The following is a 115,343-nucleotide window of genomic DNA, read 5'->3' on the forward strand; positions in this document are numbered from 1 at the left end:
TAATCTCCGTCGGCAATGGCATCCTTCAGCCGCTTCAGAACGACGACACCGACCCCTTCGCCAGGTACAAAGCCGTCCGCCCGATTATCGAACGTGTGACATTTGCCCGTAGGAGACAGCATGCCGGCCCGGTTGGAATTGATATAAAACGTTGGCGTCGTTTGGACAAACACGCCCCCTGCCAGTGCCATTTCGGTCTCTCCGGTCCATAAGCCTTGGCAGGCAAGATGGATGGATACAAGCGAGCTGGAGCAGGCGGTATCAACCGTAACGGCAGGCCCCTGAAGATTTAAATAATAGGCGATTCTGGCAGGAATAATGGATGGAGCATTCCCCCACATCGCTTGCGGAGGCGAGTTGTCTCCGATATGGTGCACATAGTCGCCAATATTGTAGCCGACATACACGCCGCAGGCACGACCCTCTACACTCTGGCCCGCATAACCCGAATCCTCCAGCGCCTTCCATGATTCCTCTAGGAACATGCGCTGCTGCGGATCCATATAGGTAGCCTCGAGTCCCGAAATATTAAAGAAGGACGGATCGAACTTATCGATTTCATCCAAGAAGCTGCCGTGATTGCAGTAAGGCTTGCCTTTGGGGGCATACTTCGACAGATCCCACCGGGTAACTTCTTCAACAAGATCATGACCTTGAGCCAAATGGTCCCACAATTCATCCAGCGTGTTCGATTTGGCAAAGCGGCCACTCATTCCGATTATGGCGATGGGCTCTTTAACTGCTGCTTCTTCAGCCCGAACGGATACAGCGGCCTCGGCCGGCTGCGCAGACGCCTTCGTTTGCAAGAATTCGAAATGGACAGCCTGCTCCTCCCTTTCGAGAGAAATTGAGCCTTGCTCGTAAAAGGCGGCGAGTCTGTCGCTAAATGCGGACACGACAGCCTCTTTATGCGCAGACAGCAAATAACCAGCCAGTTGATTAATCGAGCTGTAGTCAAAAAGAATGGTCGTCTTCATCTCAATCTGCAAACGTTCGTTAAGCGTATTGACGATATGCACGCCGGAAATGGAATCAAGCCCGTAGTCTGCGAAAGAGTCATCCATATCGAGCGATGACGCATCCAGCTTCAGCGTTTCCGCCAACTGAGAGGCGATCAACGATTTGATTTCATCCTGGAGCATATGCTCATTCAAGGCAAATAAGCTGTCTTCGCTTTCCCTTCTGGAATCCGCATTTGCTGCATCATTCCGCTCATTCGTCAATGTTGAAACGGATTGGGTTGCAGACTGCTGAGCGCTTATTCCTTTCCGTTGTTCCCATCTAGGCTGTCTGATGATTCCATCGCTTTGCGCCGCAACGATTTGCTGTCCCAGGTCGTGATGATCCTGGGCCAGGAAGCCGATCGCACCGAAGCCTTCTCTCTCAAGCAGTTGCTGCCAGCTTTCGGGCGAGAGCGCCGGACTACCCGGGATCCGAATGCCGGGATCGTCATACAGCCACCAGCCTTCCAGCAGTCCGAACGTAAGATGGGTAAATAGGGCGCCGTTGCTAATTTCATTTAAAAGCAGCCATCCTCCGGGCTTCAACGCCGCTTTGGCGTTGCGAACCGTCGTCCGCATGTTACGCGTAGCATGAAGGACGTTCGCGGCTATGACAAGATCATACTGACCGGCATCAACGCCTTGCTGCGCAAGAGCTTGCTCTACGTTGAACGTGCGGTATGTCAGGAACGGGTAGCTAGGGCCGTATTCCTTCTGCGCATGGAGCAGGAACATTTTGGATAGATCGGTATAGCAGTATTCCACAATATGGGTCTTATAGACAGCTAGCTTGGCGAGCACCCCCGCAGACGTACCGCCTGTACCCGCGCCGATTTCCAGAATACGAATTTGCGCCTTCGGATTTTCCTGTACACACTGTCTGACAACATGCAGGGCTGCCTCTGCCACTACATCGTTGAAATAATCGGCTACCGGATTGCTCTTGTAAATCCCCTCGACAAGTTCCATTGACGAGTTTGGAAAGAGCACGTCCGTCGCTGCGGATTTTCCTGTAAGGACGGCCGGCAAGGACTTCAGCGTTGTTTCCACCAATACGATTTGCGCTCTTGTTTTCTCGTCCTCCCGCCATTTAGCGGTATGCCGCCCCCACTGCTCCCATACCGTCCTGTGATCGGTGCTTGCCTTGGCTGTAACCGACAGAAGATTGCCGCTGCGGGACAGCAGCCCGAGCTCTACGAGAATAGTGACGCTCTGATTCAGCCATTCTGCATACATTTTTTCGTCGATTCCTGAAACAGCCATTGCCTGTTTCAGATCGAACGTTCCGGAAGCGAATAAGCCCGTTTGCTGAAGCTGCACGAACAACAGCCTGCCAAGAAGTTCATTCATTTCATCCGTCTTCTCCGCGTTCTCACGCTTCAGTTGTCCAAGTTCGGGTCGCTCAGAGGCGGCAGGCAGACTTCGGCCTGTCTCAACTGACCGCTGTCCTGCAGCTAGAGCCTTCATTTCTTCTTTGGGATTCATGCTTTCGACGGGGATCGGCTTCGTCGTTTTCATGACAGCCAGCTGCAATTGCGGCTGGGCAAGCACTCTCTCAATCGCCTGCATCCCTTCCTCCGGCTCGATTAGCCCAATTCCAAGCTCCTGCAGCAGCCGGTATTTTTCCGTATCCTCGACCTTGTCGCTTGACCAGAATCCCCAATTCAGCACTTTCACGCTGCAAGACCACTGCTGTGCCAGCAAGTGCGCGAAAGCATCCTTAAAGACACAACCGGCCGCATAATGAGCCTGCTGCGGATTCTTAATGAGGCTAATGAGCGATGAGAAGAACAGTACGAAATCTAGCCGTTCCTCGCGAAATACCTGCGCCATCCTGACGCTTACATCAACTTTAGCGGAGAGCGCAGCTTGAAGTGCAACCTCATCCATTTCAGCCAAGCTGTACTCGTTTAATACCATTGCCGAATGGACGACGCCGTTTACAGAGCCAAAGCGCTGCTTAATCTCGGCATAAGCCTGCGAGAGCGAATGGATGTCCGATGCGTCTGCACTCCAATAACGAATCTCGGGACCACGATCTGAAAGACTGTGAATTTTGGTTCGAATAGCGTCATTCATCGGGCTGCGACCAATCCATACGATTTGCGCTTGATAGGTACGAATCATATACTCCGACCATACCATGCCGATCCCGCCAGCTCCGCCGATGACGACATATACGCCTCCATTCCGGTACACTGGCGCTTTCGGAGCGGGAAGAATAGTTGGAATCAACTGCATACGGTGCCACTCACGCCCTCTGTATACGGCAGCCCCGCCCCTCCGGTCTGCAGGGATCCGGAACATCTCGGACACCGGCCATTTCGAATCCGACTCCAAGTCGATGAGACGAATCATCCAGTTTGGATATTCTTTAGCAAGCGAACCGATCAGTCCGTGAACGCCTGCCTGTGCCGGTTTTATGCTGTCTTTCTTGGATACCGCTTGGGCCTGGGTCGTGATGACCGTGAGGCCGACCGACCTTGAACCGTAGCCAGATTGCAGCAACGATTGAATAAACCGGAAGCAGCTAAGCGTAGTCTGATTGTGAGCAGTAATCAGCGCATCGTCTACACCGCCGTCTATAGCAGCAGGATCACGAACTACCCATATAAAGTGTCCGATATCCTCAATGCCGGAAATCTTCCGCTTGATATCAGCTACGGACATGTCTTCGTCATTACCAAAATGTACGGAACCCGGATATAGGGCTTGGATTTGCGCGAAACGTTCGTTGCAGAGACCAAATACAGCGATCCGTTCCGTTACGGCAGGGAAACAGTCGCCTTCTGGCTCAACGGCGAACGTATCCCACACCGGAGTAAACTGCCGCAGCATATCCTGCGAACCGGCACCTGTGTCAGCTTCCACGATACGTTGGTTAGCGTCATTCTCCGCGTTCCGGTTCGAAGCCGGAATTACGGCTGAGCTTTCTCCCTGAGGCGAGGTCGGATTTGCCGCTTTGGCTGTACTTCCTACTTGCTGTACCGCTGTTGGCAGGCTGTCCTGCGGTTTCGGCGCAACCGGCAGCCAGTATCTGTTTTTCGCAAAAGGATAGGCCGGAAGATGCATTTTTCTCGGTTTATCGGTACGGTAAAGCCGTCCCCATTCGATATCGCTGCCCTGAGCCCAAGACTGTGCGATTTCAGCCATGTTTCCTTCTGTGAACCAATGGTCGTCAGCCTTCGCCACTTCCGCCGACACGCCGGACTTCTTCTTCAACTGACCTCTCCAGCAGTTCGGAATGGAAGGTTTACCATCCGCATATGCTCTCATTTTCTCGGCCAGTTCCCGGATGCTGCTGACTAAAAAGACAACCCGCACTTCCATTGCTTCGCGTCCGGTCTGAAGCGTATACGCAATGGACGACAAGCTCATCTCTTGAGATGCCCCGCCTTCCACATGACGATTGCGATTCAGGATCAGATGCAGTGATTCGGCGGCATCAGAGATCGATCGAAGCTCGTACCAATCAATGCTGTCGGTCTCGATTTCATATTCCCGCAGCAACTGTTCCCGGACAGCAGACAGGTGTGCCGTTTCCATGCCGTATTCCGACCAGTCTTGATCGAAATCGATGTCTTGTTCATCCACCTTCAGAATAGTTGAAACCATTCGCAGAATATTGGCCGCCAGCCCGCTCTGTGATTCCATTTCCTTAATGCTAGCTACGCATCCAGCCTCATCCGCAAGGAACCGCGCTAACCGATCCGCATACGCTTTCAAGCGATCTTCATTTTTGGCCGATAACGGCACAATGACGGCAGACGGCTCGCCGCTCGCGGAAGAAGGCTGCGGCACCCATTCCTCCAAAATGATATGCGCATTTGAGCCGTAGGCGCCAAAGGAGCTGATCCCTGCCCTTCTCGGGTATACCGTTTCCTTTCCTGTTTCGGTCACCCGAGGCTGCTCCCATTGCTCTATCTTCCGCTGGATATAGAATGGCGATTGCTCAAAATCGATATATGGATTCGTTTCGGCGGAATGCAACGACGGCACTAACGTTTTATGATGCATCTGCAGCGCAACCTTAATCAACCCGCAAACCCCGGCAGCGGACTCGCCGTGACCGACGTTAGATTTGACTGAACCGATGGCGCAATATTGACGGTCATCCGTGTAGCGGGAATATGCTTTCACCAGTCCTTGGATTTCGATGGGATCGCCGAGCGACGTGCCTGTGCCGTGTGCTTCCAGATAGCTGATCGTTCTCGGATGAATATTAACCTTATTCAGGCAGTCTTCAATCAATTCAGCTTGTGCAACCGGACTGGGCACCGTAATGCCGCTAACCGCACCCACATGGTTGATTGAACTGCCTTTGATAACGGCATATATCTGATCGCCATCCTTGACGGCGGCACTTAGCGGTTTTAGTACGACCGCGCCAATTCCTTCTCCGGATGTAAACCCGTCGCCGTCTTTACCAAATGTACGGCAATAACCGTCGCTCGAATGCATGTTGGCCATGCCGAACGTTTTATATTTGCCAGGATGAAGCGTCAAGTTGACACCGCCCGCAATTGCAGCTTCACATTCTCCACGCCGGATGCTCTCTACCGCCATGTGGACAGCTGTCAGAGATGCGGAGCACAGCGTATCGACTGCCAGACTGGGGCCATGGAAATTAAGCGAGTAGGAAACCCGGTTCGCCACGTACGAGTGACTCAAAGAAAGCGGGAATAGCAAGCCTTGCGCCATAAGCTCCGACCCGAGAAGTGCATAATCCTTATGCATAACACCGGCGAACACGCCGACAAGGTTCCGTTTGTTCGGTCCTCTTGGCGTTACGAGGCTGGACGGACGGTATCCAGCATCTTCAATGGCCTCCCAGCAGGTTTCAAGAAAAATCCGCTCCTGCGGGTCTATGATTTCCGCTTCGCGGGGCGATATGCGAAAGAACGGCGCATCAAAGCAATCGGGGTCGTCAATGAAGCCGCCCCATCTGGAAACCCCTTTGCCCGAAGGAGACTTTAAGTCTTCAAACTGTTTCCAATCCCATCGTGAAGGGGGAATTTCGCTGATGCAGTCTTTACCGTCCTTCAGATTTTGCCAAAACTCGCGTAGATCGCTTGCCCCTGGAAAACGGCCTGACATTCCGATGATGGCAATATCCTCTTCTTGCGATGTTGATGCTTCTGAGCGGTTGCTGGAATCCGCAGGTTTCTTCCTGTTGTCCGGATGTTCATCAAGCTGTAATCGGGGGGCATTGATTCCATCGCCCGGTACTGGTGCGAAGCTTTCATCCGCAAATGCCGAAGCGTACTGTTCGGCCAAGTAAACGGATAAATCTGCAATCGTCGTATATTCAAAAAGCAGCGTAGGCGGAAGCACTGCGCCTACCTTCGCTTCAATTTTCTTAACCATCTCCAGCAAGCCTGGGGAATCCAATCCCATCTCATAATAGCCCGCGTTCTGATCGAGATCCGCTTCAGCCATATTCAAGCGCTCAGCCAAGATGCCGGTCAGAAAAGCGGCCGCCTGAACGGTTGGAGTGCGCTCCCCGCTGAGAGCATGCCCCTGTTTGACTGGAGCCGGCGCCGGTTCTATGACGGACGGGTCATCCCCATCTCCCGAGACGGCAGATGAACTGATCCCGGATGCCGCCCTCACCAGCTTCATCGTGTAGTTTTTCATTTCTGCTACTTTGCAGCCCTTACTGTCGAATAGCTCTAGCGTCATGCTGAGCAATTCGTTCTTTCGTTGAACACTGGGAGTGAGAACCTGTGTATAGCAGCGCTCTTGAATGAGCTGCTCCGCACGAAAGGACTCAAAATATAAGGGCAGAAACAATTGTTGCTCTTCCCCGACCAGCGCTCGAAGCAATAGCGAGGCACCTACACAACTAGCATCTAACAAGGTGGGATGAAACAGCACGTCTTCGGCGCTGTCACGCGAATTGCGATCCAATGCAAGCTCAATGAGCACGCCTGTTGAGGTTTGGAAGGTATGCCCTTCCGCTTTCATCATGCCGGTATGGATGAGGCCCAGCGCACGAAACTGCGCATAGGCCTCCTCCAGATCGACGGAAGCTTCCGCCTGATTTATGGCTTGCCCGAGATTGATCGTCTTATCAAATGAAACGGGTTGAATCTTCCGCATTTGGGCATCGGCATATCGTTTCGCCTCCGGGCTGACGGCTCCATCCCGCGATTCGCGGCCTTCTACAACAATGCTCCAGCATCCCGCTTCCTTCTCTTCCACAACAATATCGATCAGCACCTCGTAATCGTGACCCACCGCCAAGGGATGATAGATCGATACATGGCAAAGCTCCAGCTCTCTCCAATCGTACCCGTTATCCCGAAATGCTTGGTAGATCAAGTCGACATAAGCCGGACCAGGCAGCAGTTCCTGACCAAAGACTTTATGGTTGCTCAGGATCGGATGATCGCCGCTTAATAAAAATTGTTCTTTCATGAAATAGTCCCCCTTGAATGCGCTACCCCTAAGCCCTATGGGGTTATTTGGGTTTAGTTCCGCCCCAGAATGATTTCGGGCTGCTGACCTTCCGCTCTTCTGCTTTCATTTTCCATATATTCGTTCGGCTCTTGACCGTCTGTGAATCAGACGATGATTCGCTAACCGATTTTCCGCTTTCCTGCCATTCTTCCGGCCAAGGCAGCGGCTTCCGTATGGCGTCTCCTGAGCGCACTTCCTGCCAAGATGCTACAACCGCATGAACATTGGTGCCTCCGTCGCCAAAACAGTTTATCGCCGCTGTTCGAACCGATTCACTCCAGCTCTTCGTTTCACGGTGAAAGAAAAACGGGGACGCTTCCAAATCAAAATGCCGCATCGGCAGCTCGCCCGATAAAAACGGTACAAACTGGCCATGATCGAGCATCAACACAACCTTAATGAAGCTCGCAATCCCTTCGGCGCTTAGCGGGTGACCGATATTGGGCTTGATGGAGCCCAAAGCGATAGCGGCATTTCCACCGTTGCCATAAACCTGCTGGATCGTCTTGAGCTCCAACAGATCGGTTACTTCCGAGCCTGAGCCGTTCGTTTCGATATAAGAGACGTCAGACGGCTTTCTGCCGCTCTTCTTTAAGGCTGCGAGCATGACGTCCTTCTGTGCCTGCATATTTGGAGCTGTCGGCCCCGCGGTTTTCCCATCGTTATTTACGGCGATTCCCTTGATAACCGCATAGATGCGGTCTCCGTCAGCCAGCGCCTGTTTCACTGTTTTTAACAGGACAACGCCGGCGCCTTCACTGAGTACAACGCCATCAGCCCGGCCGTCAAAGACGTGAAATGTCGAGCTTTTGCTCAGAATGCCGCGCTGACCGAATAGCTTGTGCGAGAAGTCGCTGTTCAGCAGACTGACCCCTCCCACCAACGCGGACACCGTATCCCCGCTCCGCAGGCTTTGAATGGCCATGCTCATCCCGGTCAAGGCAGAGGAGCAGGCCGTATCGATCACCATGCTGGGACCCCTTAGGTCAAGAAAACGGGATATATTGGCAGCCAAGTAATTTTGGCCGACCGCGACAATCGGATTTCTCGTTTGAAGGAGCAGTTCCTCGCCCGGCCAATACTGGGTTCTGGCACCGATATAAACGCCAACGGCCTTTCCTTTTACGTCCGCACGGTTATATCCTGCGTGATGAAGCGCTTTTACACTTTCCTCCAAGATGAGCAGTGCCTGCGGGTCCATCGCTCTGGCATCCTCGTCCGGAATATGAAAAAACGACGGATCGGCATGGCGAAGCTCATCCAGCAACCCTGCATAATAAGGATGGGCGCTCCCCCATCGTTCCTTCGGGACCGGCCGTATCGCGCTTCGGCCTTCCGTGAGCAGTGACCAATAATGGGTCAAATCCTTCGCTCCCGGAAATCGACTGGACATCCCGACGACCGCAATATCCTCCTCGCCGGTTCGTTCCTGATGAATGGACTGACGGGAGATCTCCGCTTCAGGCATGGAAGGAGCATCTCTTAAATCATGAATTGGCATTGACTGTTCATGCTCCTGGCACTCCTGGCTCCCCGACAGCAACGCCCGGGTCAGCGGCTCGCCGTAGGAGGCCGTCAGCCAATCTGCGAGCGACTGAATGGTCGTATGCTCGTAAAGCACCGATGGATCGATATCCTTGCCTACGGTGCGGCTTATTGTCCGAATTAATTGCGCCAATATGATCGAGTCTGCACCATAATCCTGAATTGGTATGTGAAGCTCCAGCTTGGATCGCTCAAGCTTCAATTCCGCTGCAAATAAATCCAACAGCCATGAACGTACGGCTCCCGGCAGCGATGCTTGTGACTCCAAGCGCACTTCCGATGGGCCGGAAACGATAGCTCGCGTGGTGAGGCTGCTTTCAAGTCGCCGCATAAGCAGACGCTCCGGCTGCCACTTGTCAGGTTGAACGACAGCAGGCAGAACGACCGCTCCCGGCGGATTTGCAATCATATGATCGAGTAATCTCAGCCCTTCCCGGTCGGTCAGGCTGTGCATACCGGTGGCAAGAAAGGCGCCGCTTTGTACCTCGCCCATGCCCGATTCTTTCCAGCTTGGCCACTGAATGCTGATAATGGGCTTTTGATTCGCATGAGCCTGCGCGAAATAATCCATAAACGAATTGGCCATCGCATAATCGCTTTGTCCCGCAGCTAGCGATGGAACAGCCGCCGATACGGACGAGAATAGAGCAAAAAAGGCAAGCGGCTCATCCTTGAAACATTCCCATACGGACATTAATCCTTCCACTTTCGGCTCCAATACCTGCCGTATAACAGAGGTTGGCTTGTGAACAAAAGCTGGATACTCCCGATCACCGACGCCGGCGCAGTGGATCACGCCTCCTGCCGGTCCCCATTCCTCTCGAATATCAAGAAGCGCCTGCTTTAGTGCACCGGTATCCGTTAGCGGGATGTCGAGTGTCCGCACGTCAGCCCCTATCTTCTCCAATTCCTTGACCAAACGGATCTTATTCGCCATTGGTGAAGTCCGGACCGCCTCGTTTTCCCATGCTTCCCGGGGAGGCAGCGCTTCTCTCCCGAGCAAGACAAGCCTTTTCACGCCCATGGTTTCAACGTAATGGCGTGCACACAATGCGCCTAGTCCCCTCGTTCCGCCGGTAATCCACAGCACATGCCCCTCCGGCCACGAAAGCGGCTTGGCATTCTGTGTCGTCTCTTGCTCCCGCAGGCATGCACGGTAACGCACGGATTTGCGGTAACAAATTTCCGGCCACTCGCTGTTACCATGCAGTTCTGCAATCAATTGTTCCGCCCAGGCTTTACAATGATCCGAAGCATCCATATCGACATGCCTGGAATGAATATTGGCGTATTCGCTTTGCAGCATACGGTATAGTCCGGCTCTGCAAGCTCCGGATAATCGCACGGCATCGCTGTGGAATCGTTCAAGACCTTTCGTTACGCCGATCAATTTGATCCCTTTGCTTCGTCTTACGTCTATTAGCCGCTGGAGCCAAGGCAATCCTTCCAGGTTCCGATCCGCTTCGCTGCTGCAGCCTAAAAGGTCAATGCAAGCATCGAAATCTATCTCCTCGACCTCTCCCGCTGTCATCTCATCGAGTTGGCGAGAATGAAGGACGACAGCGCCGGGAAGCCGGGATTTAAGTTCCATCGCAAGCTCGCGAGTTCCATCCTCAGTAAGGATAGCGACTTTACCTGGCAGTTCACCGGCGGCCGATGCCTGCTCTTCTATCCATTCTTTGCAGAGCAAACGTGTCGTATCGGGCTTAAGGGAGTCTGCGGCAGCACCGCTTGAGGCCTCTGCCGGCACCCAATAGTGGTCACGAGAGAACGGATATACCGGCAAATGGATACGATTTTGCCTCTCGTCCCCGAATAATAAATCCCCGTCCAGGCTATAGCCTTGGCAGTATAACTCGGCCAGCGCGATCAATGCTGTCCGGTATTCACTCGAAGCCTTGTCCATAGACTGGATTTTATGAAGCCATTCGGCCCTTTCCTGCTCCTTCGCCTTGTCGGCTTTAAACATCCGTTCTACTTGTCCGAACAAAATATGCGGTCCAGACCGCTTCTCAGCCGCGGCCAACCAGGCTTCTACCGCTTCCTCCTTGCTGGAGGCAACAATTACGCAGCGATAAGCAAACGGCTGTCTGCCTTCGAGAAGCGTAAGGCTAATTTGTGATAATTCCACCGATTCTGGCTGACTCGCCATGTAATGGCGCATATCGTCTATTCTCTGCAAAAGCGCATCCTCGCTCTTTGCTGAAAGGGGAAGTATATAATACGCTGTTTGACCGGAATCGCTGCTGTGCCGCTTCTCGTTGTAGCTCTGAAGGACGAAATGGGCATTCGTACCGCTCATGCCGAACGCACTTACGGCACCGGTTAACGGCTCACCTGAGCTGGAACGCCATGACCTCGGCTCGCGGTTCACATAGAACGGGCTCCCTTCAAAGCGAATAAAGTCGTTTTCCTTATCCATATGAAGACTTGCAGGTATCGTCTCATGACGGAACGCCTGGACGAGATTAACAAGGCTGACCAGGCCTGAAGCTGCGAAGCTATGACCAAAATTAGTTTTGGGAGAGGTTAACGCGCATGTGCTTTCGTTCAACGCTGCCCCTTTAAACGCTTCCTGAAGCGCGTGGATTTCGACAGGATCTCCCAGCTTTGTACCCGTTCCATGCGTAACGATATACTCAACCTGCTTCGGATTCACGCCGGCCTGCTCGTACACCGAACGGATGAGGCGGGCCTGTGCTGCCGCATTCGGCGCCGTAATTCCGTTCGTTTTGCCATCATAATTGATGCCGCTGCCGCGGATGACAGCATAAATCGGATCGCCATCTTTCTTTGCCAAAGACAATCTTTTCATCACGACGGCCACGACCGCCTCGCCCGGTACCATTCCGTTCGCCCGGTTGTCAAAGGCATAGCATTTGCCGTCCGGCGAGAGCATGCCCGCTTCCCTCATCCCGTTCAAATACAACGGCGTCAGCATAAGGTTAACACCGGCGGCGATAGCCGTATCGCATTCACGGTTGCGAAGGCTGACACATGCTTGATGGGCGGCGACCAGCCCGGAGGAACAAGCGGTATTGATTGACATAACAGGTCCGCTCAGGTTAAGGAAGTACGAAAGGCGGGATGCCAGTATCGCATTGTTCGTGGATGTTACGCTGCCTGCCCCTTTAGCGATAAACTGGTAGTCTCCATCCTCTGCTCCGACAAATACGCCGATATTTCCTTCTCGCAACTGCTTGCTCCCGTATCCTGCATCCTCCAGCGCTCGCATCGACTCCTGCAATAACAGCCGCTGCCTTGGGTCCATCAGCTCCGCCTCACGCGGAGAGATTTCGAAGAAGGCAGGATCGAACTCGCTGACGCCCGGCACCCATCCGCACGTCCAGTTCTCACCGTTCATGAGAATGCTTCGTTCTTCTGGCATCGGCTGAACCACATCGCGGCCTTCCCGGAGAATACGCCACATGTCTTCAACCGAACGGGCCTCAGGAAACCGTCCGCTCATGCCGATAATCGCGATGGGCTCCGGAAATGGATGGCTTTGTGTTTCAACCGCAGCGGCGGGCTCTTCAATCGGTTTAGATAGCTCCGTATGAACGGATTCCGGAGCAGCCGCTTCCTGATGAAATTCCAGCACATCATCAGGACGAAGCTCATCTCTGTCCTTGTAAAACCCGGTCAGGTCGTCACGATGCTCCCGCAAGTAAAAATGGATAAGCTTCTCCACCGTCGGATAGGAGAAGAAGACCGCTGGCGTAAGATCAATGCAGTAATGCTTGGTCAGCGATGAAGCCAGCTCGGCAAAGCTGATGGAATTGAAGCCGAAATCGGAAAAATACTGTTCCTTGTCGATCCGGTCAATCGGGATCGCTACTATTCGACTGATGTGCTCCTTCAGGTCTTCCTCCAGTAGCTGCTCTACATTCAGCTCGGCACGTTCTGCCCGCTTCGCGATTGATGTCAACGGCGCCGCCTTCACCGGCTTTACCACTTCCTGTTCAACTGTCGGCTCCAGACCTAGAGAGCGGCGGACGCTCTCACGATTTCCAACCATCACAAGATGATTGGGCTCATCCTGTGCTAACAGAAGCTCAAGTAGCGCAATCCCCTGCTCGGCTTCCAAGGCACGCTGACCGCTTGCTTGAAGATACATTTCCGTCATAGCCGGATCCCCGACACTCATGCCGCCATCCTTCCACAGCGGCCACTGAATGGAAACAATCGACCCGCCATGTCGTCGATCTCCCATGCGAACGCGGGAAGCCCGCTTTGCGTAGGCGGTCATGAACCGGTTACCGACAGCGTAATCGCACGATCCGAAATCGCCCAGTACAGCGGATATCGAAGAGAAGTAAGCAACAAAATCAAGCTCGCGTTCTTCTTGAAGCAGCTCATCGAGCAGGAGCGTGCCGGTAATCTTCGGTTGTATGACTTCGTGGAATTGCTCCGTTTTCTTCTCCAGAATGCTACGGCCGCTTTCCGTACCGGCTGCATGGATAACGCCGTTTATGCTGCCCGATAAAGCAGCCCGAGCTTCAGCAAGTCCTTGCTTCATGGCGGCATAGTCACACACGTCCGCTTGGAACGCGAATACGGTGGCGCCTGCCGCTTCAAGCTTTTTCATCATCGATCTTTTGCGAGCATCAATGGATGACCGACCCGTCAGGATAAGCTTGGCCTGATACGTTTTGGCCAAATGCTCCGCAACGACCATGCCAATTCCGCCGAAGCCGCCTGTAATGAGATAAATGCCGCCCTGGCGGAATTTGGTCGCTTTCGGCTGAAGCCGGGTTTCGCGCACGGAACAAACATGCCGCTCTCCCCCTGCATATAAAGAGCTTCGCACCATGTCCTGTCCAAGCTCGATCCACAACGACTCCCAAAGATTGCGACCCGAACTGCGTTCCGCCTGAAAACCGTCCGTAAAGAGATGAACAGACATCCGCACATCCTTCATAAGCGGGCCGATCGAACGCTCAAAGCCGATCCAAGACTCCGCATGGCAGTGTTCGATTTCCGTGGAGCACGTCGCCGCGACCAGCAGCCTGATCGACGTAAGGCTGGAGGCATGCATCCCTTGGATGAGCGCGGTTAGTTCGTCCGTCATTTGCGCTGAAGGCGCTGTCTCCAAAGGCCATAAAAACAGAATGGCTTCTACCGCCTCTGTCCGGTTGACGTCCGCCAGCACCCGTTCGAAGCCGGATGAATCCCACTTATCTATGGAATGCGGCCATGTATTCAACGCTCCGCCCTCGTAACGTGACACAAAAACCAGCTTCGTCTTCGGACTTAAGCAGTTAACGGCTTCCGTCAGCTCTAGTTGACGGTGTGAATCCGAAAGGAAGCAAACGACCGTCCGCGGCTGTTCGCGCAGCATTTCCTTCCATTCAGCCGGCTGCCACGTTTCCTGAAACGTCATCACTTCAAAAGGGACCTTAACCGCAGCCGGTTCAGAAGCAACGAGCCAATAGCGTTCCTTGGCAAACGGATAAGTCGGCAGGCTCACCCTGCGCGGAGGTTTGCCGCCGTAGAGCTTCTGCCAATCGATTTCGAGCCCACTCGTCCAAAGATCAAGCAGCTTGCCGTACTTTCCCTTGGCAAACCAGGCATCAATCACCGTCTGCATATCATCGTCCGCAGCCAGTGCTTGAAACGAATTTCTTCCCCGCTTAACCTGTCCGCGATAAATGCTGGGGCCGGCACCATACATCCTGTACTGTTCCAGCTTTTCCTTTAGCTCCGCAATTGACGCTGCGGTGAAGGCTAAGCGTTCCTCCATCGCCGGCCGGCCAATCTGAAGCGTAAACGCAATATTTGCAAGCTCCTCATTCCGCCATGTTGTTGCCTCGATGGCTTCAGCAAACTGGAGGACGTTCGCTTCCAGACGCTCCTCATTCATCGCGGATAAAACGATGATTGAATCGTGCTGTGCCAAGTCCGGACGGTCTTCGGCCTTCCCTGTGAACTCTTGGACGACAAGATGGGCATTCGCTCCTCCGGCACCGAAGGAGGATATGCCAGCGATACGTGGATACGTGATCGTTTCCCCGTTCAAGACGACGACGGGCCGCTTCCATTCCGTCAGCCGCTGCTGCACCGCAAAAGGCGTCCGCTCGAAGGTGATATTCGGATTTACTTCGTCCGCGTGCAAAGTCGGCGCAAGCTGTCCATGCTTCATTTGCATCAGCACCTTGGTCAGTCCCGCTATGCCGGCCGCGCTCTCACAGTGGCCGATATTCGATTTAACGGATCCGATCGCACAATAGCCATGTTCTCCGGCCAGCGGCGAGAAAGCTCGCGTCAGCCCCTCGACTTCAATCGGGTCACCGAGCGCCGTTCCAGTACCATGAGCTTCGATATAGCTGACGGCACCCGGATGTACGCCAGACCGCTTTAATGCGTCTTGGATCAACTGTGCTTGAGCGGAAGCGCTGGGTACTGTATAGCCGTTCGTCCGGCCGCCGGCATTCAGCATGCTTCCTTTTATGATGCCGTAAATATGATCGCCGTCCGCAATCGCCGCATGCAACGGCTTGAGGACAACCGCGCCTACACCCTCTCCATCGACGAATCCGTCAGCTTGTGCACCGAAGGATTTGCATTGATCGCCGGAGGAGAGCATGTTCAACGAAGTTAACCTCTCGTAGTGGACTGGATCTACGATCAAATTAACGCCGCCCGCAATCGCGCATTCGCTGGTACCGGAATAGATACTCTCAAGCGCAAGGTGGATCGCAGTGAGCGAGGAGGAGCATGCCGTATCGACAGCCAGGCTCGGCCCCTGGAAATTCATCAGATAAGATAGCCGGTTTGCAATGGACCAAAAATTCGCACCAGTCGAATAATTGCCGTTCATCACCCCGACAAAAACACCAACCTTCCCGGAACGGCTTAGACGTTCCGGGGTATAACCGGCATCCTCTATACTCGCATAAGCCGTTTCCAAAAAAATCCGCTCTTGCGGATCCATTCGTTCGGCTTCCTTGGGCGCAATCTGAAAGAATAGCGGGTCGAATTTGTCGATATCGTCCAGGAATCCGCCCCATTTGCTATAGACCGCGCCCTCCTTGCCCCTCTCTTCGTCGTAGTAGAGTCTCCAATCCCACCGGTCAGATGGGATTTCGGTAATGCAATTGGTTCCGTGTTTAAGGTTTTCCCAGAACTGTTCTACATTCCGTGCCCCCGGATAACGTCCGGACAAACCGATGATCGCCACATCCTGTTTGCCTGCCGCTTCGCTCTCCGACATTTCGATGACCGCTTGCTGTTCCTTAATCGACTCAAGGGCAGCCGGTTCAATATGACGAGTTGGCGTTAGATTTCTAACGGGGACTTCTTGCGTATCGAAAATGGAGCTGCCTACTGCTTGTCTCTCCATTCCCGTGAAGCGAAGCATCTCTTCCGGATGGGCTTGCAGCAAATAGTCGGCTAGCGCATTAATCGTTGAGTGCTCGAAAAATAGCGTACTGTTTATTTGGGCGAAATGAGGCCGGAGTGCTTCTGTAAGCTGCACGACCAGAATCGAATCGATTCCGTATGTCTCTAGCGGCACGTATGTTTCCATGCGCTGGTATGGAATTTTCAGCGTTTCGCTGATGAGTGCCTTCAGTCGTTCTCTGCCCTTCTCGCGGAGCACCTCCTGGCTTTGTTCATCCTTTTTGGCGGGCAGCGTTATACGAGCAACCGGCTTACGCTGGGGTTGTTCTTTTGCAGCGTTATCCGATGCATCCTCTTGACTTTGTATCCGAATTACACCGTCGCTTTCGGCTGCTATAATCTGCTGTCCAAGACCGTGTGAATGCTCAGCAGGGAAAAATACATCGAGGAAGCCCTCCTCCTCCAACAGCGAACGCCACGAATTGGGGGCCAAACCCGGTGATCCCGGCATCCGAAGCTCTTGATCCTCATACAGCCACCAGCCTTCAAGCAGACCGAACGTCAGGTGGATGAACAGATTGCTACTGCTCATTTCATTGAGGAGCAGCAGACCGCTGTGCTTCAGGACCGTCTTGACGCTTCGGATCGTTGTCTTCATATTTCGGGTTGCATGCAGCACATTGGTTGCAATCACAAGATCGAATGCGCCTTCCTCGAAGCCCTGCACCGCCGCCGGCTTCTGGGCATCATATAGACGATAGGTCAAAAACGGGTAATGCGGTCCGTACTCGTGCTGGGCATGAAGCAAAAACGCTTGAGAAATATCCGTATAGCAGTATTCTGCAATATGCTCCTGCAGCGGTTTAAGTCCGGCCAGCACCCGTGCGCTTGTTCCGCCCGTTCCTGCGCCGATTTCCAAAATGCGCAAGCGGACGGCTGGATCTTCTTGAACCCGTTCCCTCATAAACGCAAGCGTAAGATCCGATACGATCTTGTTGAAGTAATCCGCGATATGATTGTTTTTGTAGATACCCTCGACAAGCGTCATCGATCCGTTCGGGAATATAATATCCGTAGCGGCGGTATTTCCGCACAGCACCTGCGGAAGTGCTCGGAGTGCAGCGTCGACAAGGATCATTTGTGCGCCGGAATCCGGGTGATGCCTCCATTGCTCCAAATGCAGATCCCATTGGGCCCAGACGGCTGCAAGGTCTTCTTTCCGATTTGGATCGACGATGTATTCGCCGACAACCTCCGATATAAAGCCATAGCGAAGTAAATAATCGATGCTAGTCTCCAACCATCTGTCGTAAAGCCGAGATTGGCCCAGCAATCCGGCCAGCTCCTCCTTGGCTTGCCGCTCTCGGTTAAAGAAGCCGGCAGCTTGCAGTTGCACCCAAAGAAGCTTGACCAGAAGTTCTTCTTCCAGGCGTTTCACATCTCGTATGCTCTCCTCTATACCGTTCACCTGACCGCTCCTTTCGTCCATTGCGATACACGCGGCTTTCATCTTATATCTGCGATCCTATCCGCCAGCTCCCTGAAGCTCCGGTGCCGGATGACCAGCTCCGGCGTTACATCTACTCCGAGCCGTTGATTGAGCATTTCCGTGAGTAAACTCATCTTAACCGGATCAAGGCCGTATTCCGCTAATTCCGCGTCGGGTTCTATGTCCTGTTCGTCGACCTTCAAGAACATTGCTGCCGCTTCCCTCACGAGAGACAGCACCTCTGCCCGCTGCTTCGCATCTGGGATGCTTCCTGTCTTTTCCTCTAAAGGTCGTGCTACAGACGAGAGAGCTTGAAAGGGAGCCGGAGCGAAGTCGCTTCTGATCCTGCTGATGACTGATCCGAAGCGTTGAGGTAGAACCGTTATATGCTGATCTGCGACGGTTTCCTCTATATGCAGCGGCTTGGTCGTTTTGACGAAGCACAGTTGATTCACCTTCCCTGCAAGCAGTCTTTCCACGACGTTCATGGCTTCGTCCGGCTCGATCGACCCCATTCCGATCCGGGCCATTTTCTCGCGGAGAGTCTCGGTTGAAACCGTCCCCACACTTCCCCAATACCCCCAATTGATCGTCTTGACGGCACAAGACCATTCAGAGGCGAGCTTCGCTGCGAAAGCGTCGCTAAATGTACACCCGGCTGTGTAATTGCTCTGACCAGGCGATTTCAGAAACGAATTAAAGGATGAAAAGAACAAAACAAAATCCAACTGCTCACGATCAAATACTTGAGCTGTTCTTACAACTGTGCCGTTTTTGGCTACATACCCCGCTTCAAACCGCTGCTCGTCCATTTTTGCCAAACTTTGATCGAGCAGGACGATCGCGGAGTGAACAATGCCATGAATACGCGTATACCGCGACTTTATCTTCTCGTAGGCCTGCTGGAGCGATGTCAAATTTGTCGCATCGGCCTGGATATAGGATGGCGCAGGTCCAAGATCCCCTAACCGTGCGATCTTAGCCCGAATGACTTCATCCATCTCTCTGCGACCTATCCACACGATTTGTGCTTGATAGGTACGGATCATATACTCGGTCCATACCTCGCCAATGCCTCCAGCTCCCCCGATGACGACATAAACGCCGCCGTGCCGGTAAGCGGTATGCTTAATCGGCAAGCTTTTGACAGGAACCAGCATCTGCTTGTACCACCCGCCGTTTCGGTAGCCCCATGCGTTTCCCTTGGCATCCCTTGGCAGCAAGGGCAGAACGTCCAACGGCAGTTCGTCCTTCAAGCCTATGTCTAACAGTCGCACACTCCAGCTCGGATATTCCTTCGCCATGGACCCGACTAAACCATGGACACCGGCATGTGCAAAACCAGATGTTTCGCCTGCACGAATCGGCTGAGCCTCCACGGTGATGATGGACCAGTGCAAGGACCTCGATCCGAAGCCGATCTCGAGCAGTGACTTTATTAGCCTAAAAAGCTGGTATACCCCATCCTTTTGTTCACTGATAATCCCTTCGTCCCGCACGGTTTGAATCGGATGAACCGGCGAAATCCATATAATATGCTTCAGATCGTTATAGTTTCTCAGCTTCTGAGCCATATCCTCAATCGAAGCTCCGGCTTCAAACGACAGCGGCTGAGCCGCAGGATACCTGTGGCTGATTTGATTTATTTGCTCTGGCGTTCCGCCGATCACGATGTCGGCATCCGGAACATGCTGGGCTGGTGCTTCGTTGAATGCGGCAAGTTCCCAGGTAGGAAGCAGCAGCATTCCATCAGGTAATCGGTGAGCACCATCAGTCTCGGCTTGATGAGGGTTAAAGCTCCAGTCTCTTGATTTCCCTGCACTCTTGGTTGCCATTCCCCGCATGGCCACACAAACATGGCCTTCCTCGTCACACAAATCGATATCGAAGACGCGCAGCGAATCTCCTGAAGCCTCTGCTTTCCTTATGCGGGTAACCGCCCACATCACTGAAGTACAAGGACGGTAGACCGTAAGCTCCTGAATCGCAAATGGCACATAGGGCCCGTTTGCCTCAGCGTCGATTTGGCGTCCATGACTGTGCCAGGCGAAGCCGATCGTGGACTGAGCGGCAGCGTCGAGCAATACCGGATTGCATCCAATCCGCTGCATCTCGTCACTCATGGCACCCGGCAAATGAATCTTAGCGATCGCACAATCTTCGCCGATTTCAATCGTTTTTACTGCTCTATAACCTGGACCATATGCAATGCCAATATTTTCGAAAGCGCCGTAGCACGTTTCCTGATCCAGCTTTGCGACCGAGCATTGGGCTCGAATGGCCTGCACGTCCAACTGAGGAGGAGCAGAAGCTGCATGAATAACTGCTGTCCCTTTGCTATAGATCGGCCCTTCATCCGCATCCGCCTTCGAAGATCCTGCCAGAATACAAAATGAAACCTGGTTGTCATCCTCCTGCGTTAAGGAAACATGAATGTGTCCGGCCGTCGCTTTCGCAATAAAAGGCCGCAGCCATACCACATTTTCCAGCGTGATGGCCCGTCCCTTTTGCACGTAATCGGTCGCAAGCTCGACTGCAGCGCGGGCCATCTCAAGGTAGGCCATTCCTGGCATGATAGGCTGTCCGGAGACAACATGGTCTCGCAGCAACGTCTCCTCATTTGTAAAAGAAGCGCTGAACCGGGTCTTCCCTAACACCGACGTATTTCTGTGCACAAGCGGATGAAGACGCTCAGTCAAAACCTTCGTATGGAGCGTGTCCCGGTCCGAAGCCTTTTCTTCAAGCCAGTACCGCTCCTTCGCAAACGGATAGGTCGGCATGTGGATGCGCTTCCCCCCGTTTACCAAAGGCAGCGCTTGTAATCCCTGCACCCACTTCTTTGCGGCATCGGCAAGCTTTACCGCTTGAGAGGAACCGGTCTCATGCACGGATGGCGATTCTTCGCTTGATGCGATCGCATTCCTTATCTGCCGTCTGTTTACTTTCCCAGAGAATACACAAGAAGAAGGCCTCCGCAGCAAGTGGTCCTCCATTGCCTGCAGCAGTTCCTCCCTCGTGTTTGCCGTGAACGCCGCACGGACATCCATCTCTTCCCTCCCCGCTTGCAGTGTCAACGCCACATCTGACAAACAGATATCTGTTTCCCGCAGAAGGAAGGCTTTAAGGGATGCGACAGCGTCGTCCAGCCGATCTTCGGTCTTGGCCGATACCGGGAATATTAGCGGTTGATCCATAGGTGGGGCCGAATGTCCGGGCGATTCCGGATTGTATTCCTCAATGACCATATAGGCGTTCGTTCCGCTAAACCCGAAGGAGCTGACGGAGGCCCGTCGAATGCCGGATTCGATCTCCCACTTCTTCAAGGACGTGTTTACAAAGAAGGGGCTTCCATCAAGTCGGATATGCTCATTCAAGGAATCGAAATGAATGGTTGGCGGCAGCATACGGTGCTTCAGCGACTGTACGACCTTGATGACACCCGATACGCCGGATGCCGCGAGCAAATGACCGATATTACTCTTAATGGAACCGAGTGCGCAGTAGCCCTTCTTGTCCGTATATGCGCCGAACGATGCCGTTAGGGCTTCGACCTCGATCGGATCGCCGAGCTTTGTTCCTGTACCATGTGCTTCGACAAGCGAAATAGTCTCCGGGTTAATCCCGAATTTATCAAAGACGGATTTCTCCAGCTCTTCCTGCGAAGCGGCGCTGGGCGCTGTAATTCCGTTTGTCTTCCCGTCCTGATTAATACCCCAGCCGCGTATGACGGCATAAATCGGGTCTTTGTCGCGGACCGCGTCGGACAGCCGCTTAAGCAGCAGCACGCCCGTTCCTTCCCCCGGAACGAATCCATTCGCCCTGTTATCGAACGTATAGCAGTGCCCATCCTTGGACAGCATTCCGGATTTGCTCGTCATAATGTGCATGGCCGGACCGCTCATAATATTAACGCCACCGGCCAACGCCATGTCGCAATTGTCCAGGAGCAAGCTGCTGCATGCCTCGGAAATCGCGACAAGCGAGGAGGAGCAAGCGGTGTCGATCGCCATGCAGGGACCCTTCAAATTCAGCAGGTAGGAGATGCGTGCGCTTAAAATGGAAACCGAGGTCCCCATCAGATTTTGCGCATGGAGCTCTTCTCCTCTCTCCATACGTCCGTAATCGCCGGTGCCGCATCCGGCAAAGACCCCGCAGCGGCTGCCGGACAAGTCGGACGGACGCAGTCCGGCATTCTCGATGCATGCCCAGCTGTTCGCCAGGAATAGCCGCTGCTGCGGATCCATGTATTCCGCTTCCACGGGCGATATTTGGAAAAATAACGGATCAAATTTGTCCGCATCCTCCAAGACGCCCATCCATTTCGAATACGTTTTGCCCGGCTTCTTCGGATCGGGATCGTAGTATTGCTCGAGAGACCAGCGTTCTGCAGGAATCTCGGATACGCAGTCTTCACCTTTGCAAATGTTGTCCCATAATTCGTCAATATTAGCGGCCTTGGGGAATTGGCCTGACATCCCGATGATGGCAATGCCATCCAGATCGGTCGATTTCCGGCTTTTCTCCTTGGGCATATCTTCCCGACTACTAACGGACGCTTGCGCACTGTGCCATCCAAAGGATTCCTGCCTCTGACTTTTCTGCCTTCGCATCCGCTCGATCAGCTCATCGGTCCGGTCCGTCATGTCCTCCGCCGTACGGCTTATGACGACTTTGCCGATATGCTGTCCGCTGCTAACATATTCAAGCGCCTCTTGAACCCGCTGAAAGGGGTAAATCCTGGATACAATGGGTACGATTTTCTCCGTTTGAAGCAGGTCAACCATCACATGGAGCAATTCCTTGTTAAATCCCTTTTGGGCACTTAACCGCCGTAAATCAATGCTATGAATCGTTTGGTTATGTACAAGCCCGGAAAGATCCAGATTTCCACTCGTCTTCAGCGCATGCACGGCCAGCTCCAGGTAGCGGCCTGAAGGGGCCAAACAATTCAAGCCCTTCTGAATCGCGTCCCCGGCCAGCATATTAAGCACAACATCAACCCCGCGGCCATTGGTTAAAGAGGCGATTTCCCGATCAAAGGGCGAGGCGGTGTAATTGATCGCCGCAGCAACGCCAAGCCTATCAAGCAAGTCGAGCTTTTCGGCTTTGCTGCTCGTGCCGTAAATCTTGCAGCCTTTCAAATTCGCCAGTTGCATGGCGATAAGGCCGCAACCGCCTGTCGCCGTCTGAATGAGCACCTGCTCGCCGTGCGCAAGCTTCCCTGTCTCGAAAGCGTGATAGACTGTGGAGAAAACGACAGGTAGGCTGCACCCTTCTTCAAACGTTATGTTGGCAGGCTTCCGGACGGCATTAGCGGCGGCAACGTTCACTTCGCTGGCATGGCCGCCCAACTGCTTGCCTGTAAGAGCGATGACCTCATCGCCGATCCGGAACTCCTCCACGCCTTTGCCGATGCGTGTGACGATTCCGGCTACTTCAAACCCCGGCACGAATGGATAGTCGGGCATAGTCGGATATAGCCCGTTTACGCACATGAGATCCGGAAAATTAACCGCCGACGCCATGACTTGTACCGTCATTTCACCAAAATCGGGCTCCGATACAGACCATGGCCGTAAAGAAACCTCGCTGATGTGATGAACGTTCGACACGACCAGGCCGGCAGAATCCGATTTCGCTGACTGCCGGCTATCGACTTTTAATCCCGCCTTCTCCAGTTTCGGACTGCGGGAATCAGCATGGTCTGCTGGAGACGGGATTTTCCTCCCAGCGCCATCCTTCAGCGCCATAATTCGACGCTTGGCATCTTCAGAACTAACCTCCCCCGCTTGCAAAGCGCGAAGTATCTCTTGAATATTCACCCTCACACCCCCTGCCTGTTCGCTATTTGCCAAATAAGGACAGAATCTTGTCCCGAACTTCTGTCTGATGGAAGGTTAGCTCATGCATCGCGACTTCTTTCGCAATATAATTCGGGAGCTCGGCTCGCATTGTCTCAACCAGATGGTCCTTCAATGCAACCAACGAAAGGCGCGGCTTTTCCGCGAGCTGCCGCGCCAGCTCCAGAGCATGGCTCATCACTTGGTCCCGGGGAAGAACCGCGAAAGGCACGCCTCTCTTCTCCAGATCCGCCCCTCGGTAATTGCTACCGCTTAGCAGCATTTCATTGCCCAGACTCAATCCCAGCTTTCGCGGCAATATGTACGTTGCGCCCATTCCCGGTGTGAAGCCGTATTTCATGAAATTGGCCGTATACACACTCTCACGGCTCATGACGACAAAATCGGCAAACAATCCGATCACAAACCCGCCTCCGATCGCATGGCCCTGCATAGCGGATATGACGGGAACCGGGCATTCCAACGCAAGGCTGTAAATGTTGCTGTCCGTAAACTTCAATTGCCCTTCGAAAATGGCAAGCAAAGCTTCTTGCGTCCCTCCAGAAGCAAAATAAGTATCGTACCCGGTCAAAATAACGGCTTTATACCGCTCTGTTTCCTTTACAGTCAGGAAAGCATGCGCCAAACCCTTTACCAGGTCGTCGGAGAACGTGTTTTTGTATACGCGGTCCTGCATTGTAATCGTTGCGATACCCGGCTCGATTTCACGCAGCTCTACAACCGGTTGCATTACACATCAACCTTCCCATGGAAATTGGCCTTTATTGACAAAATTATAGATAACTGCGAGCGTATCCGGGTCGGCAAACATAGTTTGATTCGCAGTTATTGCCAGCTCCCTGCCTTCCCGGATTAAGGGCTGCAGCTCAATCATATAGCGTTTGTACTTCGCAATCCCTGCCTTCGGCAGACGCTTCAATCGAAGCAGATGTCGGCGCAGCAGCGACTCGCTTTCCGGCTCCCAGGCATCGATCAACCCCCAGCGGAGTGCGGTTTCCGCATCGAAGGTCTGCGTCATCAGCGTCATATAATGCGCGCGCTGCATACCCGTTTTTTGAATAAGAAACGGCATCACACAAGCGGGATACAGGCCGAACAGCAGCTCGGACAGGCTGAATTGGGCCGTCCCGTCCGCCAGAACGATATCGCTTGCGGCGATAAAGCCAAGCCCCCCGGCATTTGCCTTACCCTTGACGTGAGAAAGAACGATGTACGGTCCGGTCCGCATTCTCATCCATAACGCATACAGAGGTTCAGGATTGCTTCGTATGGATCGGCCTTCTGCCATATGGGCGTGAATCTCCTGGAAATCTGCGCCCGTGCAGAATACATGAGGCAGACCTTCCAGCACGACAACCGTCACTTCTTCCTCGCATTGGTCCAGCACGCAGCCCAGTTCCTCTACAAGCTGGTCATTGATCGTATTGTCCGCTTCGGGCCGGTGCAGTCTGATAAAGCATACGGTTCCCTGATATCGAACATGCAGCGTCTTAAACTCCATTACTGCCACCTGTAAATCCGATGGAAGTCCCGGATCTCTTCCAGATAGAGCCGCTGCTCGCCCCGCACAGATGCTGGAATCCCTTGCAAGTCGAGCTTCGCGTTACGAGTTCCAAACCGGATGCCTTGACCGCTTCTCAGCATCGCTTCATATTCGTCAAAGCCGAGCAGACGGCGCTCCTGCAGATGTTCGCTCAGCTTGAATTTACGCAGTGCCGCCTGGCTTTGGCTTGTGGCGACACCGCTGTAAAATTCCGAGCAGCAGCCAGAGCCGTACGAATAACAACCGATCCGCTTGGGCGTATCAAATGTCCCATGCTCGATTAGGCCTGCCAGTGACAGGAAAACGGTGCCGCCCATGATATTACCGACACGCTGGCAATATCGAATGCCCGGGAGCACACGCTGATTAAAGTCCGCTTCGATCTCCGGCGCTTTGGCCTTCGCGATTCTTCGCATCATCGTGCGATGTGCGCCCTTCACCATACCGCCGAAGGGAGTATGAAACGCTAAATATTGAAACGTATCCTTATAGTCGGCTTCAGGCACCCGCGCTTTGTAGGCCATAAAGGTTTGTTCGCAGCAATCCAAATACGTGGACAGCGACAAATCGGAATTGCCTGCTTCGCTGTCCGGCATCGGGCGGCACGTATCCATCACTTCATAACCGTAATAACCGCTCGCGCCCGTATCGATTTGGAAGACATACGGCGTATCGCTGACCAGAAGGGCAACAGCTCCGGCTCCCGCGCTTAGCTCTGCATAGGACCAGTCTTCGGTCAGCGAGCTCCCGCCCTCAGCCACGAAAAAACGGGATATGTCCGTGGCGATCACCAGCGCCTTGGCCCCCGGGGATGTGCCGGAGAGAATAAATTGGACCGCGGCATGCAGGCCTGCTGTTCCCGAATAGCAGGCCTGCTTGATTTCGTACATCCGGCAGCGGCGGTTTAAGCCGAGATAATGATGGATATACGTGCTCATCGATTTGCCGAAATCGATACCGGATTCCGTGCAGGTAATCACGAGTTCGATCCGGTTCCGCTCTTCTTCAGAAAGCGAATCCACGATCGGCTTCGCGGCATTGACACCAAACGTAATAGGGTCCTCGTAAGGCAAGGCAACCGTTTTCTCGAGCATCATCAGATTCTCAAACCTGGCAGTATCCAATTGACGCCTTGCTGCAAGTTCCGGGACATCCAGAAAAGCAGTGCCGCCAAAAACATTCATCGCTTCTATTCCAACTTGAATCAAGCCCATTCTCCTTTTCCGTTTGTTTTAAATCTTTTGCAGAGTGACTGCTGTATTCATGCCGCCAAAGCCCATGCTGAGGCATAACGCATGAGAAATGGAGTACGGGACGAATTGTTCCTTCACCCAATTGAATGACTCGTCAACCGGAAGCTCCAGATTACGCGTCGGATGAAGGCGGGAGTTGCGCATCTGAAGCAATACCGCAATAATTTCCACGGCTCCTGCTGCACTGAGACCATGGCCTGTTATGGATTTGGTCGCATTGATGTAGGCATGCGACAATCCGCTGTCTTTAAGCGCGCGCAGCTCCGTATCATCACCGACCGGAGAGCCCGTTCCATGCGGATTGACGTAGTCAATGTCGGCGGCTGTAATGCCGGCCCGGCGAAGAGCTTCCCGGATCACACGCATTTCTCCCTCGTAGGACGGATTCGGATTTCGGTTGCCGTCCATCGCGATCGCTGTAGCGGTAATGGCCGCATAAGGAAGAACCCCTCTCTTACCGGCACCAGACGCGCGTTCAATGACGACGGCAGCGCAGTTTTCCCCGTAGATAAAGCCGTCCCGACCGCGGTCGAATGGCCGGCAGGCCAGATCCGGTCTGTCGGCATATTGATCGGAGCCCATTGCGCCCAGGCTGCGAAAGGCCGCAAGCTCCATATAGGAAAGGTCGGCCAATGCCCCGACTGCGATGCAAACATCGACTTCCCCGGAGCTAACAGCTTGAACGGCTTGAGCGATAACAGCCTGACCGCTTGCAGATGCGCCTCCCAATGTAAACGCAAATCCGCGAATCCCAAACTGCTCCGTGCAAAGTCCGCATAAATCACTGTCCATGTACGTCATCGCATAAGTGGGCCTCAGAAACGAAGGACGTTCCGAATACGAGGCATAGACTTGGAGAGCCTCCCGCTGCTGTAAGTTGGAACCGCCGATAATGAGGCCGATCCGCTCTGGCTCAACCTGATCAAGAACTGCATCCTCCCAAGCCTCATGCATCGTTGCCATCGCAGCCTGCCCGGAGAAGGAAGCCGTTCGCAGCAGCCGTTTAGAAAGACGTTCCGGCATAACCAGCGATTCAATCTCTGCCCCCAGGAAAGAAGAGCTTCCTTTTTGGCGACCTGGACGGTTCAACACAGAAAAGGCGTGCCGGCCGTCAAGGAGGGCTGCCGCGAAGGCCGCCTGTCCTTGACCAATGGCCGATGTGATGCCGATGCCTGAGATGACGATATCGTCCGGCCTACAGCTTGCCCAAGAACCCATCTGCCAGTTCCCCTATGCTTGACATTCCAACAAACTGCGATCTTTGATTCTGCAAAAGCGACAAATCCTCCATCACCATCGAAATTAGATCCGCGCGGTCGATAGAGTTCAATCCGAGATCCGAAAGCCGGTCCTCCGGCCTCAGTTCCCGTCCCTCTAATTCGGGGACGATCTCATACAAATTTTTTATGATAACGGCTGTTATTTCTTGTCTGTTCAATTCCGTTCCTCCTCAAGGATAAGACGACTGACGTAATCGTTAGCCTCATGAATGTCCAGCCTACCGCTTTCCACTTGCTGTAAAATGTCATCCAGCAGAAGTGGAGAACGTACGGCCTCCTGTTCCGGAGAAGCACCTTGACCCCGGCTCAGCTCGGAACTCAGATACGCCGCGAACTGTCTGATCGTCGAATAGTCATATATTTTCGTTGCCGTGATGCTCGTGCCATATTGCTTATTAACCGCCTTGATCCATTCGACACCGACAATCGAATCAACCCCGATGTCCACGAATTTGATTTCAGGATCTATCTCGTCAGGCTGCATAAACATGGCCTCGGCCATGCTCTGGACCAATTGTTCTTCCAGTGCCTCCAAGGAAACGCCGCTGTTTGGAGGGGGCGTCCTTTCTTCGGCAGGGTCCACATGTTCGGCTGCCGTAAGTGCCGCCGTTTGTTTCGGCAACCGGCTTACGTGATCGTAATCGTGTTCTGCTTCTGCTTCCGCTTCGTTCCCAACCGAAGCTGGCTTCTCAGCGATTACGCCGTGCAAATAGGCGGCAAATTCGCTTAAAGTTGAATAATCGTATATTTTGGTCGCCGTAATAGATACGTCATACTTCTTATTTACTGCTTTGATCCATTCCACGCCGATAATCGAGTCCACGCCGATTTCGACAAACTTTCTCTCTGGGTCCAATTCGGCACGTTCCATAAACATCGTATCGGCCAAGCTCTCGGCCAGTTGCTCTGTCAACACGTCGAGCGATATACGCTGCTTCGATACAACGTCGATCTTCTTCAATTTAATCGGCGAGAGCCGCAGCGAGTGTCCGCTTCCGTGATCGATTTGATCGGGAATGTTCGATAGCGGCCTTAACGTAATTGTTTCCACCGCTTCCCGGTCCATCGTTCCAGCCTCGTGAATATGAACGTTTGGAGCTGGAGTAGGTTCGCTTCCATTTGTTCTTGCGGATTGATGTCCATTGCCGCTAATGTTATACCAGCATTTTTCTTCAGCGAACGGATAGGAGGGCAGGCTAATGCGTCTCGGTGTCGTTTTGCCGTAGACAAGCCGCCAATCAAAATCAATGCCACATACCCATACAGACAGAAGCGGCTCAAACTTCCCAGAAGCAAACCATCCCAGCCAGGTCGACTCATCCGGCGCTCCGGCCTGCAGCTCGGAAAGTGCCGCGCCTGACTTCGCCCTGCCGAGGTGCAGTTTCTCCATTCGGCCGTTCTCGACAATCGCCTGCAACCCGCGTTTCAGCTCCAGAACCGAAGAAACGGCCATAGCCGCTCGTTCTTCCATCGCCTCACGTCCCACCTGAAGGGTATACGCCGCATCAGACAAGTTATCATCCGTAATCTGCCGCATCGCTATTGCATCCAGATAGCGAGAAGCCAATCGTTTTAATCCCTCTTTGTTCGGCGCGGACAAAACAATCGGAACGGTCCTGCCGGCCTGATCGATAGAATGTACCGCTGCGGGCGGATTATATTCTTCCACGATTAAGTGAGCATTGGACCCTCCCGCGCCGAACGAAGAAATGCCCGCTATTCGCGGCATTTCCTGCTTTTCTCCGCCTGCTTCGACGACGGGCCGCTTCCATTCCTCCAGCTTCTGTTGCACCCTAAACGGTGTATCCGGGAAGACGATATTCGGGTTCAGCTTCTCGGAATGAAGCGATGGCGCCAGTTCCCCGTATTTCAACTGCATCAGAACCTTCGTTAAGCCCGCAATTCCCGCTGCGCTCTCGCAGTGACCGATGTTAGATTTTACGGAACCGATCGCACAAACGGATGTCGGAAGGGCACTCGTTTTCCATGAATCACTTAAACCTTTTATTTCGATGGGATCGCCAAGCGCCGTACCGGTCCCATGCGCTTCGATATAGCTAATCGCGCCCGGATCAATGCCCGACTTCCGGATCGCCCGCTCGATCACACTTGCCTGTGCTTTCGGATTGGGAACCGAGTAGCCGTTCGTCTTACCGCCATGGTTAACGGCTGATCCTTTAATGACGCCGTAGATGCGGTCTTTGTCGGCAATGGCCCGTGACAACGGCTTTAACAGAACGGCGCCGACGCCTTCGCCCGGCACGTAACCGTCGCCTCCCTCACCGAAGCTCTCGCACCGACCTTTGCTCGACGCGAATTTTCCCTGCGCAAGCGCCAAGTACTTATTCGGATGAATAGAAAGGTTTACACCCCCTGCTATAGCTGCATCGCATTCTCCTTCCCGCAGACTTTGGCAGGCCAAATGTATCGCGGTAAGTGAAGATGAGCACATCGTATCGATAGCCAGGCTCGGTCCATGTAAATTGTAAAAATACGATACGCGGTTCGCAATCGACGAAGCGCTGCCAGACAGCGCCACCGGCCGGCCCCGAACCGTTTCTTCCGCACCATAAAGCTGATATTCCTCGTACATGACACCGACGTAAACGCCTACATTACCGCCAAGACCGGACGAATCGAGCTGCTGCAAGTCATGTCTCGTGTATCCGGCATCCTGCAGCAGCTCGTACGTGCACTGTAGAAACAATCGCTCCTGAGGATCCATAAACGCCGCTTCTTTGCGCGAAATGTGAAAGAACAACGGATCGAAACGATCTACCCCTTCCAGGAAGCCTCCCCATTTGGAATAGGTTTTCCCCTGTTTATCAGGCTCTGCATCAAAGATCGCTTCATGATTCCAACGGTCTGCCGGGATTTCGGTGATGCTGTCGACACCGTTCCGGATATTGTGCCAAAACGCCTCCACGTCTCTTGCTCCCGGATAGCGTCCGGCCACCCCGATAATCGCGATATCCTCCGGCCGCCATTCGGTTGTAGCTCCTACCGTTTCAACATCGTTAGTACCGGCTGGCGGTTCTGCTTTCTCTACTGCATGGCTGTCATGACGCGAAAGTCCGGTGCGTTCAGGGATAGACGCTGCCGCTCCGAACGAAGAACCGTCCTCCAAGCCCAAGACAGCAGGCAGACGGCCTAAGTGAGCACGCATCAAATAACCTGCCAGCTCCCTGATCGTCATATATTCAAAGAACAGCGATTTGGACAACGTTCCGAATGATTGTTCCAGACTCGCTGTCAGTTGCATGATAGTCACTGAATCGACACCATATTTCTCGAACGGCGTATCCTCATGCATCCGCTGAACGGGCAGCTTAATTACCGCCGATACAAGCGATTTTAAGTACGCTATGGTCTTCTTCTCCAGCTCATCCTGCGGAAAGGCTGGAATGCCGTCAGCCTTTACAGGGTGCTGCACGACAGCTGTCGGCCGAGCTTGAGCCTGCGGCGGAGACTGGCTCTCGGCCGTCAAGGCAGCCCGCATGCGGGAAGGATCTCCCGCTATCGTCAGGACATGATCCGCTGCAGATGCTGCGGCGGCATATAAAGCGTGCAACCCGCCGGCGGTTTCGAGCACAGACATCCCGGTCAGCCTGTTCATCATGGAGAGCGTTTCCTCATCGATCTGCATGCCGCCCTTTTCCCAGAGTGGCCAGCCGATCGAGCAGGCTTTGCCCTTGCGAAGTCCTGAAGCCATAAGATCGTTCCGATGCGCTGCGAACGCGTCCATAAACCCATTGGCGGCTGCATAGTCGGCTTGACCGAAATTGCCCAGCGTTCCGGCAAGAGAAGAATAAAGCAGCATAAAGTCGAGCTCCATATGCCTCGTTGAACGATCCAGATGAATAAGACCGGCCACTTTAGCGGCGAATACCCGATCGATGTCCATTTCCGTTTTTTTCAAGATGAGGCTGTCCGCTCGAGTGCCTGCGCAATGAATGATGCCGGACAAACCACCATAACGGGCTTCTATCCGTTCGATTAGTTCTTGGACGGCGGAAGCGTCACTGATGTCCAAGCTGTAGTACTCTGCATGGGCTCCCACCGCTTTTAACTCGTCAAGATGCTTCTGTATCCGTTCATCATGAGCGGAGCGCCCCGTTAGGATCAGGTTCGCACCCCTAGTTCGCGCTGCGGCATCTCGCGCAGCGATCATCCCAAGCTTGCCGTAGCCGCCTGTGATCAGATACGTTCCGTTATCTTTCCAAGGTACTGGAACCCCGTTTTTGAGCCCCATTTCCACAAGCTTTTGAACATAACGATTGCCAGCTTCATAACGAATGACGGCGTCCTCGGGTTCAGACCCATTCTCGTCGATAATCCCGGCAATGGCAGGGCCCTCTGAGTCCTTACCCAGTAAAATCGTCTGCCCGACGACACCGGGATGTTCAAGAGCAGCGGTCTTCAGCATTCCGCTTAGTCCAACCATGACACGCTGATTGTCGTTATACGGGAGCACCAATTGAATCAGCGTCCTGCCTTCCGTACCATGAAGTGAGGATTGAAGCTGTTTCAACATCCGTTTGGCATAAAACGTATAACGTGACGCCAACGTCATATTTTCCAGGCCGTCGCCCAATAGATGAACCTCTGCCCCGCCCCTCTGTTGCATGAGTTGATCCGCAAAAGAGCTGTCCGATCCGCCCAACAAGACGATACGTCTGGTATAAGTCACCGTGTTCTTCCCCGTATGGCAAGGCTTCAATTCCCATAACGGCTGGAACAAAAGCGTTTCCTTAGGGGTCGCAACAGGTTGATCACGAACCTCTTCACGGTCAATCCTTCTGGACGTCAATCCTCTCATCCGTACACAAACGATTCCGCTGCTGTCGATAAGCTCGATATCCAGCTTGCGGATCGGGCTCTCCGGTAGAAGACCGCTGCTGAACCGGATCCATGCCCACATCTCTCCTGAACATGGGCCAAGGATGTCCAATTCCTCCAGCGCAAAAGGAACGATTGGGCTCACAGACTGCGGCTGCCCCTCCATTGCTTCCAGAACTTGACCGGGAAACAAGCCGATCGTTGCCTGGAAGACGGAATCAATCAAACTCGGATGTAGCACATAATCATGCGACGTGCCGGTTGCTTCCGCCGGAACAAACACGTTCGCCAATGCCTGAGCGTTGCCGGTATAGATACTTCTGATCCCTCTGTTGCCAGGACCATACAAAAGTCCGGCTGATTCGAAAGCCCGATAGCATTGCTCGCCTGACAGCTTCGGCCCGCTGCATTGTGCTCTTATCACATCGATATCCATAATCGGGCTCTCTTCGGGCTCCTGAAGCGATACCGTTGCCGTACAATACAAGGCCTCATTCTCGTCTTCGCCCTGATCGGAAAAGACCTCGCATGCCAATTCTTCGTCTTCCTTACGGAGCCGAATATGCACCTCGGAGGATGCGTCGGTCATGACAAGCGGTTTTCTCCATACGATCTGATGAAGACGAGTGCCTTTCGAACTTAACAGCTTGCCGGCTGCAGCCTCAGCGGCTGCGCGAATCATTTCGAGGTAAGCGGCGCCCGGCATGACCTTATTCCCATCAACAACATGATCGCTCAGGAAATGCTCCTTACCGGTAAACAGCGAACTGAAACGCAGTTGCGACACATCCGATGTATTCCGGTGCAGCAGCGGATGAAGAGGCTTCCCGCCCCCTCCTTCCCGAGCAGATATGCTGTCGATCTCCGGTATCCAGTACCTCTCCTCCGCAAACGGATACGTTGGCAGGCTCATCCGGCGCGGAACCGAATCTTCGTAAAGCAAACGCCAATCGATGTTCAGCCCTTTCACCCACAGACCGAGGATCTTCCCGAATTTCCCTTTTCTCATCCATGCCTTGAACGTCTCCGATAAATCCTCGTCTGTCCGCCACATTTGCATCAGTTCATTGGTCTGGATGTGACCGCGGAACACGTTGTCCCTTTCTTCGCGATCCGCTAAATAAGCAAGCAGCTTATTCTCCAGCTCTTCGATCGAACCGACGAGCATCGCCAGCCGTTCCTCCATCGCTTCCCGGCCCACTTGGAGCGTGTAGGCCAGATTCCCCAGGTTTATGTGATCACAGCCTTGATCGCGTATGAAGGACAAGAGACGCTGCGCAACGAGCTGAAGACGCTCTTCGTCGCGCGCTGAAAGTACAATGATAGCCGGATCGTGCCTATGGTGAGTCTGCTTTTCACCTGTCACATGTTCTTCTGAAATATATTCTTCGATGACCAGATGCCCGTTGGAACCTCCCGCGCCAAAGGAAGAAAGTCCGGCGATTCTCGGAAGTTTCCTTGTGGTCCCGTCTATGGTCAGAACAGGTCGGTTCCAGTCCTCCAGCGTACGCTGTACCACAAAAGGAGATTGCTCGAAATCGATGTTCGGATTGAGCTCCTCCGCATGCAGAGAAGGCGCCAGTTGACCGTATTTCATCTGAAGCAATACCTTCGTCAAACCGGCAATGCCTGCTGCGCTTTCACAATGGCCGATGTTCGATTTGGCCGAGCCGATCGCACAAAAGCGAACGTCTGCCGTATAGGCGCGGAAGGATTGACTCAAGCCTGCGATTTCAATCGGATCGCCAAGCGAGGTGCCCGTACCGTGCGCTTCGATATAGCTAATGGTTCGCGGATCAATACCAGCATCCTTGATTGCCTCGCCAATGACATCGGCCTGCGCAACCGGACTGGGTACCGAATAGCCGTTTGTTTTGCCGCCGTGGTTGATGGCCGTTCCCTTGATAATGCCATAAATGTGATCGCCGTCCGCAATTGCATCTTCGAGCGGTTTCAGCAAAACTGCACCTACCCCTTCGCCGGGTACGTAACCGTCACCATCTTTCCCGAAGCTTTCGCAGCGGCCTTTGCTGGAAGCAAATTTGCCTTGGGAAAGGAAAATGTATTTATTCGGGTGGACGGATACGTTGACGCCTCCGGCCACGGCAACACGGCTTTCCCCTTGCCGCAAGCTTTGGCAAGCCAGATGAATGGCTGTCAACGACGAGGAACACATCGTGTCCACCGCCATGCTTGGTCCCTTGAAATCGCAGAAGTAAGAGACCCGGTTTGCGACAGACGAGGGATTACCTGATAGTGCGATTGGCTTCCCTCGGGCAGTCAACTCCGCGCCATATAGCTGGTATTCCTCGTTCATGACGCCAACGAATACGCCAACCCGCTTCGTCTTCCCTTGCCCCTCGGCAACGAGCGTTTCCCGTGTATATCCGGCGTCTTCGATCGCTTCATAGACGCATTGCAGAAACAATCTTTCCTGCGGGTCCATGATCTCAGCTTCACGCGGCGATATATGAAAGAACAACGGATCGAAGCGGTCGACGCCCTCCACAAATCCGCCCCACTTCGTATACACTTTGCCCGGCTTGCTCTTATCCGGGTCATAGTAGACGCTGTGATCCCAGCGGTCGAGCGGAATTTCGCTGATGCAGTCCTGACCGTCACGAAGCTTCTCCCAAAATTGTTCAATATTTTTAGCCCCCGGATAACGGCCGGCTATGCCGATGATCGCAATGTCGTGTACACGACTTCCGTCCCGTGCTTCTGTCGGCCGCTTGGGCTTAGACATCGGGCGTGCAGATTTGCGGCCTGCTTCCTTTGGCTTCGGTAATACGGTAATAGGACTCATAGAATCTTCCGCCGCCATTTTAGCGCCAACTAACTCGGCCAAACGGAACCGATGATGTTCGATGAAAAAAGCCGCCAGCCGACCGATGTTCGGGTATTCGAAAAACAATGTTTTCGACAGGGAGCCGAAGGCCGCTTCCAGCCGGCTGGTGATTTGCATCACCATGACGGAATCGAGGCCGTACGTTTCCATCGGAGCGTCCGGGTCCATCCGGCTGGCGGGCGTGCCGGCCACAGAGGATATCAAATTCGTCAAGTACGCGACCGCTTTCTCCTGAAGCGCATCGCTTTGATCCCAAGCAGACGGCTCTTTCATGCCGCTCTCGAAAGCCTGTGCCTTCCCTTCATTCTGTGCCATCCGCATAAAGGCGCGTAACGTTTCTTTCTCACCGTCGATAACGGTGATTTGCGATTTTCCAGCAGCCAAAGCCATGTAAAACGCTTGAATGCCCGTGCTGCTTGCCATTGCCCGCATGCCGCTCTTCTGCTTCAACAGCTTCGCCGTCTCGGCATGAACCTGCATGCCGCCTTCTTGCCACAGCGGCCAACAAATCGCCAATGTACGGCCATGCCGTTGTCCGGCTCCCGCTAACTCGTTACGGTAGGCAGCAAAACGATTCAGAAAAGCGTTGGCGGCCGCATAATCAGCCTGAGCGGGATTACCTATTACACCTGCTAAAGCCGAGAAAAGCAGGAAGAAATCCAACGGAATATGGCGAGTCGCTTCATCCAGATGGACCGTTCCGGATACTTTTGGTCGAAGGACCTGCTGAAGTTCATCCGCGGACTTCTTCTTCAAATACGCATCTTGAATAACACCGGCGCCGTGCACGATCCCATTCAATGTACCGTATTTGCGGCAAATCTCTTGGACCAGCGTTTCTACCGCCTCCAGGCTACCGACATCCGTTTGCCTGTATTCCACCGTCAGCCCTCGATTGGTTAATTGCTCTATCCGTTCACGCTTGTTTTGGTCCAGTGCTGATCGTCCCGCAAGGATCAAGGCAGCGCCGCGGGTCCTTCGCGCAATTTCTTCCGCAAACAGCACGCCAAGCCCTCCTGTTCCCCCGGTTATGAGGTAAACGCCGCCATCCTTCCAAGGAACAACTTCAGACGGCTCGGGAACTGTACACATCTCGCGCCAGCGCAGAATGGTATGCTGCTCCCTATTCAGTCGGATGTGCTGCAATTCTGGTTGCTTTGCGTACGCCGCTAGTAATTGGGCGAGGTGGTGCTCACTCGACTGAGCTTCAAGCTCGATTAGCTGGCCGGCTATTCTCGGCTCTTCCATGGCCGCTGTTTTTAGCATTCCTGACAACCCCGCAGCCAATTGCTGTTGATCGGTATGGCCGATAAGCAACTGTATAATTGTGGAGCGCTTATCCTGCAGCACTTCCTGTACGATACCCAGCAACTGTTCTGCATAAGCATGGTAACGCAGGTCGATCTTATCCTGATGTTCGGTCTGCAGGGCGATGCACCGGACGTCATCCTCCTGTCCTTCGATTTCCTTCAGAGCGAAGGCACAGTCTTCAGCAGCGACGACAATTCGGCGCTCATATCGGTGCACAGCTTCGTTTGAACCTATAGATGTCTCCGCCGTTTCCCATATCGGCTCGAACAATAACACCCCCTCGTCGGAGTGTGCGCTTGCTTGTACCGGGCGGGCAGCATACCCTTTGATCCGTACGCATAAACGGCCCTGAGCGTCAACCAAATCGATATCAATCTTCTTAATGCCGCCATGCCTACCCGAGTCGTGGCTGAATCGCAAATACGCCCACATCTCGGCATCCATGGCATGTACGATATCGACCGTTTCAATAGCGAAAGGCAAAAGCGGGCTTAAACGAAGACTACCATCCAATGAGCTTACGTTATTTTCTCCGACTACAAGACCGGCCATCGATTGGAGTGCGGCATCCAGCAGACCGGGATGCATCGTAAAAGGCTCCACGCTTCCTCGATCAGCAGGCATCGACAGCTTCGCCAGCGCAGCCTGTTCTCCAATATGAAGCTGCTCGATGCCCTTGTGGGTGATGCCGTATTGAAAGCCGATCTGTGCAAACGCCTCGTAGCATGCTTCCGCCGAAACTGTATGGCGGCATGCCGCTTGCGCCTCCCGCACATTCAGCCGCTCCTCCGGTGCAGCGGCCGTCCACCTTCCCGAACCTTGAAAATGAACAACCGCTTCTTCCCTGTCTTTATCCCCCGACAAGCTGTATACCTCAAACGTAATTTCCTCATTCTCTCCGGAAGCGAGCGCGATGTGAAGAACAACCGGTTCATCCCGCGCAATGAGGGGTTGTACCCATCCAACATGCTTCAGTTGCAGGATTCGTCCGTCGTCAGCAGCCGATTCAGTAGCAAGCCGGACGGCTGCATGAGCCATTTCCAAGTAAGCGGAGCCGGGAAAAATCTGCTGGCCGTTTAGCACATGGTCCGTGAAGAAGGGCTCATCGCCCGTGAATACGGAGCTGTACCGCTGCTCCGTAAGCGTCGACGTATTGCGGTGCACCAGCGGATGAAGAACTTCCGATTGCTGACGTTCATCCCGCTTCACCGACTCACTTACTCCGCTAAGCGGTACCCAAAATCTCTCCCGTGCAAAGGGATACACCGGCAATGAAATCCGTCTGTATTGACTGGCTGTAAACAGCTTGTCATATGCCAGTTCATAGCCTTGCTGATACAAGCGGGCAATCCTTTCTAACATCTCCGGCTTATCGAACTCCGAATTACGCCATTCCATGATGCACGCCAGACCCTCGTTCTTCTTGATCGCATCCTCCTGCCGTTCCCAATCATGCACGACCGACGCGAAGAGGCCCGGCGCGCTCCCCTCAAGAAGCCAGCGGTTCAGCACAGCGACAAGGGCAGTCACATCCTCAATGATACAGACCAGCCGATGCGGCAAATGCTTACGTCCGATCAGTAGCGTATAGCTCATATCCCCGATATCCGCTTCGGGATGCTTGCCGCAGTAGGCGATAAGCTGCTCCGCCTGCTGACGCAACTGCACGTCGGACTGCGCCGACAGCACCAGCAGATGACTGCGCGTTGGCGTTGGCCTTGGCTGACGATCAATCGTCGGCGCTTCCTGAAGGACCATGTGTACATTCGTCCCGCTGAAGCCAAATGAACTGATCGCCGCGAACCGGCTTTCACCCGGCTCAGCAGGCCATTCCTTGAGGCGAGTGTTGACGTAGAAGGGGCTTCCTTCCATTCGGATATTCGCATTGCCCTTCTGATAATGAAGGGATGGCGGAAGCTTTTTATATTTCAATGACAACATCAGCTTGATCAACCCCGCGATGCCCGCTGCAGCGATCGTATGGCCGATCGTTGTCTTGATAGAGCCGATCGCACAGTATTCTGTTTTGGCTGTGAAATGTCTAAATGCGCGCGTCAACGCCTCATGCTCGATGGGGTCGCCAAGCTTAGTACCAGTGCCGTGTGCTTCTACCAGTTGAATGCGCCCGGGATCGATGCCGAATTGGTCATACACTTCGCGTTCGAGCTCTTCCTGTGCAGTACCGCTCGGTGCCGTAATCCCGTTGGTCGTGCCGTCCTGGTTCATGCCCGATCCGGCAATGACACCGTAGATATGGTCGCCGGCGGTAATCGCATCGCTTAACCGTTTGAGAACAACCGCACCGACGCCCTCGCCCGGCACAAAACCGTCCGCCCGTTCATCAAACGTATAACAGCGCCCGGAAGCAGACAGCATGCCTGCCCGCTGTGCACTGTCGTGGAAAGCCGGGGTAGACTGAATGAACACACCACCGGCCAAGCCCATATCTGTCTCCCGCGCCCACAGTCCCTGACATGCAAGATGAACAGATACAAGTGAGCTGGAGCAGGCGGTATCGACTGCTATCGCCGGGCCTTTCAGGTTCAAATAATACGAAATTCGAGCAGCTACGATAGAACCGGCATTACCCCACATCGCCTGCGCCGGGGGATTGTCGCCGATCAGATGCATATAATCGCCGATATTGTACCCGACATAAACGCCGCACCGACGGCCTTCCATTGCCGATCCGGCATAGCCGGCGTCCTCAAGCGCTTTCCAGGACTCCTCCAGAAACAACCGCTGCTGAGGGTCCATGTAAACCGCTTCCGTTCCCGAAATATGAAAAAAGTACGGGTCGAACTGGTCATAATCGTCAAGTAAGCTGCCATAGCGAACGATATTGGAGTCCGACTGTTTCCATCGCGTGATTTCCCCGACCAAATCTGTTCCACTGGCCAAATGCTCCCATAATTCTTCAATGTTACGGGATTTGGCAAACCTTCCGCTCATGCCGATGATGGCAATCGGCTCCTTATGAATCGGGCCTCGTGCTCGTCCATCCGCTTTCTGGAACGCAGGGGGCGATTCGACTTCGTTCGTTCCACAGTCTGCCTCCCGTAAGCTTTCGCCTGCAGAGTTCGGCCTGGCATTCGCCGGCGGCGCTATGCGGTCCGCAGCTCCGAAGACCCTGGAAACGGCTTCGCCATGCTCAGCCAGCAAATAGCCTGTAAACTGATTAATCGAGCTGTATGTAAACAGATCGGTCGTCGGCAGCTCCAGTCCAAGCTCCTCATTAACCAATTGGATTAAGTGAACGCCCGTAATGGAATCCAGCCCATAATCGGCAAAAGCATGATTCGGAGCGATCTGATCGCTGTCAACCTTAAGCGCTGTCGAGATGTGCTTTCTAAGCATGAGCTTGACAGCTTGCACGTATCTGTCATTGTCCTGAGGAGTCCAATCCGCTTTCGGTTCCACTTTTCCGATATCATCTGCCGTTGTGGAGACAATCATCGCCGCAGCGGTATCCATATTCGAACTGGTTCGTTTTGCTGACGTTGTGCCGGATTGTCGGACAACACCATCGCTCTGGCAAGCGATAATCTGCTGTCCCAAGCTCCGGGCTTCCTGCGCCGGGAAATAAACCGACCGGAACCCCTCCTGCTCCAAAACTTTCGTCCAGGTCTCCGATGTTAAGGCGGGCGAACCCGGAATGCGCAGCCAGTCATCCTCATAGAGCCACCAGCCATCCAGAAGACCGAATGTCAGGTGAGCGAAGAGTGTGTTGTGACTCATCTCATTTAGCAGCAATAAACCATTTTTTTTCAGTGCAGATTTAACGGTGCGTAGCGTAAGCCGAATATTTTTTGTCGCATGCAGCACGTTTGACGCGATGACCATATCGAATGCGCCGGGCGAAATCCCCTGTTCCGCCAAGGGCTCTTCAACGTTCACGATCCGGCAGCTTAAATAGGGAACTGCCGGTCCGTATTGTTCCTGTGCATGGATAAGAAATGCTTTCGATAAGTCACTGTAAACGTACTCCGCGATCTGTTCCCGATAAGGCTCCAGCTTGCGGAAGACCATCTCGCTCGTACCGCCCGTTCCCGCTCCCAGCTCAAGAATGCGCATCCGTTGCCCTTGACCCAGACTTTTTACATATGCGGCCGCTGTATTGGCCAACACCTCGTTAAAATAATCCGATACCGGATTATGTTTATAGATGCCTTCGACAAGCTCCATCGAGCCGTTTGGAAACAGAACGTCAGTGGCGGCGGTCCGGCCGGTCAATATCGCGGGAAGCGCCCGAAGCGCCGTTTCCAACAGGTTGACTTGGGCATGTAAATTAGGATTGCGCAGCCATTCCTTCTTGGCGACCGCCCACTCTTCCCACACCTCGTTCAGATGAACAGGAGGAGCTGCTTTCGCAAGGTCCTGTCCTTGTGGCAGCCTGATATACCCCTGTTCGCTTAGCTGTGTCAGGCTCTCTTTCAGCCAGCTTCCGTAGCGCGAATGCACCTTGGCCTTCAGAGCGTCCAGGTCAAACGGATGCTGTGTAAACCGTCCGAGTTCCCACAGTTGCCCCCACAGCAATTTATAGGTTAACGTGTTTAATTGATCCAAGACGAACAGGCCCCTTTCTTATGGCGTGATTTCCGATCGTCCGACAAAACGGGACACAGCTTGTGCTATCTGGTTCAACGTCGTCCAATCTGTGAAAGCCTGCATTTCCACTTCCACCATGAAGCGTCTGTTAAGCTTGCTTAAAAGCTCGGCCAACTGGACCGTATCCAATCCGTATTCCGCAAACTCAGCGTTCGGGTCGATTTCCTCGGGATGGACATTCAGCAAACGGGACGCTTCCCCGATCAAATCATGCAAAATCGGTTCGGCTTGACCGGTCGGCCGAACTGGTTGGCCTCGTTCTATGTTCATACCGGTAATGAGATCAGGAAGTGCTGGCAGTTCCACCATTGACCTGTAATCGCCGTTGAAGCCCGGCGTGTCGAATATGACGTCTATTAGCCTCTCCGAAGCAAAGCCTGCTTCCAGGACACTCTTCGAGGCTTTAATAAATGCCATCTGCTCAATCGGACTTGCAAGCAGCGTCTCCAACGCCTCCATCGCATCGGAAGGCGTTATCGAACCGATGCCGTCAAGCTCCATCCTTGCCCGGTATTCGTCCGAAGCGACAATGCCCGCACTTCCCCAGTAGCCCCAATTCATTATCTTCACCGCACACGGCCAGTCACGGGCCAAACGGATCGCGAAGGCATCCTTAAACGTGCAGCCTGCTGCATAATTGCTTTGACCCGCCCTTCTGGCGAAGGACATCATGCCTGAGAAAAACAAAACAAAATCAAGCGGCTCTTTGCGGAATATTTGCGCGAGCCGTACACTGACGTCAATCTTGGCTCCAAGCCCTGCCCGGAAGTCGTCCTCCTGCATATTGGCGAGGCTTTGGTCGCGCAAGACGATTGCAGCATGAATGACACCATGAATGGCGCCGAAACGTGCTTTGATGACCTGATAAGCATGATCCAGCGATTGGGTATCCGCTGCGTCCGCCTCTATATAGATAGGCTTTGGCCCCGTAGTGGACACGGACACCCGTTCGATTGACGCGCTGATCGACTCATCCTGCCTGCGGCGTCCAAGCCAGACTATCTGGGCCTGATAGCGGCGGATCATGTACGCCGTCCAGACTTCACCTATACCTCCGGCCCCGCCAATAACGACATAGACGCCGCCTTTCCGGTAACCGTTGTGCTGCATGCCAGGGGCGAGATTCACGGGAGCCAGCCTTTGACACAGCCATTCCCGTCCCCTTAAGCACCACGTATTTCCTTCCGTATCGGGAGGAAGCGTCAACAGCGTTTCAATTGAAGTCTCCCAGCCGGGCTCCAAATCCAGTAAACGAATCTGCCAATTGGGATATTCTTTTGCAAGCGCACCTATCAGTCCATGCACACTTGCATGAACGGGATTTATTCTGTCTCCCGTGTATGCCCGCTGGGTTTGGAAGGTGAGGACATCGACACTCAGCCTTTTCCCGCCATATCCGGCGTGCAGTAGCGCCTTGATCAAGCGGAATAGTAAAAGGACACCAGCCTTTTGCTTGGCAAGGAGTGAATCGTCATGAAGCAAAAATTCCGAAGGCGGCGCAAGCCAAAATAAATGATCGATGATTCCGAATCGTGCCAACACCATAGCGATCTGCTCGATATCATCCTCTTCGCCCACGTTGACTGTAATGGCGTTCGGATAATGAACCAAGAGAGCATCCCGGCTTTCAGCCGTTCCTCCGATGATCACAACGCTTCGGCTGTTCGCTCCGGGGTACGCAGGCCCGGACCTGACAGGCACAGCCTCCCAAACAGGTGTAAGCAAAACATGTTCAAACGCTTCCGGATGATTCTTTGGTTCGCGGATAAAGCGCTGCTTCTCAGTTGCCAAGTCTGGACTAGCTTCAGCTTCCTTCCGCTTGCCGCTGCCCGGCAGCCAGTACGTTTTGCGTTCAAAAGGATAACCCGGCAAACTCACTCGCCTAGCTGGCTTGTTCTCATACATCCGGCTCCAGTCTACCTTCAGACCCTTCACCCATAATGCCCCAAGCCTGTCAACATTCCGGTGCTCGATCCACCGGTTTACAAGGCTTGCAAGATCGTCATCCGCTCCGATCGAGGCCAACTGATCCTTATCCGATTTCGCATGGCCGCGGTATATTGATCCGTCATCCGACGTTTTATTCAAAAAACTTCGTAAGCGAAGGGATAACTCTTCCATCGAAGCCGCGGTAAAAGCAAGCCTTTCATCCAACGCCTCGCGGCCGATCTGAAGCGTATAAGCGATTTCCGTCAATTCTGAATCCGCCAATAATCCGCTGTCCAAAGCCGAAAGCAGTCTCTCCGCCTGAATACGCAGCCGCTCCTTGTTGGCGGCCGACAGCAGAATAAGCACCTCTTCACTAGCGGATGTTTCTTTTCGGGCTTCACTCGCAGGCGGAATATACTCCTCGAGCACAATATGGGCATTGGCGCCGCCTGCACCAAAGGAAGAAATGCCCGCAATTCTCGGATACTCTTCCTCTTTGCCGTTCAGGCGAACGACGGGTCTATCCCAATCCGCCAGCTCCTGCTGGACCATAAAAGGCGTGTTTTTCATCGGAATATTCGGGTTTAGCGTACGCGCATGCAAGCTCGGTACGAGCTTCCGATGCTTCATTTGCAGCACGATTTTCGTTACGCCGGCCACACCAGCCGCCGCCTCTAGATGACCGATATTCGATTTGACCGAACCAATCGCGCAATATTGATTATCCTGCGTATCTTGGCGGAACGCTTGCGTCAGCCCGGTAATTTCGATCGGATCGCCCAGTTTGGTGCCCGTACCGTGCGCTTCGATATAGCTTACGGTTCTGCTGTGAATGCCGGCTTTGTCAAGCGCTTGCCGAATCAGCTGTCCCTGGGCATTCGGATTTGGAACGGTGTAGCCATTTGTTTTGCCACCATGATTCACGCTGGTGGCTCTGATCACGGCATGAATCCGGTCACCGTCAGCAATGGCTTGCGACAGCCGTTTCAGCAGCAAAACACCTACCCCTTCTCCCGGAACGAAGCCGCTACCGTCGCTGCTGAAGCTTCTGCATTTGCCGTCGGTGGACAGCATCCCATGAGCGCTAAGCTCGATGTAATTAGACGGATGAAGATATAAATTGACGCCGCCGGCGATAGCCAATTCGCATTCCCCGCGCAAAATATGCTCGCAAGCTTCATGAATAGCGGTTAACGAAGAGGAGCACATCGTATCGATCGGCATGCTCGGACCATTGAAGTTAAACAAGTAAGAAACCCGATTGGCCACGGAGCTAAAAGACGTAAAGGGAAGCATGCGCTCTCCCTGTTTTTTGAACTCAGGCCCGTATAGATTAAACCCTGTTTTCGTTATTCCGGCGAAAACGCCGACTCTGCCGCCGTACTGTGAAGCCAGATGCTCTCTCGTGCAGCCCGCATCCTCAAGCGCATGCCAGCAGCTTTCGAGAAAGATCCGTTCCTGAGGGTCCATGCAGGACGCCTCCAGCGGCGATATTTTAAAGAAGAGCGGATCAAAGCTTGTCGCATGCTCTAGAAATCCGCCCCACTTGCTATAGCATTTCCCCTCGGCCACCGCAATCTCCGGATTGGGCTCATAGAAGCCTTCCACCGGCCAACGACCCCCGGGAATTTCGGTTATGCAGTCCATGCCTTCGGCAAGATTTCGCCAGAACGCGTCCAAATCTTCTGCCTGCGGATATCTGCCGCTCATCCCGATAATCGCGATCGGTTCCTTCTCTGCCGGCTGACCGCTCTTGCCTGCAAAGCCGGCCGATCTGCTGACCGTTTGATCACTTTCACTGCTCGGGAACAAACGGGGCGTCACACCGGAGGACGAAGCTGTCGCCGCGTTAATTTTCTCCTGTGTATCTTTCTCGGCCAGTCCAATCCAATTGAGACATTGATGCGGATACGTTGCGGTCAAATAATCGGCTACGCCTCTTAATGTCCTGAATTCGTAAAACAGCGTTTTGGAAAGCTCACCGAAGTCATTCGCGAGATTGCGGTTCAACTCGGTAATCATAATCGAATCGATGCCATACGTTTCCAACGGTTCATCCGGATCAATGCTGTCCGGATTGAGCCTCGTATAGCCCGTGAACAATTGAATCAACCGTTTCAGCGTCCGCTTGTCCAAGTTTGGATCCAGCCTGACGCCTTCGACAAGATCGGCCGAAGAGCGGGTTCGGTCATTTTCTACAAAACGGGTTAGCTTAGCACCATCACCGTAGAGTACCATGGCCCGGCTCCCACCACTTGCAAGCGCAGCGTAGAATGCACGGATGCCGATCGTTCCCGGCATCGCCGCCATCCCGGTCTCACGTTCCAATGCTTCCTCGGCTCCGGGTTCGAGCTGCATCCCGTTCGATCTCCAGAGCGGCCAGTTGATTGCGATCATTCCTGACCTGTTGCGGTCCGTCTGTTGTCTCCATACGGTATAAGCATCCATAAAACCGTTCGCCGCCGCATAGTCTGCTTGGCCGGCATTGCCATATACACCCGCTACGGATGAGAAGACGGCAAACACGTCCAGCTTGATATCCTTGCTAGACTGGTCTAAGTGGACGAGTCCCTTCACCTTCGGACCAAGCACCTCGATAACCTGATCACGCGTTTTGTGGTACAAATATTCATCGCGGATGATGCCCGCCGCATGTAGAATCCCATTCAAGCCGCCATATTGATGCCGAATTGCATCGATTAATGCAGCAACTTGATGTTCTTCGCTTAGATCAACCTGCCTATATTCGACCTTGGCGCCAAGAGCCGCCATCCGTTCGATTCGGTCGGATGCTTCGTCATTCAGCGTTGCCGATCTTCCGATTAGTATAAGAACAGGCCGGCTCACTTGCCTTGCGATTTCCTCAGCAAATAACAGGCCGAGTGCGCCCGCTCCGCCTGTTATTAAATAGATGCCGCGGTCTTTCCATGGCATTCGCACCTGCTCCTGTAGGACCGTCTCCTTCTTCCACGCGGCACGATAGCTACGACCGTGCCGGGATCGGACAGCACTTGTGCTGCCGCCCCCCCAAGCACCTGCCTCGAGCGCACCGGCAATATCTCCCTTACCATTTTCCGACCATTCGAGACATTCTACCGTGAGCTTCGGATTTTCTGCACGTGCGGTTAACAGTAAGCTGTATAATCCGACAAGCCATGGCGACTCCTCTTTATTTGCAATGAAGAGCTGCACAAGCGTTTCCCGGCCGGTTTGATTATGCAGAAGGCGCTGGAGGTGGTCGACGATTTGGAGTGTGTAAGCCTCATACCGCTGCTCGATCGGCTGCTCTGAGAATTCAAGAACAAGCCATTCGGCATTGCCTGTCATGCATTTTAATTTATCAGCGCGGACCTCGATCGACTCGCCAAATATGATCAATCGGTCCTGATTGAGCCCAGGAGGGTCCGATGGAGACTTTGCAGTTTCCTCTTCGAACGGCCGAAAAAGCAGTACACCGTATTCATCATTTGCTGCGGATGGGGCGCTCTGCTTATACTTGTTCAACATTCGAAGGGCCTCCGGCTTGGACAGACGGCCCTCTTGGACTCCACTCAACACATCTTGCAAAAAATCTCTCATATTGACCTCCCGGTTAGAAGCCTGCTAGGACAAAGATGATAGGATTCGTTCCGCTTTCTGGACGGCGGTCTCCAACGTTATGGTTTCGTCGAGAAACTGATCTAGAAGATCACTGAAGCCGTTTTCATCCGTCTTCGCCTCTTCCCGTTGCTCCGCTTTCTTTACCCAATGGCTTTCTTTGGCAAAGGGGTATGTCGGCAATGGAATCCGCTGCTGCTCCCCTTCCAGGAACAGCTTGCGTAAGTCCAGCGGATAACCGTGAACAAACAGCTCGGCACAAGCCAGCAGATGCTCTCGTGCCAGGCCGTCGACATTGTCTCGGTATGCCTGAATGCTTTGATTTACTTCCTCGATTCGCCGTTCATCATCCCGCATCCCGGCAGGCTGCAGCTCTGCTTGAACAACGTCCTGCGCATGGCCGTTCTCCAACCATTCGCCAAGCCGTTCGAGTAGCTCATGCCGGGAGCCGGCGACGCATGCAAACCGGTGCTTCAAGTGCTTACGTCCTGCCAGTAGCGTAAAGCTGACCGAGGCGCAGTCCAACTGCAGGGAGTGTCTGCAGTGCGCAGCCAGCCTTTCAACCTGTTGGCGCAACTGTACGGCAGTCCGTCCCGACAGCACGAACAAGTATGCGGATCTCGTCTCCCGCCTGCGAACCGGCTGAGGAGCTTCCTCAAGAACAAGATGCGCATTCGTTCCACTGAATCCGAATGAGCTAATGGCCGCCATTCGTTTCGTTCCCTCGCCAAGTGTCCAATCCCTAAGCTCCGTATTGACGTAAAAGGGACTATTTTCGAAAGCAATGCTTGTGTTGCCCTTTTCAAAATGGAGTGAAGGCGGCAGCTTTTTGTGACGCAATGACAGAATAACTTTCAAAAAGCCCGCAATGCCTGCGGCAGCAGCCGGATGTCCGAGATTCGATTTAATCGAACCGACCGCGCAATAGCGGTTATCGTCCGTGTAATGGCGGAACGCCCGGGTCAGTGCCTGAAACTCGATCGGATCTCCCAGCTTCGTTCCCGTTCCATGCGCCTCCACCAACTGAATATGGCGCGGATTGATGCCGAAGCTATCATACACATGCCGCAGCAGACGTTCCTGTGAATTCGCACTTGGTGCCGTAATGCCGTTTGTCGTGCCGTCTTGATTGATGCCGCTGCCGCGGATCACGCCATAAATATGATCGCCGTCGGCAAGCGCATCCTTCAAACGTTTGAGAACAACCACACCGGCGCCTTCTCCAGGCACGAAGCCATCGGCTCTTTCGTCAAAAGCATGGCATCGGCCGCTGGGAGAAAGCATACCGGCACGATTGGAGACGGTATAAAATTCAGACGTTGATTGGATAAATACGCCGCCCGCAAGCGCCATGTCCGTTTCCCTTGTCCACAGGCTTTGACAGGCAAGATGAATCGAAACCAGCGAACTGGAGCAGGCTGTATCCACCGTTACCGCAGGCCCCTGCAGGTTCAGGTAATAAGCGATCCGTGCAGGTATGACGGATCCTGCATTGCCCCAGAACGCCTGAGCCGGCGCTTCGTCTCCAAACAATCTCGCGTAATCGCTGCCGCAGCTACCGACATAGACGCCGCATCGCCGCGTATGCTCTCCCGGTCCCGCATATCCAGCATCCTCCAGCGCTTTCCACGATTCCTCGAGAAAGATACGCTGCTGAGGATCCATGTAATCGGCTTCCACGCCGGTGATGTTAAAGAAAAGCGGATCGAAGCAATCAATTGAGCTTAGAAAGCTTCCATGTCGGCAGCTTTTGACCCCTTCCGGATCCCGACCGCTCCCACGAAGTTCCCAGCGCGTCACTTCTTCTACCAAATCGGTTCCAGCCTCAAGATGTGACCATAGCTCCTCCACTGAATCCGAACGAGCAAAACGGCCGCTTATCCCGACAATGGCCACAGGTTCTAAAGACGTCGGAACCTGCGGCATGCTTGCATTCTCCATAGCAGAAGAACTGGCTTCAGGTTCGGTCACGTAATCGCCACCGGGTATACGCACTACAATCTTGCCGATATTTTTCCGGTTCTCCAACTGACGATAGGCTTCCTTAAAATCAGAGAGCGCGTAAACGCGGCCGATTGTTGGCCGAATGAACCCTTGTGCAATCAGAGCTGTCAACTCTTCCCAATAAGCCTGGATCGTAGCCGGTTGTTCGGCTGACAACGCTCTTAAGTCAACGGAATAGAACGCCCTGTTCTCGTTCAACAGAGACAAGTCGATGCTCCGTGCGGACTTCAGCGCGGTTAAGGCGAGCTCAATATACCGGCCTCCCGGAGCCAAACACCGGAATCCTTTCGACATCGCGTCCCCGGACAGTGTGTTCACAACGATCTGTAACCCTTGTCCGTCCGTAAGCCTCTTGATCTCCTGCTCGAAATCGTCTTCCCTGTAATTGATGAGCTTCGAAACACCGATACCTGCAAGATAGTCCAATTTTTCCTTGGAGCCAGCGGTAGCGTATATTTCCGCCCCGTAATGGCGGGCTAGCTGTACGGCCATCAAGCCGATTCCTCCCGCCGCCGTTTGAACAAGCACCTTGTCGCCCGGTTTGACTGCCGCTTTGCGAAAGGCGTCCATCATCGTAAGGCCGACTGCTGGCAGCGAACAAGCTTCTTCGAAGGACAGAAAGTCAGGCTTTGGAAGAAGCGACTGCTCCGAGCATACGATGTAGGTCGATTGCGCGCCTATATTTTCCCCTCCGGTCACAACCACTTGATCACCACGCCGGACGGAGGTCACTGCTTTACCGGTATCGATGACAACACCACTTGCCTCAAAGCCGGGCGTAAAAGGAAAAGGTGGCATCACTGGATACAGACCTTTGGCGCAAAGCAAATCGCCAAAGTTCAATGAAAAGGCGCGTACCTCAACAAGCACATCATGCTCCGTCAGCGGCGGCACTGCCGATTGTTTCAATTGAAGCTCGTCGATACTGCCGGGGCGTTCAACGACTATATGATGGCGTACCTGCCGCGTCTGACTCTTTTCCGCCAGCTCGAAGGTAGCTGCATCTTCTGTGGCTCGATACCCGTCCTCCGATGCCTCCGGTGCCGAGGCCCGTTCTTCAGCCATGGCCTGCGGCGGGGACTGGGCTGCGTTTTTATCCGACTGCCGGTACTTGCTCAGCAGTTCCTGCCGATGCTCGCGAAGCAGCCAATCGGATAGCCGCTCGACGCTGTTATAGTCAAAAATGATCGTCGTCTGGAGCTGCGTATCGCAGTGCTCATTAATGATATTAATGAGGTTGACCGCAATGATGGAATCGACGCCGTAATCCGAGAAGCTCCGATCGTCCTGGATTCGGCCTGCATCGATTTGCAGTGCATCCGCCACCGCTGTTCGAATAACGGTTTGGATAAACGAACCAAGCGCCCGATCCGAAACGTCACTGGCACCGTTTGTGCCGTTTGTGCCGTTTGTGCCGCTTGTGGACGGGCTGATCGGAAGCGGCTCCTGCCCCTGGAAATCCGACGGGACGCTCGCGCAACGGTTTAGGTACTGCCGGTACACGCCGTCGCTCTCCGCAGCAATGACAGCAGCACCGAGAAAATGACCTTTCTGTGCCGGATAGAAGATGCTCCGGAAACCTTCCTCCACCAAAAGCCGCTGCCACATTTCCGTAGTTAGAACCGGACTGCCGGGAATGCGTACTTCCGCATCCTCATGCAGCCACCAGCCTTCCAATAACCCGAAAGTCACGTGCATGAACAGGCGGTTTGCATGGATCTCGTTGATCAGCAATAACCCGCCCGGGCGCAGGGCTGCCTTTGCATGACGCAACGTACGGCTTATCCGTGCAGTGGCATGGAGCACATTCGTTGCTATGACAAGATCGAAGCTTCCTTCTTCAATCCCTTGCTCGGCAAGCGGACGTTCAATATCGACCATTTTGCAGGACAAGTAAGGAGCCTGCGTCCCATACGCCTGCTTTCCGTGAATCAGAAACGCCTTGGATAAATCCGTGTAAAGATAGTCGGCCATGTTGGATTGATACGGTTCCAGCCGCTTGAGTACAACCGCACTCGTCCCTCCCGTACCCGCTCCGATCTCCAGGATCCGAATCTTGGCCGACTTGTCCAGCGCCAAGCGTTCCTGTACATAAGCCGCCGCCGTATCCGCAAGCGCTTCATTGAAAAAATCAGCCATCAGATTGTTTTTGTAAACAGACTCCACCAATCCGAAGGAACCGTTCGGGAAAATAACATCCGTTGCCGGTAATTCCCCGACCAAAATGCGCTGGAGGGCGTGCAGCGTTTTTTCTGCCAACTCGGCTTGTGTATTCATATTGCCGTTGCTCTTCCATTCGCTTCTCATCCGGTACCATTGCCGCCACTCTCCATCCAAATCTAGAGGGCGTGTATCCAATATGCGCACCGTGCCGTCCTCGAGCCGAACATAACCGGCCCGTTCGAAGGCGGCTATGGTTTCTTGATGCCACCTGTAGTAGGCCGGCAGCATCCCGGACGCACCGTCTTCCACACTGCTAAGCCAGCCGCCTTCTCTGTAGATCGCCCACATCAATTTGCAAATGGCAGCGTCCAGTATCGCCATGGGGTGCCCCATATCGGATTGTATACGGTCAAGCCGCGTATCATCTGCTTCCTGTATGCGGTTTCGAATTCCTGGAAGCAGTGAGCTGCGATCAGCCTGCATGACTAGACGTTCATCCTGTAGCATTCCTGCAAGCGGCACCGGCTTTGTCATCTTCAGCATCACCAGTTGGTCCAATTGTCCTACAAGCAGCAATTCCAACGCGGCCATTGCTTCGTCCGGTTCAATGGAAGCTACGCCAAGCGAGGCCATTTTCTTCCGGTACTCCTCCGAGGCAACGACGCCTACGCTTCCCCAATAACCCCAATTCATCACCTTGACCGGGAAGGGCAGCTCCTTGCCAAGCCTGTGGGCATAAGCATCCTTGAAGGTGCAGCCGGAAGCATAATTACTTTGACCGGCCGGTTTGGTATACGAATTAATAGAAGAAAAGAACAACATAAAATCAAGCTGCTCAGCCGCGAATACTTGGGCCATCCGCGCACTGATATCCACTTTCGCCGATAGCGCCGCGCGGAAGCGTGCTTCATCCATGTTTGCCAAGCTTTGATCCAGCAGAACGATCGCGGAATGAATGACGCCATGGATTGTGCCATAGCGTGACTTCACTTCGTCGATAGACTGCTGTAAAGACTGCTTGTCTTTGGCATCGGCCGAAATATACCACGGCTCTATCCCATAAGCCGCACCCAGTCGGTCAATCTTAAGCTGAATGGTTTCATCCAGCGATTTCCGGCCAATCCAAACAATTCGTCCTCTATATTGGCGGATCATATATTCGGTCCACGCCTCGCCGATCCCGCCTGCACCGCCGATGACAACATACACGCCGCCTTGACGATAAAGGCTTTGTTTCGGTACGGCTGCGGCCACCGGAAGTATTTGTTGACGATACCACCGGTTATCCCGACAAGCCCATACGTGGCCTTCCGGGTCGGCAGGAAGACGGAACAATTGATCAAACGAAAGGCTGCCGCCTGCTTCCAAATCAGCAACCCGTATCGCCCATAGCGGATATTCCTTGGCAATCGCGCCGGCCAATCCGTGTACGCTGGCAGCGGAAGAACGCACGGCGTCATCGCGTTGGACCGAAACGGCTTGCTGGGTGATGAAGCTCAAGGCGATACGCTTGCTCCCATAACCCAGCGCCAATAAGGCCTTTACGAGCCGGAACAGATGAAGGACGCCCCTTTCCTGTTCTTCGATGGGAGCATCCGAAACGGCAGCTCCGGCCGGTTCCCGTGCCGCAATCCACAACAGATGCTCGAATTCGCCGCACGCCCTTACCTTGTGGGCCATCTCCTCGATCGTATCCGAAGCCTTCAGGATGATTCTCGGCGCTGCCGGCCACTCATGCTGATTTTCACGAACGGCCACGCTTTCGTCTTCCGCAATGATCACGGTTCGGTTCGGCGGCTGGACACTGCTTGTTTCTACTTCCGCCTCGCCCCAGACGTAAGTCAGCAAATCCGACAAGGTCTGGTCAGACTTCGCGGAAGCATAATCCGTGTTCGACGACTTCGCATGATCCGTCGCGTTCCGATCCGTCAAACGGGACGAAAATCCCTTTATTGCCACGCAAACGTTCCCTTGTTCATCACACAGATCGATATCAAGCTTATGAATGTGGCCGTCTGCAGCCTCGCCGCGTGTTGGCCGCAGCCAAGCCCACATAACCGTTGCGCAGCGGTCAAACAGCTCAAGCTCATCGATTGCAAACGGGAGCTTCATCTTGTTCTCTTCCGTCCCGTCCATAAAGAAAACCGCCGCTTGCAGGGCGGAATCCATCATGCTTGGGTGCATCGTGTAGCGATCCTTCGTGCTCTGGACGCTCGCGGGCAGCATGAGCTTGGCGAGTACGCCCTCAGGCCCTGTGTAAACCTCGTCCAATCCTCTTTGCCCGGAACCGTATTGAATACCCATTCGTTCAAATGCCTCGTAGCAGCTCTGAACGGACCGCTTCTGCGTCAGCGTAGTTTTCAACGCTTCAAGCAACACCACAGGTCGTTCCCGCATCTCGAAAAATGCTCCTGCCCCTTGACTATGGAGAACGCTCTCTTTCTCGATTTGGCTCGTAACCCGGTAGCTGATGTCTCCTTTTTGTTCCTGCTTCACCCCGATCCGAACGTCCAGAGGCTTGACAGCCACAGTCATGGGCTGTGCCCAAACGACTCGTTTCAGACGGAGCCCGAGTCTGCTCTCCCGCTCGCCGCCCGCCATCCGAATCGCGGCTTGAGCCATCTCCAAATAAGCGACACCGGGCAGAACCGGTTCGCCGTTCACGACGTGATCTCTGATGAAGAATTCCTCGCCTGTAAATGTCGAGCTGTATTTCATGCCCTGGAGATCCGATGTATTTCTTTGTACCAATGGGTGGAGTACAGCTTGCATTGTCGCATCACTTTCCGTCTGCGCATCCGCATGCGGTTTGACTTCCGGCACCCAATACCGTTCATCGGCAAAAGGATAGGTAGGCAGCGGAATTTTGAAATTGCTTCCCTTCGCGAACAGCTCGTGATAATCAAGCTCATAACCTTGTACGTAAAGCTCGGCTATCGATGACAAACGCTCCATATAGTCTGCGGCGTCGTTCGCATGTTGCAGCTCGCGAATGCACTGGTTTCCATACCGTTTCAAAGTAAGCTGCTGCCGCACGCCATTGGCGTTCAGCTCGGACTGGAATATCCGCGGCGTGGCCTCACTGCCGATCCACGAAGACAGTAAGGACGCTAATTCACGGGTATCACGGACGACAAGCGCCAGTCTGTGATGGAAGTGTTTCCGCCCTGTAAGCAGCGTAAAGCTTATGCTGCCGCAATCGGCGTCAGCGTTGGCTAAACCGTAATCCAGGAGCTGTTCCGCTTGCCGGCGCAGCTGCTCCTGCGTACAAGCCGACAAGACGATCAGGAAGCCCTGCCGTTTGATGGACCTACGATCGATTACAGGGGCTTCTTCGACAACAAGATGCGCGTTCGTCCCGCTGAACCCAAACGAGCTGACGGCTGCGCGGCGCCTGCTTCCTGCTTCGGCCTCCCAGCTCCTCAGCTCGGTATTGACATAAAACGGACTTTCTTTAAAATCAATGCCGGGGTTGCCGTTACTAAAATGCAAGGACGGCGGCAGCTGCTTATATTTGAGCGCCAGCAGTACCTTGAGCAAGCCGGCAATACCCGCGGCGGCTGCGGCATGGCCCATATTGGTCTTGACGGAGCCGATGGCGCAGTACTCCCGCCGCTCCGTATAATGGCGAAACGCATTCGTCAGAGCTTGATATTCGATCGGATCGCCCAATCGCGTGCCGGTCCCGTGTGCTTCGACTAGCTGTATACTTTCTGGATCAATGCCGAATGAATCGTAAACATCCCGTTCGAGACGCTCCTGGGATAACGCGCTTGGAGCCGTAAGACCGTTCGTTGTACCGTCCTGGTTTATACCTGAGCCTATGATGACGCCATAGATGTAATCACCGTCGGCCTGGGCGTCACGGAGCCGCTTCAGAACAACAGTCCCCACGCCTTCACCGGGTACAAAGCCATCTGCCCGTTCATCAAAAGTGTGGCACCGTCCCGACGCGGACAGCATACCCGCTTGATTGGCGCTCTCATAAAAGCTTGGTGTCGACTGAATGAAAACACCGCCGGCCAGCGCCAATTCTGTTTCCCCGGACCTTAAGCTCTGGCAAGCCATGTGGACAGCGACAAGCGAGCTTGAGCATGCGGTGTCGATGGTTACCGCCGGTCCGTGCAAGTTAAGATAATAGGCGATTCGTGCGGGAATGACCGAACCGGCATTGCCCCAAAACGCAGGTGCCGGCGCCTGCTTGCCCATCAGTCGGGCATAGTCGCTTCCACTGCTGCCGACAAACACGCCGCATTTTCGCCCATCCATTCCCGCTCCGGCATAACCGGCATCTTCAAGCGCTTTCCACGCTTCCTCTAAAAATAAACGCTGTTGAGGATCCATATAATTCGCTTCGTAACCCGATATGTTAAAGAAAACTGGGTCGAAACGGTCGATCGCATCGACATAGCTGCCTTTCGAACAGAAACTGTTATTCCCTGCCTTGTATGGGCTGAGATCCCAGCGGCTTGCCTCCTCGATCAAATCGGTCCCGTTTGCCAGATTGGCCCAAAATTCCTCCAGCGTTTCCGACTTGGCAAACCTGCCGCTCATCCCGATCACGGCAATGGGCTCCGGCTCCCGGCCTTGTTCCCCGCTGTGCGGTGCTCTCGGCAGTTCCGCATTGTCCAACTGCTTGACTAAAGCCGCCGTTTCTTGATATCGATAAGGCTCTGTAACCGTAACGACGATCTTGCCGATGGCCGTCCGATCCTCAATAGACCGGTAAGCATCCGCCACTCGCTCAAACGGGATAACCCTATCAATGACAGGGCTTATCGTTCCCGCTTCTACAAGCGCAAGCATCTCTTCGACATAACCGCGCAGCTCGGCCGGATTCTCGTTAGCAAGCTTTCTTGAATTGATGCTATAAAAGGTCTGATTCCCATCCAGCGCTGATAAATCGATCGTCTTCGCTGTTTTGAGTGCCGTCATCGCCAGCTCGATATAACGACCTCCCGACGCCAAACAGTTGATTCCTTTCTGAATGGCGTCCCCCGGAAGCGTATTGATAATGACATCGATTCCTTTACCGCCGGTCAGCCTGTCGATCTCTTCCTCGAAATCGGTCTCCCTGTAATTGATCCTATAGTTCACACCGAGTGATTCCAAAAATTCAAGCTTATGGTTGGACCCGGCTGTAACATATAGTTCCGCACCATAATGACGCGCAAGCTGTACCGCGATAAGTCCTGTTCCGCTTGCCGCGGTATGGATGAGAACTTTCTCGCCTTTCTTGAGATCCGCTTTGCGGAAAGCGTTGATCATCGTCACGGCGGCTGCCGGAATGGTACAAGCCTGCTCAAACGTGAGGTAATCCGGCTTCTTGAACAACTGGTCTTCCCGGCATGTAATCATGGTGGATTGTCCGCCGAAAGAAGCCCCGAGCGCCACAATCACTTCATCGCCCGTGCGAACAGTCGAAACGTCGGCACCGCAGGCTACAACAACCCCGCTTGCCTCAAAACCCGGTGTGAACGGGTATGCCGGCATGGTCGGGTATAAACCCTTCAAGCAGAGAAGATCGCCGAAATTCAGCGCAAAGGCACGGACAGCGATGCGAACTTCATCGGATCTCAGCTCTGGAACGCCAGATTGAGCAATCCGCAGCGAATCAACGCCCCCGGGCCGCTCGATCACGACATGGTGATACGTCGACTTTTCCGCAGGAAGGGGAGCGCTCTGACGCTCACTGACTGCAGGCGATGGGGATTCTGCTGGTTGCGATCGAAAGCGATTGTTAAACGCAGGTATGCTAAGGCCGCTTTGGACGGGCTGCTTTGCCGATACCCGCAGGGCTCGCGCGCCCTCTTCCTCTCTGCTGGCAGCCAGTTCGCTCTGCTTGAGAAGAACGGTTATTTGATCCGTATGCTCCTTGATCAAAAACGCACATAACCGCTTCACGTTATTGTAGTCAAACAGCACCGTTGTCTTGAGAATAAGGCCGAAGTGATGATTCAGGCTGTTCACGAGACTGACTGCCACGATGGAATCTACGCCGTATTCGGAGAAGCTTTTCTCTTCCTGAATACGCTTCTCGTCCATTTTCAAGGCTTGCGCGACATATTCCCGTATCGTCTTCTTGACATAGTCTTCCATCCACTGTTCTTCCACATGTTCACCGCTTTTGTCCGTATTGGTTAGGTCATGAAGCCGCTCGTGCCGCTCTCCGGCCGCAAGCCGCTTAGGTTGATCTAAAATGCCGTCGCTCAACGCGGCGATAATATGCTGGTCCCATGAAAGGCGTCCATCGGAAGGAATCATGATCCCGTGAAAGCCTGTCTGGGCAAGCAGGGACTGCCAGACTGGCACATGCAGACCCGGACATCCTGGAATTCGAAGCTCCGGATCTTCATAACGCCACCAGCCCTCCAGCAGACCGAATGTCACATGATTGAACATCGTGTTGCCGGTAAGCTCGTTTAACAGAAGCAGTCCGTTTGCGCGCAGTGCGGATTTGACATGATACAGCGTCTTTTTCATATCGCGGGTCGCATGAAGCACATTGGCCGCAATCACGATATCAAAGCTGCCCTTCGCCATTCCCTGCCCTTCCAACGCTTGCTCGACATCGAATAAATGGAAGGAAAGGTACGGATATTCTTTGCCATACTTCTGTTCCGCATGGAGCAAGAACGATTTGGATACATCCGTGTAGCTAAAATCGATGATATGCGCTTCATAAGGCTTCAGCCTCCGAAGCACCGCCTCGCTTGTTCCGCCGCTTCCGGCACCAATTTCCAAAATCCGTATTTTTACATTCGGATCAAGTACAATCCGTTCACGCACGTAATCCGCCGCCGTATCCGCGAGCAGGTCGTTATAAAAGTCGGCTACGCGGTTATTTTTGTAAATGCCCTCCACCAACGCCGTGGACGAACCTGGGAACATGACATCCGTCGGCCTAACGCCATCGGAGAGAATCTCGGAAAGCGCGCGCATCGTCGCCTCCACAAGGGAAGCTTGTGCAGAGACATCGTCATGGTCCAGCCATTTGTTCTTGTTCGCTTCCCATTCCACCCAGGCTTGCTCGAGAGTTACCGGCTCTTGGGCTGGAGCGTAAACGCCGGCTGCCTCCGGTATTAAATAGCCGCTGCGAACCAGCATTGCGACGCTTTCTTGAAACCATCTCCGGTAGGAGCTCAGCAATTCCGTCTCCGAGGGTATGTAACCTCCGAAGGCTGATAAAGAGGCCACCCATCCTGTTTCGCAAAAATAAGCCCAAAGCATCCGGCACAGTGTGCGGTTCATATCGTTCATTCGATCGATTGCTTCCGACACTTTGGCTTTGTCCTGCGCCGTCTCTTCATCGCCATTCAAAACTTGCGATACTCCTCTGGGTTCGCTAAGATACTCCGCCATTGTATTGATCGTCATCGTCTTAAATGCGGGCAATTCGGATGGCCGTATTTCAAGCTGACAAGCTTCGAACAGTTGATGAGCCCATTCATTCAGCTTGATCGGGTCCATACCGTATTCCTCCATCTCGGCGTCCGGATCAATCTCGTCTTCCTTCACACCTAAAATGGAAGCCGCAGCTTTTATCAAAACCGGCCGCAGTTGAACGGCCGTGCGGCTTTCAGCGGAACATGCCTGAAGCGCAAGTTCTCGTTTTACGGTCAACGCCCGAGTTACAAGACCTGTCATCCGGATACAGACACGGCCTTGGTCATCACATAAGTCGATATCGAATGTGAGATCCTGGTCCTTACCATTGCCTTCCTCCGAGACGCTCCGGATATAAGCCCACATCGATGGCGTGCATCCGCGAAACACCTCAAGTGACGTCAATGCAAACGGCATCGCAAGCGGTGCTTGCCCGTATTCTACTGCAGCCAAACCGATGCAGGCCTGCAAGGCGCCATCCATCATGCTAGGGTGTAACACGAAGTCATCCTTTGTTTCCGCAATCAATGAAGGCATCGACAGTTGCGCAAGCAGGTGCCCGTCGCCGATATAAATCTCGGATACCGAACGATGCGAGGGACCGTAATGAATACCCATCTCCTCGAACGCTTTGTAGCATTGTCCAGCCGATAACTGTCGTTGCGAGCATTGCTTCCGAATCTCCTGGTAATCTAAAACGGGCGGATCAGCCGCTTCTGTGACCAGCACGGTTCCTAGGCTGTGTACGTTCTCCCCAGCTTGTTCCTCCGGTGCCCCGGTATAAATCCGATAATCAATTGTCCCGTTGTCGCTTGGCTTCAAGGTAATATGGGCATGTACAGGTTCATCGCCTGCAAGGATCGGCTGCGCCCATACCACCTGTTGCAATCGGACGGATACCTCCGGCAGTGACTTGCCGATGGATAGGACAGCCGCTTCTCGGGCCATTTCCAAATAAGCGACTCCCGGAAGGATGCGCCTGCCTTCAACCTGGTGGTCCTCCAAGTAAAATTCAGTTCCTTCAAACCGCGAACTAAAGCGCTGTACGGTGAAATCCGACGTATTGCGATGCAGCAGCGGATGAATCGGATCAGCACCCGCTACCGTTTGGGTGCTTTTCATATCCGGGATCCAGTATCTCTGCTTGTCGAACGGATACGTCGGGAGCGAGATCGGACGAGGCTTTAGCGCTTCGTATCGGCGATTCCAATCATAGACGCCGCCCTGAACCCACCGTTCGAGAACCTTCGATATATCCTCGTGCTCAAGTATTTCGGGCTTGCTTCCCCTGCTGCCGGATCCAACACTTCCCTGGTACAGCAGCGGAATTCCTTGGCGGCCATCCAAATAAGCGGAGAGCTTATATTGAAGCTCCTCAACCGATTCAACGGCAACGGCCAACCGTTCTTCATGCTCATCCCTGCCGGTCTGCAGCATATAAGCAATCTGCGCCAATTCCGCTTCGCTATTTTTCGATTTGCTCATCCACTCGACGAACTGGCGAACCTGCTCACGCAGCCGTTCTTCATTTTTGGCCGACCATATCAGCGCATAAGGAGCTCCTATTACCAGAGCGGCCGATGCTTCTTCCACATATTCTTCGATGACGACATGGGCATAGGAGCCGGAAAAGCCGAAGGAGCTGACACCCGCCCGTCTCGGAAGTCCGTCCCTTGTGTCCCAGTATTGATTCTCCCGGTTAATGTAAAGCGCCGAGCCTTCTAGTTGGATGTAAGGGTTTATTTGATTAAGCTTTGGCATTGCTGGTATTTGCCGATGCCTCATCTGTTGGATGACTTTGATGACGCCAGCGATTCCGGCAGCACCTTCCGTGTGGCCGATATTCGACTTCACGGAACCGACCGCGCAGAACTGCTTCTTGTCGGTGAAACGCTCAAACGCTTTCTTCAAGCTGCTTATTTCGATCGGGTCGCCGAGTGCCGTACCGGTGCCATGCGCTTCGATATAACCGATCGATTCTGGCTCAATCCCTGCGTCCTCCCAAGCTTTCGCAATGACATGTTCCTCGCCCTCGATACTTGGTGCCGTAAGGGATGGCGTATGTCCTCCATGCAGCGCCGCTGAACCTTTTATGACGGCGTAGATGCGGTCGCCGTCTTTCTTCGCTTGCGACAGCGGTTTAAGCAGCATGCTGGCGATCGCCTCTCCCGGTACATACCCGTCGGCGGCTGCATCAAACGTATGGCAGCGACCGGTGGGAGATAAGGCGCCGATACTGCTGAAATACCGGTAGTGCCAGGACGACAGCAGCAGATTGACGCCGCCGACAAAGGCCATCTTACACTCCCCATTTTGCAAGGAACGGCAAGCCGTATGTAAAGCGAACAAAGACGAAGAACACGCTGTATCTATCGCCATGCTCGGGCCTTTCAAATCAAAGATGAACGATACCCGATTGGCGACAACCGTCTGCGCATTGCCTGTCCCCATATGAGGATCGACGGGGAGATTCATTTCCGCAATTCGGTCCGCGTAATCATGAACACACGCCCCGACAAATACTCCCGTGCTGCTTCCTCTTAACTGCTTCACAACGCCTGCATCCTCCGCGGTTGCGTAGACGCTTTGCAGCAGCAGACGGATTTGCGGATCCATCCATTCGGCTTCTCTTGGCGATATGTTAAAAAATTCAGCATCAAACTTATCGACATCATCGATAAAGCTGCCCCATTTGCAATACGTCTTATCCTTGGCCTGGCGGTCTTCGTCGAACCAAGGCCGGAAATCCCAATGGTCGGGCGGAATCTCTTTGATCAGATCCTTCCGGGATACGATATTTTCCCAAAACGTTTCGATATCGGACGATTCTGCAAATAATGCGTGCATCCCGATGACCGCGATATCTTCATGGTGGACTTCGTTTCCTGCGATCCGGCCCGCGGTCGACGAATGAGTCTTCGGCTTTGCTTCCACGGTCGGTGCAAATGCCGTTCCCAGCAGCTTCTGGAAGGCCTCCCTATGCTCCTTGCCAAAATAGGACGCAAGCTCCTCAATGCTTGGGTACTCGAAGAACAAGGTCGGATAGAGCTCGGAGCCGATTTCCCCTCCGATAACGCCGGTAAGTGCAATAAGCTGAGCGGAGTTTAGACCAAGCTCCATTAAATTCGCCGTAATGCTGCAAGACTTTAACCGGCCATCGGTGACCGTCTCCACCTGACGCACCAAATAGCCGATGATGCGGTCTTCCAGAGCCTCGATTCCGCCATCAGCGGAATCATTCGTTGCAGTCTCTTCACGTGAGATTGCTGAAAGACGGAGTCGCTTGATCGAACATTCCGTCAGCTCCGCCACCACTTTGCCGGTGTTATCAATCAGCTCCGCATCGAAAACGATCATTTCGTCCGATTCTTTCAAATGATGGATATGAATCCAGCATTCGTTCAATCGTTCGGTTTTACGGAAGAGCACATCCTTGACCGCAAACGGCAAATAACCGTCCCAACCGGTCGCCTTATTCAAAAGGGGGACGACCGAGAGAAACGCACTGTTTAAGAGCAGAGGATGAATACTCGATTCAGATTCCTCGGAAGCCGATTCGCCGGTCAGTTCAGCCCGGACAAGAATATAGTCCTGTCCTTTGTATACACGCTGAATGGTTCTGAAGCTTGGCCCTAATTCAACGGTTCGATTGATCTCATAGATCCGATCCAACTGCTCGTACAGTTCGGCTGATGCCTGTAGCTCGACCAGATCCAAAACACGGTTACTTGCCGGACATACAAGAAGCTCACCTTTAGCGGTGAGCCGTCTGTCCTCTGAGGAGAGGTTCCCATACACGGTCTCGAAGCCCGTGGCTTCATAGCTGTCCTTCTCGAGCTTCATCTCGACGATCACCGGCTGCGCAGGATCGACTTTTATAGGGCTGATGAAGGAAAGATTCCGAATTCGGCCGCAACGTTCCCTCTCATAGAGGGCAAAATAAGCATCCATGGCCATTGAAGCATGAGCGACGCCTATGATAACCGGTTGGCCGCCGACTTTGTGGTCACGCAGAAGCGTCTCATCGTAATGATAGCTTCTCGTCCACTGGCGGTTGGCCGCTTCGAAAGCAGGCCGTGGCGGAACCTGGCTCGCAAGCCGCCGGGCTTCCATGACTTCCTGAAGCGCCTGCTCGACCTCCAGATTGCCGTTTTGTACCCGTTCAAGAAGACGTTCCAATTCTTCCTTTTTCATGTCCATCCTTACACCTCGATATCGAAAAAGTACTGCATAGCCTCGTTTTTGGACATTTCGCCGCGCGATACTCTCTCCAAGATCACGCGCAGTTGGGTTTCCCCGCTTCCCTGGACGGAGGCTTCGCCATCATCCGTTCCATAATCGAATGCGTAATGGGGAAGATTCACTGTTCCCGCTGCAGGGTGATGCCTTAGGCTTAGCAAATCTACGGTTCTTCCTTGAACCCATTGAGTGGCAAGCCGGAACAGCTCCCCAGCATGGTCCTGCCGTTGTGTGTTTACCACTTGTACAGATTTGCCCAGCCTGCAATTTGGCGAGATGAACATATCCGGGTCACCCACTGCTTCCCCTGCTCTCAACGCTTCCAGCTTCAGTCGCAGATCGTCAACTGAACGATAAATGATAGCGAAACGGTATTCCAAATCGTGGTTAATCCGAATGAGGGAGTCCGAAACCGCTTCTGGCGGGAGATTGCGTTCCTTTCTTAGCAGTCGGAGCATACGATCCGTATAGCTTCGTAAGCTATATTCGGTTTTGGCCGACCAAACGGCCATATACTCTGACGGCGGGTCAATAGCCGCATCCGCCCCAGTTTCTATCTGGATGCGCGGACCGATATACTCTTCAACGATAAGCACGGCATACGAACCGCCAGCACCAAACGAATTGATCATACTCCTGCGTGGGAGCGGGTTCCCATTTGATGGGTCAACCTTTTGCTCCCAGGGCTCCAACTTCTCCTGCAAGTAAAAAGGCGTGCCTTCCAATTTAAGATTCGGATTGCGCACGTCAGCATGAATCGACGGAACGAGCATGCGGTATTTCAATTGCAGCAGCACTTTACTGAGCTGCGAGATGCCGGAAGCCGCTTCAAGATGCCCGATGTTGGATTTGACCGAGCCGATAGCACAATATTGCTGCTTGCCGGTAAATCGCGAGAAAGCGCTGCGTAAAGCCGCGACCTCGATGGAATCGCCCAGCGGCGAACCGTTAGCCGCGCACTCGACGTAGGTGATCGATTCGGGATCGACCCCCGAACGCTTAATTGCCGATTCCATGAGCTGTGCCTGCTGCTTCGGATCGGGGACGCTATATTTTTGTCGGCCGCCGCCATGATTGACACCGCTGTACGTGATGATCCCGAGGATCCGGTCTCCGTCACGTTCGGCCAGCGAAAGCGGTTTGAGCAGCACTGCCCCGACGCCTTCTCCAGGAATATAACCGTCACCGTCGCCGAACGATTTGCTCCTGCCGCCGGTCCCGAGAAAATTGACCTGCTCCAGCGCCTCGTATTTGGACACGTCAAGCGTCAAGTTGACTCCGCCGGCAACAGCCATGGAACACCCGTTCTGCCTTAGGCTTTCGCAAGCGAGATGGATCGCGGTAAGCGAACTGCTGCAGGCGGTATTGACCGTTAAGCTAGGACCTGTCAGGTTGAAGAAATGCGATGCCCGGTTTGCGATCTGCCAATCGGTCCGATTCGAATGAAGCGCCGCCTGCTCCAACGACGGCATTTGCCAGCCATATTGGCTGTACATCGTTCCGGCAAACACGCCGATACCGACCTGCTCCCGGTTCTGCCAATGCTGTATCGCCGATTTGGAATAACCTGCACTCTCGAACGTTTCCCAGACCGTCTCGAGGAAGAGCCGGGCTTCTGGGGGAAGATCCCGAGCTTCTTCGGCATCCATTTCGAACAACCGATGGTCAAAGCGATCGACTGCATCTAAAAACCCGCCGTAATACGGGGCCCTCTGTTCGGTTTCTTTGACCGACGACCCCCGAAGCAACGTTCGGCACCATCGGTCAGCAGGCGCTTCCGTAATGCAGTTCTCTCCCGACCTGAGCCGCTCCCACAGCTCCTCCAATTGATTGGCTTTCGGGTATCTACCCGCTACCCCGATTATGGCGATACCTTCCTGCTTCAAGGCACTCGAATTCACATCCTGCCGTTGCGTATCGACGAACGCTTCACGGACAGAGACCGGTCCGGAGGGCGGCGTTACGGAAATATGCGGGGCAGGAGGCTGCTCTATAACATCCACCTGCCATGATTTTCGAATCTGTTCCGCATAATGATCGGCCAAATAAGCAGCTGCCTCATGGACAGTGTTATGTTCAAAAAGGAGCGTTTTGGGCAACTCTCCGGTCAGCTTCTCCAGCTCGCGGATCAGATCGAGCTGCATGATGGAATCCACGCCGTATTTATCGAATGCCGTATCGGGGTGAATATCGTCCGCAGGTATCCCGATAATACCGGCCAGCTTCTGTTTTACCCATACCGTTAATTCGTCCCGAAGCACCGCGCCATGATGATGAGCTTTAGGCTTTCTTGGTCGGGCAGGACGGTTCACCAAACGGATGTGGGCCCTTAACCGTTCTGGATCACCATGCATGAAAAGCAGTTGATCCCGGTCGGTGCCAAATGCCCGATACAAAGCCTGCATACCGTTCATTGCGTTCATGGGAGCCATACCGATCCTGTCTCTTAGGCTCTGCTCCGTTTCGCGAGTAACTCGCATACCGCCATCCTGCCATAATGGCCAGTTAATGGAGAGCATTCTGCCTTTTCGGCCTCCGGCGGATGATTGACCGTTTCGATATGCAACGTAGGCATCCATAAAGCCGTTCGCCGCAGCGTAATCGGCTTGTCCGTAATTGCCGAGCACAGCCGCTGCAGCGGAGAATACAAGCACCCAGTCGACATCCAGCTCCCGGGTTGCTTCATCCAAATGGACAACTCCCTTTACCTTCGCACCCATAACATCAGAAACCTGAGTCTTGGTTTTATGAACAAGAAGACTGTCTCTCAGCAAGCCTGCGGCATGAATGATTCCGTTCAGCCGCCCATACTTGGACCTGACGGCTTGGATGACGGCAACGGTCTGCTCCTTATCGGATACGTCCATCTGCATGTACACCGCTTGTGCGCCTAACCTTCCTAACGCGGCAAGCTTATCGTGGATCGCTGTACCGGCCGGCGTTCTTCCAGCAAGCACAAGCGTCGGAGAGACGACCTTCCCTGCGATCTCCTGGGCAAGTGCATAGCCCAGACCGCCGGCACCGCCTGTAATGAAATAAACGCCCTCATGCTTCCACGGAATGTCCACCGCCGAAGGTATCTCCTCTCGTTCAACCCAATGCTGAACCTGTCGAATGCCCTTGCGATAACGAATCATAAAGTCTTCCGGGCAGCTCTTGTTCTCGAGAAGCTTCCGAATCAAGTCCTCCGCTCGAACATTTTGTTCCAGCTCGATGTACTGCCCGATGAAACCGGCATACTCCAGACATGCCGTCCGAAGCAATCCGGTCAGACCCCGGAACAGCCAATCGCTTTCCGAACTGAACGAAGCAATCTGGATCAGCGTCTCCTGGTGAACGCCTTCCGAATGGATAGATTTGAGTTCTTCCATCATTTGAACGGCGTAGGTCTCGTAACGCTCCGTTATTTCCGCTGCACGGCCTGCGCTAAGCGTCACATATCGGTTTATGCCAGCTTCCGATTGCACGAAGTTGACGATCGATTCATTCGGTTCGCATAGGAAGACAATATGCCGCGATGCCGTTTCGGAGTCGTCTTCACCGACGGCCTCCTTTTCTACCCATACCGGCTCCCACAAGAGTGTTTCATTTCCTTGTTCGGCTGCTACACCTTCCAATTTGGGCTCCCGGAATGCTAGACCAATAAGCCGTGCACAAACGTTCCCTTGCTCATCGCACAAATCAATGTCGACCTGCCGGGTCCGTTCATCGAACGGCGCATTCGCGTTCCGCCTTATATGGGCCCACATGTCCGATGTACAGCTCCTATAAACACGAAGCTCCTTAAGTGCAAAAGGAATGACCGATTTAATCCGGTCAAGAACGCGGCTTCTGTCCGCGAGGTCCGCCGTGGCTACGACGCCCGCCGCTTGAAGCGCTGCATCCAGCATTCCGGGATGAAGCCCGTAATGACGAGCCGTTTCCTGGGCGGCTACCGGCAGCCGAAGCTTGGCCAGCGCTTGTTCCTCGCCGATATATAGGCGTTCGATGCATTGGAAGGTCGGACCGTAATGCATGCCGATCTGCCTGAAAGCCGTATAACACTGCTGTGCATCCAGCATCGCCAAGCCACACTTCAGCCGGATTGCATCCAGGGTAACATTCTCCGCGCGAGAAAACGGTACGACCGCAGCTTTGCCGTGGTGGCAGCGTACCGCTTCGTCCTTGTCGGCAGTGGCTACGGCGTATATTTCATAGTCAATGGTACCGTTATCCCCGGTATTCATATGAAATTCAAGCTCCGTATGCGGACCGTCCACGCTATAAGGCCGGGTCCAGAACAGATCTTTCAATCTGACTTCATAGTCTCCACCGCTTGATTCCAATGCCATCCCGACAGCAGCCCGGGCCATTTCCAGAAAGGCTACACCCGGTAATAACGATCGTCCCATAATGACGTGATCCGCCAGAAAAAACTCGCGCCCGGTGAACGTGGAGCGAAAGCCTGTTCCTTCAAGCGCTGGTATTTTACGGTGAAGCAGTGGATGTAGATCGGCGCCCTCCGGCGGTCTTGTCCGTACAGTTGGCCTTGCCGAGGATTCAGGCACCCAATAACGTTCCCGCGCAAACGGATAAACAGGAAGCGCCAGTCTGATATAACGACCATCCGCGAATAAACGGTCGAATGACATCTCATATCCTTGCGTATACAGCTCCAAAATCGACGCAATCTGTTCCAAATAGTTTATTCGCTCAGTTTCCCGCGCACACGCATCCATACAGGCATAGCCATAATGATCGCTCGGGAGCGTCTCTAGAGGCAGCTCGGCTCCGGGATCGGATTGAAACAGGTCTACAGCTTGCCCGTTCTCCAGCCATGCGTTCAACCGCTCCGCCAATTGTCCGGCGTTCTGCACGAGGCAGGCGAGCCTGTGCGGAAAGTGCTTTCGGCCCAGAAGAAGCGTAAAGCTTACATGTCCAAGATCGACATCTGGTTCGCCTTTGATGTACGCCATCATTTGTTCCGCTTGCCTGCGCAGTTGTCCGGCTGTCCGCGCCGACAGTGCGATGAGGTAGGCGGGCTTGTCCGTACGCGGCGGTGCCGTATCCGGAGCTTCCTCGATTACCATATGGGCGTTCGTTCCGCTAAATCCGAATGCGCTGATGGCGGCTCGGCGTTTCCCCCCTGCCTCAACCTCCCAATTCTTCAGCGATGTATTGATGTAAAATGGACTATCAGATGCCTCTATGTTTCCATTGATCGATTGAAAATGTAGCGATGGAGGCAGCTTCCGATGCTTCATGGCCAGCAAAATTTTCAGCAAGCCCGCAATTCCTGCTGCCGCTGTCGTATGTCCAATATTCGTTTTGATCGAACCCAATGCACAATATCCGGTTTTGCTCGTATGCTGACGGAATGCCCGGTTGAGCGCTTGGTACTCGATCGGATCGCCCAACCGGGTTCCGGTTCCATGCGCCTCGACCAATTGAATGTCCGCCGGGTTAAGACCGAATGAATCATACACCTGACGCAGCAGCATTTCCTGAGACCTCGCGCTTGGTGCCGTTATCCCGTTTGTTGTCCCGTCTTGATTCGTGGCGCTGCCGCGGATGACGCCATAGATGGAATCGCCGTCTTTCAGCGCATCCCGCAGCCGTTTCAACACGACGACACCTACACCCTCGCCCGGAACGAATCCGTTGGCACGGTCGTCGAATGTATAGCATCGCCCATCTGCGGAGAGCATTCCCGCCCGGGTTGCGCTAATATAGAAGCCTGGCGTAGGCTGAAGAAACACCCCTCCGGCAATGGCGGCCTCGGTCTCCCGGCTCCACAAGCTCTGACAAGCCAAATGGATGGCCACAAGCGAGCTGGAGCACGCGGTATCTACGGTTACTGCAGGCCCCTGCAGATTGAGATAGTACGATAGACGTGCGGGAATAACGGACCCTGCGTTACCCCACATCGCTTGTGCCGGAGGCCGGCCCTCGATCAGCTCGGCGTAATAATTCATATTAAATCCGGCATAAATCCCGCAAGCTCGTCCATCCATTCCCTTTCCGGCATAACCGGCATGCTCCAGCGCCTTCCAGGCCTCTTCCAGAAAAAGCCTTTGCTGCGGGTCCATATAGGCAGCTTCCGTTGGGGAGATGTTAAAAAATAACGGGTCAAAAAGATCAAAGCCTTCGATGAAGCTGCCGAAATTGCAGAAAGAATCGTTTTCCATATAAGAAGACAAGTCCCAACGTGTTACCTTCTCCACGAGGTTGTCGCCATTTTCCAAGTGCTTCCACAATTCCTCGAGTGTATCTGATTTGGCAAATTTACCACTCATGCCGATGATGGCGATCGGCTCTTTATAAAAGGCCTCTCCCAACTGGTCCGTACTATCGGAGGAAACGTTTTTCTTCTCTTGCTGCACGGGCGGCTTTCGATTGCCTGCCTCCTTATCAGAGGACATGGAAGGTACGTTGCCATCTGTTTCTGCCCATTGAGCCGTAATAACCGGACCGAACGCACTCCACAAATAATCGGTCAATTTCCGGATCGAGCTGTAATCGAACAAAATCGTCGTGGATAAGGCGGTCCCCAAGACGTTGTTGATCTGCTTAACGAATTGAACCCCGGTAATGGAATCCAAACCGTAATCGGAGAACGATTCATCCGTATCGATGCGCTGTTTATCGAGCTTTAGCGATACGGACAAGTTTTCCATTAATATACTCCGGATACGGCGTTTAAATTGTCCTTCGTCCATTGCTTCATGTACAGAGACAGCGTCTTTCTCCGTCTTCTTCACCGTGATGGAAGCAGAACCTGTCGCTGCCTCCATCCATGCAGCATCAGCTTCGCTGATTCGCGCTTGGCGAACGATACCGTCGCTTTGGGCAATAATGATCTGCTGCCCCAGCGCATGAGCTTCCTTAACGGGGAACAGCACGTGCTGAAAGCCTTCTTGACTCAAAACCCTTCTCCAGGTTTCCGGGTAGAGGCCCGGACAGCCCGGGATCCGAAGCATATGATCCTCATATAGCCACCACCCTTGCAGCAGCCCGAATGTCAGATGGGCAAACAACGAATTGCCGCTGATCTCATTGATGAGCAGCAGACCGTTTTTTTTCAGCAGCGTCTTGGCATTTCTGAGGGTTGACCGAATATTGGCCGTCGCGTGAAGCACATTTGACGCAAGTACAAGATCGTAGACGCCTGTTTGAATTTGCTGCTCGGCGCAAGGCTTCTCGACATGATAGAGCTGGCAGGTCAAGTATGGCGCCTTCGTTCCAAAGACGGCTTCGGCATGCCGAAGAAATCCTTGCGAAATGTCCGTATACTTATACTCCGCTATCCGGTCCTGATAGGGCGTAAGCTTACGGATCACCATGGCGCTCGTCCCGCCTGTGCCCGCACCGATTTCCAGCAATCGAAACCGCGCATGCGGATTTTGTTTCAAACTTGCTTCGATATAGGCAACAACCGCATTAGCCATTCCCTCATTAAAGTAATCCGCAATCTCATTGTCTTTATAAATTCCTTCAACCAATTCCATGGAAGAGTTAGGAAAAAGGACATCTGTAGCCGGCAGCTTGCCTGTTAAGATGTCCGGTAGCTGATGAAGCACCGCATCAAGCAAGGTGACCCGCGCACGCAAGCTTGCATCTTCCAGCCAGGCCTGTTTGCGGTTATTCCACTCGCTCCATGCGGTTTCCAGCCCGGTGCTTCGATCGTTAGCAAAATAAGCCGTATCCTTCATCCTCAGCCAGCCATGTTCTGTTAGAACGGCCAGGGTGTGCTCAAACCAGCGCTCATATTTACCGTCCATTCCTGCTGCTGCCATTGATGCGGACGTAATAGCACCGGCTTCCGCAAATTCCCCCATGGTTCGAAGCTGCTGCCATAGCAGCCGGCTTAGCAGTTCTTCCATTTCCTTCATACAGAAGCCTCCATCTCCGATTTTTACCGAATCCGGTTGTTTATCCGATCTGCTCCGCAAGGAAGGCCTCCAACTGTCCAAGCGTTGCCTGTTGAAGGAGCGTATCGCTTGTCATAGCAAGCTGATAGTGATCGGAGATCCACCGGGAAAATTCGGCCAGCTTAACAGGGTCGAATCCATACTCATAGAATGGGATGTCCGCTTCGATTTCTTCCGCTTGCACATTCAATATGCTCGCTGCCGCCCGTAGCAGGGAATTTCCAAGCCGGTCCGCCGACTCTCCCTCTCTAAGCAAGTCCGAAGCTTCAGCCTTCGGAACCGCGGGCAAACGAAGATGATTGACAATATGCTCGAAAGACAGGCTGTCCTCTTCCGGATAAGCTTCCAGCTCATCGGCGATCGACAGGCCAAACGTTTCGTTACCTGCCTCCGTTTTCATCAGGGCAAGCTGATCGAAAGGTCCGGCAAGCAGCGATTCCAGCGCGTCCATCGCCTCGCCCGGTTCAATGGAGACAATGCCTGCTTGCGCCATTCTCCGGCGGTAATGCTCTGACGACACAGCGCCCGTGCTGCCCCAATAGCCCCAGTTCATGATCTTCACGGCGCATGGCCACTCCGTCGCCAGACGCTGCGCGAACGCATCCTTGAATGTGCAGCCTGCCGCATAGTTGCTCTGCCCCTCCTGCTTTAGAAACGCGTTCATTGATGAGAAGAACAGGACAAAGTCCAGCTTTTCATGGCCGAATATTTGTGCCATTCGTACGCTCACATCTGTCTTCGGGCGCAATCCCGCAACGAACCGCTCCTCTTCCATGTTCGCCAGGCTTTGATCCAGCAGTACGATGGCCGAGTGGACCAGTCCGTGGATGCGTCCGTATCGGTTTATTATTTCCTCATACGCCCGCTCCATCGCCTTCCCGTCAGTCGCATCCGCTTGGATATAGCGTGGAGCCGGTCCAAGCTCCGCCAGCCGATCGATCTTGGCCTGTATGCCGGTATCCTTCCCCCGTCGCCCGATCCAAACGATGTTCGCCTGATAACGCCGAATCATATATTCGCTCCAAACTTCTCCGATGCCGCCCGTACCGCCGATGACTACATAGACGCCACCCTTCTTGTATACGGTAGCTGCAGGCTTGGTCATGCGCACCGGCATCAGTCTCTGCCGGTACCATTCCCCGGACCGGTACGCCCATCCATCGCCCCGCGCATCCGGCGGGAGTGCGAACAGTTCCTCGAGCGGCCAGCCGTTATCCGTCTCCATGTCCGCAAGACAAACGGACCAGTTCGGATATTCCTTGGCCATTGAGCCGATTAGCCCATGGAGGCTTGCATGGGCAGGCTTAATCGCTTCGCCACGGTAAACCTGGACGGTTCGAACCGTGATGATGCTCCACCGTAACGGCTTCATGCCATATCCAAGGGCCAACAAGGCTTTTAGGGTCCGAAACAGGAACAGTACCCCTTCACGCTGCGCCTCCAACATGGCCTCCGATTGCGCTATTTCTATCGAATCATCCGGAGCAATCCAGATCAAATGCCCGATCGGACCGGACAGTTCCAGCTTCCGTGCCAATTCCGTCGTGTTCTCTCCCGCATGCAACTGTACATCCGATGCATCCTCCACATGCCGCCTGATCTCCGCGACCCTTGCTGCCGTACCGCCAATAATAACTGTGCGGCCATACGGCTTCCGATCAGCCGCGCTTCTTACTGTCGATGGTGCAGGGTCCCACACTGGCACGAGTAATCCGTTTTGGGCAAGCGGAGATCTAAATTCCTCAGCGGAAATAACCTTTGCCTTCTCATCAGGCTCAAGAGCAGGCTCGGAAGTATGTCGTTCTAAAGAGTGGAACGCCCCTGATTCATCCGAAGAAGATACCGACGGCAGCCAGTAACGCTCCTGTGCGAACGGATAGGTGGGCAGACTGACCCTCTCCGGCTTATCCCCTTCTTCATAGAGACTGCTCCAGTCGATATCCAGCCCTTTTACCCATAGATCCAGGAGCTTCGCGTATTTACCTTTGGCCATCCAGGCCCCGACCGCTTTCATCATATCTTCGTCCACCGCAATGAGCGCAACGGTTTCCCGGTTCTGTTTTACCGATCCTCTGTACAAATCCGGAATCCCTAGCTGCCCATCCACATATTGGATAAGCTTTGCCCGCAGCTCCTCGATCGTTCTTACGACGATGGCCATACGCTCTTCCATCGGCTCCCGGCCTACCTGGAGTGTGTAAGACATGTTAATCAGGAAAGAATCGTCATTTTCAAGGTCTTTATTAACCGCTTGCAGCAGATGCCGAGCCCGTTCTTTTAATTGGTCTTCACTTCTGGCGGAGAGCACGATCATGCATTCTCGCTGAGCTTTTGGCGCATGCACGGCACGCTTACGATCCGGAATATACTCGGCAACGATGAGATGTGCGTTCGCACCGCCGGCTCCGAATGAGGAAAGGCCGGCCATTCTCGGCTGCTCCTCGATTTTCCCGTCAAGCACCATCACCGGACGCTCCCACTCCCCTAGCTCCCGCTGTACCTGAAACGGCGTAGTAGCAAAATCGATAAAAGGGTTGGGCGTGTCGGCATGCAGCGACGGTACCAGCTTCCGGTGCTTGAGCTGCAGCAGCACCTTGGTCAGGCCCGCTATGCCTGCGGCACTTTCACAGTGACCGATATTCGATTTCACGGAACCGATCGCACAATATTGCTTGTCCTCGGTATAAGCTTCAAACGCTTTAGAAAGCCCGGCAATTTCAATCGGATCTCCAAGAGATGTACCCGTACCATGGGCCTCTACATAGCTGATTGACCTCGCGTCTATACCCGACTCCTTCAACGCGCGCGCAATTGCGGAAGCCTGCGCATTCGGATTCGGAACATAATAACCGTTCGTTCTCCCGCCGTGATTAATAGATGTCCCCTTAATGACACCATAAATCTGGTCACCATCAGCGATGGCCTTCGCAAGCGGTTTCAACAAGACGGCTCCAACGCCTTCCCCGGGGACATAGCCGTCTCCGCCGGCTCCGAAGCTTTCGCAACGGCCTTTGGTGGACAGGAAATTGCCTTGGCCAAGCAACAGATATTTGTTCGGATGCAGCGAGACGTTTACGCCGCCGGCAATGGCTGCATCGCACTCACCCCTTTGCAGGCTGTGGCATGCAAAATGGATGGCCGTGAGCGAGGACGAGCACATCGTATCAACAGCAACGCTCGGACCGTGAAAATTACAAACATACGATACCCGATTTGCAATCGACGCCGGACTTCCGCTCAGCGCGACCGGATTACCGTTCATCGTCTCCCGAACTCCGTAAAGCTGGTACTCCTCGTACATGACGCCTGCGAATACCCCTACACTGGAGCTCTCACCGTCCCCTTGTCTTCCGGCAAGACTGTCCCGGGTGTAGCCAGCATCCTCGATTGTTTCATAGACACACTGCAAAAAGAGCCGCTCCTGAGGATCCATAAGCTCTGCTTCACGCGGCGAAATATTAAAAAATAACGGGTCAAACTGATCGACGCCCTCCAGAAACCCGCCCCACTTGCCATTTGTTTTGCCGGTCGTTCCTTTGTCAGGGTGGAAATAAGGGGTATGATCCCACCGTTCCTTTGGAATTTCTGTCACGCAATCGACACCCTTTTGCAGCAGTTCCCAAAACTCATCCATATTTCTCGCACCCGGATATCTGCCGGCAACACCAATTATCGCGATATCAAGGGGAGCGCTGCCGGGAAGGCTGCGCTGCTTAGGGACGGCATTCTCGCTTTCCTTCTCTGGTAAAAGTACCGTTTGCCGCGCGGCAGAATGTTCCGGCATACGCGCCTCTTCCTCTAGCACCTTCGGCTGAGGACGATCTCCGAATAATTGCGCACAACGTGATTCGTACCGCTGTATGAAAAACTTCGCCAAGTCACGCAGATTTTGATATTCAAAAAACAGCGTTTTCGGCAAGGAGCCGAATAGACGCTCGAGCTGTCCCGTCAATTGCATGACGATAATGGAATCCAGCCCGAACGTCATCATGTGCGCATCCGCTTCCACCCGATGCAGAGGCAGCCGGATGACGGAGGAAACGATCTCCCTCACTTTTAGGAGGACCCGTTCTTCCACTTCGGTCGAAAGGGTGTCCATTGCCGATTCGTACTGCTGCACGTCATCCGACGATACTTGGATATCCCCTGTCAGGGCTTGCTCCAATCGATCAGCACTTCCGGCCGCGACGATCACATTCGACGAACCGATTGCCATCGCCTGATCGAAGGCCCGGATTCCGGCTTCGGTAGACATCGGAATCAATCCAATCGCCTTGGCGAGCTCACGCTCCGCATGCTCGCCTGCCCGCATGCCGCCTTCTTGCCATAACGGCCAGTTAATGGAACAAGTATGGCCTTTTCTTTGGCCCTCCGAGGCAAGTCTGCTGCGGAAGGCGGCATACGCGTCCATAAACGCGTTCGCCGTGCTATAGTCCGCCTGCCCGGGATTGCCAAGCCAAGCAACCACAGACGAAAACATGACGAATACATCCAAAGGGATATGCTTCGTTGCTTCATCCAGGTGGACGAGCCCCGAAACCTTAGGAGCCAATACCGCATTCCATTCGTCCTTGCTTTTGCGAAGTAAATAATTATCCGCATGCACGCCGGCGCTGTGAAGGACCCCGTTCAATCCTCCGTATTCCGTCTCGATAGCGTGAACCAGCCACTCTACCTCCTCCTTCCGTGTCATATTGGCTTGCTTGTATACAATGTCGGCGTTTCCCGAAACTGAATTTTTGATCTCGTACAGCTTATATGGATCGTACTGTGCTCGGCCGGTCAGAATGATCGTCGCTCCGCGTACGGCTCGGGCGATTTCCTGCGCAAAAATGATACCCAAGCCGCCTGCTCCGCCCGTAATGAGATAAACGCCATCGTCCTTCCATAACCGGGAGTTCGTTCCCTCTCCAGGAGCCCGCCTCTTGAGTGTCATCACCATACGACGGGAACCTTGATAGCCGATATGCGTATCCTCGGGATGATCGAGATTATCGTGAAGCTTTTGCACGATTGCGTGCTCTGTATCGTCTTGCGATACTTCGATCAATTGCCCTGACATATGCGGGTTTTCCAGACACATCGTTTTTAGCAGCCCGCGCAGTCCCGCTAGCAGCTCGCGTCCGCTACCGGGGGTATAAACGATCTGAATGACGCCTCTCCCTGTTACTTGGCGCAGCAAGCGCTGGGTCTCTTCGAAGATCCGTTGCGCGAAGCGGCTGAATCTCTGCTCCATGGCGTCCTCTTCGGCCGTCAGCACCAAGCAACGGACACTGGGAAACGCGCTTTCCACCGATGCTTGCAGCATGGGAGGGGGCTCGCACAGGATCACGGTATGCTCGGTTACCGGCGAAATCGCAATTCCAGGCTGCGGAGCTTTGTCCCTCCATTCCGGAACCATAAAAAGGACATCCTCTTGCCTGGTACCTGACTCCATAGCTCTGGCGCAATACCCCTTCATTCGTACGCAAATATTCCCCTGCTCGTCCAGCAGATCGATGTCAAGGCTTGGAAGCTGATTGTGTCGACCGCTGCCGCTGCTAAAGCGGGCGAAAGCCCACATAACAGGCAGGCATTCATTCAGCAGCTCCAACTCCTTTAGCGCAAAAGGAAGCGGCGGCGAGGTACCTGGTTGGTAGCCGACTTCCGTATCGAGTCCGAGCAGCAAGCATGAAGCTGCCTGCAGCGCGCCGTCCAGCAAGCTCGGGTGCAGCGCAAAACTCTGCACAGACGCAGCTAAGGATTCGGGAAGCACCAGCTTCGCAAGCGCCTTGCCCTGTCCGGTGAGCAGAATGTCCATGACCTGATGAGAAGGACCATAATTGACACCGATCCTATTAAATGTCTCGTAGCATTCCGTCCGGCTGATCGAACGTGTAGCACATTCCTTTAGCAGCCGGTCAATCGGAATGCGCGGCTGCTCACCCGGCTCCTCCAGGCATACGGAGCCTTCACTGCATAAGACGGTTTCGGCTTCTGCCGGACCGTATACCCGAAAAGCAATATCGCCGTCGGTTGACGGTGTCAGCGTAATTTCGGCCGAAACGGCTGCAGCCCCTGCCGTAATAGGCTTAGCCCATATCACATTTTTGAGCCGGATCTTCTTTCCGCTGTATTCCCCATCGCTTACGGCCGACTGAACGGCCGCCCTTGCCATCTCTAAATATGCAGCTCCTGGCAGCACCCGCTGCCCATGCACCACATGGTCTTCCAAGAAAAACTCTTTGCCGGTAAAGATCGACGTAAACCGTTGTTCGGCAAACGTAGAGACATTCCGATGCAGCAATGGATGAAAAGCCTCCGAGGATTGCAAAGCTTCCTGTGCTCCTGCATGCGGACTGCTCTCGCCCTCGTTTACCCAATACCGCTCATCGGCAAAGGGGTACGTCGGAAGAGACACTCTGTTATAATTGCACCCCTCGAACAATTGTTCATAGTTCAAGGAATAGCCTTGGCTGTATAAGTCTGCCACGGCAGTCAGACTCTCGATAAACTTGGCACCTTGGTCGGCCGCTGCGCAAATGGCTATACATTCGTTGCCATACTGTTTCAGATCTGGCTTCTCCCGTTGCTCTTTCGTAAGGGCATCAGATCCATAGATACCCGGACCTTCTCCATTCATCAGCCAAGTTTCAAGACAGTGAAGAAGCTCCTCCGTATCCCTGGCCAAGAAGGCGAGCCGGTCGGCAAAATGTCTCCGTCCGAGAAGAAGCGTTAAGCTCATATCCCCGATGAATATACTGCCGTTCTCCCGCCTGCAAAACGCAGCGAGTCGTTCCGCTTGCCTGCGCAACTGCTCACCTGTCCGGGCCGACAGTACAATCAAGTAGAGAGAGTGCTGCCGCTTACCGCGTCTAATATGCGGCGGAGCCTCCTCAATGACCGCATGGGCGTTCGTGCCGCTGAAGCCAAACGAGCTGACAGCAGCGCGGCGCGGCGTGCCGGGCTCCGTCTCCCAAGCCCGAATGGACTTGTTGATGAAAAACGGACTGCCTTCCAGGCGGATATTCGAATTGATGCGCTCTGCGTGCAGCGACGGCGGCAGTTGCTTATGCTTCAAAGCAAGCAATATTTTCATAACGCCGGCTACTCCGGCAGCGCCGACCGAATGGCCGATATTCGTTTTGATCGAACCAAGAGCGCAATAATGCTCCTTATCCGTATAATGCCGGAACGCACGCGTTAAGGCCTGGAACTCGATCGGATCGCCCAGTCTTGTTCCCGTTCCATGTGCCTCCATCATTTGGATCCCCTGCGGATCGAGCTGGAAGCGGTCATACACTTGGCGCTCCAGTCGTTCCTGGGATTTGGCGCTTGGCGCTGTAATGCCGTTGGTCGTCCCATCCTGATTAATTCCGGAGCCCCGGATGACACCATAAATATGGTCGCCGTCTGCCAATGCGTCCTTCAATCGCTTCAGCATCACGACACCAACCCCTTCGCCGGGTACAAAGCCGTCCGCCCGTTCATCGAACGTATAGCAGCGGCCGCTCGGCGAGAGCATGCCAGCTCGAATGGCGTTTTCATAAAATCGAGTCGTCGCTTGCACGAAAACACCGCCTGCCAATGCCATTTCGACCTCATTGGACCAAAGCGCTTGGCAAGCCAAATGAATAGCCGTCAGCGAGCTAGAGCAGGCCGTGTCAATCGTAACCGCAGGCCCCTGCAGATTAAGAAAGTAAGCGATACGGGATGGGATTACGGATATGGCGTTCCCCCAAAACGATTGAGCCGGTGGATGATTACCGAACAATTCATTGTAATCGCTTCCACAGCATCCGACATAGACCCCGCATTGCCGGCTTGAAGCGGCCGATCCCGCGTAGCCCGCATCCTCAAGCGTTTTCCACGCTTCTTCGAGAAACAGCCTTTGCTGAGGGTCCATATACGATGCTTCCAGTCCCGAAATATTAAAGAACATTGGATCAAACCGGTCGATATGGTCCAAAAAGCTGCCGTCGCGGCAAGCATCCGAGCCGCTCCACGCCAGGTGGGAAGAAATATCCCAGCGGGTGATTGGGCCCACCAAATCATGGCCGCTTGCGATATGCTGCCACAGCTCGTCCGTCGTTTCCGAGCCGGCAAACCGTCCGCTCATCCCGATAATCGCAATGCCCTCCGCCGTCATCGGGTCACGAGCAATCTCCTGCTCTTGCTCCGCAGTTTCGATTACGACGCTGTCGGCTACAACATTAGCTGCTTCTGCTTCTACTTTTGGTTCAAGCACATTTTTATGTATAAAAACATCCATATAAGCCGACTGGATATGTGCAGTCAATTCGTTCACGGAGGAGTAGTCGAACAGACTCGTTGTTTCCAGCTCCACCTTTAGCGCCTCGTTCAATATACGCACCAGATGAATGCCAAGGATGGAGTCGACACCGTAATCGGCAAACGATTCGTCGTCTTGAATAATATCGGTACTCACCTTCAACGATTCGGCCAGTTTCTCTCGAATAACCGCTCGAATCGATTCCGATATCGCGTGCTGGTCGATGTCCTGAACGTTCGCCGCTTCTACCTTGGCAAGCGGCGCTGGGTAACCATGCTGCGTTTCGATCCGATCCAAGCGTTCCGAAGACGAAGCCCGGTATCCCGCAGGCTCTGCAACACCGGCAGAGGCCGGACGTTTTTCAAGCTGTCGAACGATGCCGTCGCTCTCTGCAATGACAATTTGCTGCCCCCATTCATGTCTGCCTTCAGCAGGGAAAAATACATGCCGAAAGCCCTCCGCCTCCAGCACCCGCTTCCATGTCTCGGGGTACAAGCCGGGACAGCCGGGTATTCGGAGCTCTGCATCCTCATACTTCCACCAGCCTTCCAGAAACCCGAAGGTAAGATGGGAGAACAGGGAGTTGTCATTTAATTCATTGAGAAGAAGCAGCCCATTCTTTTTAAGTGCGGCTTTGGCATTGCGCAGTGTTTGCCTGATCTGCTTTGTAGCATGAAGAACATTCGTCGCAATCACCAGCTCATAGGCTCCCGGCTCTATGTGCTGCTCCGCTAGGGGTTTCTCCAGATCGAATATTTGACAGGTCAAATACGGATTGTCAGGCCGGTATTCTTTCTCGGCGTGCATAAAAAAAGCGCGGGACAGATCTGTGTAGCAGTACTCCTCAATATTCGCCTGGTACGGTTTCAGCTTGCGAAAGACCATCGCGCTCGTTCCGCCCGTGCCGGCGCCGATCTCTAAAATCCGGATGCGTACCGATGCGTCCTGACGCTTTCGTTCTTTTACATAATCGACCACGAAGTCTGCGATCACTTCATTGAAGTAATCCGCGGCCAAATTGTTCTTGTAAATCCCCTCCGTCAGCGCCATGGAGGCTTGAGGGAATATAACATCGGTTGCAGGCATTTTGCCCGTAATAATCTCCGGCAGCGCCTTAAGCGTGGCTTCAGCCAAGACGGCCTGCGCTTTAAGATTCGGGTCGGCGAGCCACTCCGTTTTTTGTCGGTCCCATTCTGCCCAGATGGTCTCGATATGGACAAGCGATGTATCGTAAACATCGATATTGCCGCCGCTAACCTCGAGATAACCGTGCCGCGCAAGTGCGGCGACACTTTCTTCCAGCCATCTTTCGTATATCCCGCGCAAGCCGGCAGATGCTTTTAGCGCATCCATTGTCGTATTTCGTTCCCTAAACATGCCAATCGATTGCAGTTGACCCCAGAGTAGCCGGCAAAGAAGCGGATCGTTCCACTTCATTTGCAGACTTCCAACCTTAAATCCCGACATTAGCAGGCCATCCTTTCTTTTATTATGCATCGCCTTCGGATATTGGGTATTAGCTCTTGTCAGCGCCGATTCTTATTGCCTCGCGCACACATGAACCGATCTGACGCAGCGATGCTTGAGCAGACAGCTCGGCCGGCTGTAAATCGATATGATACTGCTGGTTTACGGATATGAGCATTTCGTTAAGAACGACCGCATCGACCCCGTATTCCTCCAGCCGAGTATCCACACCAATTTCACCGAAATCCACTTGAAGCCATTCAGCGGCTAAACCGGATAAATACGTCAGCACAGGATCGGCTGTCTCATCGTCCGATACCAAAGAAGCAGCTACAGGATACTCCTGCTCCGATGCACTGCGCCTCTTTCGCTCCGATATCAGCCGTTGGATATTGGACGAGAGCTGTTCCGGATAGTTTGCAATCCATTCATCATGCTTCATATCAATTAGCGGATAAGGCTTTGTTGTTTTGATTAGCATCATTTGGTCAAACGGCCCAGCAAGGAGCGTCTCCAGTGCGTCCATCGCTTCTTCCGGCTCGATGGAGCCAACCCCTGCTTGTGCCATGCGCTTTCGGTAATGTTCCGAGGAAACGATGCCTGTGCCTCCCCAGTAGCCCCAGTTTATGACCTTCACTTTGCATGGCCATTCCATCGCCAGACGCTGTGCGAATGCATCTTTGAAGGTGCACCCCGCCGCGTAATTGCTCTGACCTCCGGGTTTTGCAAAAGAGTTCATGGAAGAGAAGAACAAGACGAAATCCAATGGTTCCTTTCCGAATGCCTGTACGATCCGTACGCTCACGTCCACCTTTGCCGTCAATCCCGCTGCGAACCGTTCCTCCGACATATTCGCCAAACTTTGATCCAAAAGCACAATTGCCGAGTGTATGACGCCATGGATCTGTCCGTAGCTGGATTTTATGCTCTCGTACGCGAGTTTCAGTGCCTTCCCGTCCTTTGCGTCTGCTTGGATGTAGCACGGAGACGGCCCCAGTTTTGACAGCCGATCGATCTTCTCCTGAATACTGGCATCAATCTCCCGCCGGCCAATCCAGACGATGTTCGCCTGATACCGGCGAATCATATATTCGCTCCATGCTTCTCCGATTCCGCCGGTTCCGCCGATTACCGCATAGACCCCTCCCTTCCGATAGGCTGTACCTTCGGGTTTGGGGATCTGCGCCGGGATCATTTTCTGCCGGTACCACTCCCTGGACCGGTATGCCCATACGTCGCCCCGCTCATCAGGCGGTAATGCGATCAACTCTTCAATCGGCCAAACTTCTTCCCGCTCCAAATCGGCAAAGCTAACCGACCAGTTCGGATATTCCTTGGCCATCGAGCCGATAAGCCCATGCAGGCTCGCATGGGCCGGCTGAATCGTTTCCTTCTGGCATACCTGCACCGTTTGGAATGTGATGACGCTCCACTTTAACGGCTTTGCACCATATCCAAGCTTCAGCAGCACTTTGATGATCCGAAACAGGAACAGCACGCCTTTATGCTGCGCCGCAAGCATCGCATCCGATTCCGCTGACTCTATCGAATCCTCAGGCGCAATCCAAACAAAATGGCCGATCTCGCCGCACTGGCCCAGCTTTCGTGCCAATACTTCCGGGTCATCCTCCACCTGCAACTGTACATCCTGCGCATTCGGAATAACCCGCCATATCTTGTCACGGCTCGCTGCCGAACCTCCAGCTATTACGGTTCGTAGGTTCGGAGCATCCGTTTTACGTGCAACCGGTGTGATCGGGTCCCATAGCGGCACCATTAATCCCGCATATGCCTTTGACGCCTCCGGTTTTGCAGGATCTGAGACGCCGCCGGCGAACCCGCCCTCAAGCGGCCTTAGGACGAATCCCTTGATGCTCACACAGACGCTGCCATCCTCATCGCATACATCAATACGGAGACGTTTAGCCTTTTTGCTGTCTTCCGTATCTTCCTGGCTTACAATCGCCCAAGCAGCAGAAGCGCACGGACGTATAATTTCGAGCTCTCTCAGCGTAAAAGGCAGCAAGGGCTTGTTGCTTTCACCAACGGTCGTTTGTCCGGCATTTGAATAACTGTAAACCGCCGTCTGCAGAGCGGCGTCCATCAAGCTCGGATGAAGAACAAAGTGATTTCGCGTATCGGAAATGAGTTCCGGCAGCAACAGCTTAGCAGCGATAATGCCGTCCATTTGATATAGTTGCTCAATTCCTTGATGAGCCGGACCATAATGAAGACCCATCCCCCTCATACGTTCATAACAGACGAGCGATGGGACGGGGGTTAGCCCGGAGTTTAAGAAATCTTGAATTTGCTGTTTCCTGGAAGCCGGATCAGCCGAACGAAACGAGACATGACCTTCGCAATGAAGAACACGATCTTGCTCGGATTCACCGGATACGCTGTACACTTGAAAGCTACAGATATCGTCATTTTGAACCGAAAGCGACACATGAACCTCAACGGAGCTATCCGTCACAATAACAGGCTGCGACCACACCACCCGATTCAGGACGATACGTTTACGCTCCCCTAACCATTTCCTGCCGGCCTGTTCAGCCGCCTCGCGAACCATTTCCAAGTAAACGACACCTGGTAATACACGCTTCCCGGCGACGACATGATGAGCGAGAAAAAATTCCTCTCCTGTGAAAACCGAAGTGTAACGAACCCCAGCAAAGTCCGATGTGTTCCGATGCAGTACAGGATGAAGCTCACCTACACCTCCGCTGCCTGACGTCGGCACAATGGCGGATTCCGGAGTACTGCCCGTAATCCAGTATCGGTCTTTAGTAAAAGCATAGGCAGGCAGTCGAAGTCTGTTCAGGTCCATTCCTTCAAAGAGCGCCCATGCATCGAAGTCATAGCCCTTTACATACAGCTCTGCCAAAGCCGATATTTTCTCCCGATACTTTTGCGTATCATTCACACATTCACGGAGCTCCCGGATCAGTAGTCCTGCCAGCTCTTGAAAAAGCGCACTTTTGGTCTTTTCTATTTTTGATGCTTCTTGCTTCAAAAATTGCTGTGCTTCTTCCCTGTCGGACAACAGCTCCTTTAAACGCCCTCTAAGCTCCTCCACACTTTGAGCCGCGATAGCAGTACGAATGCCAAAGTGCTGCTTGCGCAACAGCAAGGCGGCACTTAGGTCCGCGGCTTCGCACTCGCTTCCTTCGCTGTCCAACCATGCGACTAACGTCTCGAGCGATAGAAGAAGCGATTTTTCAGACTTTGCGGAAAAACAAAATAGATGGCATGGCAATCCATGCTGCGCCATCTTGCGAGACGTCCGCTGCGGCGCTTCCTCGATCAGCACATGCGCATTCGTCCCTCCGAAGCCGAACGAGCTTACGCCGGCTCTTCTCGGAAGCAGCTGTTGATTATGATCCAGAAGCGGCTCCCATTCCCGCGGCTGGTCCACCACATAGAAAGGAGTCCCGGTTAATTCAACCCGATGGTTCAACGTTTTGAAATTTTGTAATCCAGGGAGTTTTCTATGCTTCATGGAAAGCAGCACTTTAATCACGCCCGCGATGCCTGCTGCGGATTCGGCATGCCCGATACTTGTTTTGGCTGAACCGATGCCGCAATAACGATGACTAAGCGGCTTATCCATCTCTGCTTCGAGTTTTTGAAACGCAAGCTTAAGGCCCTGAAACTCAATCGGATCGCCTTTAGGCGTCCCAGTGCCGTGTGCCTCCATATAATTCACCTGGTCCGGCGTTAGACCCGCTTTGCGGAACGCCTCCTCGATGACTTCAGCCTGCGCCTGTGGATTCGGATAAGTTAAGGTGTGTGTCTTGCCGACATGATTCACCGCGCTTCCTTTAATGACGCCATAGATTAAATCGCCGTCCTTTTCCGCCAGTGCCAAGGGCTTAAGCAAAATAAGTCCGGCGCCTTCACTGCGGACATAGCCATCCGCGTTATCATCAAACGTTTTACAGGAGCCCGTAGGTGACAGCATGCCGGTTCTGGAAAATGAAATATGGCGGGTCGGAGTCAGGATCAAACTGACGCCACCCGCCAAAGCCATGCTGCATTCACCGGTCTGCAGCGATTGAACCGCCAAATGAATCGCTTGCAGCGAACTTGAGCATGAGCTGTCCACTGAAAGGCTGGGCCCTCTCAGATTCATAAAATGGGATATTCGATTCGCGATAACAGTAGCTGCGGTTCCCGTCGAATAATGAGCTTCAATAAGGCTGGAAGGCCTCTCCTGCAGTTCCTTGTAATCCAAGTTGAACACGCCGATATAGACCCCTGTCTTGCTGCCCGATAACGTTGACGGGACGATCCCGGCATCTTCAAGACACGACCAGGAAAGCTCAAGCATCATCCGCTGCTGCGGGTCCATCACCTCCGCCTCTCTGGCCGATATGCCGAAGAACGCGGCATCAAAAGCGTCTACATCGTCAATAAAGCCGCCCCATTTGCTGTTGGTCTTCGCGTATTCAACTTTCGGATCTCCCCAATAGTCTCTCCAGTCCCACCGCTCCTTGGGAATTTCCCGGATGGATGAACGGCCCTCGATCAAATTGGACCAGTATTCATGATAATTCCGCGCTCCAGGTAGTCTGCAGGACATCCCGATGATTGCTATATCACCCATAACGTTCTCCTTCTCAGTCAATTGCCAACCAATTCGGAAATTCGGCGGTTCAACAGGGCTGCCGTTTCATTCAGCAGCATTTCGCCAATCTGATCAATATGACGGTTTCTCCAATGCTCCAGCTCCGTGCCCAGCACCCACTGGTTAAATGCTCCGAGCGCAGGACCGCAATGAATTTGGTAATCTACCTTATGTTCCTTGCTGCCCGTCATCGCCAACCGCGTCGAATAGGAGAAATACCACTTGAATATAAGGGCCATTTTATGCTTCGGATTCCGCTCCGCCTTCTCGATTTCGGCAGGAACTTTGTGTGCTATAACTTCCCGATAGATTTCTTCAAAGGAGCGATGGAAAAACTTATCCTGAATACGCTCCCTTGTCGCCTCGTCTATTTCTTCCAAGGCGTTGAAATGCCGGTACAGATCATACAATTTATTCGCTCTTGCGGGGAAAAACAGACCCTTCTTTAAAACCTGTATCTTGGCGCCGATTTCAAACATATCGCCCGCCGGTGCATAATCGGTATCCTGCACATTCGCCTGCTGCAGAAGGTCTTTAGCGGCATCACTAGTCGCAGCCTCCACCGTACATTGGTTAATAGAACCAGTCACAAGGAAATCCGCACCTAGCAATATCGCGGCAGCCGCCGCCTCAGGAGTTCCGATCCCTCCGGCAGCACCTACGGAAATCTCGCTCGTATAACCATGTTCGCGTACCATGTCGTCACGCAGCCTAATCAACGTCGGCATGAGCACATACGCGCTGCCTTGATCGGTATGTCCGCCCGAATCCGCTTCGACGCACAGATCGTCGGCAACCGGCACCATTTGCAGCAAGCGACCTTCTTCCTGCGTGATTTTACCTTCTTGAACAAGCCTCTCGATGATCCGCTCCGGTGCCGGTCTTAGGAAGTTGGATGCGACCTCCGGCCTGGAAACCTTGGCGATAATTTTGTTTCGAATCTCCACCGTTCCGTCCGCTCTTCTTGTCAGTCCCTTCGCCCGATATTTAATTAGCGCAGGAGTCATCGTAATGAAGGAAGAAGCCTCTATTACGGTTATGCCGTACTTCAAGTAAAGATCAGCAACCGCTTCTTCGAGAGCCTGGTTATCCGGATGGTGAAGAAAATTCATTCCATAGGGCTCGCCGCCGCGTAATTGGCGCTGAATGTCCCGAATCGCTTCCTCGATTTGCGTAATCCTTAGTCCTCCGGAGCCAAAGAAACAGAGCATGCCAGCCTTTCCGGCTTTCACAACCATTTCGGCCGAGGCAATCCCCTTGTACATGGCTCCCAAAACATAGGCATATTTCAGACCATACCGTTCCTTGAATGCCGGGCTGCCAAGCGAAGCTGCAGTGATCTTCTTCCGGGCGTTGGGCATAAAGACCGATTCCGTGTCAACGAACGGCGGGTTGTTCTCGTTCTTTTGTTCGTTTGTGCTCGGTTCCTCCGGCGTTTCATCCTCTACGAATAACGGAGAGCTCGACTGCCTGATCTTCTCCGTCAACTTTGTAAGCACGTCCTTAGGCCCGACCTCCTCGAACAGCTCTACCTCTTTTCCCATTAAATAGCGAATGGTGTCCGTCCAATTGACGGAGCTTGTGATTTGCTCAGTCAAGTTGCGTTTGATTTCGTTGAACGGACAGGGACGAGCAGATACGTTTGCGATGACAGGGATAACAGGCTTGTGGAAGGTAAAGTTATTCAAAAATTGCTCGAATTCTTTCTTCGCTTCATTCATATACCGGGAATGGAATGCGCCGCTGACATTAAGCGGAATGTACATCCCTGCCCCGGCCTGTTCAAAAATGCGCTGCGCCTCCATTATATGGTCTTTACGCCCCGACAAGACGGTTTGCACGGGCGAATTATAATTGGCAACGTCGATTTCCAAGTGTCCATTCCGGCGAATAATGTCTTCAACCTCTTGCGCTTGCATGCCGATTACTGCCGCCATTCCTCCGCCTGCAGCCAGGGCCATCAGCTCGCCCCGCTTCTTAACGAGACGTAGTCCGGTTTCGAAATCGAAAACCTCTGCCGCAAACAGGGCGTTATACTCGCCCAAGCTATGACCGGCTACAAAGTCGGGACGTCTGCCTGTTTCCTTTCTTTTCTTCATATACATCAGAGCATTGACCGTGTATAAAAGTGGTTGGGTAAAAGCGGTGTTGCCCAACTGATGCTTCGGATCGTTCAGGCATAGCTCCTTTACCGAATAACCAAGAATGGCATCCGCCTTTGCAGTCAAATCCGGAAATTCATCAAAAAGTCCCTCCCCCATGCCAACGTGCTGCGAGCCTTGTCCTGGAAAAAGATATGCGATCATGCTTTTATCGTTCCCTCCCGTAATCGAGTCATTTGGTCGTGCGATCGTTCGCTTGAGCTCATTCATTTTCTCAAAGTCAAAACCGTATACCGTCAGAAGCACAGCGCTTTCAGAGCTTGAATCGTCCTTAAGAAGCCGTTTCGTGAAATTTGCGAGCACCCCTGAAGGGCTCAAATCCAAATAAACGGCCGGCTGTTCCCGCTCCATAGCAGTTACTGCTTCCCGAAACCTCATCGGCTGTCTGACCACATCCCAGAAGTATTCGTGCCTCACAGCTTCAACCAATTCTCCATACATGCCGGAACAAAAAGGAATGGCCGGTTTCTGAAGCGATAACGTACGGAGATGACTGATAAACGCGTTTTCGGCAGGATCAATTTCCCTAGAATGGAACGCGTAGGAGACAGGAAGCCGAATGGAAGCAATACCTTTATCCCTCAAATGCGTATGAATGCCGTCCAAGTCCACATTACCGCCTGCGATCACAAAATGCCCATCGTAGTTAACTCCTGCCAGCTCGCTGTTGTGATGTAAGAGCGGGTTCTCCCGAAAGGTGCGCGGATCATCCAATACAGCCAGCATCCCCCCGCCTTCACAACTCATCTCAAAGATTTGAGCTTGTTTGATGACAGCAATGAGGGCCTGCTCCGGGTCCAGAATATTGGAGACAGCGGCCGCGACAAATTCCCCGAGACTGCTGCCCAGCACATAATCAGGAAAGATCCCGTGATGAAGCATTTCTTGTGCCAAGGCGTACTGCACCATAAAAAGAGCCGGATGAGTAAAAAGTGTGCGATCGAAGGATTCTGCTTTCGAATGTTGAGGGTCATAGAGCAGTTGCATGATGGACCGCCCAACTAACGGTTCGGCAATTTGATCCAGCCGGGTCATCCATTTTTTGAATACATCTCCCTCGGCCAGGAGCGTCTCACCCATGTGATAATATTGGGAGCCTTGACCCGAGAACATAAACACGACTTTTTTCTCCATTGTCCCCTCCGTTTTACTATCGTCTCTCTTTCGCATCCGAGCCATAGCCTTGAGCATGACGCATTCGGAACGAAATGAATTGCGCGCGTTTCACAAGGTGAAAATAGATGTTGTTCTCCAATAAATACCAAAGTGGATATCCAGGCTCTTTCCCGTATGAATGTCCAGGATAGATTCTGGCGTAGATCGGCACGGTATCTTGTATTTTTTGTAAGCTGTCGAACATATCACCCGGATTTCCGCCGGTTGTATCGCATCTGCCGCAGCCTTCGATAAATAGCGTATCTCCTGTTATCAAACAACCGGACAATAGATAACAGGCGCTTCCAGCCGTATGACCCGGCGTAAGCATACAGGTAATCGTGGTGTTGCCCAGTGAAATGGTATCCAGATCGTTAAATGTATGTAAATTGGGCGCAGAAAACGCGTAATACCGCGCTTCCTTCTCTGATATGTACACATTGGGCCCATACCGCACACTCAGCAATTCCACAAGATTGACATGATCAAAATGGGAATGAGTTAACAAAATGGCATGCAGCTTCACGTCCAGCTCCTCGATCACCGTCAAAATTCGATCGATCTCCCAAGAAGGATCTACAAGAGCGGCAAGCTTTGTCGCTTTATCCACGATTAAATAATTGTAATTGGACAATTTATTGAGATAGCTGGTACAAATGGTATGGATCTGATAGGATTCGCTCATCGCAGCTAACTCTCCCTTCAAGAGCAAAACCCAAAACAAAATAGCCCCACTAAGTGGAGCTCTTCCTTCGAAGCCTAATTCTTTTATAAACACAGCTTTTAATTTATAGGTGCACTTCGTTTATCACAGCCGCAATCGAATGCCAGAAAATGATTTTGCATTTGCAAGGGATCTAAATGCCACTCGCTTTTGCGAGGGGCTACGATTGACCAGACGTAGCCGCAAGTCAGGTACGTTTTGGCGCTGTACTGCGGAAAATTCGTGAACGTACTCACATAAAACCCGCCGTAAGACTGAATCGTTTCGATCTCCAGCAATTCGAACGGGATGGTAAGTCCCGTTCGAAGCACCTTTGATAGCGCCTCTTTGCTGGACCACAACAACGTTAGCAAGAATGCTTTGTTGCTAATAACAGTTGCACCGCTCTCCATCTCCGCTACTGTCATTTGACTGGCCATTGTTTCGTTTCTTGACGGATTGATGGCTTCCACATCGATTCCCATTGGGCTTCCTTCGGGGAAAACAATAGCAGCCCCCATGCATTGGCAATGAGAAATACTGACCGCTAATTTATCCGCGCTACCGGTATAAAGGACTGGCTGTCCGAAAACTCCCCGGCTAATGGTTATCTTTGTTAAATCAGACCGGCTCATCATTGTCGAAGCCGCTCGTTTGGCAGCTATTCTGCCTAGCACATAATTTCTCTTTCCGACATCATATTTCATTTTTCGATAATCTTCTATTTCGTCGAGGCCGAATATAAGCGGATCTATCCCAGGTTCCTTATCCTCGCTGATATGAACGAAGCTTAGACCTGCGTTCATGATTAGATCAGGCCTATTCAACACGAGGTATTTCTCGAACGAACGCCACTGCAAAGATGACCACCACCCAAAAATGGACATGACGAGACATTTCGCGGCTATATAGCAGCAAAAAAAATGGCATCGAATATTCAGAATCCAAAGCGAACTAACGTGCCGAAACAACGATTAGCTCGTGCCGTTTGGGACTATGTACAAAGATAGTTTAGTGAATTATAATATTTATATCCGTATTTTACCACAATTGTATTTTACCACAATTTCAAAAGTCGAATTTTAAAAATCATGTCGATATTTCAAGAATTATGTGACATTTTTAACTTACATTCTATGAGGTGGGAATTGATGAATTGGTATGCCCTTTATGTAGAGACCGGATACGAAGAACGAGTGGCCAAATTTCTTTCGGATAAATTCTCTTCTCACCAATTAAGGGCCGTTGTACCGAAAAGAAGGCTTCCTGAACGAAAACAGGGTCTTATTACCCACCCTTTAAAAATCATGTTTCCGGGTTATCTACTCATTCAAACGAATTTGGACACGAAGACATACTACGACATTAAAGAAACACCCAGAATCTTCAGATTACTAAATAGCAACAAGCAGACAAGACAACGATCGGATGGTTTACTGGAAGTGTCCCAAATCCAAGAAGCAGAAATCCGTCCGATTTTAAAATTGCTGGACACAGACGGGGTGCTCGGATATTCAACCTTAATGATGACCGGCTCCAAAATTACCGTCAAGAAAGGTCCCCTTGCCGGAAAAGAAGGAATCATAAAGAAAGTGAACCGCCGAAAGAAAAGAGCCAAAATTGCAATTGACTTTCTAGGAGACGAGAGAATGATTGACGTTGGAATTGAAATATTGGAATAACTATTTATATAGCGATAGAAAGGCTTATTGCGTACGATATTTCACCTAACGAAAGAACTGCTGAATTGAAAAGTAATTTCCTCCCATCAATTATAAACTCCAAAATGTAAAAGAAACAATCTCTTCATGCTTCAAAATATAATAATAACCCGATCTGAAGGTCGGGTTATTTCTTAAATCGCAGTAGTTGAATTTGCTTTACACTCATTATGAACACCTTGCTTCTAAAAGGCCGCCCTTATGCCCGAATATAAATAAAAAACTTTAAAGCATATGTTTGCCTAAAGTTTTTTAAAGCACAATCTTGCCGTTGCGGCAAATATATGGTTTAAGTCATAACCCTCATCAGGTGGCTTGGCTTATTATGTATTTGGTGGAGGCGGGGGGATTCGAACCCCCGTCCGAAAACAGCGATACATGAGCATCTCCGAGCGCAGTCACTCATTTAAATTTCGGTACCGGATTCGCGGAGTGACGCGCTGACCCGTTACCTAGCCTGATTGATCTTCTTCCTTCGGCTCCAGGCGGAAGCCTCCGGCGTATCCCACTAAAGTTGAGGCTAGTCATGCCACATGGGCGATGGACTGGTAGCGCCTAGCTGAGATTAAGTAGTTCTTAAAATGACTATTGGTCACATTACTATGTAATGTGACCAATAAGGCTTACAAATCATTAAGCGATACTGAGTATAATGATCCATGCTTAATTATTATTCCGATATCACACAAGCGACTCAAAGATCTTTTTAATGTTACCTCATTTTCTTCTAGTCCAATATTTTGGGCTTGAATCAAAAGGTCGTCTAATGTAAATGATTTTTTCTGGGACAAAACAATATTGGCTAATTTAAATCCAGTATCCTCCATGAACACAGTAGCCATCTTTCATCCTCCTCAAAATTTTCATTTATAAATCGCATTGTTTTTGATTACAACATTATAACACTAAGTTATTGCAGATGTTGGCATTTTTTCTCTCAGTTCCTTAACGATTTGAATACCGATCTCTTCTCCAACCTTATTAAGAAATTCTTTGTGGGGTACTTTTTTATCCGATTCGAAAAGATAAATAAAAAAAGTGGGAAACCCTGTTTGATACATCCTTAAATCAGTTTTCACCCGGGACACTTTATCAAGTAAAACTACATCATTATCCTTATGCACCGATGGAAAGTTCTTTTCCAATCCTGTCTTTGTTCTTTTAAAAACGACTATACTATCTCTAATACCATAACTCTGTTTTGATACTCCTTGAACAGCCCCGATTATAATTTGTTCAAACACACTTTGTTTTGGATATAGCGTATCCAACGTTTCTCTTATTCTTGTTAGTAAGAATCCAAACGTTGGGGCCTTATTTAACCAATCAGCTTCAGAAAATGCCTTAATTTGTTCCCTGATTTTTTCGATGAGTGACCAAGACGTTCCAACTAATCTCTCAATTTGTAAGAGTAGTTCATTTACTTCATTATAATTAGTACTAAAGAACTCTAAAACTATTTTATCAATTTCCGAAAAAGCCTCCATTTTCTTAATCATTGAACGATAGTTTTTTCTATTCGATAATAACTCTTCCATTTGATATCTCACAATACTGTCAGATTCTCTTATATATTTTGCAAAATACTGTTGTCTAAGTACAGAAATTAACCAAGAGTCATCCCATTGAATGAGTGCGTTAAAATATGAATTATTTGACCTAACTTCTTTAATCGCCCGCCACAAACCTGAAATATCCAATGGAAGTGCTTGTTCAAACACATCACTATCAATTTCACTTTTCCCCAGATAATCCTTAGCTAGAGAAGTGATCACTTCACCTAATAAGTAATCCGTTTTTACAACACGGTGATGAAATATGATGTTCTTATATAACTGCCAGCGTCTATGAAAGTAATCCTCTACTGTTGAAATCGTTCTAACATCTGTGCAAAATAAAAAATCCTCAGCTTGTTTAACTAATTTAAAAGATGAAATTAGTCTGTCATATTCTATTTTCCCTACATTAAAACCTGAGCTCAACATATCCCTAGTAATATAATCGAGCCTATCACAATCTATTGATGCCGCTATAAGCCGATGTATATCAGTACATAATTTATTCTCTTCGCAAAGAATACTGTTTACTAATCTAGTAACTAAACTATAAAACAGTTGAATATTCGCCTCTTCAATATTAGTTGGTTTGGATATTACAGATTCTATCAACCTCTGTGCAATCTTATTTCCTATTTGTTCGTGTAACTCAGCGTCACCATCTTCTGCATAAAAACTTGTGGCCTCAAGAAATGTTTCTTCCCGTTGTGTTAGTTGTTCTCCCTTATTCGATTTCTGATAAACTGATTTCCATACATCTTTTAATGCATACTCTGAAATATGACTAAATGGCGGATGCCCCACATCATGCAGTAAAGCGGCTAATCGTACTGATTGATAGACTAGAGTAAATGCAAATTGATGTTCCTCTTTAACTACTCCTGGTAAAGATAAATTATATAGGGGTTCATTAATCCTAATCTCCTTATATCTATCGATGAGATCAACATATTGATCTCCAAGAAAAGCACGAAGTAGACTACTGAACTCTTGACTTTTTTTATATTCATCAATCAGTAAATTTACACTATGCAAAAAATCACAACGAACTTCATCATCTGCATTAATAATAGCGTTTAAAAACATCTTTCCCCCGAGATGCATAACACCTAGAGAATGTGCGAACCGTTTAGTTTGATTAGAAGGGAACGTTAAATATACGGTAGAGTTTTGAAGGATATTATGAAGCCGGTTGAACGGTTGAGTTGATATTACTTGTTTTTCTAAGTAGCTAATTTGAATACTTCCATGAACAGTATCCGCAATTTGGAATATCTGCTGTTGCATAATCACTCCCCCTAATAAAGGTCAAAAAATGCTTTGTACTATAAATTTATACACTGAAAACCAGAATCCTCTAACAAATCAATATTTTGGGTTCAATAAATAAAATATTCGATCAATTAAACAAAAAAATACACTTCTGTTAAAATCAGAATTCAAAACAACAAAAAAACCACCCTCATCAGGTGGCTTCACTTTATGTATTTGGTGGAGGCGGGGGGATTCGAACCCCCGTCCGAAAACAGCGATACATGAGCATCTCCGAGCGCAGTCACTCATTTAAATTTCGGTACCGGATTCGCGGAGTGACGCGCTGACCCGTTACCTAGCCTGATTCATCTTCTTCCTTCGGCTCCAGGCGGAAGCCTCCGGCGTATCCCACTAAAGTTGAGCGCTAGTCATGCCACATGGGCGATGGAATGGTAGCGCCTCACTGGTTATTAAGCAGCGAGAGAAAGTTGTTTGTTGCCAGTTAATGGCGTTCCGCGTTGTTGACGAGGTCCGCAGCCCCCCGGCTCGCTTCTCATGCTCTACCATCCCCGTCGAATCCAGAACGCCCCCAGGTAGGAGAGAAAAAGTCTAGGTGAAGAGCCATTAAATCCGCACCTAGACTATATTTTAACTAACAGTGTATTGGCTTGTTGTTGCTTATTAAATATAGCACAGGCGACAACCAAAACTCAACGTTGATTGCTGCCAAGCCTGCCAGTGCAATCCAATCAGCCTTTTTGGCGTTCGCGCAGAGCACGCTCGATATCACGTGCAGACTCTTTTTTCTTGAGGTCTTCGCGCTTGTCGTAGTTCTTTTTCCCTTTGACAAGTGCGAGCTCGACCTTGGCCCAGCCGCCCTTCAAATAAATGCTGAGTGGGACCAGCGAGTACCCTCTTTCGCGAATCAGACCATTGAGCTTGAGAATTTCCAAGCGGCGCATCAGGAGCTTGCGAGTCCGCTCTGGCTCATGGTTAAAACGATTTCCCTGCTCGTACGGACTGATGTGCACATTGTACAAAAGCAATTCGCCATTGTGCACACGGGCGAAGCTGTCCTTGAGCTGGACACGCGCCGCACGCACGGACTTGATCTCCGTACCGGTCAGCTCAATGCCTGCCTCGTATACTTGCTCGATGTGGTAATCGTGGCGCGCTTTTCGGTTTTGGGCGATTGTCTTGGTTCCGGCCTTATCTTTTGACATGGAGATCACCTCACTTGTACGTACTGCGTTTCGTACCAGTTAGTCTAGCAAATTTTGCCCATTGTGGCAAGTCATTTACCCGGTAAATAGACATCCCCGAAAAGGTAAACGGATCGTTCCGAGTACTTTTCGGGGATTAAACAACTGTTTAACGGCGTTTCCGTTTCACCTGACTGGCTACATTTTTACGATTCTTTTTCTTGGACTTGACGAGATCTTCCCAGAATCCCTTCTGGCGTTTCGCTGGGGTATCCCCTTCTCCTGCACCAATTGGCAGCACTTCTTCACCGGTCGATGCTCTGCCCGATCCAGTACGACGAGGAGGTTTGTTCCCCTCCGCTTTGCGGCGATCCTTGTATTTCTGACGGATTTCCGCCGGATGCTTTTTGTCCTTTTGACGATCTGGTCTGCCAGGACGATCTGCACGGCCTGCGCGTGAACGATCTTGTTTGCCACGTGTCGGCTTATGATCTCCACCGCGACCATCTATTACGCGAGGCGTACGCTCACGGCTACCGCGGAAGCCAGCCTTCGGCATCCCGACGATTTCGAAGTCGATGGTGCGTTCATCCACGTTGACATTCGCTACACGTACCTCGACGACATCCCCGATCCGATACTGCTTGCCTGTACGCTCACCGACCAAGGCAAACATTTTCTCATGGTAATGATAGTAGTCGTCGGTCAAAAAGCTGACGTGCACCAAGCCTTCAATGGTATTAGGAAGCTCAACGAAAATCCCAAACGACGTGACGCTGGAGATGACACCTTCGAATTCTTCTCCCACTCGCTCAAGCATGAACTCTGCTTTTTTCAGATCATCTGTTTCACGCTCGGCATCGACAGCCAATCGTTCACGCTGAGACGCATGCTCCGCGATTACTGGCATTTGCTCTGCCCAGTACCCCAGACGTTTTTCTGATATTTGATTCCCTAGTTCGATCCATTCGCGAATGCGGCGGTGGACGATTAGGTCGGGATAACGGCGAATCGGCGAAGTAAAATGGGTATAAAACTCCGTAGACAAGCCATAATGCCCCAGACTTTCCGCGTCGTAGCGCGCTTGTTTCATCGAACGCAGCATGACCGTGCTGATAATAATTTCTTCCGGCGTTCCTTTTACCTCTTCCAACAACTGCTGCAACGCACGAGGATGGACAGAATTGCCCTTCCCGCGGATCGAGTAGCCAAAATTCGTGATGAACTCCATGAAGGCCATGAGCTTTTCAGCATTCGGGTCTTCGTGAATCCGGTACATGAACGGCTGCTTCATCCAGTGAAAATGCTCCGCCACTGTTTCGTTGGCAGCGAGCATGAACTCCTCAATGATCTGCTCCGCAATCGATCTCGTACGGAAGCCGATTTCCGTAGGGGTTCCCTCTTCATCGACGTAAATTTTTGCTTCGCGGAAATCGAAGTCAATCGCACCGCGCTGCATCCGTTTTTTACGCAGCTTCAAGGCCAGCTCTTTCATATCCTCGAACATCGGGACGAGTCTGCTGTACTTTTCGGCCAAGGCTTCGTCCTTGTCTTCCAAAATACTGCGTACATCTGCATACGTCATGCGCTCATCTGTACGAATCACACTCAAAAAGATGTCGTACTTCACGGTGTTTCCGCTCGAGTCCATCTCCATATCGCAGGAAATCGTCAGTCGATCTACCTGCGGATTGAGACTGCATATGCCGTTGGACAAACGATGTGGCAGCATCGGGATAACACGGTCAACTAAGTAGACGCTGGTACCACGGCGATACGCTTCATTGTCCAGTTGAGACTTTTCACGAACATAGTAGCTGACATCAGCGATATGCACGCCGAGTCTTACGTTTCCATTTGGCAGTCTCTCCAAGGAAACGGCATCGTCCAAGTCTTTGGCATCTGCACCGTCGATCGTAACCATCATCCGCTCGCGCAAATCTCGACGACCGCTGATCTCCTCCTCGGAAATCTCATCTGGTGCTGCCTCAGCCTCTTCTAACACGTCTTCAGGAAAAGCTTCCGGCAGGTTGAACTTGCGGATGATCGACAGGATATCGACACCCGGATCGTTCTTATGGCCGAGAATCTCGACGACCTCACCCTCAGGATTCACTCGTCCCTCTGGGTAACGAACGATGTTCACGACTACCTTATGCCCATCTACGGCACCGTTATAGGCTTCTTTTGGGATAAAAATATCCTTGCCGAGCCGCTTTTCGTCGGGAATGACAAACGCGTAATACGTCTCGTCCTTGAACGTCCCTACTACCTGCTTCATTCCTCGTTCGACGATGCGAATAATTTGCCCTTCCAGACGATTGCCGCCCGCTTCCTTTTCCACACGAACCAGTACGGTATCCCCATGCAACGCACCGTTCATATCATTCGCATGAACGTATACGTCCTCCATGCCCTGTGTTTCCGGGATCACAAATCCAAAGCCCTTTGGATGACTTTGCAGACGTCCACGTACCAGATTCATTTTTTCAGGCACGCCATACCGATTCGCTCTGGTGCGGATCACCTCTCCGCTCGCTTCCAGTGCATTCAGCGTTTTCACAAGCTCCTTGAACGTGGCAGAATCTTTGATTTCAAACGCTTCTTCCAGTTCCTTCACCGTCATCGGGTGATATGCTTGCTCTCGCATAAACGCGAGTATTTTTTCTTGGTCTTCCATTCACAAACCTCCTTTTTCGCGTGGCATTCCCGCGTTTCTCCATGACCATCCTATTATGTAGTATTCACCGTTCCCGCATATCGCAATCGGAATAGAGAAAAAGACAGCAAGTTGCACTCGCTGTCTTTCGGCCGTTCGTCTATTACGCTCCTGATTTCAAGAAATACCCGAGCAAAATCGCAAAAATCATGAAGCCAACCGCAAATACAACGGTCAGTTTCCCTAAAAGTGCGTCAATCCCGCGGGCTTTTTGTTTGCCCATCAGTTGCTCTGCGCCGCCACCAATCGCTCCGGAAAGGCCGGCACTTTTTCCCGATTGCAGCAACACGACGATAATTAAGCCAATACTTGCGATCACAAGTAAAATTTTCGCAGCCAATGCCATTTTCATTCACCTCAAAACGTATTTCCAAGGCGGAAAAAACCAATACAACAACTTTATCACACTTGTCTGGTAACAGCAACCCGCTATCCCTTCCATTATAAGAGAAATTCTTTCAAATAATATTGACTGTTATAAGGTAGAATAAGAGCAACGTGTTTTTACGAAAAAATGGCAAATTGTGTACTTTCTTTGTCTTGTTTGGTAGTCGCCTTGATATTGTCAAACTTTTGCCGTAAAATTACCATGAAACTTTATTATTTTGCTTTGGGAGGTCTTTGTCAGATGGCTGGGTCCAACAAAAAAGACATGAATCAAAACGATGTAATTGATTCCGCGAAGGCCTTTTTCACTTCGTTTGGTATCTTGTTTCTAGTTTTTCTCATTGCACTTGTAGGATCAATTATTTTTCCACCAAAACATGGGGAAGAGGCCAATGGTGGCGGCGCACCAACTGCACAAATTGACGCTGCTGCTGTATTCAAACAAAATTGCGCTTCCTGTCACGGTCAAAATCTCGAAGGCATTGCAGGTCCAAACCTGACGAAAATTGGAGCAACGCTCAGCGCTGACGACATTGCTAAAATCATCAAAGACGGTAAGGGCGGCATGCCTCCTGGAATGCTGAAGAAACAACCAGAAATTCAAGCGGTTTCACAGTGGCTGTCGGAGAAAAAATAAGTACATAGATAGCCTGTAGGAAAGAAACACCGAAGACTCGTCCTCTTCGGTGTTTTCCGCGTTAATGGGGAGGCTTTTACATATGACCATCAAGATTGAATCTTTAGGGAAACAAATCCACTCTCCCACGAGTACATGGTTGTTCCGTGACATAAACGCGAGTATTGATGAACCTACGATTATTGGAATTCTGGGGCAATCAGGACAGGGAAAAAGCACATTGCTTCGTATTTTGGGTCGCCTCCTACAACCTGACGCCGGTACAGTTTCCTTGGAGAATAAAGAAATGTCACTGTGGGACGCGAGAGCTTGGCGAATGAAAATCAGTTATGTGGCACAGCAAGCCGTCATGCTGCGCGGGAACGTGGAAGACAACCTGCGGACAGTGAGCAGCCTGCATCAGCGTCCTTTTGATAAGAAGCTCGCCTCAGACTTGATGGAGCAGTTATATATGGAAGAGATCGATTGGTCAAAACCAGCCGCTCAACTATCTGGCGGAGAAAAGCAACGGCTCGCGCTCGTTCGAAGTCTGTTGCTCCAGCCACCTGTCCTGCTGCTGGATGAGGTCACCGCTTCACTCGATCCGAAAAGCAAGCAGGCTGCTGAGCGGCTCCTCGTCGATTTGCACCACCAAACGGGAACGACCTTAATTTGGGTCACGCATGATTTAGAAGAAGCGCGAGTCGCTTGCAAGCGCATTTGGTTTATGGCCAACCACCTGCTCGCAGAAGATGCTGAATGTGATGCGTTTTTCCACTCGCCCCAATCCGTGGAAGCACGTGAATTTTTGCAAGATGGAAATGTCCATGCTGCCCTAAGTGAGGTGCAGTGATGACGCATACGTTTACGTTTTCATACATGTGGCTACTCTTTGCCTATGCCTTTGTTTTCATCGCCCTCCTGCTCTCTGTTTGGCAGAAGCTCGGTTTGGAAAAAGACATTTTGATTGGTACCATTCGCTCTACCGTTCAATTGCTCGCGATCGGCTACGTCCTGCATTTTGTCTTTGCTGCCGATAGTGTCTGGTTTATTTTATTGATCATTCTCATGATGATCTTCGTCGCTTCGTGGAACGCTGCCAGCAGAGCTAAGCATGTATCGGGGATTTTTTGGCGGATCTCCCTTTCCCTTGCGATCACAGAGATCATCACCATGGGTCTGTTGGTTATACTCGGGCTTGTCTCTCCTACGCCGCAGTACCTCATCCCGATGAGCGGCATGATTATTGGCAGCTCTATGATCGTCACAAGCCTTTTTCTCACGCATATGAACAGAGAAGTGGAAGCCTCTCGTGGGGAAATCGAGACATTGCTTTGCCTGGGAGCCACTACACGCCAAGCTGTGCATGTGGTGTTGAAGCGCGCGGTCAAAGCGAGCATGATTCCTACCTTTGATACGATGAAAACAATCGGACTCGTCCAGTTGCCAGGAATGATGACCGGAATGATCGTCGCGGGTGCCAGTCCCATCGAGGCCGTACGCTATCAAATCCTCATTATGCTCAGCTTTAGCTCCTCCGCTGCTATTTCGGCGGTTCTGATCAGTATGCTCAGTTATCAGCTCTGGTTTACGCGGGACTCCATGCTCCACTCTTAAATACACACACTGTCGGACACAGCTTCCGGCAGTTTTTTTGTTTTTGTAATGAAATGCACCCTGAGTCGTCAAATTACAAGTAGAACGTACAAAAGGTGGTTCAGCTATGGACAAAAACGGATTAATGGAGCAATGGTTCCTGCGCTATGGCGATGATATTTTCAAATTTCTTATTTACTACACAGGAACCCGCGATGTAGAAGACCTCGTTCAGGATGTCTTTCTAAAAGCGCTTCGGTCTCTGGATGCATTCGAAGGCAGATCGCAACCGAAAACATGGTTATTGACGATCGCGAGGAATACCGCCATCGATCATAAACGAAAGCAACGTCTTCGTAATTGGCTGCCAGATAAATGGCTGGCGAGTGTAGAGACGGAAGAAAAAACACCGGAAGAAATTCTGCACGTACATGAGGAGCAGCAAGCACTTTACCAGGCGATCCGTGAAGTAAAACCCGCTTTTCGCGAGGTGCTCATTTTGCGTGGAGTCAAGGGACTGTCCTCCAAGGAGACGGCTGAAATACTTGGGTGGTCCGAAAACAAAGTAAACGTGACACTGCACCGTGCCATGAAAGCTGTCAGGGAAATATTTGAGCGTGAGAAAAAGGAGATGATTGGCGATGCGATCTAATTCAGACCATGACTTACTAGCTAAATTGAAAGGGATGCCGGATATGAAAATGAGCGGAGAAAAAAATCACGAGATCGTTTCTGCTATTCGCCAAACAAATGTGAGTAAATCTGGGCGGACTGTCCCTTTTCGTGGTTTCTCTGCCCTTGGCAAGGGATTGGCCCTCTGCTCCGTACTTGCTGTGACCGTCTGGCTGGGAGCCTCACTGCTTACGAATCAACAACAGAGTACATTGCCAGACACCATTGCGCCTATTGCTCCTGGCTCTCCTACTGCTTCTCCGGGACCGGCTCCAAACAACAGCGTAACCACACAGCCTACTCCGCAGTCAGAGGAGCTATTGTCACAAATTCTCTCCAATGCGAAAGAAGGCAGAGTCATCTGGCATCCTTTCTCTCTGGAAAGAACGGTAGAGGAAGTTGAGAAGGGCTGGGGAAAACCTGAGAAAACCTACACAGCAAATGGGCTGATCTACTCCGCCTACCCGAAAAAAGAAGTCGTGTTTGGCTACAACAAAGGCATGCAGCTCGTAGACATGCACAGGACAGATTCACGTTTGCAGCAAATCAGCCTGTCTGCCGTCGAAAAGAGCTGGGGAAAACCCGGGCGTATTAGTGAGTTTGGCAATCAAACGATTTACACCTACGATGTCACAAACGACTATCAGGTGAAGTTCCACTTCCAAGGCACGAAAAGCACGAGTAAGGAAGACTTGATTCTTGTTGAATACCATCTGTATCACCCGCAAGGAAACAAAAATCTCATGCTATATGGAGACAACGCCGAATTGTTGCAAAGCGTGCGTGATCTCGCCGGGAAAGGCCAAATCTTTGGCAGTCAGTATCGTTTAGAAAAGGATGTATTCGATGATGCAGAAAAACAACTGGGCAAACCGGATGTCGTCTCCTTCATTAATGGTATCACTTACAATACGTACCGGGATCTCAATCTAGTCTTCGCCTTTAACAAAGGAATGCAGATCGTGGATATTCGTTCCTATGACCCGCGCCTGCAAGCAATCACACTTGCCGAAGTGCGTGAAACACTTGGGGAGCCAACTAGCAAAATCACAACGGGCGGCCAAACCATCTACACCTACAAGGTAACCCCTGATTACGAATTGAAATTCATTTTCTCAGGCATCATGACCGATGATCCAAACACCCTTTACATCGATCACGTAAACATTTACTACCCACGAGGAACATTCAACAACATGGCGGGATAACCACACAAAAAAGACGGGAGCATTAGTCCCGTCTTTTCTCATTATTTACCGATGATGTAGCCTTCCAGCTCATCCAGTACTTTATTGGCTGCGATTACGCCACCGGAAGTATTCCAGATGGTGTCATCCACTTTGAATGCCTTGTTGTTTTTCACGACGTTCAGGTTTTTCCAGAGAGGATCGTTTGTCCACTCCTGCTCCAGCTTAGAAGCCTCGCCTTTGCCTGTTTCGTACGTGAAGTAGAACATGATGTCGCCGTCCATTTCTGGAATGCGCTCTTTGGTTACTTCTGCTGCGAATTCTTCTTTATCTTGGGAAGCTGGACGTGCCAGGCCAAGATCCTTGAAGATCGCGCCAGTGAAGGTGTCTTTGTAGTAGATGCGAACTTTACCAGGCATGAAGCGAACTACGGATACTTTCGTGTTCAGCTTGTCGCCGGCTTTTACTTTGAAGTCTTCTACGCGCTTGTTCCAGTCAGCAAGGACCTTTTCGCCCTCAGCCTTTTTGTTTACTGCTTCTGCGAACAAGGAGAAGTTTGCTTTCCAGTCACCGCGCGGCTCATCCACAAATACGGTTGGAGCGATTGCAGTCAATTGTTGATAAATTTTTTCATGACGGAATTTCATACCCAGAATCAGGTCAGGTTTCAGTGCCGCGATTGCTTCTAGGTTAGGTTGTCCTTCTGTACCAACGGATTTTGTCCCCTCAAGGAAGGACTTGGTGAAATCGTAGAATTGAGTAGGATCAACGGTCGAACCTACAGCCCCTACTGGCTTTACACCGAGAGCCATCAAGGTTTCTGTACCTTGGTTAGTCAACATAACGATACGTTCTGGTGTTCCTTTAATGGTTGTTTCACCCATTGCGTGTTTCACTGTGTAGCTTTGGCCGGAACCCTCGGAATTGCCAGTTGCTTGATCAGCAGGCTTTTGTTCTGCCGGCTTTTGTTCGCTTGCTTGCGGTGCGCCACAACCTGTAACGATCAGCAAGAGCGCCATTAAGACAGCAAAGAACGCTTTACCGCCTGCGGTCCGATATGTACGAGAAAACATGATGAAAGGACCCCTTTCCCTTTTCTATAATGAGAATTCATATCAATGACAGAGTCTATCCTACTCCCCTGCTTGTCAAAAGTCAATCATAAAATGATAATGACTATCAACGTCATTGACACTTCCTTTATGTAGCTCTACACTTAACTATGAAACCATCTAAGAAATAAGGATGTAGCCATCATGAATTCTTTTTTAGCTAGCAACTTTCGTAAAATTCTGGGAGTGGTATTCGCCCTTCTTCTCCTGACTTACCTCAGTTATGCCAGCCTCATCTTTGGCGTCATTGACACGAGTTGGCAAACTGCGATTGATGCCTACACGAATTTCAACGGCTCCAATGAACACATCGTCATTAAAGAAGTACGAGTACCGCGTGTGCTCAATGCGCTTACGGTCGGTTTCTGCCTCGGCTTGGCCGGAACTCTGCTCCAATCCTTGACGAGAAACCCTGTTGCAGACGTTGAACTGTTCGGTCTTAATGCAGGTGCTTCTCTTTTTGTTGTGTTCGCCGTTACATTTGTTGGGATCAGCTCCTTGACCCAGTTTACGTGGATTTCCTTTTTAGGAGCCGCTGTAGCAGGTTTGATCGTCTACTTGCTCGGTTCATTCGGCAGAGATGGTCTTTCGCCTGTGAAGCTGGTTCTAGCGGGTGCAGCTATCACCGCTTTGGCTTCCTCGATCCGACACGGCATGATGGTCCTGAATGAAAAAGCTACTGACGAGGTGCTTTTCTGGCTGGCGGGTTCCGTTGGAGGCAGAAAGCTGGAGTATTTAGCCACTGTCTTTCCTTATATGATCATCGCCTGGATCGCTGCTTTTGCCCTCGCACGTCCGATTCAAACGTTGTTGATGGGCGATGACGTTGCAAAAGGTCTCGGACAACGCACATTATTGGTCAAATTTAGTGTTGGAATCGTCATTGTTCTCTTATCCGGTTGCGCGGTTGCTGTTGCTGGACCTATTGGTTTTGTCGGATTGGTTACCCCGCATCTGGCCCGCTATCTTGTCGGAATCAACACACGCTGGGTGCTTTTGTACAGCGGTCTGCTTGGTTCCATTCTGCTGCTGTTAGCAGACATCGGCGCTCGCTTTATCGCAATGCCTGCCGAAGTTCCTATTGGAGTAATGACAGCCCTGATCGGAATTCCGTTCTTCATCTATGTCGCACGCAAGGGGCTGGATAAATAATGAAAGACTACCTGTCTCTTCGCATCGGCAAGCGCTTTTCATCGTTTCAGCTACATAAAAAGACGATCTGGTTTTCGCTACTCGCCTTGCTGATCGTCATCGCAGTGGCGGTTGTCAGTCTCGGAATGGGTGAAATGAAAATCGCCCCGCTCGATGTGGTAAAAGTTTTGTTGGGAATCGGTTCAGAAGAGAATGCTTTGATTGTGGAGCAATTTCGCCTGCCACGCATCGTCATTGCTATTCTGGTAGGTGCCGCACTCGCCGTTGCGGGTGCCATCATGCAGGGGCTCGTCCGCAATCCGCTGGCTTCCCCGGATATTCTTGGGGTATCGGGGGGAGCATCTGTTTTTGCAGTCGGTTTCCTGATCCTATTTGAAACAGCGAGCATCAAGTGGCTTCCTCCCATCGCTTTTTTGGGAGCAACATTGACGACATTCCTGCTGTACGCCCTCTCTTGGAAAAAAGGAGTTACGCCGCTTCGTCTCGTCATGATCGGTGTTGGAATCAAAATCGCAGCGGGTGCCATTGTCACCATGCTGATCATGTTCAGTCCGTTTTTGCTGCAAAATAAGGCATTGCTCTGGCTGACCGGAAGCATCTACGGCGTTGCCTGGAACGACGTATTCATGATTTTGCCGTGGGTAGTCGGACTGATTCTCGCAGCGTGCTTGCTTGCAAGACGCGTGAACATTCAACAGCTCGGCGATGATCTGGCGACAAGTCTCGGCAGTTCCTTACAATTGGATCGCTTCCTCCTGCTCATGATTTGTGCGGCTTTGACGGGAACAGCCGTCTCTGTTGGAGGAGATATCAGCTTTGTGGCTTTGCTGGCCCCACACATTGCCAAGCAACTGATTGGTCCGTCCTTTGGCGGTGCCATGACACTTTCAGCTTTCTTGGGTGCCATTATCGTATTGCTTGCCGATTTGATTGCACGCATGGCTTTTTCACCAATCGAAGTGCCTGTAGGAGTATTCACCTCTGCCATCGGCGCTCCGTTTTTCATCTACTTGCTGTACAAAAACCGAAATCGCTAGGAAAGAACTTAGTCCCGCTGTAGTGGTGGGGAGGAAACAGGAGAAAACGCTCAGATTCTTGTCCCACCCACTGAGGGATTCACTGCCCGACTCCATGCAAAAAGCGAAACCGCGTCCAAAGTAGTTCTTTCAGGATGTTTTTCAGAGGTGGACGCTTAAGAGCGTGTTTCGCTTTTTGCATGGAGTCTCGGTCGGTGTACCAAAGATCTTCGCTTATTTCTCCTGTTTCCTCTACGAGCTTTCCTTGTTATGACGATTTTAAAAGCCTTAAAAGAATGTAGAGCATATTCCGTTACGCCAGAGAAGAATATTTCCAGACGTAGCGACTTGTGGAGTCCTACCGAGCGGAGAAGGGATTCGCGGGCAAAAGAAACGCAACCGTGCCCATACGACGAAGCGGCTACCGCTTTTGCGTTTCCCCGCGAATCCCTTCGGAGCGGACAGTGCACACTTCCAGTGGGACGGAGCCTGGAGCCTAGACTGGAAATATTCTTCTCCCCACCGCAGCCACATGCGACCCTGAATATATTTTTAAACTTCCTATGCGTTTGAAAGGAGTCCAGACCATATGCAAGCTTTGGAAACCCAACGGCTTACGTTATCGTACGGAGAACGCAACATCATTGAAGCATTAGATTTAAACATCCCGCGTGGAAAAATCACAGTTTTCATTGGCAGTAATGGCAGTGGCAAATCGACATTGCTGCGCTCTCTGGCACGTTTACTCAAACCAAAGGAAGGCGCCATCCTGCTTGAAGGAGAATCGATCGCGAAACGCTCTACCAAAGAGGTAGCCAAACGTCTTGCTATCCTTCCTCAAGGCCCATCTGCACCAGAAGGATTAACGATTCTGCAATTGGTCAAACAAGGACGCTATCCTTATCAAAACTGGCTACAGCAATGGTCAGAAGAAGACGAGCAGATGGTCAACAAAGCATTGGCAGCTACTCAACTCACGGATATGGCTAATCGTGCCGTCGACAGTCTTTCTGGCGGACAACGTCAACGCGCCTGGATTGCGATGACGCTCGCCCAAGGAACCGAGACGATTTTGCTGGATGAGCCTACGACTTATTTGGATATGTCGCATCAGATTGAGATTTTGGACCTGTTGTTTGAACTGAATCAAACGGAACAGCGTACCATCGTCATGGTTCTCCACGATCTGAATCTCGCTTGCCGCTATGCCCATCATATCGTTGCTGTTCACAATCAAACCGTAGTGGCAGAAGGCGCTCCGAACGAAGTGCTGACGACCGACCTTGTCCGTACGGTATTCGATATGGATTGCCAAATTACGCAAGACCCGCTGTACGGAACTCCTATGTGCATCCCGTATAGTAAAAGTCGCCTGGGCACTGTGCAGACCGAACGAAAAGCATTCGCCATGTCATAAGCGCCAAACAACAAAAAGACTGTCCATCGAGTCGTATGGGCAGTCTTTTTTCTTATGCAAAAACTTGAACGCCTAACGAAGCGAGGCTTCCGGTGGCATGTTTCTTTCATCCTACACAAAGAGGCGCGGCAGTCCCGGACTTTTTTTGCATCCTGGACTGCCGCGCGCTCTTTTTATCTATCAATCAGGCAAGCTTACTTCTTCAGGTTGTAGAAGGCAGAACGACCGCCAAAGCGAGCTGTATCAGCGAGTTCGTCTTCAATACGCAGCAATTGGTTGTACTTCGCTACGCGGTCAGTGCGGGAAGGCGCACCAGTCTTGATTTGACCAGCATTTGTAGCGACTGCGATATCAGAGATTGTAGAGTCTTCCGTTTCACCGGAACGGTGGGAGATGACCGCTGTATAACCTGCCAGCTTCGCCATTTCGATCGCTTCGAAGGTTTCTGTCAGCGTACCGATTTGGTTTACTTTTACCAGAATGGAGTTACCTGTGGAGGTCTCGATTCCGCGAGCCAGACGCTCTGTGTTCGTTACGAACAAGTCGTCACCTACCAACTGGACTTTGCTGCCCAACTTGTCAGTCAGCGCTTTCCAGCCATCCCAGTCGTCTTCAGACAAACCGTCTTCGATGGAGATGATTGGGTATTTGTTTACCAGATCTTCGTAGAATGCGATCATTTCTTCTGTTGTTTTCACAACGCCTTCGCCTTCGAAGTGGTATTTGCCGTCTTTGAACATCTCTGTAGCCGCTACGTCCAGCGCGAGGAACACGTCTTTGCCTGGCTCATAGCCCGCTACCTTGATCGCATCCAAAATGGTTGTGATCGCTTCTTCGTTGGATTTCAGGTTTGGAGCAAAACCACCCTCATCCCCTACTGCTGTGCTCAGGCCTTTTTCACCCAATACTTTTTTCAGGGAGTGGAAAATTTCCGCACCTGTGCGCAGCGCTTCCTTGAAGGATGTCGCACCTACTGGCATAACCATGAATTCCTGAATGTCTACGGTGTTGTCTGCGTGCTTACCACCGTTCAGGATGTTCATCATAGGAACTGGCAACATTCTTGCGTTGAAGCCGCCGAGGTAGTTGTAGAGAGGAACGCCGAGAGAATCTGCGGCTGCACGTGCTACTGCCATGGACACGCCGAGAATCGCGTTTGCGCCCAGCTTGCCTTTGTTTGGCGTGCCGTCGAGCTGAATCATCGCCATATCGATACCAACTTGATCGAGGGCATCCATGCCGATCAGTTCAGGAGCAATGATTTCATTCACGTTTTCTACGGCTTTCAGAACGCCTTTGCCCAGGTAACGGGATTTGTCACCGTCGCGAAGCTCAACTGCTTCATACGCACCTGTAGACGCTCCAGATGGAACATCTGCGCGACCCATCGAGCCATCTTCGAGATACACTTCTACTTCCACAGTTGGATTACCGCGGGAGTCCATAATTTCGCGTGCATAAATGTCAGTAATCATTGCCATTTCTCGTCCATCTCCTTTTTTCATGTGCACTTACAATCTATTTTTCGATAAAAGCCAAGCTACCCTTACAGTGTGTCCCAGTAAAGCCTATTTTGCAAGTAACGATTTGCCTGTCATTTCAACCGGTTGCGCTACCCCCAAAAGCTCCAAAAGCGTTGGTGACAAGTCGGCCAAAATACCGTCTTCGCGCAGAACAGCCCCGTCTTTGGTCACGATTACAGGCACCGGATACGTACTGTGTGAAGTAATCGGGCGTCCCGCTTCATCCAGCATCAGATCCGCGTTTCCGTGGTCAGCCGTGATGATGGCTACGCCACCTTTTGCTACGATGGCATCGACCACTCGGCCCAAGCATGCATCAACCGTCTCGACTGCTTTGATCGTTGGCTCCATCATACCGGAATGACCAACCATGTCGCAGTTGGCAAAGTTCAGGATGATCGCGTCAAAATTGTCTGCCTCAATCTCAGCGACAACAGCGTCTGTCAGCTCTGGTGCACTCATCTCCGGCTGCAGATCGTACGTCGCTACTTTTGGCGAAGGAATCAGGATACGCGTCTCACCTGGAAACTCCTTTTCACGCCCGCCACTGAAGAAGAACGTCACATGCGGATATTTCTCTGTCTCGGCAATGCGCAACTGCTTCAAGCCGTGCTGGGAAAGCACCTCTCCCAATGTATTATCCAGATTGGAAGGCTTGTAAGCGACATACCCGTCAACCGTCTCGGAAAAATGCGTCAGGCACACAAAATGCAGATCGCGTGGTCGCTTATCTCCGCGGTCAAAGCCACGGAAGTCTTCATTCGTAAAGGCTTGCGACATTTGAATCGCACGATCCGGGCGGAAATTATAAAAAATAATCGAATCGCCGCTTTGAACGGTCGTCACAGGTTTGCCTGCTTCATCAAGAATCACGGTTGGCATGACGAATTCATCCATAATGGACTTTTCGTAGGATTCCTTTACCGCTTGAACCGGATCACGATAAGCCGGAGCATCTGCATACACCATGGCACGATACGCCTTCTCTACGCGATCCCAGCGTTTGTCCCGATCCATCGCATAGTAGCGACCTTGTACCGTAGCAATGCGGCCAACGCCGATTTCTGCAATTTTGGCTTGCAGCTGTTCGATATAGCCCACTGCACTGTCAGGCGATACATCGCGGCCATCGAGGAAACCATGGATGAACACATCCGCAAAGTCCTGCTTTTTCGCCAACTCGAGCATCGCAAACAGGTGGTCAATGTGACTGTGTACACCACCATCGGACAAAAGTCCGAACAGATGGAGTTGCTTGCCGTTTTGCTTCGCGTGCTGGAAAGCTGCGATCAATGTTTCGTTTTCAAAAAAAGCGCCTTCTCGAATCGACTTGGTAATGCGCGTCAAATCCTGATAAACAACACGCCCTGCTCCGATATTGAGATGGCCTACCTCGGAGTTCCCCATCTGTCCTTCTGGCAGTCCAACAGCCAGCCCACTTGCCTCCAGGGTCGCGTGAGGGTATTGGTTCCAGTAACGGTCAAAATTCGGCTTGCTGGCTTGTGCTACTGCGTTTCCATACGTTTCGTTACGCAGAGCAAAACCATCCACAATTAAAAGGGCAACCGGTTTTGGTCTTTGTGCCATTGCTTTCTCCTCCTATCGCGACGTAGCTCCTGCCACAAGCTGCAAGTAGCTGTCCGCTACGAGACTCGCGCCACCAACCAATGCTCCGTCGATGTCTGGCTGTGCCATGTAGCTTGCGATGTTTTCCGGCTTTACGCTGCCGCCGTATTGAATGCGCACTTTCTCGGCTGTCGTTTGTCCGAAGCGTTCACCGATTACACTGCGAATGATAGCAATCGTTTCATTGGCATCCTCTGCCGTGGAAGACTTGCCTGTGCCAATCGCCCAAATCGGCTCGTATGCAATAATGGTATCCGCCACTTGTGCAGCATCCACTCCAGCAAAGGCACCTTCTGTCTGCGTACGGACTACGTCAGCTGTCTCGCCTGCTTCCCGTTGCTCCAGACTCTCGCCTACGCACACAATCGGTACGAGACCTGCGGCTAATGCGGCTACAACCTTTTTGTTCACGGTCTCATCTGTCTCATTGAAATATTGACGGCGCTCGGAGTGACCAAGGATCACGTACTCCACACCGATTTCTTTCAGCATGGACGCGCTGATTTCGCCTGTATAAGCACCTTGCTCTTCAAAATGCATGTTTTGCGCGCCGATGGCAATATCCGTGCCCGCCAGCTCTTCCTTAAGTGCAGCCAACGCTGTAAAAGGTGCGCAAATGACTTTTTGTACCCCGGAAGTATGGTTGCCTGCCTTGGCGTCCTGTGCAAACGCTCTTGCCTCGGCCATCGTTTTGAACATCTTCCAGTTCCCCGCGATAATTGGTGTTCGCATGCAAACTCCCCCTCTTCGCTCTTATTGGTTATCTGCCAACACAGCTACGCCTGGCAGTTCCTTGCCTTCCATGAATTCCAGGGACGCTCCGCCGCCTGTAGAAATGTGTGTCATCTGCTCGGCTACGCCTGCTTTTTCCACAGCCGCTACGGAATCGCCGCCACCGATGATGGTCGTACCGCTGCATGCTGCCATCGCCTTGGCTACACCAATCGTGCCGCCTGCAAAAGCATCCATTTCAAATACGCCCATCGGACCGTTCCATACAACCGTTTTCGAATCTACAATGACGTTGTGGTACTGCTCCACTGTTTTTGGCCCAATATCGAGTGCCATCCAGCCCTCTGGAATCGCATCGATTGCAACGACCTGCTTTTCTGCATCTGCCGCAAAACGGTCAGCTACCACAACATCAACTGGCATCAGCAATTGAACGCCGCGCTCTTTTGCCTGATCCATCAACGTACGTGCGAGATCGAGCTTGTCGTCTTCACACAGAGAAGCACCAATGCCATAGCCCTGTGCTTTGAGGAATGTATTCGCCATACCGCCACCGATAATCAGATGATCGACTTTGGTCAACAAATTTTCAATGACAGCAATCTTATCCTTTACTTTTGCACCGCCGACAATCGCGGTAAACGGACGCTCCGGATTGGACAAGGCTCCGCCCATGAAGCGAATCTCCTTTTCCATCAATAAGCCCGCAACTGCTGGTATGTACTCAGCGATTCCCGCTGTAGAAGCATGTGCCCGGTGAGCTGTCCCGAATGCATCATTCACAAACAGATCAGCCAAGGCCGCAAAGCTTTTTGCCAGTTCTGGATCGTTCTTTTCTTCTCCCGCATGGAAGCGCACGTTTTCCAACAGGATGACGTCGCCAGACTCAATTCGTTCTACTGCCGCTTCTACGTCAGCACCATGGCAATCCTCCAGCTTACGCACGTCCTTGCCCAAAAGCGAGGACAGATGGGCTGCGACAGGAGTAAGACGCATCTCTTCCACTACTTGGCCTTTAGGACGCCCAAAATGGCTCGCCAGGATTACTTTGGCTCCTGCCTCCATCATGAAACGGATAGTTGGTACAGCAGCACGAATGCGTGTATCGTCGGTGATTACCCCGTCCTGCATCGGCACGTTAAAGTCGACACGGCAGAATACGCGCTTGCCTGCCAGCTCAACATCGCGGATAGATTTCTTGTTCATGAACGATCCTCCCAAATCATTGGCTTTTTATTCGGAAAAAAGATATGGGAAAAGGGAGATTGCTCTCCCTTTTTTTCCACAACAGTTCTATTTTACGTGTTAGAAGCCGCGCTGTGCAACATAATGACACAAGTCTACGACACGATTGGAGTAACCCCACTCGTTATCATACCAGGAAACGACTTTTACCATGTTTCCTTCCAGTACCATTGTAGACAAAGCATCGATTGTGGAGGATGCAGGGTTTCCATTGTAATCAGAGGATACGAGCGGCTCTTCGGAGTAGCCGAGAATGCCTTTGAGTGGGCCTTCTGCCGCTTCTTTCAGAGCGTTGTTGATTTCTTCAACAGTTGCGTCTGTTTTCAGCTCAACTACCAAGTCCACTACGGATACGTTTGGAGTTGGTACGCGCATAGCAAAACCGTTCAGCTTGCCTTTCAGCTCAGGCAGTACGAGTGCTACCGCTTTTGCCGCTCCTGTAGAGGTTGGGATGATGTTCTCCGCAGCTGCACGGGCACGGCGCAAATCTTTGTGCGGCAGGTCGAGAATTTGTTGGTCATTCGTATAAGAGTGAACGGTTGTCATCAAGCCGCGTACGATACCGAATTTTTCATTGAGAACCTTCGCATATGGCGCCAAGCAGTTCGTTGTGCAGGATGCGTTGGAGATCACAGTGTGTTGTGCTGGATCGTACTTGTCTTCGTTTACACCGATTACGACTGTAATGTCTTCGTTTGTTGCTGGAGCGGAGATGATGACTTTTTTCGCGCCACCCTCCAAGTGCTTCGCTGCATCTTCGCGCTTCGTGAAGCGTCCAGTCGATTCGACTACGATTTCAACACCGTACTCTGCCCACTTGAGTTGTGCTGGATCGCGTTCTGCCAACACCTTGATTTCTTTGCCATCAACGATGAGCGTGTTCTCGGAAGCTTCAACACTCACGTTCAAAACGCCATGAACCGTGTCATATTTCAAAAGGTGCGCCAGTGTGCGTGCATCTGTCAGGTCATTGACCGCTACGATTTCTACATTCGGATTGTTCAGTGCTGCACGAAATACGTTACGACCGATACGACCAAATCCGTTAATACCTACTTTTACCATAATGTATACCTCCTGCTCATTAGCTAGCTTTATTCTTCATCGCGAGAAACCTGCCCTCTGGCGAAAACCAGCGAGTCGATAATATCGTAACAATCGGTAATAAGATTGGAAAAAACACAAAAGGTAATGTCTGGATCGTTGAAACACCTAACGTGAGTGCCATCATCATCGATAGTCCGTTCCAAGGGATCAGTACAGGCATGACCACTGTGGAGTCCAGCATCGTCTTGCCCAACAGCTCACGCCCTCCATCCCATTGGGAGAACCTCCCGAGAAGAGTCGAGCCGAGAACCAGTATTGGAATGGTTTGATTACAACTGATGATAACCACTAACAGCGACAATGCCGCTGCCTTCGCTACCAATACCGTCTTATTTTTTGTATGGCCCATCATTTTGTCTACGATGGGAGTTAATAAATTGGCTCTGTTCAAAATGCCGTTTAAAAAGCCTGCGAGAATGATTAACGCCAGAACATTGAAGATGGCGAACATCCCGCCCCCATGGACCAGTTGATCCAGCGGCGTTCCTGAATGAAGCTCAAATCCATATAGTATCGATGTAAAAAACGTCTTCACATCCAAATTCCCATTGATCCCGACTAGAATCGCACTGGCTCCGATACCGAAAAACAATGCCTTTACTGCTTTTACTCTCAGTGCAAAAGAGGCAATTAACACGACGAGAGGCAGCATGAGCAGCCAATGTACAGAAAAATGACTGACTAACAGCTCTTGGTACATCTGAATGGTATCCGTCGAGTTCGCCTGAGGTCGAAACAGATCAAGGATCAGGAAAAGTAACGCGCAAAGCGCTACCGTAAGCAAAGCAGGACGCCGTGTTCTTCTTTCCTGCTCTTCTGTCATACCGACATTGGAAAGCACCAGTAATCGACTGCTGGATATCGGTGAGAAACGTTCCCCCACCATCGCCCCAGAGATGAGCGCACCACCTACGATCGCAGGTGATATCCCTGCTGCGTGTGCAATACCCATCAGGGACAGCCCAATCGTACTCAGCGTGCCGATTGATGTACCCAATAAATAACTGACGCCTGCGGTCAACAGAAAAGAGAGGACGAACAAATACTCGACATTCACAATCGATAATCCGTAGTAAATGATGGCGGGAATGGTTCCTCCCATCATTAATAGCGGAATCAAGAGTCCTACTAAAAACAGAATCGTAAGGACGGGCTTTGCCTTTTGGACACCTTCCCAGCCAAACACGAACTGCTGCTTCCACGGATAACCCAATCTTTTTACACTAACCAGTGTGACCAAGATCGCAAAAACAATCCCCCATGCAATCGGAAAACCGAGCGATAGGCTCAAAATGATGCCAGCGATCATTGCCAAGATGGGTGTTACCGATGTGATAGACATGCGACCGACTTCCTTCCGTTACAATCGTGTGGACAACAGCGTGTAAGCTGCCCCTTCGTCCGTAATGAGTACATTCTGACACGATTGCTTAGCAAAGGAAAGAATCGCTTTTGCCTTGCTTTCGCCCCCCGCAATGGAGAGCACAGTTTCTGCCTTGTGCACTTCCTCTAGCTGTAAACCAATTGTCGGCATTCTGTGGACCGTTTCTCCCGCTTCATTAAAGTAGTAGCCGAATGCTTCTGATACAGCGCCCGTCTCCACTAATTCTGCGAGCTCTTCCTCCGAATAATTCCGCCTTCTCGCCATCGTGACGGCATCCCCGATTCCATGCAAAACGATTCGGGTTTGGCCCAAGAGCGACAGCACATCTTGTACTTGCGGCTCTTTAACCAATGTCTGCAAGGCTTCTGGATGAAGGCGATCCGGTACGTGAAGAAGCCGATAAGAAGCACCTGTTTTCGCTGCCATGGCGGAAGCAAGCGTATTTGCTTGCAGCTCTACGCGTTCTCCCAGTCCACCGCGAGCAGGGACAAACTGAACGTTTTTGAACGAAGCAGAAGGCGTCAGATGACTTGCTACGCTGGCGATGGATGAACCACCTGTTACCGCTACAATGTCTCCTTCTTGCACGACCTGTTTGAGGATCCTTGCCCCTACCCGTCCAAGCTCTTCCTTTACCCAAGGCGATTGATCTGCATTGCCCTGCACCACAATGACTTCTGCTATGCCCAGCTTTTTTTGCAGGCGCTCCGCCAAGTCAGTAAGGCCGAATAGCTCTCCGACGAGAGGCTCCATGTCGTCCAAGACTTGTTGCCCTTCTTCACTCAGGCTCATTCCCGCAGCCGTTACATGAAGGAGCCCCGTCTCTTTTAGCAGTTCCACTTCTGCCCGCAAAATACGCTCAGTGGTATCCATGGCTTGAGCTAGACCTCTTCTGCCAATCGGCTGCAAATGATAGATGGATCGGAGTAACATGTACCGCTGACGCAAAACCTGAATCAAGTCAGGCAACAATTTTTGTTGCAGTTCCAGTAAACGTCGCATTATACCTTCTTCCTTGGTTACAAATTGTTGATCGGGACGTTTTATGTCCCTGTATATACATTTTATGTCCCGCTTGATGCAAAAAAAAGATCACTTGCTACAACTTGAATGTATCATAT

The 115,343-nt window shown here is 52.1% G+C and carries 38 protein-coding genes, 1 other RNA gene and 1 pseudogene (1 of these 40 cut by a window edge); 9 read left to right on the top strand and 31 right to left on the bottom strand.

The genetic code is table 11. The features are described from left to right. The 17 genes and pseudogenes from ASG16_RS07405 to ASG16_RS07485 all read right to left on the bottom strand — a co-directional run. A protein-coding gene (locus ASG16_RS07405; RefSeq protein ID WP_056495224.1) for an SDR family NAD(P)-dependent oxidoreductase crosses the window boundary here: on the bottom strand, positions 1–7,421 show its 5' portion. The gene continues 6,901 nt to the left of window position 1, outside the view; the window shows 7,421 of its 14,322 coding nt (coding positions 1–7,421); the start codon lies at positions 7,419–7,421; its stop codon lies beyond the left edge, outside the window. Positions 7,422–7,464: 43 nt separating this feature from the next. Continuing rightward, positions 7,465–17,460, bottom strand: a pseudogene (locus ASG16_RS07410) (SDR family NAD(P)-dependent oxidoreductase); the annotation flags it as partial. 395 nt (positions 17,461–17,855) lie between these two features. Continuing rightward, positions 17,856–23,660, bottom strand: coding sequence for an SDR family NAD(P)-dependent oxidoreductase (locus ASG16_RS07415; RefSeq protein WP_056495220.1), 5,805 nt, complete (start codon positions 23,658–23,660; stop codon positions 17,856–17,858). Positions 23,661–23,682: 22 nt separating this feature from the next. After that, a complete protein-coding gene (locus ASG16_RS07420) occupies positions 23,683–24,429 on the bottom strand; it encodes a polyketide synthase (protein WP_048034927.1) in 747 nt (248 codons plus the stop codon). 6 nt (positions 24,430–24,435) lie between these two features. Further along, the gene (locus ASG16_RS07425; RefSeq protein WP_056495217.1) at positions 24,436–25,200 is read right to left on the bottom strand and encodes an enoyl-CoA hydratase/isomerase; all 765 of its coding nucleotides are present in this window, start codon (positions 25,198–25,200) and stop codon (positions 24,436–24,438) included. Next, entirely contained in the window at positions 25,200–26,450 is a 1,251-nt protein-coding gene (locus ASG16_RS07430) for a hydroxymethylglutaryl-CoA synthase family protein (protein WP_056495684.1), read from the bottom strand. Before ASG16_RS07430 ends, ASG16_RS07425 begins: the two co-directional genes overlap by 1 nt. Positions 26,451–26,474: 24 nt before the next feature. Further along, a complete protein-coding gene (locus ASG16_RS07435; RefSeq protein WP_056495215.1) occupies positions 26,475–27,713 on the bottom strand; it encodes a beta-ketoacyl synthase N-terminal-like domain-containing protein in 1,239 nt (412 codons plus the stop codon). Continuing rightward, positions 27,691–27,933 carry an acyl carrier protein gene (locus ASG16_RS07440; RefSeq protein WP_048034930.1) on the bottom strand — a complete coding sequence of 81 codons (243 nt, stop codon included), beginning with the start codon at positions 27,931–27,933 and terminating at the stop codon, positions 27,691–27,693. Before ASG16_RS07440 ends, ASG16_RS07435 begins: the two co-directional genes overlap by 23 nt. Next, the gene (locus ASG16_RS07445) at positions 27,930–41,339 is read right to left on the bottom strand and encodes an SDR family NAD(P)-dependent oxidoreductase (protein ID WP_056495213.1); all 13,410 of its coding nucleotides are present in this window, start codon (positions 41,337–41,339) and stop codon (positions 27,930–27,932) included. The genes ASG16_RS07440 and ASG16_RS07445 overlap by 4 nt, the downstream gene beginning before the upstream one ends. A gap of 18 nt (positions 41,340–41,357) precedes the next feature. Then, entirely contained in the window at positions 41,358–46,889 is a 5,532-nt protein-coding gene (locus ASG16_RS07450) for an SDR family NAD(P)-dependent oxidoreductase (protein ID WP_056495210.1), read from the bottom strand. A gap of 24 nt (positions 46,890–46,913) precedes the next feature. Beyond that, on the bottom strand, positions 46,914–62,654 hold the full coding sequence (locus tag ASG16_RS07455) for an SDR family NAD(P)-dependent oxidoreductase (RefSeq protein ID WP_198674194.1): 15,741 nt from the start codon (positions 62,652–62,654) through the stop codon (positions 46,914–46,916). Positions 62,655–62,662: 8 nt separating this feature from the next. Further along, the gene (locus ASG16_RS07460; protein ID WP_133257443.1) at positions 62,663–70,630 is read right to left on the bottom strand and encodes an SDR family NAD(P)-dependent oxidoreductase; all 7,968 of its coding nucleotides are present in this window, start codon (positions 70,628–70,630) and stop codon (positions 62,663–62,665) included. After that, a complete protein-coding gene (locus ASG16_RS07465) occupies positions 70,611–80,348 on the bottom strand; it encodes an SDR family NAD(P)-dependent oxidoreductase (RefSeq protein ID WP_056495201.1) in 9,738 nt (3,245 codons plus the stop codon). The genes ASG16_RS07460 and ASG16_RS07465 overlap by 20 nt, the downstream gene beginning before the upstream one ends. A gap of 49 nt (positions 80,349–80,397) precedes the next feature. Continuing rightward, positions 80,398–84,957, bottom strand: a complete 4,560-nt coding sequence (locus ASG16_RS07470; RefSeq protein WP_056495199.1) for a type I polyketide synthase — start codon at positions 84,955–84,957, stop codon at positions 80,398–80,400. Between the two features lie 17 nt (positions 84,958–84,974). Beyond that, entirely contained in the window at positions 84,975–88,274 is a 3,300-nt protein-coding gene (fabD, locus tag ASG16_RS07475) for an ACP S-malonyltransferase (protein ID WP_056495196.1), read from the bottom strand. Between the two features lie 16 nt (positions 88,275–88,290). Next, the gene (locus tag ASG16_RS07480) at positions 88,291–88,980 is read right to left on the bottom strand and encodes an MBL fold metallo-hydrolase (protein ID WP_056495193.1); all 690 of its coding nucleotides are present in this window, start codon (positions 88,978–88,980) and stop codon (positions 88,291–88,293) included. Between the two features lie 98 nt (positions 88,981–89,078). Continuing rightward, the gene (locus tag ASG16_RS07485) at positions 89,079–89,858 is read right to left on the bottom strand and encodes a 4'-phosphopantetheinyl transferase family protein (protein ID WP_056495190.1); all 780 of its coding nucleotides are present in this window, start codon (positions 89,856–89,858) and stop codon (positions 89,079–89,081) included. Positions 89,859–90,149: 291 nt separating this feature from the next. Between ASG16_RS07485 and loaP the strand changes: the two genes are divergently transcribed. Beyond that, positions 90,150–90,680, top strand: a complete 531-nt coding sequence (loaP, locus tag ASG16_RS07490; protein WP_048034934.1) for an antiterminator LoaP — start codon at positions 90,150–90,152, stop codon at positions 90,678–90,680. 662 nt (positions 90,681–91,342) lie between these two features. Here the strand turns inward: loaP and ASG16_RS31740 are convergent. The 6 genes from ASG16_RS31740 to secG all read right to left on the bottom strand — a co-directional run bounded on the left by ASG16_RS31740 (position 91,343) and on the right by secG (position 97,796). Continuing rightward, positions 91,343–91,561, bottom strand: a complete 219-nt coding sequence (locus ASG16_RS31740; RefSeq protein WP_056495187.1) for a hypothetical protein — start codon at positions 91,559–91,561, stop codon at positions 91,343–91,345. A gap of 63 nt (positions 91,562–91,624) precedes the next feature. Continuing rightward, positions 91,625–93,562 carry an HD domain-containing protein gene (locus ASG16_RS30660; protein ID WP_056495184.1) on the bottom strand — a complete coding sequence of 646 codons (1,938 nt, stop codon included), beginning with the start codon at positions 93,560–93,562 and terminating at the stop codon, positions 91,625–91,627. A gap of 202 nt (positions 93,563–93,764) precedes the next feature. Continuing rightward, positions 93,765–94,120: a transfer-messenger RNA gene (gene ssrA / locus ASG16_RS07505) on the bottom strand. A 158-nt stretch (positions 94,121–94,278) separates the two neighbouring features. Next, the gene (smpB, locus tag ASG16_RS07510) at positions 94,279–94,752 is read right to left on the bottom strand and encodes an SsrA-binding protein SmpB (RefSeq protein ID WP_048034936.1); all 474 of its coding nucleotides are present in this window, start codon (positions 94,750–94,752) and stop codon (positions 94,279–94,281) included. A gap of 148 nt (positions 94,753–94,900) precedes the next feature. Beyond that, entirely contained in the window at positions 94,901–97,411 is a 2,511-nt protein-coding gene (gene rnr, locus ASG16_RS07515; protein WP_056495181.1) for a ribonuclease R, read from the bottom strand. Positions 97,412–97,553: 142 nt separating this feature from the next. Then, on the bottom strand, positions 97,554–97,796 hold the full coding sequence (gene secG / locus ASG16_RS07520; RefSeq protein ID WP_007728789.1) for a preprotein translocase subunit SecG: 243 nt from the start codon (positions 97,794–97,796) through the stop codon (positions 97,554–97,556). Positions 97,797–98,078: 282 nt separating this feature from the next. On the opposite strand from secG, the gene ASG16_RS07525 reads away from it, so the two are divergent. The 5 genes from ASG16_RS07525 to ASG16_RS07545 all read left to right on the top strand — a co-directional run bounded on the left by ASG16_RS07525 (position 98,079) and on the right by ASG16_RS07545 (position 101,929). Beyond that, a complete protein-coding gene (locus tag ASG16_RS07525) occupies positions 98,079–98,474 on the top strand; it encodes a YqzM family protein (RefSeq protein WP_007728788.1) in 396 nt (131 codons plus the stop codon). Positions 98,475–98,556: 82 nt separating this feature from the next. Beyond that, complete coding sequence (locus ASG16_RS07530) at positions 98,557–99,306, top strand: ABC transporter ATP-binding protein (RefSeq protein ID WP_056495179.1); 750 nt, start codon at positions 98,557–98,559, stop codon at positions 99,304–99,306. Beyond that, entirely contained in the window at positions 99,306–100,070 is a 765-nt protein-coding gene (locus tag ASG16_RS07535) for an ABC transporter permease (RefSeq protein WP_056495176.1), read from the top strand. Before ASG16_RS07530 ends, ASG16_RS07535 begins: the two co-directional genes overlap by 1 nt. Before the next feature lie 106 nt (positions 100,071–100,176). Next, the gene (locus ASG16_RS07540; protein WP_056495173.1) at positions 100,177–100,701 is read left to right on the top strand and encodes an RNA polymerase sigma factor; all 525 of its coding nucleotides are present in this window, start codon (positions 100,177–100,179) and stop codon (positions 100,699–100,701) included. Next, positions 100,691–101,929, top strand: a complete 1,239-nt coding sequence (locus ASG16_RS07545) for a YjgB family protein (protein ID WP_056495171.1) — start codon at positions 100,691–100,693, stop codon at positions 101,927–101,929. The genes ASG16_RS07540 and ASG16_RS07545 overlap by 11 nt, the downstream gene beginning before the upstream one ends. 41 nt (positions 101,930–101,970) lie before the next feature. On the opposite strand, the gene ASG16_RS07550 is transcribed toward ASG16_RS07545, so the two are convergent. Next, positions 101,971–102,981: an ABC transporter substrate-binding protein gene (locus tag ASG16_RS07550; RefSeq protein WP_056495168.1), complete on the bottom strand. Its 1,011-nt coding sequence runs from the start codon at positions 102,979–102,981 to the stop codon at positions 101,971–101,973. Between the two features lie 183 nt (positions 102,982–103,164). Between ASG16_RS07550 and ASG16_RS07555 the strand changes: the two genes are divergently transcribed. The 3 genes from ASG16_RS07555 (at position 103,165) to ASG16_RS07570 (ending at position 106,605) form a co-directional block, all read left to right on the top strand. After that, a complete protein-coding gene (locus ASG16_RS07555; protein ID WP_056495163.1) occupies positions 103,165–104,172 on the top strand; it encodes a FecCD family ABC transporter permease in 1,008 nt (335 codons plus the stop codon). Next, positions 104,172–105,209: a FecCD family ABC transporter permease gene (locus ASG16_RS07560; protein ID WP_048034944.1), complete on the top strand. Its 1,038-nt coding sequence runs from the start codon at positions 104,172–104,174 to the stop codon at positions 105,207–105,209. Before ASG16_RS07555 ends, ASG16_RS07560 begins: the two co-directional genes overlap by 1 nt. Before the next feature lie 568 nt (positions 105,210–105,777). After that, on the top strand, positions 105,778–106,605 hold the full coding sequence (locus ASG16_RS07570) for an ABC transporter ATP-binding protein (RefSeq protein ID WP_007729437.1): 828 nt from the start codon (positions 105,778–105,780) through the stop codon (positions 106,603–106,605). Positions 106,606–106,799: 194 nt separating this feature from the next. On the opposite strand, the gene eno is transcribed toward ASG16_RS07570, so the two are convergent. The 7 genes from eno to ASG16_RS07605 all read right to left on the bottom strand — a co-directional run bounded on the left by eno (position 106,800) and on the right by ASG16_RS07605 (position 115,224). Continuing rightward, entirely contained in the window at positions 106,800–108,086 is a 1,287-nt protein-coding gene (eno, locus tag ASG16_RS07575) for a phosphopyruvate hydratase (RefSeq protein ID WP_056495160.1), read from the bottom strand. 87 nt (positions 108,087–108,173) lie between these two features. Next, a complete protein-coding gene (gene gpmI / locus ASG16_RS07580) occupies positions 108,174–109,715 on the bottom strand; it encodes a 2,3-bisphosphoglycerate-independent phosphoglycerate mutase (RefSeq protein WP_056495157.1) in 1,542 nt (513 codons plus the stop codon). A 12-nt stretch (positions 109,716–109,727) separates the two neighbouring features. After that, positions 109,728–110,486: a triose-phosphate isomerase gene (gene tpiA, locus ASG16_RS07585; protein ID WP_056495154.1), complete on the bottom strand. Its 759-nt coding sequence runs from the start codon at positions 110,484–110,486 to the stop codon at positions 109,728–109,730. Positions 110,487–110,507: 21 nt separating this feature from the next. Next, the gene (locus ASG16_RS07590; protein ID WP_056495151.1) at positions 110,508–111,692 is read right to left on the bottom strand and encodes a phosphoglycerate kinase; all 1,185 of its coding nucleotides are present in this window, start codon (positions 111,690–111,692) and stop codon (positions 110,508–110,510) included. Between the two features lie 99 nt (positions 111,693–111,791). Beyond that, entirely contained in the window at positions 111,792–112,796 is a 1,005-nt protein-coding gene (gap, locus tag ASG16_RS07595) for a type I glyceraldehyde-3-phosphate dehydrogenase (protein ID WP_056495148.1), read from the bottom strand. A gap of 19 nt (positions 112,797–112,815) precedes the next feature. Further along, the gene (locus ASG16_RS07600; protein ID WP_056495145.1) at positions 112,816–114,180 is read right to left on the bottom strand and encodes a Na+/H+ antiporter NhaC family protein; all 1,365 of its coding nucleotides are present in this window, start codon (positions 114,178–114,180) and stop codon (positions 112,816–112,818) included. Between the two features lie 18 nt (positions 114,181–114,198). Beyond that, positions 114,199–115,224, bottom strand: a complete 1,026-nt coding sequence (locus tag ASG16_RS07605; protein WP_056495142.1) for a sugar-binding transcriptional regulator — start codon at positions 115,222–115,224, stop codon at positions 114,199–114,201. Positions 115,225–115,343: the final 119 nt, after the last annotated feature.

This window comes from Brevibacillus sp. Leaf182, assembly GCF_001423865.2.
Classification (GTDB): Bacteria; Bacillota; Bacilli; order Brevibacillales; family Brevibacillaceae; genus Brevibacillus; species Brevibacillus brevis_C.

Coding starts and splice junctions, on each gene's coding strand:
- ASG16_RS07420 (WP_048034927.1), bottom strand. CDS start 24,429: ATGCAACCGGTTGTAGAGCTGCGTGAAATCGAGCCGGGTATCGCAACG.
- ASG16_RS07425 (WP_056495217.1), bottom strand. CDS start 25,200: ATGGAGTTTAAGACGCTGCATGTTCGATATCAGGGAACCGTATGCTTT.
- ASG16_RS07435 (WP_056495215.1), bottom strand. CDS start 27,713: ATGGGTTCTTGGGCAAGCTGTAGGCCGGACGATATCGTCATCTCAGGC.
- ASG16_RS07450 (WP_056495210.1), bottom strand. CDS start 46,889: ATGAGAGATTTTTTGCAAGATGTGTTGAGTGGAGTCCAAGAGGGCCGT.
- ASG16_RS07455 (WP_198674194.1), bottom strand. CDS start 62,654: ATGAAAAAGGAAGAATTGGAACGTCTTCTTGAACGGGTACAAAACGGC.
- ASG16_RS07465 (WP_056495201.1), bottom strand. CDS start 80,348: ATGTCGGGATTTAAGGTTGGAAGTCTGCAAATGAAGTGGAACGATCCG.
- ASG16_RS07470 (WP_056495199.1), bottom strand. CDS start 84,957: ATGGGTGATATAGCAATCATCGGGATGTCCTGCAGACTACCTGGAGCG.
- fabD (WP_056495196.1), bottom strand. CDS start 88,274: ATGGAGAAAAAAGTCGTGTTTATGTTCTCGGGTCAAGGCTCCCAATAT.
- ASG16_RS07480 (WP_056495193.1), bottom strand. CDS start 88,980: ATGAGCGAATCCTATCAGATCCATACCATTTGTACCAGCTATCTCAAT.
- loaP (WP_048034934.1), top strand. CDS start 90,150: ATGAATTGGTATGCCCTTTATGTAGAGACCGGATACGAAGAACGAGTG.
- ASG16_RS31740 (WP_056495187.1), bottom strand. CDS start 91,561: ATGGCTACTGTGTTCATGGAGGATACTGGATTTAAATTAGCCAATATT.
- ASG16_RS30660 (WP_056495184.1), bottom strand. CDS start 93,562: ATGCAACAGCAGATATTCCAAATTGCGGATACTGTTCATGGAAGTATT.
- smpB (WP_048034936.1), bottom strand. CDS start 94,752: ATGTCAAAAGATAAGGCCGGAACCAAGACAATCGCCCAAAACCGAAAA.
- rnr (WP_056495181.1), bottom strand. CDS start 97,411: ATGGAAGACCAAGAAAAAATACTCGCGTTTATGCGAGAGCAAGCATAT.
- secG (WP_007728789.1), bottom strand. CDS start 97,796: ATGGCATTGGCTGCGAAAATTTTACTTGTGATCGCAAGTATTGGCTTA.
- ASG16_RS07525 (WP_007728788.1), top strand. CDS start 98,079: ATGGCTGGGTCCAACAAAAAAGACATGAATCAAAACGATGTAATTGAT.
- ASG16_RS07530 (WP_056495179.1), top strand. CDS start 98,557: ATGACCATCAAGATTGAATCTTTAGGGAAACAAATCCACTCTCCCACG.
- ASG16_RS07535 (WP_056495176.1), top strand. CDS start 99,306: ATGACGCATACGTTTACGTTTTCATACATGTGGCTACTCTTTGCCTAT.
- ASG16_RS07540 (WP_056495173.1), top strand. CDS start 100,177: ATGGACAAAAACGGATTAATGGAGCAATGGTTCCTGCGCTATGGCGAT.
- ASG16_RS07545 (WP_056495171.1), top strand. CDS start 100,691: ATGCGATCTAATTCAGACCATGACTTACTAGCTAAATTGAAAGGGATG.
- ASG16_RS07550 (WP_056495168.1), bottom strand. CDS start 102,981: ATGTTTTCTCGTACATATCGGACCGCAGGCGGTAAAGCGTTCTTTGCT.
- ASG16_RS07555 (WP_056495163.1), top strand. CDS start 103,165: ATGAATTCTTTTTTAGCTAGCAACTTTCGTAAAATTCTGGGAGTGGTA.
- ASG16_RS07560 (WP_048034944.1), top strand. CDS start 104,172: ATGAAAGACTACCTGTCTCTTCGCATCGGCAAGCGCTTTTCATCGTTT.
- ASG16_RS07570 (WP_007729437.1), top strand. CDS start 105,778: ATGCAAGCTTTGGAAACCCAACGGCTTACGTTATCGTACGGAGAACGC.
- eno (WP_056495160.1), bottom strand. CDS start 108,086: ATGGCAATGATTACTGACATTTATGCACGCGAAATTATGGACTCCCGC.
- gpmI (WP_056495157.1), bottom strand. CDS start 109,715: ATGGCACAAAGACCAAAACCGGTTGCCCTTTTAATTGTGGATGGTTTT.
- tpiA (WP_056495154.1), bottom strand. CDS start 110,486: ATGCGAACACCAATTATCGCGGGGAACTGGAAGATGTTCAAAACGATG.
- ASG16_RS07590 (WP_056495151.1), bottom strand. CDS start 111,692: ATGAACAAGAAATCTATCCGCGATGTTGAGCTGGCAGGCAAGCGCGTA.
- gap (WP_056495148.1), bottom strand. CDS start 112,796: ATGGTAAAAGTAGGTATTAACGGATTTGGTCGTATCGGTCGTAACGTA.
- ASG16_RS07600 (WP_056495145.1), bottom strand. CDS start 114,180: ATGTCTATCACATCGGTAACACCCATCTTGGCAATGATCGCTGGCATC.
- ASG16_RS07605 (WP_056495142.1), bottom strand. CDS start 115,224: ATGCGACGTTTACTGGAACTGCAACAAAAATTGTTGCCTGACTTGATT.